Genomic DNA, 112,487 nt, shown 5'->3' with positions numbered 1-112,487 from the left:
TCGATCACCGAGTTGACCCGCGAGTTCGACGTGTCGACGCGGACGCTGCGCTTTTACGAGGACGAAGGGCTGGTGCAGCCGGTGCGGCGCGGCCGCACGCGGCTGTTTCGCCCCTCCGACCGGCAGCTCATTCGCCAGATCATGCGCGGCAAAAGGCTTGGCTTCTCGATCAACGAGATTCGCGAAATCATCCAGATGTACAAGGAGCCGCCCGGCGAAGTCGGCCAGCTCAACCTGATGATCAAGCGCATCGAGGAAAAGCGCGAGGATCTCCGGCAGAAACGCCGCGACCTCGAGGAGACGCTGGCTGAACTCGACCAGGCCGAGGAGTCTTGTGTGGAGCGGCTGGTGGAGCTTGGCGTGAATACCTAGGCAGAGAGTTTGAGGGACAGCGCCCCCTCTCTCCTGCCGGACATCTCCCCCACGACGGGGAGATTGGCCGCTTGAAAGCCAGCTCAAATCCAGCGGCGCACGCGTTTGGCGTAGTCGCGGTATTTCTTGCCGAATTTTCCCGCCAGCACCTTTTCCTCGCCTTCGATCGCCACCTTCTGCGTGGCATAGGCGGCGATGAACGCCAGCGGCAGGAACCACACGATGCCCGAGACAAAGGCGACGCCGATCAACAGCAGCGTGTTGGCCAGATACATCGGATTGCGGGTGACGCCGAAGGGACCCGTGGTGACCAGGTGATCGGGTACAGCGTTGGGGTTGAGCGTGGTCTTGGCCCGGATCATGGTGCGGATCGCGGTGAACCAGAGTGCGGCGACGGCAAACAGCGCCACCCAGCCGGCCGCGAACAGGATATCGCCCAGCAGGTCGCCGATCCAGGGCAGGGGATAGAGCAGGCCCAGTGCGATGCTGACGGCGATGGCGGCGATGTAGATCAGCGGCGGCCACGGTATGAGCCCCGGCTTCGGCTGGTTCTCGGTCATTCGGCCCCTCCCTCCATCAACTTGCCGTCGGTCTTGGCGGTGCACATGCCGGCGAGATCGGACAAATGCGCTTTCCACTCCGCAGTCTGATCGTTGTTGTAGAGCCTATCAAGCGTGGACTCGCCCTCGAGCGTATCGAGCATGCAGACACAGTAGCTCGTACAGAACTCGGTGTCGCGCGACTGCTCGCAGGACAGCTGACAGGTTTTGAGGAAATTCACCTGCGGGGTTTCGACCTGCGCCGGCATGATCTGCGAGAACAGCCAGACGCAGCCGATCAGCAGCGGCTGGTGGATCAAATAGAAAGCCAGGCTGTGCCGGCCGATGAAGACCAGCGGGTTGGCCAAGCGACCGGGCGCCAGATTGGCAAGCCTGGCAAGCAGGCCGGCACCTGCCGCGAGTTTTGTCACCGCGATGCCCGCAAGCACGGCGCCGAACCACGGAAACAGCGGAACGTAGTCGTTGGAGCGCGGATTGTTCGCCGACAGGCCGACCCACCACAGCCATGGGTGATCGAAGGCCTCGGAGCGCAGATAGACGGGGGCGGCGATAACGAGCGCGGCGACGACAAGCGTCAGCAGCGCCGGCAGGCGCAGGAAGGCGAGACCGAGCAGGCTGGCCAGCGCGATCTCGTGCAAGATGCCGAAGAAGATGAAGCCGTCCGGAGTGGCGATGCGGGTGACGACCGAAATCGCGATCGCGGCTCCGGCGACCATGGCGAACCGCTTCCAAAAGCCGTTCCAGCGGATTTGTCGGCCGTGGGCGAGATACAGGCTGACGCCGACCAGGAACAGGAAGGTCGAGGCGATGCAGCGCGCGTAAATCTTCCACCAGCCGAAGGCGGTCAGGCCGGGATCGGTGTAGCCGAAGAACTCCAGATCCCAGGTGAAATGGTAGCTTGCCATGGCGATCAGCGCGATGCCGCGCACGATGTCGATGGCGACGATGCGCTTTGGTCGATCCTGAACGGGCGCGGTCGGCGTTTGGATGCTCATGGTCTCGCATTCTGATTCAGCCCCGCTGGAGGACTATCACGGTTGCCCAGGACAAAAGAAGACCGGCAACCCTGCCGATAACGCCGGATCAGCCGCGGCATTGGGCCAGTGCCGGAAAGCCTTTGGCCGGCTTCGCTTTTGCCGGATGCACGTCGGTTTCCTCTTATTGGCGCTGAGGTCGCCACGGCAGATTTGACCCGGTGAATCTGCTTCGGGGAAAGCAATGTCCACCCATGTGCGCCATCCGATCTGGCTACCGGCCCTCAAGGCCGCGGACGCGCGCACCTTCGCTTCGCTCTATGCGGTCGAATCCTTCGCCCGCGCCACGGTGTCGAGCGTCATCCCGATCCAGGCTTACGAGATCCTGCACAACGAGCAGATCGTCTCGATCCTCTACACCGTCGTGGCGATGCTCGGCCTGTCGGTGACATTGTTCATGCCGATGCTGATCCGCCGTTTCGCCCGGCGCTGGGTCTACACGGCGGGCGCCTGCCTGCTGGCCATCGGCTCGCTGTTCTTCGTCACCGACACGCTTGCCGGGCAACTGGCCGGCATGCTGTGCCGGGTGATGGGCGCCAGCGCGCTGTCGATCACGCTCAACCTCTACATCATGGACCACATCCGCAAGACCGACTTCATGCAGGCCGAATCGCTGCGCATGGCGTGGTCGATGCTGGCCTGGACCGGTGGGCCGACGCTCGGCATCTTCCTCTACACGCGCTTCGGCGTCTATGCCGCGCATGGCGCGGTGGCCGTGTTCGCGTTAGCCCTGCTGGCATTGTTCTGGACCTACCGGCTCGGCGACAACCCGTCGATCCGTCCCGGCAAGACGCGACCAGCCAATCCGCTCGCCAATATCGGCCGCTTCATCGCCCAGCCCAGGCTCAGGCTGGCCTGGCTGATCGCGTTTGGGCGCTCCTGTTTCTGGACGACGTTCTTCGTCTATGGGCCGCTGTTCATGGTCATTACGGGTGAGGGCAAGCTGGCCGGCGGCCTGCTGGTTTCGGCCGGCAACGCGCTTTTGTTCATGGCGATTTTCTGGGGCAAGGCGGGAAAGCGCTTTGGCGGCCGCAGGACCATGACATTTGCCTATTTCGCCATGTCGGTCGCGCTTCTGGCGGCGGGCTTCGTCGGCGAAACCGTGCCGCTGCTCACCGGCGCCTTCCTGCTCTGCGGCGCCTTCTTCACCATTGCACTCGACGCGCTCGGCTCGACCGCCTTCATGCGCTCGGTGCGCTCCTATGAAAGATCGCAGATGGCGGCGGTCTATCGCACCTATCTCGACTTTTCCGAGCTGACGCCGCCGCTGGTCTATTCGGTGGTGCTGGCCTTCTTCGGCCTGGGCTCGGTGTTCGTCACGCTCGGCCTGCTGGCGGCGGTCTGCGGCTTCGTGACGTGGCGCTATCTGCCGAAATCGCTTTGACCTTCATGGCGCATTCGCAACGGTCGCCGGCGGAATTTGGTTTGCCGGACGCGAGGATTCTGCCTATAGTCGCCGGTGTCGCCGGTTCCATTTTGGAGCCAAGAGGGAATGCGGTAAGGGCGGATTTCGCCCAATGCCGTGGCTGCCCCCGCAACTGTGTGCGGTAGTCCTCTCCATATGCCACTGAAGATTTTTCTTCGGGAAGGTGGGGAAGGACGCTGATCCGTGAGCCAGGAGACCTGCCGGCGACAGGAAACTGACTTCGATGCCCTCGGGTGGAGGGCGAAAGGACAAGACATGACTACCGCTTCCGTCTCCCTCGGCGCTTCCGTCTCCTCGCAGTCGCGCTTCATGCAGCTCGCGCTCGCCGCGCTGCTCGGCATTTTCGTGATGGGCTTTGTCGGCTTCTCGCATATCGATGCGGTCCACAATGCGGCTCACGACTATCGCCATTCGATGGCATTTCCCTGCCACTGACGAGGGGCTGACATCATGAACCTGTTTCGCAACGTCGTGTTCATCGCGGCGATCGCAGGGCTCGTGGCCGGCGTCGTTCTTGCCTGCATGCAGGCCTATGCGACCGTGCCGCTGATCCTGAAGGCGGAAGTCTACGAACAGGCGGGCGGCGGGCATCACCATGACCATGCCGCTCCGGCAGCAACGGATAGCAATGCCATGAGCGCAGCCGCTCCGGCCCCTGCCGAAGCGACTGCTGCGGCGGAAGACGAGGGCTGGGCGCCGGCAGACGGTTTCGAGCGTTTCGCCTTCAGCGTGCTTGCCAACATCGTCACCGGCATCGGCTTCGGATTGATCCTGGTCGCGGTTTCCGAATTCGCCGGCGGTATCGGTGGTTGGCGCCAGGGCGTGTTCTGGGGCTTGGCCGGCTTTGCCGTGTTCACGCTGGCGCCGGGCCTCGGCCTGCCGCCGGAACTGCCGGCCATGCCGGCCGCCGATCTCACCCAGCGCCAGATCTGGTGGTGGGCAACGGTGGCGGCAACCGCTGCCGGTCTCGGCCTGATCGCGTTCCGCAAGTCGCTGCCGCTGGCGATCCTTGCCGTCCTTTTGATCGTCGCACCGCATGTTGTCGGGGCACCGCAGCCCGACAGTTACGAGACGGCGATTCCGGAAGGGCTGCATCACCAGTTCGTGGTGGCGGTGACCGTGACCAATCTGGTGTTCTGGCTGGTGCTCGGCGCGGTTGTCGGCGTGGTGCGCGGCCGCTTCACCGGCACCGCGACCAGCCTGCGCGACAGCTTTGCCTGATCGCAAGACACTGACCTTCCTCATCGGCGGTGCGCGCTCCGGCAAGAGCGCGCACGCCGAAATTTTGGCGACCGCCTTGCCGCCGCCCTGGACCTATATCGCCACGGCGCAAGCCTATGATGACGAGATGCGTGAGCGCATCGCGTTGCACCGGTCGCGGCGCGGCGAAGGCTGGACGACCATCGACGCACCGCTCGATCTCGCCGGCGCGCTTGCCGCCTTGCCGGACGATCGGCCGGTGCTTGTCGACTGCCTGACGCTGTGGCTGACCAACCATATGCTGGCCGAACACGATCTGGACCTTGAATGCCGGCGATTGGCGGAGGTGCTGTCGCGGCCGCGCGGACCCTGGTTCTTGGTGTCCAATGAAGTCGGACAAGGCATCGTGCCGGACAATGCACTGGCGCGCCGCTTTCGCGATGCCGCCGGCCGGCTCAACCAGCAGGTCGCGGCGATTGCCGATACGGTGCTGCTGATGGTGGCGGGGCTGCCGCTCAAGGTGAAATGATATGACCGATATCGACAATAAGGACGAAGAGCGCCACCGCGCCAAGATGGCCAAGCGCAAGGCGGTGCAGGATGCCGAGGTGGCGAGCAAGACGGTCGAGAAGGGATTGCTCATCGTCAACACCGGCCCGGGCAAAGGCAAGACCACGGCCGCCTTCGGGCTGGCGCTGCGGATGCTCGGCTACGGCAAGCGCGTCGGTGTCGTCCAGTTCATCAAGGGCAAGTGGCACACCGGCGAGAAGGACGCCTTCGCCGCCTTCGGCGACCGTGTCGTGTGGCACGCGATGGGCGAGGGGTTCACCTGGGAAACCCAGGATCTGAAGCGCGACATCGCTGCCGCCGAAGCCGCCTGGGCCAAGGTGCTCGAACTGATGGCCGATCCGTCGATCAGCCTGCTGGTGCTCGACGAATTGAACATTGCGCTGCGCTACGACTATCTCGATCTCGACAGAGTGGTTGGCGCGCTAAAAGCGCGGCGCGAGGGCCTGCATGTCGTTGTCACCGGCCGCAACGCCAAGCCGGCGCTGGTCGAGGCCGCAGACCTCGTCACCGAAATGAGCGTGACCAAGCATCATTTTTCCGCCGGCGTGAAAGCGCAGCAGGGGATCGAGTTCTGAGTGTTCCTCAACCTCCCCAGACGGGGAGGGTGAGGGTGAGGGTGAGGGTGAGGTTAGGTCACAACGATGACAACGACCGAAACCAACCCGAACAGAGCGATCAGCAGATAGTCGGCGAAGCGATAGAGTTTCAGCGCCTGCCTGATGTCGAGGCTGTCGGCTTCGCGCCGGCCGCCTTCGCCCATGAAGACGTCGTCGACCAGCACGCCGCCATAGAAGCGCGGGCCGGCGAGCGCCAGGCCGAGCGCACCGGCCATCGCCGCTTCCGGCCAGCCGGCATTGGGTGAGCGATGTTTTTTCGCGTCGCGCCGCACCGCATGCCAGGCTTTTTTCGCATCAGCGCCTTTGACGAAGAACGCCGCCAGCACGATCAGAAGCGCCGTCAGCCGCGACGCCGGCAGGTTGATCCAGTCGTCGAAGCGCGCCGCCGCCCAGCCGAACGCCTCGTGGCGCGGGGTGCGGTGACCGATCATCGAATCGGCGGTGTTGGCGGCCTTGTAGGCGGCGCCGCCGGCCAGGCCGCCGACGCCGGTCCAGAAGGCGGGGGCGACGATGCCGTCAGAGAAATTCTCAGCCAGGCTCTCGATCGCGGCGCGGCAGACGCCGGCCCTGTCGAGCGTTTCAGGGTCGCGGCCGACGATTCGCGAAACGGCAAGACGGGCCAGAGCGAGGCCACCGGTGTCGAGCGCGTCCGCCACAGCCTCGACATGCTCATAGAGGCTCTTTTGCGACAGAAGCGACGTTGCCAGAAGGGCCGTGATGACGAGGCCCATGGGAACGAACCAGAACAGGATCTGCACGCCCAGGCCAATTATCGCCGGCACCAGCACGATGACCAGCAGCGCCTGGACACCACGCTTGCGACGCAGCGCGTCGGGATCAGTGGCGCGGTTGAGCCTGCGGTCGAGAAAGGATATCAGCCTGCCGAACCACGTCACCGGATGGCCGATGGCGCGAAACAGCCAGTCGGGGTAACCGAGGGCGAATTCGACGACCAATGACAGGAAAGCGATCAGGACTGACATGAAGCTTCTTAATGGGGCGGTTGTGGACCATGGTGGAAGTCTTGGCCGCGCAAGGGCGCTTTTCCCAAACGCCCTGCTGCCTTTCGTCGACCTCTCGACCGGTATCAATCCGCACTCCTACCCGCTTTTCGACCTGCCCGCCACCTCGCTGTCGCGGTTGCCGGAAGCCGCGCGCACACGCGACCTGACAGAGATCGCGGCCAGCACCTACGGCGCGCCGTCGCCAGCCAACGTCGTGGCGGCGCCTGGCACGCAGATCCTGTTGCCGCGCGTTGCATCGCTCATCGCGCCCGGCAAGGCGCTGGTGCTGGGTCCGACCTACGCCGAACATGCCCGCGCAGCAGTGATCGCGGGACACGCGGTGACGGAAGTCGATAATTTCGAAGCGTTGGCGGACGCCGATCTTGCCATCATCGTCAATCCGAACAATCCGGATGGACGTGTCATCGAGCGCGACCGGTTGCTGGCTCTGGCTGCCGGATTGCGCGCCAAGGGCGGGCTGCTGGTTGTCGACGAGGCGTTCATGGATGTCGGCCCGCGTCAGCACAGCCTCGCGGGCGATGTCGGCCAAGGCGGTCTCGTCGTGCTGCGCTCGTTCGGCAAGTTCTTCGGTCTGGCCGGCCTGCGGCTCGGCTTCGCACTTACCGACGTGGCGACGGTTGAACAGCTGGAAACGCAATTCGGGCCATGGGCCGTCGCCGGCCCGGCGCTGGAATACGGCATCCGCGCGCTTGCCGACATCGGCTGGCAGGACGCGATGCGATCGTCCCTTGCGGGTGCATCGGCGCGGCTTGACGCGCTGTTCGGTCGCTTCGGCATTCCCGTTGCTGGCGGCACCACACTGTTTCGCTATCTCCGCTTGGCCGACGCCGCCGATCTGTTTTCAGCACTTGGCGAGCGTGGCATCGTGCTTCGGCATTTCGCCGAACGGCCTGACGTTCTGCGCGCTGGCCTGCCGGGGAATGAGGAGGAATGGCAGCGGCTCGAATCCGCTCTTGCCGAATGGGCGTCGCGGCGCGAGGATCAATCGAAGGGTTCAAAACAATGATCCACGTCTGCTCGCTGGCAAAGATCGAGGAAACGGTGGCCAGGACCGGCGCCGACCGCATGCTTTCGCTGCTCGCCGCCGGAACGGAGGTGGTGCGGCCGGCCTCGATCGCCCGAGAGAATCATCTGCATCTGGTCATGCACGACATCGCGATGGCGCAGGACGGCATGACCATGCCGGGCGAGGAGCATGTCCGCAATTTGCTCGATTTCGCGCGCCGCTGGGACCGGGCAAGGCCGATGCTCGTGCATTGCTATGCTGGCATCAGCCGCTCGACGGCTTCGGCCTATATCATCGCGGCCGCATTGGCGCCGAAGCGTGACGAGGCCGAGTTGGCGCGCACGCTGCGGGCGCTGTCGCCTTCGGCAACGCCCAATCCGCGACTGATCGCGGTGGCCGATGCGTTGCTTGATCGCAACGGCCGCATGATCGAGGCGATCGAATCGATCGGGCGCGGTGCGGATGCCTTTGAAGGCACGCCGTTCGCGCTGAGGATCGACAGCTAGCTTTGCTCCCATATCGTTGTTCGATTATCGAGTGCCTTCATTCGCCCAATCCTCATGCCCGTGGCGTACCCGGACAATGAACACGTCGCCGTCGGCTTCGATCCGGTAGACGACAAGATGGGCCTTGAAGGGATGGATACGCATCGGTGGCGCCAATTCAAGCCGCTCCCGTGCTAATCGGGGACTGGTAGCGATCAGATCAAGGATCGCGAACAACTCGTCATGATACTGTCTGGCCTGCACGGCGCCGAACAGGCGACCCCTTGCTCGGCAATACCGACAATGTCCTCTTCCGCAGCCAAAGAAAGGCGAAATCCCATTATGCATTGCCGGATGGCTTTTCAGCGCGTTTAACCGCCTCCGTGAAAAGCGCGTCCCTGGATCGATTGCCGATGCCACTCTTCAAGCCATCATCGACAAAGCGCTGCATGGCGGCGATCTTGTCGTTGCGCTCCTGATCCCGACGGATCAAATCGCGCACATAGTCACTCGCGTTGGCGTAGCGGCCCGTTTCGGTTTGCGCCTCAACCCAATCCTTCATCGGGTCGGGCAACGATACGTTCATTGTTGCCATACTGGCCTCCATCCCGCCCAGTATGGTCCCTTTTGGCAAAGTTTGTCAAAATCTCCTGTGCGGAAATCTCTGGTGCAAAAGTGCGATTGTCTGATCCGCTCCTCCGTCGCCTCGTTTGTTCAAGAGGATCTGGAATGGCGATGACAGCGCTTGCCTTTCGATGCCAGGCCACTGGTCTGGAGGCTACTTCAACCAGTCCGCGAGCTTCGCCTTGCGCACATCGCGCAGCAGGCTGATGAAGCCGTCGGCCTGATATTCTGCCGTCAGCCGGCCCTTTTCCGCCGTCGCGATGCTGGCATCGCCGACGACGCCGTTCGGGTTGAGATCCCCAGCGATCCAGGCAAAGGCGTGGGTGCCGGTGTGGCGTAGCAGCGAAAATTCCTTTTCGGCCTTGGCGACATTGGAAACGAAACTGTCTGATTTGCCCATGTCCACGAGGTCCGGCCGGAAATGCAGCATCAGCGAGGTCTCGACATCGCCGCCATGGATGCCGTGACGGTCCTCCAGTTCGGTATACATGCCGGCCGGACGGCCAAAACGCTGCCAGCTGGTCTTCACCGCCAGCATCTTTTCGCGCACGCGCAATTCGCGCGTGACGATGCCCATGATCTCCTCGTTGCCGCCATGCGAATTGACCACGATCAGCTTGCGCACACCGGCGCGCGCGATCGACAGGCCAAGCTCGGTCCAGGCTTCGATCAGCGTGGTTGCCGGCAGAGTGAGGGTACCCGGCGCATGCAGGTGTTCGTTGGACTTGCCCACGGCCTGCACCGGCAGGATGCGGATGTCGAGATCGTCGGGCAGGCGCGAAATGACCGTGTCGAGCATGCCGTTCATGATCGACGTGTCGGTCGAAACAGGCAGATGCGGCCCATGCTGCTCGATCGCCGCCACTGGCAGCACGGCGATGGTCGCCTCGGGATCGATCGAGGCGTATTCGGTGGTCCGGTAGTCGCCCCACCACACGCGTCTTTTGGGTACGGTCATGTCATGCCTCTTCAATGGTCAGGCAGACCTAGCGCGGGACGGGCGGCCTGTCGATCACCCCGCCGCGATGGCCTCGATTTCGACCTTGAATTCGGGCCGGGCAAAGCCGGAAACGATCATCAATGTCGACGCTGGCGCGGGGCTCGAAAACAGCCGGTCGCGGACGTCCATATAGGGCCGCAGATGCGCGCGGTCGGTGACATAGGCGTTGATGCGCACGATATCCCTGAGACCCAGGCCGGCTTCGCCGAGAACCGCCGCGATGTTTTGAAAGCAGAGTTCGGCCTGCGCTCCGGCGTCTTCGGGAATCAGGTCGTCGGCGGTGATGGCGACCTGGCCCGAGCACAGCACAAGCCGCTTGCCGGCCGGCACCTCGACGCCGTGACTATAGCGGGCAAAGGGCGGCTTGATGGACTTCGGGGTGAGGAATTTGAACATGGCAATCTCCTGGATGCCGCCACCTAAAGCCGGACTCATTACACCTTCAAGATGGCGGTGCATGTTGCCCGGGCGATTGTGGACAGCCGTTCAAAAAATAGGCACGATGCCTTCCGTACAGCATGACCCGTTCGCGCTTGGCATGGCAACGTCTTTCAAGCGGGCGGTCCCGGCGCCAGACGCCGGTGGCATGTGTCTTGCTTCTTGAATCTTTGGTGTCGAGCCTGGCGCGTGGCGCGCCGGAGCAAACAGAGGGTGGTGTCGATGTACGGAAAACAGAAGATCTCGGTGGCGGTTGTGGCCCTGCTTGCAGCCAGCACGCTGGGTGCGGCTGCGAATGAGAAAGTCACCTTCGGCACCAACTGGTTGGCCGAGCCGGAACATGGCGGATATTACCAGTCCGTGGCGGACGGCACCTACGCCGCCTGCGGCCTCGACGTCACCATCATGCAGGGCGGTCCGCAAGTCAGCGGCCGGCCGATGCTGCTGGCCGGCAAGATCGATTTCTACATGGGCGGCAATCTGCTGTCGGCCTTCGATGCGGTCCAGCAAGGCATACCGATGCGCGTGGTGGCGGCGGATTTCCAGAAGGACCCGCAGGTCATCATGTCCCACCCCGGCGAGGGGCTCGACAAATGGGAGGACCTGAAGAACGCCGACCAGTACATATTGGGCGACGAGGGCGTGCAGACCTTCTTCCAGTGGATGGTCATCGAACTCGGCTTCGACGCCTCCAAACGCGCGCCCTACACCTACAACACCGCTCCCTTCCTCGCCAACAAGAAGTCGATCCAGCAGGGCTACGTCACCTCAGAGCCGTTCGCGGTCCAGAAGGAAGGCGGCTTCGTGCCGAACCAGTTCCTGCTCGCCGACTATGGCTGGGACACTTATTCGACGACGATCGAGGTGATGCAGGACACGATCGACAAGAAGCCGGAGGTGGTCCAGTGCTTCGTCGATGGTTCGGCCAAGGGCTGGTACAAATATCTCTACGGCGACAACAAAGCCGCCAACGACATGATCAAGAAAGACAATCCCGACATGAGCGACGAGCAGATCGCGTTCTCGATCGAGCAGATGAAGAAGTTCGGCCTGGCCGATTCCGGCGACACCGAAAAGCTCGGCATCGGCGCCATGACCGACGCGCGGATCAAGAGTTTCTACGACAAGATGGTCAAGGCCAAGGTCACGCCAGCCGGCATCGACATCAAGAAGGCCTACACGCTGACCTTCATCAACAAAGGCGTCGGGCTCGAGCTGAAGAAATAGGCCGCCCCGGAATGATAAGGGAAAAAGTGGCGCAAGCGCCGGCTGCGTCGGGTGCGGCCCCGACGCTCCTGGCGCTGAAGGGCGTCGGCAAGGTGTTCTCCAACGGCGTGACGGCGCTCAGCGACGTCGACCTGACCATCCGGGAAGCCGATTTCGTCAGCCTGCTCGGGCCGTCGGGTTGCGGCAAGTCGACGGCGCTGCGGCTGATCGCCGGCCTGTCGACGCCAACTTCCGGCGTGCTCGATTGGCGCGGTGGCGGCTCGCTCGACCGCTCGAACATCGGCTTCGTCTTCCAGGAGCCGACGCTGCTGCCCTGGGCCAATGTTTTCGACAATGTCTGGCTACCGCTTCGGCTGAAAGGCATTTCGCGCGCCAAGGCGACACCGACGGTAACGGAGATGTTGGCGCGGGTTCACCTGACCGGTTTCGAAGACGCAGTGCCGCGCGAACTGTCAGGCGGCATGAAGATGCGCGTATCCATAGCGCGCGCCATGGTGACCAAACCGCGCGTACTGCTGATGGACGAACCGTTCGCGGCACTCGACGAGATCACCCGCTTCAAGCTCAACAACGATCTCCTGGAACTGTGGCAGGACGAACGGTTCACCGTCGTCTTCGTCACCCACAGTGTCTTCGAAAGCGTGTTCCTGTCCAACCGCGTCGTCGTCATGGCGGCGCGGCCGGGCAGGGTGTTCGACGAACTCGCCATCGAGGCCTCCTATCCGCGCGACGAGGCGTTTCGCACCTCGCCAGACTATGCGGCACTGTGCCGTCAGGCTTCCGACGTGCTGGTCAAGGCCATCAACTCAACAGCAGGCGCGCATTATGACGGTCATTGACGAGCGCGTGCTCGAACTCGACCCCGAGGAAGCACGCCGCGTGCGCCAGGCGCGGTTCGAACGGATCGGCCGCTGGGTGCTGCCGCTGGCGATCATGATCCTGGCGATCTGGCTGTGGGATCGCATCTGCGTGTGGAACGAGATCCCGCAATACATCCTGCCGCGTCCCGGCGTGGTGCTGTGGACGCTCTACAACGATGCCGGCCTGCTGTTTTCCTCGCTGCTGGTCACCTTGCGCATCACCTTTCTCAGCTTGGCTCTGGCGGTCATAGGCGGGGTCGGGCTGGCGGTGCTGTTCGCGCAGTCGAAATGGGTCGAGATGTCGTTCTTCCCCTTCGCCATCGTGCTGCAGGTGACGCCGATCGTGGCGATCTTTCCGCTGATCAACATCTATGTGAACGACCAGACGACCAAGCTTCTGCTGTGCGCCTGGATCGTCGCCTTCTTTCCGATCCTGTCCAACACCACGCTTGGCCTCAACTCCGTCGACCGCAATCTGCGCGATATGTTCAAGCTCAACGGCGCGACGCGCTGGCAGCAATTGCGCTATCTCAGGCTGCCGGCGGCGATGCCCTATTTCCTCGGCGGGTTGAAGATCGCCGGCGGCCTGTCGCTGATCGGCGCCGTGGTGGCCGAGTTCGTTGCCGGTACCACCGGCCAGTCGTCCGGCCTTGCCTCGCGCATCATCGAGGCCGGCTACCGGCTCAACGCGCCGCGGCTGTTCGCGGCGCTGTTCCTGATCTCGCTGACCGGCATTTTGATCTTCCTCGTGCTGTCGCTGATATCGCATCTCATCTTGCGGCGCTGGCATGAAAGCGCGCTGAAGCAGGAGCGCTAGGGTGTGTGACGTGATTGATATGTTGGTGCGAGGCGCCCCCCTCTGTCCTGCCGGACATCTCCCCCTCAAGTGGGGAGATTGGCCGCTGTCACGATCTTCGCCAATCTCCAACATTGAAAAAAATGAGCCGGCACGGACGCTGCCAATCTCCCCCCTTGAGGGGGAGATGCCCGGCAGGGCAGAGGGGGGCAACGCTTGATACCAACCTCCGGCTCTTACCATCTCGCCAATGTTCGCCTTCATCGCTCACTGACGCCAGGCCTTTCCGCGCCCTTCGATGCTGACGGTTTCGGGCTTGCCGACATCGCTGTGGCCGACGGCAAAATCTCCAGCATCACCGCGCATGGCCGATCCGCTGATGCGGTCGACCTGGGCGGCCGTATAATCCTGCCATGCTTCGTCGACTGCCACACGCATATTGACAAGGGCCATATCTGGCCGCGAAAGCCCAATCCCGACGGCACGTTCATGGGCGCGCTGAATGCCGCCGATGCCGATCGTGTGGCACGCTGGAGCGCCGAGGATTTGGCGCGGCGGATGGATTTCTCGCTGCGCTGCGCCTACGCCCATGGCACAAGGGCGCTGCGCACCCACATCGACAGCGTCGCGCCGCAGGAGGAAATCTCCTGGCCGGCGTTCGAGGCGATGCGCGAGGAATGGCGCGGCCGCATCGAGTTGCAGGGCGCCTGCCTGCTCGGCGTCGAAGGCGTGCGCGACAAAAAGTGGTTCGACAGGCTGGCAAAGAGGGTTGCCGCGGCAAAGGGCGTGCTCGGTGTCGTCACCTATATGGCGCCGGACCTCGAAGAGCTGCTCGACCACGTCTTCGCGCAGGCCATCAAGCATGGCCTCGATCTCGATTTCCATGCCGACGAGACCAACGACATTTCCGCCATATCGCTGAAGAAGATCGCCGAGGCCGCTCTGTGGAACGGTTTCGAAGGAAAGATCCTCGTCGGCCATTGCTGCTCGCTGGCGCGCCAGCCGGATCTCGACGTGCTCGACACGCTGGACAAGGTGGCGAAAGCGGGGCTCGCCGTCGTCTCGCTGCCGATGTGCAATCTCTATCTGCAGGACCGGCGCGCCGACGGCACCACGCCACGCTGGCGTGGCGTGACGCTGCTGCACGAGATGAAGGCGAGGGGCATTCCGGTGGCGGTTGCTTCCGACAACACGCGTGATCCCTTCTATGCCTATGGCGATCTCGACATGCTGGAGGTCTACCGCATGGCGACGCGCATCCTGCATTTCGATCATCCGGTCGCCGACTGGCCGCAAGCGGTCACCGCGACGCCGGCCAAGGTGATGCGGCTCGACGGCGTCGGCTCGCTGGCTGCCGGCGGTGATGCCGATTTCATCGTGTTCAAAGGCCGAAGCTGGACGGAATTGCTGTCGCGGCCCGAATCGGATCGCATCGTGGTGCGCGGCGGCAAGGTGATCGACCGGCAATTGCCGGACTACGCCGAACTCGACGAATTGATGGTGGAATGATGGATGTTTCGGCGCTCAAACGCGATCTCGAAGGCCTGAAGGTCGACGACAATCCGGCCATCGTCCAGCAGAAGAGCCGTGACTTCTACTGGTACAGCCCGGTGCTGAAGCAGCAGCTCGACCATGTCACCGGCGACCTGATCGTGACGCCGAAGAACGAGGCCGAACTGATCCGCGTGCTTGCCGCCTGTCATCGTCATGGCGTGCCGGTGACACCGCGCGGCAGCGGCACCGGTAATTACGGCCAGGCGATGCCGCTCTCCGGCGGCGTCGTGCTCAACCTTGCCGAGATGAACGAGATCAAGTCGATCGCTCCGGGTCGCGTCGTGACCGGGCCGGGGGCGATCCTGGCCGATATCGACAAGGCAACGCGGGCGCATTCCGGGCAGGAACTGCGGCTATCGCCCTCCACCTACAACACAGCCTCGATTGGCGGCTTCATCGCTGGCGGTTCGGGCGGCGTCGGCTCGATCAATTTCGGCGGGTTGCGCGATTTCGGCAATGTGCTTCGGCTGCGCGTGGTGACCATGGAGGCCGAGCCGAAAGCGCTCGAGCTCACCGGCGCGGATCTGCACAAGGTGACCCATGCCTACGGCACCAACGGCATCATATCGGAAGTCGAGATGCCGCTGACCGCGGCTTATGACTGGATCGACGTCATTGTCGGCTTCGACGCTTTCATGGATGTGGCCCGCTATGGCAATGCGCTGGCCTGTCAGGACGGCATCCTGACCAAGCTGATCACGCCGATAGCCGCACCCGTGCCGCAGCTCTATTTCAAGCGGCACCAGAAATTCCTGAGCGACGGGCAGAGCATTTGCGTCGTCATGGTGGCGCAGCATGGGCTGGACGCTTTTCTTGCCTTCACCCGGCGTGCCGGCGGCGAGGTGATCTACAATGCGGCCACGGCGACGCCGGATGAGAAAAAAGGCCTGCCGCCGGCCTATGAATTGGCTTGGAACCACACCACGCTGAGGGCGCTGCGCGTCGACCCTTCGATCACCTATCTGCAGTCGCTCTATCCCTTTCCCAACCAGCTGGCGCTTGTCGAGAAGATGGATGCGATGTTTCCGGGCGAGGTTTTCTCGCATCTCGAATTCGTGCGGCTGGACGGCAACATTACCTGCTTCGGCCTGCCGCTGGTCAAGTTCACGACCGAGGCGCGGCTCGACGAGATCGTGCGCCTGCATGAAGCGAACGGTTGCCCGATCTTCAACCCGCATCGCTACACGCTGGAAGAGGGCGGCATGAAGCAGACCGACGCGGTGCAACTCGCCTTCAAGCGCGAGACCGATCCGCAAGGGCTCCTCAACCCCGGCAAGATGATCGCCTGGGAGAACCCGGACTACGACTACCGTTCCGGGCGGACTTTTTTGTTCAGGGGGCTGCAGAAGGTAGGATGATGAACATCCTCGTCCTCTACGCCCATCCGGTCGAGACCAGCTTCAATGCCGGCCTGCACCGGATGATCGTCGAGCGCCTGACGGCGGCGGGCCATACGGTCGACGACTGCGATCTCTATGCCGAGGGTTTCGATCCGCGACTGACGCGCCAGGAGCGGCTGGACTACCACAACCCACGTGGCCCCGCCGACGCTGTCGCGCCTTATGTCGAGCGCCTGCTGCGCGCCGATGCGCTGGTGCTTTCCTATCCCGTCTGGAATTATGGCTTTCCAGCGATCCTGAAAGGCTTTTTCGATCGCGTGTTCTTGCCCGGCGTGTCGTTCAAATTGGTCGACGGCAAGGCGCAGCCGTCGCTGCACAACATTCGCAAGGTTGCGGCGGTGACCACCTACGGCGGCAGCCGGTTCCGCGCCCTGCTGATGGGCGATCCGCCGCGCAGGCTGATCAAGCGGATGCTGCGCGCCACCGTCAAACAGGGCGCGCCGGTGACCTACCTCGCGCACTACGCGATGAACCTGTCTACCGACGGCACGCGCAAGGCTTTCACGACCAAGGTCGCGGCCCGCATGGATGAGTTCTGATGCGCGCCCTGGTGGTCTACTGCCATCCGGTACCCGAGAGCTTTTGCGCCGCCATCCGCGACACTGCCATCGACGTGCTGATGCGACGAGGCTGGGAGGTGCGGCTGCTCGACCTCTATGCGGAGAAATTCGACCCGGTGATGGGCTGCGACGAGCGGCGCTCCTACAATGACCAGGCGCCGCAGGACCCGGCACTGAAGCCGCATTTCGAACTGCTCAACTGGGCCGAAGCGATCCTGTTCGTCTATCCGACCTGGTGGTACGGACTGCCGGCGATGCTGAAGGGCTGGCTCGACCGGGTGTGGGCAACGGACGTCGCCTTCAAGCTGCCGGCCGGCAAGGGACGGATCAAGTCGCTGATGACGCATGTAACCAAGGTCGGCGTCATCACCACCTGCGGCGCGCCGACCTGGTGGAGCGTCGTCGTCGGCCAGCCGGGACGCAAGACCCTTTTGCGTGGCATGCGGGCGCTGTGTGCCACGCGCTGCCGGACCTTTTTCCTGGCGCACTATTTGATGGATGCCTCGACACCGGCGACAAGGGCGGCGTTTCTGGCGAAGGTGCGAGGGAAGCTGGAAAGGTTTTGAGAGGGCGACTTTCCCTTCCTTCCCCCAAAGGGGAGGCGAGAAGGCACTACATCCTCGTCCGCTCCGATTTCGGATCGTACATCGGCTTCAGCGAGGCTTCCGCCGCAAAACGCTCGCCGGCGATTTCGATCTCATAGGACGACGCCAGCACATCCGCCTCGCTCTCGCCCTCGCAAGGCACATAGCCCAGCCCGACTGCGCCGCCGAGGTGATGGCCGTAATTGCCAGACGTTATCGGACCAACGATCTTACCGTCGCGCAGGATCGCCTCGTTATGGAAGAGCAGGGGTTCCGGATCCTTCAGCCGGAACTGTACGAGCCGGCGTGACAGGCCGGCTTCCTTCTTGCGCAGCACCGCATCACGGCCGATGAAGTCGCCCTTGGCGGTCTTCACCGCGAAGCCGAGGCCGGCTTCCAGCACATTGTCCTCGTCGGTGATGTCATGACCGAAATGCCGGAACGCTTTTTCGATGCGGCAGGAATCCAGCGTGTGCAGGCCGCAGAGTTTCAGGCCGACATCCACACCTGCCTCCTCGACCACCTCGAAGACATGGGCCGCCTGGTCGGTCGAGACATAGAGCTCCCAGCCGAGTTCGCCGACATAGGTGACGCGGTGGGCGCGGGCCAGGCCCATGCCGATTTCGATCTCCTGATACGTGCCGAACGGATTTTTCTCATTGGAGAAATCGTTGGGGCTGACCTTCTGGATCAGCTTTCTCGCGTCCGGGCCCATCAGGCAGAGCACGCTTTCGGCCGCCGTTACGTCGGTGACGACGACGAACTCGTCGGCGACGTGCTTGCGCAGCCAAGCCAGATCGCGCTGCAGCGTGGCGCCTGGGACGACGAGGAAGAACGCCGTCTCGGACAACCGCGAGACCGTCAGGTCACTCTCGATGCCGCCGCGCTGGTTGAGCATCTGGGTGTAGACGATCTTGCCCGGCGCGACCTCCATGTCGTTGGCGCATAGTCTTTGCAGGAAAGCACAGGCGTCGCGGCCCTCGACACGGATCTTGCCGAACGAGGTCATGTCGAACAGGCCGACGCCATTCCTGACCGCAAGGTGTTCCTCGCGCTGGTTGTCGAACCAGTTCTGGCGCTTCCAGGAATAGCGGTATTCGCGCTCCTGGCCCTCGCGGGCGAACCAGTTGGCGCGCTCCCAGCCGGCGACTTCGCCGAAGACAGCGCCGCGCGCCTTCAGATGCTCGTGCAGCGGCGAGCGCCTGACATTGCGCGACGTCGCCATCTGACGATAGGGGAAATGGTCGGCATAGAGCAGGCCAAGCGTTTCGGAGACGCGCTCCTTCAAATAGCGGCGGTTCTTCTGGAACGGCTGGGCGCGGCGGATGTCTACTTCCCACAGGTCGAAGGGGGCTTCACCGTCATTGATCCACTGCGCCAGCGCCATGCCGGCGCCACCGGAGGAGACGATGCCGATCGAATTGTAGCCGGTCGCCATCCAGTAGCCGGACAGTTCCGGCGCCTCGCCGAGATAGTAGCGGTCGTCGGGCGTAAAACTCTCGGGACCATTGAAGAAGGTGTGGATGCCGGCGGTCGCCAGCATCGGCATGCGGTTGACGCCCATTTCGAGGATCGGCTCGAAATGCTCCATATCCTCCGGCAGTTGGTCGAAGCAGAAATCTTCACGGATGCCGTCCATGCCCCAGGGCTTTGCCACCGGCTCGAAAGCGCCCAGCATCATCTTGCCGGCGTCCTCCTTGTAGTAGGCACACTCGTCGGGCACACGCAGCACCGGCAGGCGGGTGAGGCCGGGGATCGGCTCGGTGACGAGGTAAAAATGCTCGCAGGCGTGCAGCGGGATGGTGACGCCGTTCTGCGCTCCCAGTTCGCGCGCCCACATGCCGGCGCAGTTGACGACGATGTCGGCTTCGATGGTGCCTTGCTCTTCGCCTTGTGTCCAGGACACGCCCGTGACGCGGCCGGCCTTGCTGTGGACCTTGGTGACCTTGACGTTCTCGACGATGGTCGCACCGCGCTGGCGCGCGCCCTTGGCCAGTGCCATGGCGATGTTGGCGGGGTCGCACTGGCCGTCGAGCGGCAGATGCACGGCGCCGACGACATCGGAAACATTGAGATGCGGGTACATCTCGCTGACTTCCCTGGGCGAAATCTCGCGCACGTCGACATCGAAGGCACGCGCCAGCGACGCTTGCCTGTAGATCTCGTGCTTGCGCTCCTCGGTCAGCGCCACGGTGATCGAACCGACCTGGCGCATGCCGGTGCCGACTTCGGTCTCTGCTTCCAGCTTGACGTAGAGGTCGGCGGAATATTTCGCCAGCCGCGTCATGTTCTGCGAACCGCGCAGCTGGCCGATCAGGCCGGCAGCATGCCATGTCGTGCCCGACGTCAGCCGCTTGCGTTCGAGAAGCACGATGTCGGTCCAGCCAAGCTTGGCCAGGTGATAGGCGACCGAACAGCCGGAAACGCCGCCGCCGATGATGACCGCTCTTGCTTTGGCGGGAACTGCCTTGGCGATCATGCTGCCTCGCAACGGTAGCTGGAAGCAAAGCGGCGCAGACGAAGTGCAGCTTCCTGCAGCACGGGTTCGGGCTGGCAGAGGCTGATGCGAATGTGGCCGGCGGCCGCCTCGCCGAAGCTGGAGCCGGGCATCACGCCAACCTTTTCCTTGTCGAGCAGGGCCCAGGCGAATTTCTCGTCGTCCGGCTCGACGGCCGAGATGTCGAGCATGACATACATGCCGCCCTCCGAACCGCGCACGGTGACATCGTTCATGCCCCGCACGGCGTCGAGCAAGACGGTGCGGCGTGCCGCGTAGCGTTCGGCGATCTCCTTGACGCCGTAACGGTTCTCCAGCGCCTCGGAACAAGCGATCGAGATGAAGGCCGGCAGGCCGTAGGTCGTCACCAGATTGAGATTGATCATGAGCGTGATCATCTGCTCCGGTCCCGTCAGCCAGCCCATGCGCCAGCCGGTCATGCCGTGGCTCTTGGACATCGAATTGATGACCAGCGTGCGCTCGGCCATTCCTGGCAGCGAGCGCGGCGAGACGTGCTCGCCGCCGCCGAGCGTCCAGTAGACTTCGTCCGACAGCAGCCAGAGGTCGTGCTCCCGGCAGACTTCTGCCAACTGTTCCAGCCGCTCGCGCGAATAGACCGCGCCGGTCGGATTGTTCGGCGTGTTGATCAGGATGGCGCGCGTGTTCGGCCGGATTGCCGCGCGGATCATGTCGGCACGCGGCTGGAAGCCATCCTCGGCCGGTGTCTCGACGACGGTGAAATCAGCGCCAGCGGCGCTGAACGTGTTGGGATAGGTGGCATAATAGGGCGCCACGACGATGGCGTGATCGCCTTGGTCGAGCACGCCCTGCACGGCCGCGTAGAGTGCGGCCTGGCCGCCCGGCGTGGCGATCACCTGATCCGGCGATGTCTCGACGCCGGTGCAGGCGCTCGAGGCCGCGGCCATCGCCTTGCGCAGGCGCGGCAAGCCGGGAAGCGGGGTGTAATGATGATTGCTGCCGCGAACCGCGGTCACACAGGCTTCGATGGTCTGCGAAGGCGTGTCGAAATCATGGTCGCCAACCGACAGCATGATGATGTCTTCGCCGGCCTCCTTGCGCGTCCAGGCGGCGAAATGGACTTCCCAGCCGTCCTTGCCCGAAGGCACGATGCCGGAAATGCGCGATGATGGTCTAGGCATGCAAAACTCCCGAAATTTCGTAGCCGGCCTGTTCGAGCCGGTCGCGCAGGGCGGCGATGTGCGGTGGTCCGACTTCGCAGCAGCCGCCAACGATGCTTGCGCCAGCCTCCACCCAGCCGATCGCCTGGTTGGCATAGGCATCCGGGCCAAGGTCGTGACGAGCGTGCAGCACATCGACGGTGCCGCCGTGCTTAAGTGCTTCGGTTGACGTGAAGCCATTGGCATATGCGCCGACCGGGCCGCCGAGGCCGATCAGTTCAGGCAAAGCCGCGGCGATTGCTTCCGGCCGGCAGCAATTGACCAGCCGCGCGGCGACTGCCAGGCCGTCGAGCGCGCTTGCCGCAGTGGCAATGGCTTCGCCGCTGCGCAGCCGCGGCTTGCCGTGGTCAGCCAGCGTCCACGATACCCACACCGGCTTGCCGCTTTCCGATGCAGCGGTCACCGCTGCGCGGGCTTCGTCCGCCGACGCCATGGTTTCACACAGGAACAGGTCGACGCCATCGGCCTGCTCGGCAACGATGCGGCGGTAAATCTCGAGCGTCTCCTCGAAGGAAATGGTCAGTGCCGGTGCATAGCTGCCGAAAAGCGGCGACAGGCAACCGGCGATGGCTGCATCGCCGGCCTCGTCGCGGGCCTGCCTGGCCAATTCGATGCCGCGCTTCTGCAATGGCTTGAATAGGTCTTCCGCACCTTCGCGCGCCAGGCGTTCGGGTGTCGCAGAATAGGTGTTGATGGTGATGACACGTGCGCCGGCACGGATGAATTCCGCGTGCAGGTCGCGCACCAGATCCGGTTCGTCGATCAGCACCCTGGCCGACCATAGCGGCGTCGGCTCGGATTGGCTGCGGCGGACCAGTTCCTGGCCCATGCCGCCATCGGTGAGGATGATTTTCTTCATGCGCGCAGCCTTTCGTTCTTCGGATCCCACAGCGGTTCATCCTTCTGCACGATTGCCTGAAAGCGGTCACCGAAGATTTCGACCTCGACTGATGTACCTGGTTTGGCCAGGTCGGCGCGCAGCATGCCGAGCGCGATCGACTTGTCGATGCGATGGCCCCAGCCGCCGGACGTCGTCTCGCCGACGATCTTGCCGTCATGCCAGAGTGTAGAAACTGACGGAGCGTCGCAATCGCCGGGGTTTTCCACCACCAGCGTAACGAAGCGCTTCTTCACGCCTTGCTGCTTTTCGTTCAGCAGTGCCGCCTTGCCACGGAAGTCGGGCTTGTCCCATTTGACGAAGCGTTCGAGCCCGCCCTGCAGGATCGAATAGTCGGTCGACAGATCGCCTTTCCAGGTGCGGTAGCCTTTCTCAAGCCGGAGCGAATCCAGCGCGTACATGCCGAAAGGCTTCAGCCCGTGCTGCTGGCCTGCGGCGCAGACGGCATCGAAGATGGCGGCGGTGTCGTCGATCCTGGTGTGGATTTCCCAGCCGAGTTCGCCGGCGAAGGAGACGCGCACGAGTTTGGCCCAGCGGCCGGCGATCTTCGTCTCCTGATGCGTCAGCCATGGCAGAGTGAGGTCGGCTTCGCAGACATCGGCGAGGATTTTTCGCGAGTTCGGGCCTGCCAGGATCTGGGTCGAGAATTCCTCGGTCCGGTCGATCAGCTTGAACGGTGCGTCCTTGGGCATGCGCGACTTCAGCCATTCGAAATCATGCCACTGCGCGACCGCCGCGGTGATCAGCGTCATCAGGTTCTCGTCGTGACGCACGACGGACATTTCGGTGACGATGCGGCCCTTGTCGTCGGCGAAATAGACGAGACCGATGCGGCCTGGCTTCGGCACCAGTCCGGTGACCTGCAGGCTCAGCCATTCGGCGGCACCTGGACCATCGAGATTGAAGCGCGAGAACCCAGGCAGGTCCAAAATGCCGGCAGCGTCACGCACGGCCAGGCATTCCTCGCGCACACGATGCTGCCATGGCCCGTCGCGGCGGAAGGTCAGCGTGGCTTCCTCGGAAATGTCATCGCCGTCCTGCGCGTACCAGGTGGCGCGCTCCCAGCCATTATAGGCATCGAAGCGGCCACCGAGCGCCTTGATGCGATCGTGGATCGGCGACAGCTTGCGGTCGCGGCCTTCCGGCCAGGCATGGCGCGGGAACTGGATGGCGTATTCGTTGCCGTAGATCTCCATGCCCTTGGCGACGCAATAGTCCGGCGCCGCGGCATAGGAAGTGAAGCGGCGCGGGTCGCACGACCACATGTCCCATTCGGTCCGGCCCTCGGTCACCCATTCGGCCAGCACCTTGCCGGCGCCGCCACCCTGGGCGATGCCGAAGGTGAAGACGCAGGCCTCGAAGGCATTGGGAACGCCAGGCATCGGGCCGATCAGCGGATTGCCGTCCGGCGTGTAGGGGATCGGCCCGTTGATCACCTTGGACAGGCCGGCCGTGCCAAGGATCGGCACGCGGGCGACGGCGTCGGCCAGATAATGTTCCAGCCGGTCGAGATCGTCGGGGAACAGCTGGAAGGAAAAGTCCTCCGGCATCGGGTCATTGTGGCTGGCCCAATGCGCGCGGCAATTGCGCTCATAGGGGCCGAGATTCATGCCGTTCTTCTCCTGACGCAGATAGTAGGAGGTGTCGACGTCGCGCAGCAACGGCAGTTTCTTGCCTTGTTCCTTCGACCATGCCGCGAGTTCGGGGATCTCCTCGAACAGGATGTACTGATGGCTCATCACCATCATCGGCACGTCGCGGCCGAACATCCGGCCGACTTCGGCGGCGCGGTAGCCGGCGGCATTGACGACGATCTCGCAGCGGATCTCGCCCTGTGCCGTCTCGACCACCCAATCGTCGTTCTCGCGGCGCACGCCTGTGACCGGGCAGAAGCGGATGATCTTCGCGCCCATGTCGCGCGCACCCTTGGCCAGCGCCTGGGTGAGTTGCGCCGGATCGATGTCGCCGTCGCTCGGGTCGTAGAGCGCGCCTTTCAGCTCATGCGTCTCGATGAAGGGATAGCGACGCTGGATCTCGTCGACACCGACAATGTCTATGTCCATACCCTGGTAGAGGCCCATGCCCTTGGCGCGCTGGAATTCCTGCATGCGCTCGAGCGAGTGGGCAAGGCGAAGCGAGCCGGTGACGTGATAGTTCATGGGGTAGTCGACCGCGTCGGCCAGCCCGCGATAAAGCTCGGTCGAATAGCGCTGCATGTTCATCAGCGACCAGGACGAGGAGAAGGTCGGCACGTTGCCGGCGGCATGCCAGGTCGAGCCGGAGGTCAGCTCGTTCTTCTCAAGCAGCACGCAGTCGGTCCAGCCCGCCTTGGCGAGATGATAGAGCGCGGAGGTGCCGACGGCGCCGCCTCCGATGATCACCACGCGCGCCGTGCTCGGCAAACCCGCCATGTTCTTCTCCAAACTTGAACTCAATAGACGGGTGGTGAAACCACCCAGATGACAATTGCCGGCTCGGCACCCGGATTGCGCCAGCGGTAGGGCTTGCCTTCGAAGCGAAAGGAGTCGCCCTCGCCAAGCCGATGCCAGACACCTCCGATCTCGATGTCGAACAGTCCGGACGCGACGTATCCGGCTTCCTCGGTCGGCCGCTGCGCCTCGGCCTTCAGTTCCGCGCCCGGCGCGAAGACCGAACGCACCATCTCGAAGCTACCGCCGAGATCGGGCGACAGAAGCTCCTCCACCAGGCCGGATTCGCTTGTGCCAAGCGTGCGGCGCCTGCCGGCGCGCACGACCACGCCGCGCTCGCTTTCGACAGGTACGTCATGGCTGAAGAACAGGCTGATCGGCACGCCGAACAGTTCGGCGAAGGCTCTGAGGTCACCGAGCGACGGCGTCGACAGGCCACGCTCGACCTGGCTGACCCAGCCGACAGAACGGCCTAGCTTCAGGCCGATCTCGGCGAGCGTCAGCCCGCGCGCCTTGCGCAGGGCCCTGATGTCGCCGGCCAGCACGCGTTCGTCAGGTCCCTGCAATGTTCTTGCGGTAGTCGAAGGCAAAACGCTCTCTTTATGAAAAATCACCGGCAAATTTCATGAGAAATCAAGCTCATGAAAAAATCAAGCAGATTTTCACGGATGCACAAGATTTGCTTGCGCGATTTTGACGGTTCATGCAAAGGCTCCGCCGAGAGCGGCGAGTGGGGACGTCCGATCGAGACAAAGGGTAAGGGACGGCCCATGCTGGAATATAACCCCCGAATCGAGGGCGATGCCGAGATTGTCGACGAGGCGATCCTGTCGCGCCGTTCGGTGCGCGCATTCCTGCCCAACATGGTCGAAGACGACATCATCCGCGCCATTCTGGCGGTTGCGGCGCGCGCCCCATCCGGCACCAACATGCAGCCATGGAAGGTCTATGTCACCAAGGGCGAGAGCAAGCAGCGGATATCGGACGCCATTCTCAATTCCGGCATTCGCGCCGAAAAAGCCGATTGGGACGAGTACCGGTATTATCCCACGCAGTTCTTCGAGCCGTACCTGACGCGACGTCGCGCCAACGGTTTCGGCCTCTATGGCGCGCTCGGCATCGGTCGCCGCGAGGTCGACAAGATGCGCGCCCAGCACGACCGCAACTTCGTCTTCTTCGACGCGCCGGTCGGCATGATCTTCACCATCGATCGCCGCCTCAACCAGGGCTCATGGATCGACTACGGCATGTTCCTGCAGAACATCATGGTGGCGGCGCGGGGCAGGGGTTTGCATACCTGCCCGCAAGCGGCGTTCGCGCCCTATCACCGGCAGATCAGGCCGGTGCTCGACATTCCCGACGAAGAGATCGTCGTCTGCGGCATGGCGCTTGGTTATGAAGATACGTCAAAACCTGAAAACGCCTTCCGCACCGACCGCGTGCCGCTGCAAGAGTGGGTGACGTTCAGCGAATAAGCCAGCCAGCCTCATTCCGTGTTCATCTGTGCGCCGTGGCCGCTGACATGGGCGCCGTCCTGGGGCGTCAGCTTGAGATAGGCGAGCAGCGCGCAGAGCGTGATGACGCCCTCGATCACGAACAGGATGCGGAAATCGTCGGCGACGGCGGGGCCGCCGCCCGCCAGAAACGACAATGCCGCGGCGGCCAGGCCGACGCTGATCGCCACCGCCAGCTGCCATAATATGTAATAGAGCGCGCTGAAACGGGCGAGCTGCTCGGGCGCGATGTCGGAATAGGCGAGGTTGCCGGTCGAGGCCCATTGCGCGGAGCGGAAGACGCCGAAGACGAAGATGTAAGTGAGCACGATCCACACCGGCGTCGTCGCCTGCATCAGCGCGAAGCCGGCAACCAGGGCGGCGACGATGGGCGTGTTGTAGACCAGCACGCGGCGAAAGCCGAAACGGTTGAGGACACGCGGCATGAAGAACCGCATGGCCACCGAGCCGACCGCGGCGACGAAGGTCAGCGATCCCGCCTGCACCGCGCTCATCCCGAAGCCGAGCTGGAACATCAGCGGCAGCAGGAAGACGACCGAGCTAAGGCCGATCGTGTCCAGCCCGCCGCCGGTGAGGAACGAAATGCGGAAGGTACGGATGCGCAACAGCTTGAGATCGAGCAGCGGATTGCGCACGCGCAGGCAGTAGAACGAGGCGATGGTCAGGATGACGAGCGCCAGCGCCAGTTCGCCGGCGATGATGCCGCCCGCGGCGTCCTTGGCGGCAAGCGAATCCATGCCGAAGACCAGCAGGACCATGCCGCTGCCGACCAGCAGGAAGCCCGGAAAATCGAACGGCGTGCGCACGGGCTTGGTCATCGTCGGAAACAGCGAGGCGGCAAGAATTGCCGCCGCCAGCGCGAACGGCACGTTGATGAAGAAGATCCAGCGCCAGGAAATGTAGGTGGTCAGCGCACCGCCGACGAGCGGACCGACCAGCGGGCCGGACTGGCCGGCCAGCGAGATGTACATGTTGATCTTGAGCGTTCGGCTGCGCGGAAAAGTCGACAGGATGACGACCTGGCCGAGTGTGCCCATCAAGGCGCCGCCGAAGCCTTGCAACGCACGCGCACCAACCAGCGTCCAGATGTTGTCGGACAGCCCGCAAAGCGCCGACGAGGCGGCGAACACCAGCAAGGCAAAGCAGTAGACGTTGCGCAGGCCGAAGCGGTCGGCAGCCCAGCCGCCAAGCGGCATCGAGATGATCAGGCTGGCGACATAGACGGTGATCAGCAGGCCGAGCTGGCTGGGCGGACGGCCGAGGCTTTCGCTGATGCCCGGCAGCGCGGTCACCACGACATTCTGGTCGAGGCTGGTCATGAACACGCCGCAGGCGACCGTCAGCGGCAGCAGGAGCAAGGCTCTGGCCGGCACATCGGCGCGGTCCGTGGCGCCGGCGGATAGTTCTGCGGTCATGGAGATGTTCGAACCAAACGAATGTGCCGACTCTTGAACAAGGGATTTCATATCCCCTGGGCCGGTTGGGCGGCCGCGTTTTCGCACCATGGGCGCCTGCGGCCTGATTCTCTAGCGGCAGAAACGGCTGGCGTTGATGCCAGAAGCAGGAGCGATGCGACCGTTCGGCGCCGCCTATTGCACCTCGTAGCCGACTTCCTCGCTGGCGTGGCAGAGCGCCTTCCAGAACGAGCGTGCAAACGAGCGGAAGACATAGATGTCGAACTGGTCGGCGCCGGTGCGCTGGATCTGGGCGAAGACGTCGTGATGAGCGGTCGAGCGGCCGGCGCCATTGGGAAAGGCCGGCAGCGAAAAGTCGATGGCGAAGAATTTCGCCAGCACCCATTCGGCCTTCGGCCCGGCAATACGGATGGCGGTGCGGCCGTGCGAGAGGTCGGTCACCGTGCCGATGGCCGAGGTCACCACCTTGGCAAAGGCAGCGGCCAGCCCTTCGGCCTCGTCGGCAACGGTGAACTTCCCCGGCGCGAAGCCGAACACTGACTTGACCCCGTCGCTCACTCCGCCGCCGGCGCCATCGGGAAGCGCCAGCCCGGTGACGGTGCGGATGGCTGCGATCAGCCTCTTCTCCTCGCCGGGCCAGGCGGCGAGTTGCACGATCGAGCCCGGCCTCGTCTCGGTCAGGATGATCTCGACGCCATGCTCGAAATTGCCGTGCGAGCCGACGTGAAATTCCGGCTCAAGCGGGGATTGGTGCTCAACCATGCATGCGGCTCCCGTCCGGATCGAAGAAGTGGTTGGAGACGATCTCGACCGGTCCGAACCGGTTGCGCAAGGGATCGGAGACGTGGGCGCGCGTGCCGTGCCGTGCCTTGCCGCCCTCGATCAGCGCCAGCGCGATATGTCTGCCGAGCGCCGGCGAATAGCAGCAGGCGGTGATATGGCCGATGGAGTCTTGCGGATTGGCTTCGTCAACCTCCTCGACGATGTGGGCGCCACCGTTGAGCGGCCGGTTATCGAGGGCGATCAGGCCGACCAGTTCGAGGCGGTCCGATGCGATCAAGCCTTCGCGGTCCATCATCGCCGAGCCGATGAACGGCTTCTTCTTCGACAGCATCCAGTCGAGATGCAGGTCGCGCGCCGTGGTGCGGCCGTCGATCTCGGCGCCGGTGACATGGCCCTTTTCGATGCGCATGGTGCCCAATGCCTCAAGACCGTAGGTGACCAGCCCGAACGGCTTGCCGGCTTCGACAAGCGCTTCCCAGACATGGGTGCCATGGCCGGCGCCGGAATAGACCTCGAAGGCCATTTCACCGGAGAAGGACAGCCGGCAGATCATCACCGGCACGCCTGATATTTCGCCGCGCACGATGCCCATGAAGGGCAAGGTGGCGTTGTCGACCGACGTGCCGGTGACACAGGCGGCGAGGATCTGCCTGGCCTTCGGGCCGCCGATCGCGGCACCTGCCCATTCGTCTGTCACCGAGGTGACGTGGACTTTCAGGTCCGGCCAGATCACGTCGAGGAAATATTCCAGATGCTGCATCACCTTGCCGGCGTTGGCCGTGGTGGTGGTCATCAGAAAATCCTGCTCGCCGAGCCGCCAGGTGGTGCCATCGTCGAAGGCGAGGCCGTCCTCGCGCAGCATCAGCCCGTAGCGGGCCTTGCCGACGGCCAGCGTCGAAAACATGTTGGTGTAGACGCGGTCGAGGAATGCGGCGGCATCAGGGCCTTGCACCGCGATCTTACCCAGTGTCGAGACATCGACGATGCCGGCGCTTTCGCGCGTCGCCTTGGCTTCGCGCACATAGGCCTGCTCGACCGTTTCGCCTGAAAGCCCATAGATCATCGGCCGGTACCAGAGGCCGGCGGAATACATCGTCGCGCCATTGGCCAGATGCCAGTCATGCATCGGCGTCAATCGTTCTGGCTTCAGGTCGCCAAAACGCTCGGCAGCCAGCGAGCCGATCGACACCGGAGCAAAGGGCGGCCGGAAGCGTGTCGTGCCGACCTCGGGGATCGGCTTGCCCAGCGCCTCGGCCATGATGGCAAGGCCAGGCACGTTGGAGCTCTTGCCCTGGTCGGTCGCCATGCCGAGCGTGGTGTAGCGCTTGAGATGCTCGACCGAGACAAAGCCTTCCCGGTGAGCCAGCCGCACGTCCTCGGCCGTGACGTCGTGCTGGAAATCGACAAAGCTCTTGCCCTTGGCCCTGACCTCGAACACCGGGGCGGGGTCGGGATCGCCAGGCACTGCTTCGACGGTCGGCAGCATGGACGGTGTGCTCTGCCCGCCTGCGGCGGCGAGGCCGGCGGCGCGGCCTTCGGCGATGGCTTCGGCCGTCGAGAAGCTTCCTGTGAAGGCGCCTGCGCCGATCCAGCTCTGTGTCGGCTTTGGCGGCAGGAAAGCTTGCCGCACGGCGTTCCATTCCGCTTTGGCGCCAGCCTGGCTGGCCAGATGGATGGTCGGCGACCAGCCGCCGGACATCAGCAGGCAATCGGCATGGATACTGCGTGCATCACCGATGAGTGCCCCATTGGCCATGTCGAAGCGCTGCAGCTTGAGGCCGGACAGCGCCTTGCCGCCTTCGGTGGCGACGACGGCATGGCCGGCAAAGATCTCTGCCTCGGCTTCCGCGGCCAGCTTGCGCATCTCCGGCGAAAGTTCCGGCCTGACATCGGCGATGGCGACGACCGCGGCACCGGCCTTCTTCAAGGCGACAGCCGCCCTATAGGCGCTGTCATTGTTGGTGAACAACGCGATCCGCTCGCCCGGCAGCACGCCGAATTCGTTGGCATAGCGCTCGGCGGCATGCGCCAGCATCACGCCTGGGCGGTCATTGCCGGGGAAGATGAGCGGCCGCTCGAACGCACCAGTGGCGAGGACCACGGATTTGGCGCGGATCGCCCAATAGCGATGGCGCGGCTCGCCCTTGCCGGGGTGCTCCTTATGGTCGCTGACCCGTTCGAGCGCGGCAAGCGTGTTGTTGTCGTAGTAACCCCACACCGTGGTGCGCGGCAGAAGCCGGACATTGTCGCGGCCTGCGAGCTGGGCGACGGTGCGCCGCGCCCAATCGGCGGCAGGCGCGCCATCGATCGTTTCCTCGGACCAGTTGGCCGAACCGCCGAAATGCGGCTCGAGATCGGCCAGCATGACGCGCGCACCCTGATCGGCGGCGGCCTTGGTGGCCATCAGGCCGGCCGGCCCCGAGCCGACGACCAGCACGTCGCAAAAGGCGTTCATGCGTTCGTAGCGGGCCGGGTCTTTCGCCGATCCGGCACTGCCGAGACCGGCTGCGCGGCGGATGAAGTGTTCGCAGAACATCCAGAAACGCGTGCCCTTGAGCGGGCCGAACACCGGTCCCATGAAGGTCTTGTAGTAGAACCCGGCCGACAGGATCTTGCCGCCGAGCTGGTTGACGGCGTTGATGTCCCAGGCAAGCGAGGGAAAGCGGTTCTGGCTGATGGCAACCAGCCCGTCATGGATCTCGACCATGGTCGCTGGAATGTTGGGCTCGCGAACCTCGCCCTTCAGCACCGTCACCAGCGCGTTGGGTTCCTCGACGCCTGCGGTGAGCAGGCCGCGTGGGCGATGGTATTTGAACGAACGCCCGTACAACGTGACGCCCTTGGCCAGCAGGGCTGACGCCAGCGTGTCGCCGGCATGGCCAGTGTAGGCCGTGCCATCGAAGGTGAAGCGGATGGTTTTCAGCCGGTCGATGCGGCCGCCGGTGTCGGCACGGCGCGGGCTCATGCCTTGTCCTCCGCCTTGCGGCGCGCGGCCGGCCCATGATCGCCCCGCGCAAAGGCAACGCTGGAAATCTCATGCGTCAGCGTGTTGCGCACGACCTTGAGATGCGCGCGGCAGCCGCCGGAATGTTGCCAGATCTCATTGTGATCGCCGGCCGGATTCAGCCGGTCATAGACATAGGCGTTCCACGCCTCGAAATTCTGCGAGGCGGGGTCGGGACGCTCACGATTGCCGTCACCCTGATAGGTGAACTCGATGACGTCGCGCGGGCCGCAATAGGGGCAAGTGATCAACATTGGACTCTACCTATTGCCTAATGCAGCCGCGGGTTTGCACCCTGGCCCTTGTCGTCGATCACCAGCCCGCGGTGGAAGCGGTCGAGCGTGAAGGGCGCGTTGAGGTCGTGCGGCTGGTCCTTGGCGATGGTCCAGGCGAAGCACCAGCCGGAAGCCGGCGTCGCCTTGAAGCCGCCATAGCACCAGCCGCAGTTGAGATACATGCCCGGCAGGGGGCCGGCGGTGATGATCGGCGAACCGTCCATCGACATATCGCAAACACCGCCCCAGGAGCGCAGCATGCGCACGCGCGCGAGTCCCGGAAACAACGCCAGCATTTCACTCATCACCTCGTCGACGACAGGCAGATTGCCGCGCTGGGCGTAGCTGTTGTAGCCGTCGATGTCGCCGCCATAGATGAGGCCGCCCTTGTCCGACTGCGACATGTAGAAATGGCCCATGCCGAAGGTGACGACCGTGTCGATGAAGGGCTTCAGCGATTCCGTGACGAAGGCCTGCAGCACATGGCTCTCGATCGGCATCGTCTCGATGCCGGCCATCTGCATGACGCGTCCGGTGCTGCCGGCGACCGCCACGGCCACCTTCCTGGCGCGGATGTCGCCGCGCGAAGTGGTGACGCCTGATATGCGGTCGCCGTCGCGCAGGAAGCCGGTGACCTGGCAATTTTCGATGATGTCGACGCCGCGCCTGTCGGCGCCGCGCGCATAGCCCCAAGCCACCGCATCGTGGCGGGCGGTGCCGGCGCGGCGTTGCATCAGGCCGCCGACCACCGGGAAACGCGCGTTGTCGGAGATATCGAGCGCCGGAATCAGGCGTTTGATCTCAGTCTTCGTCATCAGTTCGGCATCGACGCCGAGATGGCGCATGGCGTTGCCGCGCCTTGCATAGTCGTCGAATTGGGCCGGCGTGTGCGCCAGGTTCAGGCAGCCGCGCTGCGAGAACATGACATTGTAGTTGAGCTCGTGCGACAGGTTCTCCCACAGCTTCATCGAGTGTTCGTAGAAGCGGGTGTTGGCAGGCAGCAGATAATTCGAGCGCACGGCCGTGGTGTTGCGGCCGACATTGCCGGAACCGAGCCAGCCCTTTTCCACAACGGCGACATTGGTGATGCCGTGTTCCTTGGCAAGATAATAAGCGGTCGCCAGCCCATGACCGCCGCCACCGATGATGATGACGTCATAGGACGCCTTCGGGTCAGGCTTGCGCCATGCCGGCTTCCAATCCTTGTTTCCCTTGAGCGCGTTCGCGAGCAGCGAAAAGGCCGAGTACTCTGCCATTGATGTCATCCGGTTCGGGCGATGCGGCAGACTATAGAGCAGGCCGCATCCGCAAAGCCAATATTGCGCCATCGCCTTTCGACTGGCCGACGCCCGGATGGGATCACTCGGCGTGAGTGATCGGTTGGGGCCAATGATCGGATGGGCTCGCGATACGACGGCTTGCCCCATGATAGGGCCGTCTTTATCAAGGACAGGCTTTCAAATTGCCTTTGCCGCCGATGAGTCGCCAACAAATCATGCTTTTCCGATTGCTTCGTCTCATCCTGGTACTCACGCTGGTCGTTTCGGCGCCGCTTTCGTTTGAGGCGATGGCGCAAGCGCTCGGCCAGGGCTCGGCCGGTTTGGTCACCGATCAGCAAAAGGTCATCCAGGATCTAACGGCCAAGACGGACGATCTCGAGAAGAAGATACAGCAGGACGGTGAGGACGATGCCTCACTCGTGGAGATCCGTCTGCAGCTGGAGGACCTGTCGCGGGCGGCACTCACCAGTGCGCTGGTATTCCGCTCGCGGCTCACCGAGATCAACAATCGCATCGAGGTGCTGGGTCCTCCACCGGCGGCGGGCCAGCCGCAGGAGCCCGACATCGTGACGGGCGAGCGTCAGGCGCTTGCATCGGAAAAGGCCGAGATCAACGCGGTCGTTGCCAGCGCACAGAACCTGTCGATCCGCATCAGCGGGCTGATCGACAAGATCGGCAATATGCGCAGCGAGCTGTTCCGCAATCTTTTGACCAAGCGCTACGTGCTGTCGGATGCGCTGAGCCCGCAGGTGTTTTCCGACGCCCGCGACGAGTTCGGCAATCTCTACAAGGCGGTGTCGTCCTGGTTGAGCTTTGCCTTCAAGTTCAAGTTCCAGGCGATCCTGGCGGCAACCTTCGTGGCGCTCGGGCTGGCGCTGGTGCTGCTGGTTGGCGGCAGGCGCCTGTTCGGGCGGGTGTTCGAAGCCGACCCCACCAATGAGGACCCATCCTATCTCAGCCGCCTTTCGGTGGCCTTCTGGTCGACCTTGCTGCCGACGCTGGCGGTTGCCGCCTTTCTTGGATCGACGATTTTCTTTTTCAATTATTACAATGTGTTGCGCGGCGACATTGGGCTCTTCCTCAACGCGCTGGCGACCGTCATCGGCGTGGTGTTCTGCGTCAACCGGCTGACCAATGCGGCGCTGGAACCGCGGCTGCCGAACTGGCGCCTGATCCCGGTCGAAACCGGGCCGGCGCGCTGGCTGGTGCGCCTGGCCACCGCCATGGCCGTGGTCATCAGCGTCAACACCTTCCTGTCGGTGATCAACGACAAGATGGGTTCGCCGCTGTCGCTGACCATCGCCCGCAGTTTTGTCGCCACCATCATCGTCGGCATCATCCTGATCCTGATGGCGATGCTGAGGCCGTTCAAGGCGCGCGACGGAAGCTGGCGGCCCTGGCCGGCATGGCTGCGCTACCTGTCGCTGGGCCTTGGCCTATTCACCATCATAGCCGCCTTGCTCGGCTATATCGGCCTTGCGCTGTTCGTTTCGCTGCAGGTCGTCGTCACCGGCACAGCCTTGATCACCGCCTATATCGGCTTCCTGTCGGCGCAGGCGATCGGCGAGGAGGGTGCTTTCGCCAACACCTCCGTCGGGCGCTGGCTGTCGGCCAATTCCAGCTACGAGGATACGGCCCTCGACCAGCTCGGCCTTGTCGTCAGCGTTGCCATCAATGTGATGATCGTGCTGGTGTTCCTGCCGCTGATCCTGCTGATGTGGGGTTTCCAGCCCGGCGATATCCAGGCTTGGGCCTACAAGCTCGCAACCGGGATCAACATCGGCTCGGTGACGATCTCGGTCACCGGCATCCTCTCCGGCATCGTCGTCTTCGTCATAGGCTATTTCCTGACGCGCTGGTTCCAGGGCTGGCTCGACGGCTCGGTCATGGCGCGTGGCAAGGTCGATACCGGCGTGCGCAACTCGATCAGGCTGGCGGTCGGCTATGCCGGCGTCGCGCTGGCGGCACTGGTCGGCATCTCGGCGGCGGGCATCGACCTGTCCAGCTTGGCACTGGTCGCCGGCGCTCTTTCCCTCGGTATCGGCTTTGGCCTGCAGAACGTGGTGTCCAATTTCGTTTCCGGCCTGATCCTTCTGGCCGAGCGGCCGTTCAAGGTGGGCGACTGGATCGTTGCCGGCGACGTCAGCGGCACGGTCAAGAAGATCAGCGTGCGCGCCACCGAGATCGAAACCTTCCAGCGGCAATCGGTGATCCTGCCCAATTCGAACCTGATCAACAACGCCGTCGGCAACTGGACGCACCGCAACAAGCTCGGCCGCGTCGACATCAAGGTCGGCGTCGCCTATGGCAGCGACGTCAAGCAGGTTCATGCCGTCCTGCTGGAGATCGCCCGCAGCCACCCGATGGTGCTGAAGAACCCCGAACCCTTCGTGCTGTTTTCCAATTTCGGCCCCGCCGCCCTGGAATTCGAAATCCGCGTGTTCCTGGCCGACGTGATGAACGGCAACATCGCGCAGAACGACATCCGTTTTGCCGTCCTCGAAAAATTCAGCAGCGAACACATCGAGATCCCCTCGACGCCGCGCGCCGTGGTCGAGGCCCACAAGCCCAAGGCCTGGCCGACGGACGACGACAAGATCGAGGCCGACTTCGCCGAACAGGAGCAGATAAGGGCCGAAGCCGAGGCGGAGAAGAAGCGACTGGTCAAGTCTCGCAAAACCAAGAAGCCGGACCCGGACTAGGCTCGGACTCCGTCGACCTCAATCCTGCCCGGAATCGATTGCGGCATGAATGGGGCATTCAGTTGCGGTTCAGCTTCCATCTCATATAAGCTCCATGCAAAGGCGAAAATGCCTTGCCAAATGCAACAGAGGCGGTGGGAACACCGATATTGCACCATGTGGAAGTCTCTCGTCGCTGCAGTCGCCCTGGTCGCCGCCATCGGCTCGGTCCATGCCGCGAGCGCGGTCAACAAGGACGCCGAGACCCGCACGCTGGTCGTAACGGAGGGCGGCAGCAAGACCGACCTTGCGCTGGCCGGTGGCGAAACGGTTGAGTTCTGCCCGAACGGCTGCTTCGTCACCTTGCCCAATGGCGATCTCGAAGCCCTGACCGGTTCGGAAACCGTCGAGATCTCGGGCGGTGTCGCCCGCATCAAGTAATCTTGGCGTCACGATTGTAGAGGCCGGGCATTTGCCCGGCCTTTTATCGTTTCCGGTAGCGGTTGTTTAACAATGACACCGGAAATACCGCCATGGCAGCCGTCTGCAACCGTGCGTTTTAACGTTCGCTACGCCATCGCCCGCTATACCAGCCTCAAGACGCCGAAAAGCGGCGCGCAACTCTACGCGGGCAGGGCAGGACGGACATGGATGCGCGATCGGACAGGAACGCAATACCGCTTGCGGTCGATCTCGACGGCACGCTGATCGCAACCGACCTGTTGTGGGAAGGGCTGTTCATCCTTCTCAAGAAGAACCCGCTCTATATCTTCCTCGTACCGTTCTGGATCGCCGGCGGGCCGGCGCGGCTGAAGCAGGCGATCGCGCAGCGCATCGACATCGATCCGGCATCGCTGCCCTATCGCGAGGTGCTGCTTTGCCGCCTCCGGACCGAGCACGCCGAGGGCCGCAAGATCGTGCTGGCGACCGGTACGCCGCGCAAGTTCGCCGACGCCATCGCGGCCCATCTCGGCATTTTCGACCAGGTGCTGGCCACCGATGGTCTCGCCAACCTCACCTCGGGCAGGAAGCGCGCCTCGCTGATCGCAGCCTATGGCGATGGCGGTTTCGACTACGCCGGCAACAGCCGCCATGACCTCCAGGTCTTCGATGCCGCACGCAACGCGATCGTCGTCGCGCCCGACCGCCATGCCGCGCGCTGGCAGGCGGCACATGGCGCCGAGACGGTGCCGGCGCCGAAGCCGACTTTGCGGACCATCGTCAAGATGCTGCGCGTGCATCAGTGGCTGAAGAATTCGCTGATCGCAGTGCCGATGGTGCTCTCGCATGAATATTTCAACACCGACATGATCTGGGAATGCCTGCTGGCATTCGTCTCGTTCAGCGCGGTGGCATCGGCCATCTACATCCTCAATGATTTCTTCGACCTCGCGCTCGACCGCAAACACCTCACCAAGCGCAACAGGCCGTTCGCCAGCGGCGCGCTGTCGATCCCGTTCGGACTTGGGGCGATCGCGGTGCTTCTGGCGATCGGCATCGGCACCGGGCTGTTCCTGTCGCCCGAATTCATGGCTGTGCTCGGCGGCTACATGGTCGTCACCACCGCCTATTCGCTGTCGTTCAAACGCATGCTGCTGGTCGATGTGCTGACGCTCGCCGGCCTCTACACGATCCGCGTCCTGGCCGGTGCGGCGGCGACCGGCGTCGACGTCTCGTTTTGGCTGCTGGCCTTCTCCATCTTCTTCTTCCTGTCGCTGGCGCTGGTGAAGCGCTTCGTCGAACTGCGCACCACCGCCATTCCGCCCGGCGAGCGCATTGCCGGTCGCGGCTATCGCACCGAAGACCAGGAGATCGTCGCCCAGGCCGGCATGGCCTCGGCCTTCTCCTCGGCGCTGGTGCTGGCGCTCTACATGGACAGTGTCGCGGTGCGGGAACTCTATCCGCATCCATGGCTGATCTGGCCGCTGGCGCCGATCGTGCTCTATCTTACCATGCGCGTCTGGATCCTGGCGCGCCGCAACGAGATGCATGACGATCCGGTCGTCTTCATCATCCGCGACTGGCGCAGCCAGATCGTGGTGCTGATCGGTGCGGTGATGCTGGTCATCGGGGGCTGGTAGGCATGGCCGCCGGACGTTTCCCAAGCTTTGGCCTTGCCACGCCGCCGGCGCCGCGCGCCATCGGTGCCGACGAGGCGATCGCGCTGCTGAAGGGCGGTCAGGCCAAGCCGGCGTCGCTGCTTGCCTATGGCAATGGCCGCTCCTACGGCGATTCCTGCCAGAACGGGGCCGGAGCGGTCGTCGATATGCGATCGCTGAACCGGATCCACGCCTTCAACGCCGAAACCGGTGTTCTCAAGGCGGATGCCGGCGTGCTGTTGTCCGACATCATCGCCCACGCTGCCCCCTACGGCTTCTTCCCCGCCGTTGTGCCAGGCACGCAATTCGTCACGCTCGGCGGGGCTATCGCCAATGACGTGCATGGCAAGAACCATCACCGGCGCGGCACCTTCGGCTGCCATGTCGAGAGCTTCACGCTGCTCAGGTCCGATGGAAGGACCCATCGCTGCTCGGCGACAGACAATGCGCGGCTGTTTGCGGCGACGATCGGCGGCATGGGGCTGACCGGCCTCATTCTGTCGGCCTCGATCCGGCTGATGCGGGTGCATTCCCTCGACATCGTCGAAAGGGCGACGCCGTTTCGTGACCTCTGCGAATTCTTCGACCTGGCCGCGGCGGCCGATCAGGCCAACGAATATGCGGTCGCCTGGATCGACCAGCTTGCCGGCGGTCGCAACAGCGGTCGCGGCCTGCTGCTCACTGGCAATCACGCCGAGCACGGCTCGCATGCCGCTTCGCGCGCCGGCGGCAATTTCTCGGTGCCGGTCCAGCCGCCGTTCAACGTGCTCAACCGGCCGTTCCTGACCGCCTTCAACGCTGCCTACAGGTGGAGGAAGAGCCGGGCAACGGTGCCGCGCCAGGCCGGCTACCAGGGCTTCTTCTTCCCGCTCGACGGCGTGCGCGATTGGAACCGGCTTTATGGGCCGAAAGGGCTGTTCCAGCACCAGAGCGTGGTGCCGGAACAGACGGCGCGCGAGGCCGTGCCGGCATTGCTGGCGGCTGCAAGGCAAGCCGGGCAGGGCTCGTTCCTCACGGTGCTGAAACGCTTCGGCTCCATCCGCTCGCCGGCGCTGCTGTCGTTTCCGCGTCCCGGCTACACGCTGACACTGGATTTCCCCAACAGGGGCGCCGCGACGCTGACATTGCTGCGGGAGCTCGACCGCATCACGGTCGAGGCCGGCGGCGCGGTCAATCCGTACAAGGACGCCCGCATGGGGGCCGAAATCTTCGCTTCGTCCTTTCCCGAATGGCAGCGGCTGGAAGCGCTCCGCGACCACGCCTTCATGTCCGACTTCTGGGCGCGCACCGCGAAGAGATTGGATACGCGGCGAGGCTCGGTCGAGGCTGCCGAATAGATAAAATCCGAATAATTATTGGTTAACAGATGGTTAATAGCGCGATTCACTCAAAACAATGTTGGGACTTCACCAAATGTTTGCGGGTTTGTAGTAGGAAGCGTGAAGGGGTGGCTTGGAACTCATGAAATACATCGTCTTCATTCTCTTTACAGTCATGACCAATGCCGCGGCGCAGCTGATGCTGAAGCAAGGCATGATGTCGCTCGGACCGATCTCGTTCGAGGGCGTCAATCCGCTCGTCAAGCTGCTGCAGATCGTCTTCAGCCCCTGGGTGTTCCTTGGCCTGTGTACCTTCGTCATCTCGATGGCCTCGCACCTCTATGTGCTGTCCAAGGTCGAGCTCTCCTTCGCTTATCCGTTCCTCAGCCTCGCCTATGTTGCCGTCGCCATCTTCGCTTATTTCGTCTTCCGCGAGGACCTTAATGGCTGGCGGATCGCCGGCATCGCCTTCATCTGCGTCGGCACGGTGCTGATCGCGCAAAGTGGCCGGGATTTGGGTGGGCAAGGGCATGAGGACCAGGCCGCTTCCATCACGCCCGACAAGATCCAAGCAAACGAGATCGTTCGATGAGACATATGATTTTCGGCGGTGACGGTTTCGTCGGCCGCCATCTTGCCCCGAAGCTTGTGGCCGATGGTGAAGAGGTTGTCGTCGCCGACATCGTCAAGAGCGACCTGCCGCATTACCGCAGCGTCCGCTTTATCCAATGCGACGTCACCGATCCGGCCTCGGTCGCCGCGATTGGGCTGAAGGCCGACGACATGGTCTACAATTTGTCGGCCAAGATGCTGTCGCCGATCCAGGTGCGCGCCAAGCGGCATGACTTCTTCTTCCCTGTAAATTTCCATGGCACCGAGCACATCATGCAGGCCATGGACGGAGCCGGTGCGTCAAAACTCGTCCACTACACGACCGACATGATCTACGGCCACACGGTCACGCAGCCTATGACCGAGGAGCACCCGGTGGCGCCGCTGGGCGAATATGGCTGGTCGAAGCAGAAGACCGAGGAGCTGGCGGCCGAGTGGCGCAAGCGCGGCATGTCGATCTCGCTGTTTCGCCCGCGTCTGATCATCGGTCCCGGCCGGCTCGGCATTCTCGAAAAACTGTTCAAGCTGATCGACTGGAATTTTCCGGTGCCGATGATCGGTTCGGGCAGGAACCCTTATCAGTTCATCTCGGTGTTCGACTGCGCCGAAGCCGCCCGCGCGGCCTGGAAGGCCGGCGTGCCAAACGAGGCCTATAATCTGGGTTCGCTCAATCCACCGCCGGTCAAGAAGCTGCTCGGCGATCTGATCAGGCATGCCGGCTCGAAATCGATCCTGATCCCGACACCGGGCTGGGCAGTCAAGCGCACGCTGGACCTGCTCGACCTGATGAACATGCCGATCATGGACCCAGAACAGTATCTGATCGCCGACGAGGAATGCGTGCTCGACGTGTCCAAGGCCGGGCGTCAGCTCGGCTGGGCGCCGCAATATCGCGACGAGGACATGCTGATCGCCGCCTATAGCGAGTACCGCGCCAAGAAAGCCGGTCTCGCGGTCGCCACCACACATGTGCCCGCCGAATAGCGGCTCGCAAAACAGTTTTCGTTGCGCACGATTGCGGTCGTGCGTGCAGACAGGAGATTGAAATGACCGTCATGGCCAAGCCCGAACAGACGAATGCGCGCACCATGGTCAGTGCGCCGGCGCTGTCGCCCGCCACCATCGCCAAGCCCAACCTGATCAGCGTCGAGCAGGCCAAGGCGATGGACGTCGCGGCTATGACCGACCTGTTCAAGGCGCATCTCAACCCCGGCCAGCTGCATTTCATGAAGCTGCTCGGCTTCCACAAGATCAAGATCGAGCGCGCCGAAGGCATGTTCTACATCGACCAGAACGGCCGCAAGATCCTCGACTTCTTCGGCGGCTTCGGTTCGCTGGCCTTTGGCCACAACCATCCGCGCATCCTGGAAGCACGCAAGAAATTCCAGGAGGAGAAGCGCCAGGAAATCGCTATCGCCTTCATGTCGCAATATGCGGCGGCACTTGCGCACAACATCGCCAAATGCTCGCCCGGCGATCTCGACATGGTGTTTCTGGGTTCGTCCGGCTCGGAAGCGATGGAAGCGGCGGTTAAGCTCGCCGAGCGCGCCGCCGGTCCGAAGCGACCGAAGGTCGTCTATGCCGAGAATTCCTTCCACGGCAAGACCAAGGGCGTGCTCGGCATCACCGACGGCCAGCTCTACCGCGCCGACTTCAAGGTGGCCGAAAACACGGTCCGCATCCCGTTTGCCGACATCGAGGCGGTCGAGCGCCTGTTCCGTTCCAACCCGGAGGTCGGCGTCATCGTGCTGGAAACCATCCAGGGCGGCGGCGGCATCATCCAGGCGCCTGCCGAATACTGGCAGAAGCTGCGCGCGTTGTGCGACCAGTATGGCGTGCTGTGGGTCGCTGACGAAGTGCAGTGCGGCTACGGCCGTTCGGGCCGCTTCTACGCCTTCGAACATTACGGCGTCGTTCCCGATGTTACGGCGCTGGCCAAGTCTCTCGGCGCCGGCAAGGCGGCGGTCGGCGCGATGATTGCGCGGCGCGAGGTCTACATGAAGGCCTATGGCACGCCGAAAACGGCGATGATCCATGCCATGGCGACCTTCGGCGGAATGGGCGAGGCCTGCGTCACCTCGATCGAAGGGCTCAACGTGCTCTACGACGAGGGCCTGATCGACAATGCCGCCGTCACCGGCGACTATTTGCTGCAGCGCCTGCAGGCGCTCAGGGAAAAGTACCCCAAGATCATCAAGGATGTGCGCGGCAAGGGGTATATGGTCGGCCTGGAGTTCCACGACTTCTCGCAGACCTTGCCGATGGTGCTGCGGCCGATCGTCAGCGTGCTCGACGACAAGCTGAAGGGCTCGCTGTCGGGCTTCGTCGGCGCGCTGCTGCTGCGCGACTACGACGTGCTGGTCGCCTTCACCGAGTACAACCGCAACGTCATCCGGCTGGAGCCGCCGTTGATCTGCCAGCGCGAGCATGTCGACCGCTTCGTCGATGCCTTCGACAGCCTGCTGTCGCGCGGCATCGCGTCGATCGTGAAGGATTTCGTCAAAAGCCAGGTTCGTTAAGCGAGTTCGCTGGGTACAACGATGCTGACCAAGTCGCCCGCTCCACAAAACCCACTCGACCGGCTCACCGGAGCCGGCCTAGCGTGGGGCGAGGGGACTTATGCGCGGCTGGCGGCACCGATCGGCGCTGCGGCCTTCGCGCTCTACATCCTTTTTACAGCGTTCACGGCATGGGTGATGCCCGACGCCAATTGGGACATGCTGCCCTATCTCGCTATATCGGAGGAGGGCACCTATCCCGATGCACAAGCCCTGCACGACTATGCCTACAACACAGTCAAATCGGGCGTTTCGGCAAGCGATTATAAGGCGCTGACCGATGATGGCGGCGGCTTCCGCAGCCACATGACAGAAAATGCCGCCGATTTCCATTCGCTGCTCGGCATGTACAGGATCAAGTTCCTCTACGCCGAGGTCCTGTCGACGATGAGCGCGGTGATGTCGCCGGTCGAGGCGATGCGCCTGGTCTCAGTGGTCTCGGTTCTGCTGTTCGGCGCGATCGCCCTGATGTGGCTGCGCTCCGAGGGGGCACTGGCCTTGGCGCCTGTGGTCGGCGCGGTGCTGATCATGGCCGATTTCGGCGATGCGGCGCGTGCTTCCACGCCGGATCTGCTCACGTCAGCGCTGCTGCTCGGCGGGCTCTATGCCTATGTCCGCGGGCGCGAGAAGGCGACCGCGATCCTGCTCTTCCTCGCCTTCATGGTGCGCCCGGACAATATTGTTTTCCTTGCTGTTTTTGCCGTGCTGCTGGTCGCCTTTCGGCAGAAATCGTGGGGCGCGCTGGCCGGCTTTGCCGCTTCCTTCGTTGCCTATTTTGCCATCTCGCACTGGGCGCATCATCCCGGCTGGTGGCCGCATCTGTGGTTCTCCAGCATAGAGCAGCATTACAATATGGACGGCTTCGAGCCGCCATTCTCCATCGTTGCCTATCTCAGGGCATTTGCCACCTCGCTGCTGCGTGCCGTCAGCCTGAACAGCTGGGTCGGGGTGTCGGTGCTGGCACTGGCCGGCTGGTTTGCCGCCGCCCGCGCCGGCTTCCGCCTCGACCGCCGCGCCGGCATCCTGTTTGCGGCACTGGTGCTCGGCGCGCTGGCGAAGTTCACCGTCTTCCCGATCCACGACACGCGCATCTATTTCCCGCATCTGATCCCGCCATTCCTGCTGCTGGCGACGCCGCTCATGGCGTTGTGGGCGGCCGCGGCTCGCGGTGAGAATCGCGCTGCCATGCAAATCATTCCTGGAGACAAGTCATGAGTTCGCTATCCAGCCTGGCGCGCGTTGCCCTGTCGCTCGGTCTTCCCAGTGGCGTTCTCGACCGCGGACCATCGCTGCGCGGCACGAAGTTCCTGGCCAAGGCGGCGCTGAAGGCGCGGTTTGGTGGGGCAGGGCGGCCGTTCCAGATGGTCAATGTCGGCGCCTGCGACGGCGCGCTGTTCGATGACGTCACGCCGTGGCTGCACCGCATAGCTGGCGCACGCGCGATGCTGGTCGAGCCGATCCCGTACAATCAGAAACGGCTGCGCGCCAATTATCCCGATACCGGCCGGTTCATCATCGAGCCGGTGGCGGTGACAAAGGCCAAGGGGACGATCACCGTCCACACCTTCGATGCAGCCGCGCTCGAGTCCGGCACGCTGCCCATCGAATTCATCGGCTGTTCGTCGGTCACCGACACCAATCTGATGTCGGGCAAGAATGCCTGGGGCGAGGCCGACGCCAACTTCAACAAGTTCGCCCCGCACCTCAGGGATATCGAGGTGCCATCCGAGACCTTGCAGACGCTGCTCGACCGCAACGGCATCATCCATATCGATGCCTTCCTCATCGATTGCGAGGGCGCCGACTGGATCGTCTTCGAACAGCTCGACCTCAAGCGCTACCGCCCCGGCATGATCAAGGTCGAGGTTGGCGCGCTGCCGGCCGCCGAGATCGGCCAGGTCGTGGTCAAGCTGAAGACATCAGGCTATCAGGTCGGCTTCCAGGCCGAAGACATCTGGGCCTTCGCCTGAGTTAGCCCACCGAAAAGCGAACCGCCCCAGGCGCCCGATGTGAAGCATTCTGCCGTCTGGTCGCTCGGCTTTTTGCCAATGTCGCAAACAGGCTTCAATCGCCCTGCCGCTCCGCCCTATAGTCCGCCCGCTTTATCACTTTGGAGTCGCGGGCAATGGCAGAGTTTCCGAAAAAGGCGAGGGTCGTCATCGTCGGCCTGGGCGGTATTGTCGGCGCATCGATCGCCCATCACCTGATCGAACGCGGCTGGGATGACATTGTCGGCATCGACAAATCAAGTATCCCGACCGATATCGGCTCGACGGCGCACGCCTCCGACTTCTGCTACACCACCAGCCACGATTTCCTGTCGTGCTGGACGACGCTCTACTCCATCGATTTCTACGAGAAGATGGGTCATTACGCGCGTATCGGCGGCCTCGAGGTCGCGCGTGTCGGCGACGACAGCCGAATGGAAGAAATCAAGCGCAAGATCGCCTCCGCCAAGGCGTTTGGCACGCGCGCCCGCCTGATCGAGCCGGCCGAGATCAAGGAAAAATTTCCGCTCATCGAAGAAGCGATTGTCCAAGGTGGTCTTTGGGATCCCGATGCCGGTCTGGTCATCCCGCGTTCGCAGACGGTCGCCGGCAAGCTGGTCGACCAGGCGGAAGCGTCGGGCAAGCTCAAATCCTTCGCCAACACATCGGCCCGGTCGCTGGTCGTCAAGGACGGCCGCATATCAGGCGTGGTGACGGACCGCGGCACCATCGAGGCCGACTATGTCGTCGTCTGCGCCGGGATTTGGGGCCGGCTGATAGCGGAAATGGTCGGCGAAGACCTGCCGGTCATGCCGATCGACCATCCGCTGACCTTCTTCGGCCCCTACAACGAGTTCGCCGGCACCGGCAAGGAGATCGGCTGGCCGCTGCTGCGCGACCAGGGCAACTCGGCCTATATGCGCGACACCGGTGATCCCAAGACCGCCGAGGGCGGGCAGATCGAATGGGGTTATTACGAAGAGACCAATCCGCGCCTTTGCCACCCGCGCGACCTGCTGGAGAAGGACCAGGCGCGGCTTTCGCCGTCGCAACGCGATCTCGACATGGAACAGATCCTGGCGCCGCTCGAACGCGCCATGGAACTGACGCCGATCCTCGGCGAACTCGGCTATAATGAGAGCCATTCGTTCAATGGACTTCTCCAGGTAACCGCGGATGGCGGCCCGTCGATGGGCGAAAGCCAGAAGGTGCGGGGTCTGTGGTATGCCGTTGCCATCTGGGTCAAGGATGGTCCCGGCATGGGCAAGCTGATCGCCGACTGGATGACCGACGGCCGCACCGCAATCGATCACCATGCCATCGACTATGCACGGTTCTATCCGCACCAGACCAAGGAGCAGTTCATCTGGGACCGCTGCACCGAGACGGCGATGAAGGTCTACAATCCGGCGGTACATCCGCGCGAGCCGTTCTCCAAGGCCCGCAATATCCGGCGCTCGCCGTTCTGGGAGCGCGAGAAGGAACTCGGCGGTTATTTCATGGAACTCGGCGGCTGGGAGCGCGCCCACGGCTATGCCGCCAACGAGCATCTCCTGGAGAAATACGGCAACCGGGTGCCGGTGCGTGAGAACGAATGGGACAACCGCCATTTCTGGCGCGTCTCCAATGCCGAACATCTCGCCATGAGCGAGGATTGCGGCATCGTCAACCTGTCGCATTTCGCCATGTACGACATCGAAGGTCCAGACCATGTCGCGCTGCTGGAATGGCTGTGCGCAGCCAAGATTGGCGGCGACAACAACATCGGCAAGGGCATCTACACCCACTTCCTCGACGAGGAAGGCATGGTGCGGGCCGACTTTACCGTCATTCGCATGGCCGACCGCTGTCGTTTGATCGACGGCGCGGACGCTGGCCCGCGCGACTTCCAGTACATGCGACGCACGGCACAGGACAAAGGTTTCGACGTCACCATCACCGACGTGACCGAGAACTATGTGACCATCGGCATCTGGGGGCCGAACGCCCGGGCGACCTTGCAGAAGGTGGTCGAAAACCCGGACGGGCTCTCTGTTGAGAACTTCCCATTCGCGGCGATCAAGCCGGTCCGGATCGGCGGCAAGGACGTCACCGCTTTCCGCATCTCCTATGTCGGCGAGCAGGGCTGGGAACTGCATATGCGCTACGAGGACGGTCTCGCTGTGTGGGACGCGCTGCGCTCGACCGGCGTGATGCCTTTCGGCGTCGAGACCTATGCCAACACGCGCCGCATGGAAAAGAGCCTGCGCCTGCAGAACGCCGACCTTCTGACCGAGTACAATCTGCTCGAAGCGGATCTCGCTCGTCCAAAGGTCAAGGAGAACGATTTCTGCGGCAAGGCGAAGCACGTCGAATACCGCGCCCGCGAGCACCAACCGGCCATGCTGTGCACGCTGGTGATGACCGAGAATGTCGATTCCAAAGGCGTTGCCCGCTATCCCGTCGGCACCATGCCGGTGATGGATCCGAAGACCGGCGAGACGCTGGTCGACGAACTCGGCCGGCGGTCCTTCACCACCTCGATGGCCTATGGTCCGACCATCGGCAAGAATATCGGTCTTGCCTATCTGCCGTGGGCGTACGCCCAGGAAGGCCGCAAGCTCACGATCGAGTATTTCGGTGAGACATATCCGGTCGAAGTGGCGGCTGTCGGCTACAAGCCGCTCTACGATCCGGAGAATTTGAAGCCGCGCAGCTGATTGCTAGCCGGCGCAAAGGGCATGAAGGCAAAAGCCTGGCCATCGGCCGGGCTTTTCTCTTTTTAAGCCGACGGTTTTCGCTTACCTTCGCGGCATGTCTGCTTTTGCCTGCGCAAGACATTTCCTTTCAGGCTGCGCCGCGTTCGCACTGACGCTCTGGTTGACGCCCGCGGCCCAAGCTGACGAGCCCGTCGATGTCGAGCTGGTGCTGGCCGTCGATGTCTCGCTGTCGATGTCTCCGGACGAACTCGAGATCCAGCGTCACGGCTACGCCGCGGCACTGACGCACGACAATGTGCTGCAGGCCATTGCCGATGGCGCTTATGGCAAGATCGCCGTCACCTATGTCGAATGGGCCGGCACCAACTGGCAGCGCGTCATCGTGCCGTGGACGGTGATCGCCAGCCGCACCGACGCCGAGCGGGTGATTGCGCAACTATCCGCTCAGCCGCCCAACAGCGCGCGGCGCACCTCGATCTCCGGAGCGCTGGAGTTCGGCAATGACCTGTTCGCCGAAAGCGGCTACCAGGGCACGAAGCGGGTCATCGACATTTCGGGCGATGGCCCCAACAATCAAGGCGCGCCGGTCAACCTGACCCGCGACGATCTGATCAAGCAGGGCATCGTCATCAACGGCCTGCCGCTGATGACGCGAGGCGGTTTTTCCGGCGCCTACGACGTCAGCAATCTCGATCGCTACTACAGCGACTGCGTCATCGGCGGACCCGGAGCCTTCATGATTCCGGTCAACGACTGGACGCAGTTTCCCGAAGCCATCCGTCGCAAGCTGGTGCTGGAACTCGCCGGCCCGGCCTCGCCGCAATGGGCGGCAGAAGAAGCCACGCATCCGCCGATGGTATTGGCGCCGGACAAGCCCGCCACCGACTGCCTGGTCGGCGAGAAAATGTGGCGCAACCGCAGCTGGATGTTTGACAGCCGCTAGGCGACCGAAGCATTGGCAAATTGGCCGGACCGCGCTATCCAGTCGGAGGGGCCGCGGCAAAAACCGAGGAAACATCAGATGAAACGTCTATCCATCCTGACTGCTGTCGCGTCCGTGCTTTTTGCCGACGCCGCCAGCGCCCAATACAATGATGAGCCCGCCTGCATGATGTTCGAGCACGCGAATTTTCGCGGTCGGTCCATCGGTATGGGCCCCGACGATTCCGTGAACTTTCGCGGCGGCCAGTTCTGGAACGACCGTGTGTCGTCGGTGATCGTGCGCCGGGGTTGCACACTCATTGCCTATGAGGACTCCCGGATGGGTGGCCGCTCGATCGAGATCCGGCGCCGGATCCGCGATTTCGGCGGCAGCGACTGGAATGACCGTATATCGTCGGCGGAGTGCACCTGCGACGATTATTGAGGCCATTTTGGATTAGCCACGATGGATTTCTGGTGGTGGTAGCCATTGGCCGACAGCAGAGCAGGGCCTGCCGGTTGCCTCACCAAGCTGTTCATTGACAAGCCGATTGGCGTCTGTGAGACAATTCCCCAGCAAAAACAAAAGGGGAACCGACATGAACAGGATCGCCGTTCTTGCCGCAACTCTGACACTTGCCGCCGGCCTGTCCGCACCGGCGATGGCTGCCACCTCGGTCACTATCGGCATCAGCGGCTGGACAGGCTTCGCGCCGCTGACGCTTGCGAAGCAGGCGGGCATCTTCGAGAAACACGGACTCGACGTGACCTTGAAAAAGGTGCCGCAAGCGAGCCGGCCGCTCGCCATCGCCAGCGGCGACCTGCAATGCGCGGCCACCACGGTGGAGACCTGGCTGGTGTGGAACGCCAGCGGCGTCACCACCAAGCAGATCTTCCAGCTCGACAAATCCTACGGCGCCGACGGCATCGTCGCCCGCAACAACATCAAGACCGTCGCCGATCTCAAGGGCAAGAACGTCGCGTCATCGGCGCCGGGCACGTCGCCCTATTTCATGCTCGCCTGGGTGCTGAACAAGAACGGCATGTCGACGAAGGACGTCACCGTCGTCAATCTGGAGCCTGATGCGGCGGCGCAAGCTTTCCTCGCCGGGCAGAACGACGCCGCCGTCACCTACGAGCCGTTCATCTCGGCGGTGCGCGACAAGTCGGACCAGGGCCATATCCTGGCGACGACGCTCGACTACCCGATGGTGCTCGACACGGTGGGCTGCACACCCGAATTCCTGAAAACCAATCCGGATGCCGCCAAGGCGCTGGCCGACAGCTATTTTGATGCACTCGACCTGATCAAGAGCGATCCGCAGAAATCCTACGAGACCATGGGTGCCGACGTGAAACAGTCGGCCAAGGAATTCGAGGATTCGGCGAAATACCTGAAATGGGCCGACCGGGCGGAGAACAAACAGTTCTTCACCAAGGAATTCCAGGACTTTTCCAAGACCGCTGGCGAACTGCTGCTGCAGATGGGACTGATCAAGGAAGCGCCCGACGTCACCACGTTGGCTGACACCAGCGCGGTTTCGAACTGATCGTTCGGCCTTTGACCATCAAGCGGCGGCGCCTGGCGCTGCCGCCTTCTCTTGGACAAAGCGCGATTTGAGCATGGGGACCATTTGAAAATGGCGACGATTTGACGATGCGCCCCTTGCATCCAGTCTCGCCGGGCATCCGAACCGTGCTCGGCATTTCCTTCTTCGTGCTTTTCGTGGCCTTCTGGGCTTGGATCACGCTAGGCGGCCACGTCAACCGCATCTTCCTCGCCGATCCGCTGTCGATGCTGCGGGATGGCTGGCGGCTTTTGGTCGAAGACCGTTTCTGGCTCGACGTTCTGATCACCATCTGGCGCGTCTTCGGCGGTTTCCTGCTTGCCTCGGTCGTCGCGGTGCCGCTTGGCATCGCGATGGGCGCCTGGAAGCCGGTGGAGGCGTTTCTGGAGCCTTTTGTCTCCTTCGCCCGCTACTTGCCTGCGTCGGCATTCATCCCACTGCTCATCTTGTGGGCCGGCATCGGCGAACTGGAAAAACTGCTGGTCATCTTCGTCGGCTCGGTGTTCCAGATCGTCCTCATCATCGCGGTCAAAGTTGGCGGCACACGACGCGATCTGGTCGAGGCCGCCTACACGCTGGGTTCCACCAACAGCGGCATCGTCAACCGGGTGATCATGCCGGCCAATGCGCCGGAGATCGCCGAGACGCTGCGGCTGGTGCTCGGCTGGGCCTGGACCTATGTCATCGTCGCGGAACTGATCGGCTCGTCATCCGGCATCGGCTACATGATCATCAACAGTCAGTCGCGGCTGGCGACGGGTCAGATCATCTTCGGCATCATCGTCATCGGACTGATCGGGCTGTTGTCCGACTTCGCCTTCAAGGCCTTCAACCGCTGGCTCTTTCCGTGGAGCCTGGCGTGAACAAGCTTCTCATCGAGGGCGTTTCGCGCACCTTTGCCGGCGTGCGCGGCGGTCAGCCGGTCAAGGCGCTGATGCCGATCGACCTGGCGGTCGCCGCCAACGACTTCATCACTATTCTGGGGCCGTCCGGCTGCGGGAAGTCGACACTGCTCAGGATTGTCGCGGGCCTGGAAGCATCGAGCGAGGGCCGTGTGCTGCTCGACGGCAAGGCGGTGACCCGGCCGGGGCCGGATCGCGGCATGGTCTTTCAGTCCTACACGCTGTTTCCCTGGCTGACTGTGGCGCAGAACATCGCTTTCGGCTTGCGCGAACGCGGAATGCCCGAAAAGGAGCGGGACGGGGTCGTCGCTTCCTACGTCAATCTCGTCGGCCTGAAAGGGTTCGAGAACCATTGGCCGAAGCAGCTCTCCGGCGGCATGCAGCAGCGCACGGCGATCGCCCGGGCGCTGGCTAACGATCCGGAGATCCTGTTGCTGGATGAGCCGTTCGGCGCGCTCGACAACCAGACGCGCGGTCTGATGCAGGAACTGCTGCTCGGCATCTGGGAACGGCGCCAAAAGACGGTGCTGTTCGTCACCCATGACATCGAGGAGGCGATCTTCATGGCCTCGCGCGTCATCGTGATGACGGCGCGGCCCGGCCGCATCAAGTCGGATGTCGCCATCGACCTGCCGCATCCGCGCCATTACACGCTGAAGACCAGCCCGGAATTCTCGGCGCTGAAAGCGCGGCTGACCGAGGATATTCGGGTCGAGGCGATGCGCACGGCGCAGGCGTAGTCAGACCGACACAGCCTGATCATCTGGAAAGATACTTGGCTCGCTCAACAGACGCTTGAGGCGAGGAAGATCACGTTTCGGGGCGTCCAGAGCCGCCTTGAACGCTAGCCATTTTTCGACATCGAGAGGAAAGATGCGCCGGTCGGCCAGCCTTTCGGGTCGAGTCGTTCTCGTACTCACGTGACACCTCTGCTCAGGCGGCCAGCAGTTGCTTGCGGTCGACGCGCTCCTGCTGCGGCGAGCGGGCGTAGAGTTCGCGGTAGCATTTGGAGAAATGCGAGGCCGAGACGAAGCCGCAGGCGACCGCCACCTCGACCACTGGCATCGAGGACTGGATCAGCAGGTGCCGAGCGCGGTCGAGCCGGATTTCGAGATAATAGCGGGCGGGGGAGCGGCCCATCTCGGTGCGGAACAGCCGCTCGATCTGGCGGCGCGACAGGTCGACATGATCGGCGATCTCGATCAGTGACAGCGGCTCCGACAGATTGCCCTCCATCAGTTCGATGATGGTCAGCACTTTCGAGTTCTGGACGCCGAGGCGGGCGCGCAGCGGCAGGCGCTGGCGGTCGGTGGGGCTGCGCACGCGGTCGGTCAGCACCTGCTCGCAGACGCGGTTGACGAGGTTCTCGTCAAAATCGTCGCCGATCAGCTTCAGCATCATGTCGAGTGCGGCAGTGCCACCGGCGCAGGTGTAGATGTTCTGGTCGATCTCGAAGAGGTCGGCAAAGACATTGGCCTTCGGGAACGCCTCGGAAAAGCCCGGCAGGTTCTCCCAGTGGATGGCACAGCGCTTGTTGGACAACAGGCCGGCGGCGGCGAGGATATGCGCGCCGGTGCACAGGCCGCCAACGGCGACGCCGCGATTGTATTCCTCGCGTAGCCAGGCGAAGGCGGACTTGTTTTGGTAGCGCTCGACATTGATGCCGCTGCAGACGATGGCCATGTTCGGCCGATCGGGGCCTGCCATCTTCTTGCGTTCATCCTCGAGCGACGTGTTAACCGCGCATTCGACTCCGTTCGAGGCGCGCACCGGCTTGCCGTCGATGCTGGCGAGGCGCCAGCGATAGGCCTCGTAGCCGAGCATGCGATTGGCCGAGCGCAGCGGGTCGAGCGCGGTCGCAAAGGCGATCATGGTGAAATCGGGAATAAGGAAGAATACAAACGACCGCTTGATCGGATGCTTTACGGCGTTCAAGGGAACCTCACACAGCCATGGCGCGAACAGGATGTCGCGAATAGCATAGCGACATCAGGAAAAACCATGTCTGTCAATCGGCTACGCCGCTACGACAAGATTAAATTTGCGACATGGGTCGCAAATGGGCAATCGGCGTGCAGCGGGGCCCGGAAGTGGCACGAACTGTTCAAGGGACAGGCAGCGTACAGCCTGTGCGCAGAACAAAAACGCCGCTCTGGCTGGAGGCAGGCGGCGTTGCAGTTTTAAAGCAGCGGCAGGGATGCGCTGCCTGGAAAATCTTCAGGCGACGAAGCCGAGGCGCGCCGCATTCATGGCGCCAGTCTGGCCGGGCATGGTGTTGGCGAGACGCTGACGCTCGAGAGCGGTGGTCAGGTTCATTTCGCGGCGGGCAAAGAGGCGGGCAAAAAGCTTCATAATCATCTCCATTCGGTTGCTCAGACGGGTCGCCTTCGCTTGATGGAGTGGGGCAGCTCGTTTGCTGGCGCTGATATAGGCTTGCGTAAGCAGAAACTAAATCGCAAAAGCGAACCGCTTGATATGAAATGCGACATCGATTGCGACAGATTTGGGCAAGGTGCTCAAAATTTACGATCATTTACAAGATATTAAGTGAAAACAGGAGCTGCTATGCGGCTTTCTCATATGCGTCATGCGTTGGTGACATGGCTCCAAAACTCATTTGTATACAAATAAAATAAAGAAGGCCTGCCGGGCGGTTCGCGCGGCAGGCCTTCAGCACATAGTACACACGATCTACTTTGCTCCAGCCCAGGATCCGATGCCATTGCGAGTACCGGTCTTGGTGTCGGAAGCCTCAGGCCAGCCGATATCCTTCTGCAGTTCGATCGGCAAGGAACGGATGGCGCGCTCGGTCTGGTAGCGGGCGCGTGCCGCGCTGAATTCGGTCGCGATGCGACCAAGAGACGACAGGATAGACATTTCTTTCTCCTTTGGTGGCTGGCGGGTGCCAGACAGCGCGTTGGTTACGGCGGGTTTGTTTCAACTTCATTTCGTGTCGAATGCAGGTCTGTGTCGGGGTCGTTTCATGGCTGCTTGTGGCAGCTGCCTCATTCGATGGAGTTGACTATCCTCCCAATCTGATGTTCAATCAAACGAAATGGAATGATGTTTTGTATCAGAAAAATTGAAGGTCGGTTGCCATGAACGCCCCGCTCAATCATCCGCTGCCACTGCTCGATCTCGACGTTTTGCGCACTTTCGTGGCGATTGCCGAGACCGGCAGCTTCACCACCGCCGCCAATGCCGTCTTTCGCACGCCGTCGGCCGTCTCCATGCAGATCAAGAAGCTGGAGGACATTCTCGGCCGCTCCGTGTTCGCGCGCGACGCCCGCTCGGTGTCGCTGACCACGGACGGCGAGATGCTGCTCGGCTATGCCCGCCGGCTGCTGTCGATCAACCGCGAGGTGGTGTCGAAGTTCATCATTCCCGAGATTGTCGGTGTCGTGCGGCTTGGTTCGCCGGACGATTACGGCGAGCGCGTGCTGCCGCATGTGCTGAAGCGTTTCGCGCAGTCGCATCCGTCGATCGCCGTCGACGTCACCATCGACCAGAGTAGCAATCTGCGCCGGCGCATGGACGACCGGGCGCTCGACATCACGCTGCTGACCAATTCCTACAAGACCAGCGCGCTCGGCGCCGAGGTGCTGCTGACCGAGCCGATCGTCTGGGCTGGCGCCAAGGGCGGCTGCGCGCATCTGCGCGAGCCGCTGCCGGTGTCGCTTTGGGAAGAGGGCTGCGCCTGGCGCGCCGGAGCGCTCGATGCGCTTGGCCGCGAGGGCCGCAACTACCGCATCGCCTATATGAGCGCGCACACGGCCGGCCAGCGCGCCGCGATCATGTCCGATCTCGCCGTGGCGCCGCTGCCGAAGTCGTTTCTCGGCAATGACATGGTCGAACTCTGCCCGAAGGACGGCATGCCCGACATCGGCACCTACAATCTGGCGATGGTGGTGGCGCCGGACGCCAGCGCGCCGGTCAAGGCCGTCGCCGACCACATCCGCGCGACCTTCGAAGTGTTCCGGGAAACCGGCAAGTTCTGACCGGCTGGTAAGGACGATATATAGAGCTACTCCGCCGCTTCGGCGGGGCGCTGTTCAGGCCTTACTCTCGTGTCTTGCACGATCCGGTTCTCCCCGAGAAATTCTACGATGCGCTCGCGGGCGCGCCGGGCCTCCGGCATGTCGATCAGCGGCCAGACGTGGAACATGCCTTCCTCATAGACAAGATCGATTTCAACGCCGGCGGCGCGGGCTTTTTCCGCGAAGATCAGATTGTCGGGCGTCAAAAGATCGCGCGAGCCAGTCAAAAGCAGTGTTCTTGGCAGCACTGACAGGTCTCCATAGACCGGGCTGATATGCCAGTCGCTGGGATCGATGCCGGCACTGTACAGACGAATCGCCTCTCGTCCGCCAGCTATGCCCAGCCAAGGGTCGTTGCGTTCCGCCTCGAACACTGCGGGATTGGTGAGCGACACGTCGAGACCCGGCGAAATGAGCACATGTCGTGACGGCAGGGACAGTCCTTCTTCGGCGGCCATCATGGTCAGCACCACAGCCATGTTGCCGCCGGCGGAATCGCCCATGAAGACGATGTCCTCGGCCTCCGTCTCGGCGAGCATCTGCCGGTAAACATCGCCAACCATTCCGAACATGGCGTGGAAATCATGTTCGGGGGCGATTGGATAGATCGGCACCGTGATTGCGTAGCCCAACCGATCCGCCATGTCGGCAATCAGGTGCCAATGATAGGGCGTGATTTCAAAGACATAGGCGCCGCCGTGCAAGTAGAGAATCCGCTTCTGTTCGCCGGACTTGGGTGGGATTTCGTATACGGGGAAGCCACCGACCGTATGCATCTCGATATCGAGACGCTGGTGCAGCGAGGCGGGCGGCCGGTGGTTCTCGGTCTTGCGCGCGGCCGCGATCCAGCGCTGCAGATTTTCCGGACTGGCAAATGCCTGCTTACGGCTGTGCCGCAAGACAAAAGACACGACATGGCTTTTCAAACTTGGCATGCGGATACACGAACTTCGGCCAAAGCCGACTAAGAGAACCCCCTAAATCGAAAGATTGTGCCGTGGCTGAAAATGTCAAGATTTGCGCCCGCGTCTACACGGCGGTTTGATCCGCGCCGCAGTGGTCAGCGACGCGGTAAAAGTGCGGCTCGCAGCCGGTTGCTGGTGGTCGCCGGGGACATGCGAGGTCCCCGGCGCATGCCGAGCAATTTGCATTTGTCGGCGAAGGTCATCAGCGCGCGGCGCTCCAGATAGCGTTGCTGAGGGATGCCCTTTCACTGGATCGCGGCGACACCGGCCAGCCGATGTCCTTCTGGATTTCGGGCGGCAGGCTGTTCAGCAGGCGCCGCGCCTTGCTGCGGTCATGGGCTTGTCTGATGGCGGTGCCATAGCGGCTCAGGCTTTCGAGCATTGACATCGTTGTCTCCCCTGGAGCGTTGCAGCGGCTGAAAGATATTTCCTGCCTGCCGTTCGATGCCGGTTGAATGCGCCTGCCATGTATCTGGCGAATTTCACGAAAACAGCGTTTTGGTTTCCGGATCAGACGATCCGGAAACATTTGCATGCAAATGAGTTTCGAAAGGTGTTGGCGGGGGCGGGCCGCTTATTCCCTTCCACGCCTCCGCCCCTCGTGGCCTTCGCGCGAACGCCGGCGCGGAGCGGCGTCGCCGGCAACGCCATCCTCGCTGACCGTCTTGCGCGGCGGCAGTTTCACCGCTGCCGACAGTTTCGGGAACGGATCGACCTTGTTGGGCAGCGCCATGGCGTAGACGAAATGCTCCTGGAATTTCGGTTCCAGCGCCGTCTCGATCTTCTCGATCTTGCTGACCGTGTCCTCGATCTCGCGGCGGTAGCCGCGATTGAGCAGCGCCATGCGCGCGCCGGCACCGGCGGCGTTGCCGACCGCCGAGACCTTGTCGAGGTCGCAATCCGGGATCAGGCCCAGCACCATGGCGTATTTCGGATCGATGAAGGAGCCGAAGGCGCCGGCGAAATGAATGCGGTCGACATGCTCGGTGTTCTGCTTTTCCATCAACAGCTTGGTGCCGGCATAAAGCGCTGCCTTGGCAAGCTGGATGGCGCGCACATCGGTCTGGGTGATGGTGATCTTCGGCCCATCTTCCGTCAATGCGGCGGAGCCGTCCTTCAGCACATAGGAGAAGGTGCGGCCGTTGGCCGTAACGCGTGGCGAGCGCGCCGAAAGCCCGCCGTCGATGACGCCGTCCTCGGAAATGATGCCGGCGAGATACATCTCCGCCACCACTTCGATGATGCCGGAGCCGCAGATGCCGGTGACGCCGGTCGCCTGGACGCTTTCCAGGAAGCCCGGCTCGTCGGACCACAGTTCAGAGCCGATGACGCGGTATTTTGGTTCAAGCGTATCGGGATCGATGCGCACGCGCTCGATGGCGCCGGGCGCTGCTCGCTGGCCGCCGGAGATTTCGGCGCCCTCGAAGGCAGGGCCGGTGGGCGAGGAGGCCGCAACCACCCGCTGGCGATTGCCGAGCACGATCTCGGCATTGGTGCCGACATCGACGATCAGCATCATCTCGTCCTGGCGATGCGGGCCTTCCGACAGCGTCACCGCCGCCGCATCCGCACCGACATGGCCGGCGATGCAAGGCAGCATATAGAGCCTGGCGCCCTGGTTGAGCTTGAGGCCGATGTCGGATGCCTTGATGTGCACCGCGCCCGAAACGGCGAGCGCGAAGGGGGCACCGCCAAGCTCGGTCGGATCGATGCCGAGGAACAGATGGTGCATGATCGGATTGCCGACGAAGACGCTGTCCAGGATGTCGTTGCGCTGGACATTGCCTTCGGCGCAGACCTTGTCGACGAGACCCGAGATCGCCTCACGCACGGCGACCGTCATGCCCTCGCGGCCGTCCGGGTTCATCATCACATAGGAGACGCGGCTCATCAGATCCTCGCCGAAGCGGATCTGCGGGTTCGAGGTGCCCGACGAGGCGGCGACGCGGCCCGACAGCAGCGACACCAGATGCATGGCGATGGTGGTCGAGCCGATATCGCAGGCCAGCCCATAGGCTTCGTTCTTGAGGCCGGGCCAAAGTGCTACGACGCGCGCTGTCTCAGAGTCGGCATCCTTGTAGATGGCGGCGGTCGCGGTCCAGTTGCCCTTGCGCAGGATGCCTTGCACCTGCGGCAGCAGATAAAAATCGAAATCGAGGCTTTTCAAACCCCAATCGTGCATCAGCGCGATCTTCAGCCGGTCGAGATCACCAAGCGGCTTGTGCATGTCGGGTTCTTCGATCTCGACATAGCACATGCGGATCGCCGCATCGCGGGCGATGACCCTGGTGTCGGCATCCTTGCGGATGGTCTGCGCGTTGATGACCGTATCCTGCGGCACGTCGATGACGAGGTCGCCGAGGATTTGTGCCGAGCAGGAGAGGCGACGCCGTTCGGGTAGGCCGCGGACGCGCTCATAGCGCTCTTCCTTGGCGCCCTTGGGCGTGATGTGGTCGTTGGAGGAGGTGATCTTGTGCTTGGCGAAATTGCCTTCCTGCACTTCGATCTGGCAACGCCCGCAAGTGGCGCGTCCGCCGCACACACTTTCGACATAGACGCCGAGCTGGCGCGCGGCATCGAGCACCGGGGTGCCGACAGGAAACCGCCCGCGCTTGCCCGACGGCATGAACAGCACGAGCGGGTCGGTGATGTTTGCAGGTGAATTCACGATTGCGCGCTTATCCTCGGCCCATCCGGGCTTCACGGCCGCCACGGCGGCGACCGCCATTGCCGGCGCCGTCGCCCGGCGCATTGACTTGCGTCGGGGCGGCAACGGCCTGGCCGCCTTCGGCCGGCTTGTAATCCTTGTAGGTGCGGATCCAGTTGGTGCAGTTCTCGTCGGTGCCGTTCAGTACATTGGCGCCGCGCACGGCTTCCATTTCCTGCGGGCGCACCGGGTTCATGATGGCCGAGGTCATGCCGGCGCCGATCACCATCGGGATGAAGGCGGCGTTGATGCCGTGGCGATGCGGCAGGCCGAAAGAGATGTTGGACAGGCCGCAGGTGGTGTTGACCTTGAGTTCTTCACGCAGGCGACGCAGCAGCGCGAAGACCTGGCGGCCGGCATCGCCCAGCGCGCCGATCGGCATCACCAGCGGGTCGACGACGACGTCATGCGCCGGAATGCCGAAATCGGCGCAGCGCTCGACGATCTTCTTGGCGACGGCGAAACGCACGTCCGGGTCCATCGAAATGCCGGTTTCGTCGTTGGAGATGGCGACGACCGGCACGTTGTACTTCTTGACCAGCGGCAGGATGGCTTCGAGCTTTTCTTCCTCGCCGGCGACGGAGTTGACCAGCGGGCGGCCCTTGGCAACCTTGAGTGCGGCTTCGATCGCGGCGGTGACGGAACTGTCGATCGACAGCGGCAGGTCGACCAGCCCCTGCACGATCTCCAGCGTCTGCACCAAAAGGCCGGGTTCGGTCTCGTTCGGATTGACCGAGGTGACGCCGGCATTGACGTCGAGCATGGTGGCGCCACAGGCTGCCTGCTCCAATGCGTCCCTGATGACGGTCTCGAAATTGCCCGCGATCATCTCGGCGGCCAGCTTCTTGCGGCCGGTCGGGTTGATGCGTTCGCCGATCACGCAGAACGGCTGGTCGAAGCCGATGATGATTTCTCGTGTCGCCGAAGCGACGATGGTACGGGTCATGAATTCTCTCCGCCGTGATATAAAGATTTCTTTATATCGTTGTCTGGTTTCGTTCAAGCGAATGGGTGGCCGTCCGCGCCGTCAGTGCGCGGTCTTCACCATGTCCACCTGCGTTTCGGTAATATCGTCGTGCAAGATGCTGTCGAGCCGGTCGGCGACAAGCTGATCGTCGCGGCGGATCTCACGTTTCCATGGCTGGCGGCCCTTCAGCACGCCCGATTCATCGACGATCTCGGCAACATATTCTTCCTGTCGGTAGGCCATCACGTGAACGCCGGAAACACCTGATATTTCCTTCACCTCGTTGATAATGTCGATGCAGAGCTGCTTGCCTTCCTTTTTCTGGTCCTGGGCGCCTTCCAGCCGCTTGATGACAGAATCGGGAATATGGATGCCCGGCACGTTTGAGCGGATCCACTTGGCCGTCTTGGCCGAGGCGAGCGGCCCGACGCCAACCAGGATGAAGCATTTTTCGGTATAGCCGAGGTCGCGCACCTTTTGCATGTAGGTGCGGAACATGGGCACGTCGAAGCAATACTGGCTCTGTACGAATTGCGCGCCGGCGGCGATCTTCTTGCCCAGCCGGTGCGGGCGGAAGTCGATCGGCGGCGCGAACGGATTGATCGCAGCACCCAGGAAAAGCTGCGGCGGCGTCGTCAGCTTGCGGCCGGACAGGAACTTGCCGTTGTCGCGCATGATGCGGCAGGTTTCCAGGAGCGACATGCAGTCGAGATCGAACACCGGCTTGGCGCCGGGCTGGTCTCCGGCCTGCACGCCGTCACCTGTCAGGCACAGCATGTTGGCGACGCCCATCGCAGCCCCGCCCAGCACGTCGCCCTGGATGGCGATGCGGTTCTTGTCGCGGCAGGCGATCTGCATGATCGGCGCATAGCCCATGCGCGTCAAAAGTGCGCAGATGCCGACCGAGGACATGTGGCAGTTGGCGCCCGATGCGTCGACGGCGTTGATGGCGTCGACCCAGCCGTCGAAGATTTTCGCCCTGTTGTAGACGTCTTCCGGATCGGCGCTGTCGGGCGGGTTGAGCTCCGTCGTCACAGCGAACTCGCCGCGCCGCAGTACGCGCTCCAGCCGACCGCGCGAGGTGTGGCCGGGCAGGGGTTCGAGCGGCAGGTGGATGCCGGCCGGGTTTTCGTCGCGCTGGCGGCCGATCATGCCGACGCCCCGGTGCTGGCCGCCTCATTCTTGGCGGCAGCGGCGGCTTCGCGCGCGGTGGCCGCCTGAGCGGTCACCCGCAGCCAGGCCGAGGTTTCACGCAGCGACTGGTCGACCGGCTTCTGCACGGTCAGGATCCTGTCGCTGTGCACCATGTTCTGCGAGCCTTCCCAGGCCTTGACCCAGACGCAGGGCATATCGGGCTCGACCTCGCAATTGCCGTTGGCGCGGACACCGCCGCAAGGGCCGTTGCGCAATTGCTTGGGGCAGTTCATCGGGCAAGACATGCCTGTCGAGGACAAGATGCACTGGCCGCACATGCGGCAGTCGAACATGAAGCCCTTGACGCGCTTCTCGACAAATTTGATCGGCCCTTCGACACGGCCATAGCCTATGCCTTTCCATAAGGGATGGAGGAGCAGGAACATGTCGGCGAATTTGGCGTAGAACCATTCGAGTAATCGCGAGTGCCGCACCGACCATAATCTGACCGCGAAGGAACGCTGCACGCGCCGCTGCGGCGACACGTCGGCCGGCTTGTAGTCGGATTTCGGCGCTGCCTTCTTGACCAGAGTGGCCTGGGTAACAGCCGGCCTCTCCTTGGCAGGAATGGTTTCAGACATTTTCTTTGCCGCCCGCCTTGACCAGAGCGACCAGCCGCTCGCGGTCATATCTCGTGTCGATGTCGTTGAATGCCTTCTCGACTTCGGCTTCGAGGTCGTCGCCGACCGGAATGGGATCGGCTTTGCGCCATTCGGCCAGATAGTCGTCTGTACCGCCGGCGCCGGTGCGCATGGCGCACATGTCGATCGCCTCGGTAAAGCGCAGCGGCAGTTCGCGCTTGGCGTTCTGCCGGCCCTTCTTGACGATCACCTGGGCAGGGATGTCGCGCCAGTAGACGACGATCAGATCGGCCATGAATTTTCACTCCTCGAACTATCGAGCATTGCCGCAAGCGCAGTGGTGCCGCTTGTTATGGGACGACGCGCGCGCATTCAAAAGCGACGCATATCGATGTCGTAAAATGAAAGGTGGGTTTATTCGTTTGCGGCGTGTGCCGGCGCCCGGTCCAGCGCGTCGGAAACGCTGGCGCGCAGTATGCCGTCCAGGACGAAAAACGCGCTACCAGATGCCAGTTCTGAGGCCCGTCCAGACGTAGAACCAGATCGTCGGATGATACCAGAGTTTCGAAGGCAGGCCGGGATCGATCGTCGTGAGTTTTCCAGCCAGTGCATCGCTGACAGCCTCGACGCAGATGTCGCGCGAGAACGCCGTCTGGCGTAGCGCGTGACTTGAGATGGTGTCGCCTTTTTTCGATCTGCCGCGCGCCTGCTTCAGCACGCCACCAGTGTCGACGCCAGCGTCGACGAGGTGGACAGTCGTGCCGAAATTCTCCGCATCGCCTGATACCAGAGCCCAATAGCCGCCATTCATGCCGCGATATTTCGGCGTGATGCCCGCATGGTAGTTGAGCACCGGGCAGGGCATTTTGCTCAGCATCTCAGCCGAGATTAGTCGGCAACCGTTGAGCAGCACAACGCCTGGCCGGATCTTCTGGATCGCCTGCAGGCACTCAAGCCCATTGGCCGAGGCTACCGGGATGATCTCCTGGCCTGGTCGCGGCTCAACCTCCAGCTTCTCCTCGGCAATCAGTCGCGCGCTATGACCGGCCAGGAATCGCTTGCCCAACCTACTCAGTACCATCGTGCCAAGCTGGCCGATGGCGGAAATCCAGCCTTGGCGGCGAGCCCGGCCACGCAGCAATTGCTTCTTGGATTCAGGCGTTTCGAGGACGACGCTGACAGGACCTACGCGGTCGGCGATTGCATTGATCATAGCCCAGACATGCTGGCCGCCTCCGGTGACGACCACGATCGGACGCGTATTGGATTCTGATGCTGCCATGGATCTTGCCCCCTCCAAGCAACCGTTCTCGACAATAGACGGGATGCTAGGGTGTCCGGGTTAATCCTTGGTGATCAGCTGTTCGATACACGGTCAGCGCTTGAATTCGATGATATCGAGCTTCGATTCATAGTAGGGCGCCGGAAATTCGATGCGCCATTCCTTGGCGCTGTTGCGGAAGGCGTAGCCGACCTGGTCGGTTTGCGGACCGCTGCCATAGGGCTTTGCCGGATCGCTGTTGACATAGAAGGAGCCGAGATAGATCGCGCATTTCTCGCCATCGTCGAAGAAACGGCCCCTGGTGCGCTGCGAGCCGCTGATCTTCTCCAGCCGCCAGCCGGAACCGTCATCGGTCACCTTGCACTTGAACCAGCCATAGATGACGAGCGGCAAAGGACCGCCGGCCTTGATGGTGCGGCACTGCCAGTTGCCGGTCAGGTCCTTGTCGGAAAAGGCCACCAGCGGCTTTGCCAACAGGGCATCGAGTTGCTTGACCTCGGCCGGGTTGCCTGTCTTCGCCTCGGCAAGGGCTGCCTTGCGGGTCTCGCCATATTTGTCGAGCCGCGTCTTGTCGGCCGGGGTGATGAGTTTCTGTATCTCGCCGTCGGCATGGGCGGGCAGGGCCAAACAGAGGAGGCCGAGTGCAGCTGTCAAGAGGCGAGGGGTCATCAGTGCGTTTCCATGGCTGGCAGTCTGTTTGCTTGTGGCGCACACCTTACCCGTCCACGGCGGCCTGTCATCCAGGCTCGGGTCATCGCGGGGCAAGAATTGCTTCAGGCGCGTGCAGCCGCCTGCGCCATTCCGGCCGTCAGGTCGCCATAACCGGTGGCGCGGCGTTCATAGACGAGACCGAGCATTCTGGCGGCTTTTTCGGCGATCTTGTCGAGTTCCGGATCGTTGGTCTGGGCGAGGTAGATCAGCTTCTCGTAATTGCCGAAATAGTCCTTGATCAACTCCGGGTGCTTGTCGAGGCCGAGCGGTTTCATGAAGAAAGCGTCGAACTGCCGGCAGAGGAAGTCGGTCATGTAGAACGACATCATGTCGTCGTCTGCGACTTTCGCATAGGCCTCCATGCTCTGGTAGAAGGCGAAGCAATGCGGGCCGGCCATGCGCTCGACGCCATGCTTCTCGCAGATGCGGTCGAGCAGGCCGCCGGTGCCGCAATCGGCATAGCCGACGAAGATGTTGCTGTAGCCTTGCGTCTTGGCTTTTTCGATCGCCTTGTCCATGGCCGGTGCGATGCGGTCCGGGTAGAAATGGAATTCCGCCGGCAGGCAGGTCAGGTCGAGGTGATCCAGCCCGAGCTGTTCCTTGACGGCCAGAACTTCGCGCGCAATCATCCCGCAGGCGATGACGAGCAGCCTGTCGTCTTGATTCGGTTTCGTTTTTTGCGTCTTGGCCATGGAACCAGTCGAGCGGCCTTCGTTGTTGTGGCGCTAATTTATCTGTTGAGGGAGACACCGTCCATGAAACTGCTACGCATCACGCCGATTGCCATCCTGGCCTGCGCCTTGGCCCTTGCGGCCTGCGCGAACACCGTCCGTGGCGTCGGCAGGGATGTCAAATCGACGGCCAAGGCGGTCGAGGACACCGTCACCAAGCCCTGATCCGCACGCGGCCACCTCATCATCTGGTAACAAAAAAGCCGCGCTGCAAGGGCGCGGCTTCTCCTGTCGTCCAGGCCGAATTGGCCAATCAGGCCGAAGCGCGCACATTGTGCTTGCGCTTCATGAAGTCCTTGGCGGTCTCGACCGCCACCGCCGCGTCGCGGCAATAGGCATCGGCGCCGACGGCCTTGCCGAATTCCTCGTTCAGCGGTGCGCCGCCGACCAGCACGACATAATCGTCGCGGATGCCTTTTTCCTTCATCGTATCGATGACGACCTTCATATAGGGCATGGTCGTGGTCAGCAGGGCCGACATGCCGATGATGTCGGGCTGGTGCTGTTCGATCGCATCGAGATATTTCTCGACCGCATTGTTGATGCCGAGATCGATGACGTCGAAGCCAGCGCCCTCCATCATCATGCCGACAAGGTTCTTGCCGATATCGTGGATGTCGCCCTTGACGGTGCCGATGACCATCTTGCCTTGCTTGGGCGCGCCGGTGGCGGCGAGCAGCGGGCGCAGGATGAACATGCCCGCCTTCATCGCATTGGCGGAAAGCAGCACTTCCGGCACGAACAGGATGCCGTCGCGAAAATCCTCGCCGACGATGCGCATGCCTTCGACCAGCGCCTCGGTCAGCACCTTGTAAGGCGCCCAGCCGCGCTCGAGCAGGATGTTGGTGCCTTCTTCGATCTCTTCCTTCAGCCCGTCATAGAGATCGTCGTGCATCTGCTGCACCAACTCGTCGTCGGAAAGTTCGGAAAGGATGATCTCGTCGTCGGACATTTGTATCGAGCTCCTGCCGGCATCGCGACCATGTCGCAAGGCACATATCTTCGCGTTCATACCTAACCCGCTGAGGGCATGTATCCATAGCTGATTTGCGACTTCCCGCAAAAGGAAAGCGACCGTAACTCTCTTGGAATTCTTGTCGATTTTGCGACAGGCGTTGGCGCTGGCGGGCCGTTTCGAATAGGGTGCATGGCTACGATCTGGCAAGAAGCGGCGAGAGCAGCCGCTATGGATTCCAGACAAGAACAGATTCAGGGAAGAACACCATGAGCGAACACGCGGCAGTCGATCAGGAAGCGTCAAACGCGCGACGTGGGCGCGGCGCCAGCGGCGGGGCTGCTGCCCGGCGGGCCGCGCGTTCGGGCGGAGGCCCGGGCACGCAGCTCACCTACATCAAGCGCAAGATCAACGTTTACGAGGTGCTGGACGAGGACGGCCTGGCGCTGATCGAGAAGAACACCGACACGGTGCTCGAGGAGATCGGCATCATCTTCCGCGACGATGCAGAAGCGCTGCAACTGTGGAAAGAGGCCGGCGCCGACGTCAAGGGCGAGCGCGTGCATTTCCCGAAGGGGCTGTGCCGTTCGCTGCTCAAGACCGCACCGTCCGTCTACACCCAGCACGCCCGCAATTCCGAGCGTTCGGTGCAGATCGGTGGCAATGCCACCGTGTTCGCGCCGGTCTATGGCCCGCCCTTCGTGCGTGACCTCGACGGTGTCAGGCGCTACGCGACGATCGAGGATTTCCAGAATTTCGTTAAGCTCGCCTATATGGCGCCGTCGATCCACCATTCGGGCGGCACGGTATGCGAGCCGGTCGATGTGCCGGTCAACAAGCGCCACCTCGACATGATCTACAGCCACATCAAATATTCCGATAAGCCGTTCATGGGCTCGGTGACCGCGCCGGAACGCGCCGAGGACACCGTCGCCATGGCCAAGATCGTGTTCGGTGACGATTTCGTCGAGAACAACACGGTGCTGACCAGCCTGATCAACGCCAACTCGCCGATGGTGTTCGACGAGACCATGCTCGGTGCGCTGAAGGTCTATGCGCGCCACAACCAGGCCTGCATCGTCACGCCGTTCATCCTCGCCGGCGCGATGAGCCCGGTGACGGTGGCCGGCACGCTGACGCAGGTTCTGGCCGAAGTGCTGGCCGGCGCGTCGTTCACGCAGCTCATCCGGCCAGGCGCGCCGGTGCTGTTCGGCACCTTCGCCTCGTCGATCTCGATGCAGTCGGGAGCGCCGACCTTCGGCACGCCGGAGCCGTCGCTGGTTTCCTATGGCGCCGCACAACTGGCGCGCCGTCTCGGCCTGCCGTTCCGCACCGGCGGCTCGCTCTGCGCGTCCAAGGTTCCGGATGCACAAGCGGCTTATGAAAGCGCCAACACGCTGAACTCGACCATCCTGGCCGGCACCAATTTCGTGCTGCACTCGGCCGGCTGGCTCGAGGGCGGGCTGGCCTCCTGCTACGAAAAGTTCATGATGGACATCGACCAGCTCGGCATGACGCAGAAATTCTCCGAAGGCGTCGACCTGTCGGAAAACGGCCAGGCGATGGACGCCATCCGCCAGGTCGGGCCGGGCAGCCACTATCTCGGCTGCGACCACACCCAGGCCAATTTCCAGACCGCCTTCTACCGCTCCAACATCGCCGACAACAATTCCTACGAGCAGTGGCTGGCCGAAGGCGAGAAGACAGCGCCGCAGCGCGCCAACGAACTCGCCCGCCGCTGGCTGGAAAGCTATGAGGCGCCGCATCTCGATCCGAGCATCGACGAAGCGTTGAAGGACTTCATCGCCAAGAAGAAGGGGTCGATGCCCGACGCCTTCACTTGAAAGGAGCCCGAGTCAGGCGGGGCTAAAGTCGCCAACATCATCCACAAGGAAGTCTGGCGGAGCGCGTTCTCCGATCCGGACAAGAAGGGATGATTACGCCCGCCGGCAGCGTTGACCGCATTGCTGCGGCGCTTCTCGCCAACGGCCTTGTTCTTCGCGGCGGCTTCAATTTTACGCCAAGCGATGCGCCGCCAACGGGATCATCGGGTGCGCCGGCAGCGGCCGTCCTGCTGGTGGGGCAGGCGGGCGCGGCACCCTGGCCGCATTTCCTGCGTTGGTGGGAGCAACAGCCACAGGCAATCGCCAATCCGCTCGACACATGGTCGCGCGAAGTGATCGGCGCCGTGGCGCGGGATTTTGGCGCACGGGCGATTTCTCCGTCGGACAAGCCCTATCTGCCGTTCCAGCAATGGGCGATGCGGGCGGAGGGGCTGAAACCGTCGCCGCTCGGCATCCTCATGCATCCGCGCTACGGGCTATGGCATGCCTACCGCGGTGTGCTGCTGTTTGACGACGAAATTCCAGTTCAAGTTGCCGAGGCAGCGCCCCACCTTTGCGATAGCTGCGCCGAGAAACCCTGCCTGAAATCCTGCCCGGTCGACGCCTATTCCGTGCAAGGATTCGCTTATCAATCCTGCCTGGCGCATGTGGGGGGAGCGAATGGCGAACCCTGCCGCAGCGGCGGTTGCCTCGATCGCAATGCGTGCCCCTATGGCACGGGGTATCGCTATCCGCCGGAGGTCCAGGCCTTTCACATGGCGAGCTTCGCACGAGCCACCAGCTGATCCGTTCCCATTGCATGGTGCTCGTTGGCTTCGATGAGCATCTTGACGGCAGCTAGAAGCAGGCCTATTCATCAAGTCATCTGATGACTTATGAATAGGCCTATGCAACCCGCCACCAGAACCAATCTCACCGACAGCGCCACCAGCAGCCTGCGTGCGGAGATCGTCAGCGGCCGCTGGGGCGTCGGCGAGCGCATTCCCAATGAGGCAGCCCTGACCGACCTTCTGTCGGTCAGCCGCGGCACGGTGCGCGAGGCGGTGCGGGTGCTGGTCTCGCAAGGATTGCTGGATACGCGCCAGGGCTCGGGCACATATGTGCGCTCTACCGTCGATGCCTCTGCCGCGCTCGACCGGGTCAAGCGCACCGGCCTGCGCGATCAGTGGGAGGCGCGGGCGGCGCTCGACCTGGAGGCGGCACGGCTCGCCGCCATGCGCCACACGCCAGCCGATCTTGAGACGATGCGGCAACTGCTTGCCGAACGCGGCACCGTCGCGGGCGGCGGAAGCGATGCCTTCATCCGGCGCGATCTCGCTTTCCACAAATCGGTTGTCGCGGCGTCCGGCAACAAAGCGATGATGGAGCTCTACGACTTCTTCACCGCCGCCATCACCGAGACCATCCATGCCACCATCGACGGCGATCTGCCCGAACCGGACCACCAGGCGCATGCGGCAATCGTCGACGCCATTGCCGCGAGCAATCCCGAGCGCGCCGTTGCCGCTGTTCGCGCCTTCATGGCGCCGGTGCTTGCCCAACTTGAAAGACTGCTTTCGCAATGAACCAGAGTTTTCGTCAGCCTGACCCGACGGCGCAATCCGCCGCCATCGAGGGTCTGGAACTCATCGATGCCGAGGCCGACAGCCTGCCCGTGCCGCAGCCGCCTGAACTGCGCAGCCGTGCGGCGCGCATCGTGCTTGGCGCGAGCCTTGTGCTGATCGCCTTCAGCTTGAGGCCGCTGTTTTCGAGCCTGTCGGTGCTGTTGCCCGAGGTGATGCAGGCAACCGGGCTGTCGACGACGGGCGCCAGCCTGCTGACGACGCTGCCCGTCCTGTGCCTCGGCCTGTTCGCGCCCTTCGCGCCAAGGCTTGCGCAGCGCTATGGAGCCGAGCGCACCTTGCTCGGGGCGCTCGCCTTGCTGGTGCTGGGAACCGGCCTGCGCTGGTTCGGTACGGTTCCCCTGCTGTTTGTCGCCACCTTCCTGGCCGGCGGCGCCATTGCCATCGGCAATGTGCTGCTGCCAGGCCTGGTGAAGCGCGATTTCGCCGACAGGGCCGCCGTCATGACCGGGCTCTACACCATGGCGCTCTGTGCCGGCTCGGCGGCCGCCGCCGGCTTCACACTGCCGATCGAGCATTTTGTCACCGGTTCATGGTCCGGGGCACTTGCTGCCTGGGCGGTGCCTACACTGGTCGTGCTTTTGATCTGGATTCCGCAGGCGCTGGGCAGCCGTCGGCAGGTCAGTCATCGGGGCTTTCGCGTCGTTGGTCTCTGGCGCGATCGCCTGGCTTGGCAGGTGACGCTGTTCATGGGCCTGCAGTCGGCACTTGCCTATTGCATCTTCGGTTGGCTGGCGCCGATCCTGCGCGAGCGTGGCTTCGATGCGGCCACCGCCGGCGCCATGGTTTCGGTCTCTGTCATGGCGCAGGTCATCACCTGCCTCGCCGTGCCGTCCTTCGCGATGCGGCTGAAAGACCAGCGCGGCATCAATGTGGCGCTCGTTGCCACGGCGGTGATCGCGCTGCTCGGCATTCTGTTCGCACCGACCTCGACCGTGCTGTTCTGGGCGATCCTGCAAGGCATCGGGCAGGGCGGCCTGATCGCGGCTGCCATGAGCCTGATCGTGCTGCGTTCGCCGGATTCGCATGTCGCCGCGCATCTTTCAGGCATGGCGCAAGGCGTCGGCTATGTGCTGGCGGCATTCGGCCCGCTGCTGGTGGGCCTGATCCGCGACTGGACCGGCAGTTTTTCGGGAACGGCGTTCCTGTTCGTCGCGCTCGGGCTTGGCGTAGCCATTATGGGGCTCGGTGCCGGCCGCGCGCTGCATGTCGGTGCGCGGACGGTGCGAGAAGGCTAGCAATAGCGTCACGCAATCCCGCACGAAATTTTGACTGCCATGCTCAGGGAGCGCCTTGCCGTATAGGCTTGCGCGGATATGTATCGCGCATCTGTCGAACGGAGCGAGCGATGACGAAACACGACCTTCAGATCAAGACCAGGGATGGTGTTGCCAATGCCGGGCTTTTCCGCTCGGCAAACGCATCTCCTGCCAAGGCCGGCGTCATTCTCTATCAGGACGCCTTTGGTCCGCGGCCGGCGCTCGACAGTATGGCGGAGCGGCTGGCGAATGAAGGCTATGCGGTGCTGGTGCCCGACCTGTTCTACCGCAATGCACCCTACGGGCCGTTCGACGCCAAGACCGCCTTCGCCGAGGAAAAGACCAAAATCCCGCTGATGGCGCTGGTCACCGGCACGACGCAGGAGATGACCATCCGCGACAGCGGTGCGTTCCTCGATGCGCTTGCTGCCGAGGGCATCACCGGGCCGATCGGCACCATCGGCTATTGCATGGGCGGCGGTCGATCATTGAATGCGGCTGCAACCTATCCCAAACGGATAAAAGCGGCCGCAAGCTTCCATGGCGGCAATCTGGCCGGCGACGCCGCCGACAGCCCGCATCGCAAGGCAGCCTCGATCAAGGCGCGTGTCTATGTCGGCACATCCGGCGTCGACAGGAGTTTCCCGCCGGAACAGTCGGCGCGGCTGGCCGAGGCGCTCAGGGTTGCGGAAGTAGATCATGTCATCGAGAACTATGCCGGCATGGCGCATGGCTGGTGCGTGCCCGATCACAGCGTTTTCAATGCCGCGGGCGCCGAACGCCACTGGAAGCGCTTGACGACGTTGTTCGCAGAGACGCTGATCTGAGCCTTTGCCTGGCTGTTCTTGCCTGTTGGCTGTCCGCCCCGTTCGCGGTATCAGGCAGCACAAATGCGCTGCGCCGGATGAGTGGGCCGAGCGGGAACGAACAGCCTGATGCAATCCTATGATGTCGTGATCATCGGCGCGGGTGCCGCCGGAATGATGTGCGCCGTGGAGGCGGCCAAGCGCGGCCGTTCTGTGCTGATCCTCGATCATGCGGCGGCGCCTGGCGAGAAGATCCGCATCTCCGGCGGGGGCCGGTGCAATTTCACCAACGTCCATGCCAGCCCGAAGAATTTTCTGTCGGGCAATCCGCATTTCTGCATTTCGGCGCTCAGCCGCTATACGCAACGCGATTTCATCGCCCTCGTCGAACGCCACCGCATCGCCTATCACGAAAAGACGCTTGGGCAGTTGTTCTGCGACGGCTCCGCACGCCAGATCATCGACATGCTGGTCTCGGAAATGCAGGACAAGGGCGCCGAACTGGTGCTGTCGACCAGCGTTGAGGATGTCCGCAAAATCGTTGAGGGGTTTGTGCTCACTCTCTCCACGGGCACGATTAGCTGCCAGTCTCTGGTCGTGGCCTGCGGCGGCAAGTCGATCCCCAAGATGGGGGCGACCGGTTTCGGCTACGAGCTTGCCGAACGGTTTGGGCTTGCCATCGTCGAAACGCGGCCGGCGCTGGTGCCGCTGACCTTTGACGCAAACACGCTCGAAGGGCTCGCGCCGCTGGCCGGCAACGCCGTCGACGCGGAAGTCGCCTGCGGCAAGACGCAGTTCTCCGAAGCGATGCTGTTCACGCATCGCGGCGTCAGCGGACCATCCATCCTGCAAATCTCGTCCTATTGGCGCGAGGGCGACGAAATCCGCATCGCCATGCTGCCGGGAGTTGATGTGGCGGACCTCATTCGTAGTGCCAAGCGCGGTAATGGGCGGCAGGCGGTGCAGACCGTGCTGGCAAATCACCTGCCGAAGCGGCTGGCGCAGTCGATCGCCGAACGAACCGGCATCGACGGCAACCTCGCCGATCTTGCGGACGCCCAGATCAAAACCATAGCTGCCGCAGTCAATGACTGGCGCATCAAGCCTGCCGGTTCTGAGGGCTACCGCACCGCCGAAGTGACACTGGGCGGGGTCGACACCAACGGGCTGGACCAGAAGACGATGCAGGCGAAATCCGTGCCGGGCCTGTTTTTCATCGGCGAAGCCGTCGATGTCACGGGTTGGCTGGGCGGTTATAATTTCCAGTGGGCATGGTCGTCTGGCTGGGTGGCAGGCCAGGCAGCATAGACTTACTTCCGTGGCTTCGCCCCAGTAGCTGCCGGCGCCTTTTTCTTCTTTTTGGCCTTGTTGTAATCGATGGCGGCACGGACGAGCTCTTTCAAAGCGCTCTCATTGAGCGTGTCGCTCTTGAACACATCGATAGCCCGCCACACCTTGCCGCCAAAACCATTGTTGAACAGCCTGTCGGGATCCGGCAGGCTGGCGCCATGGGAAAAGGTCAGCTTCACCTTGTCCTTGTGGGCGTTGCCGACCACGATGTTGCCGTCGAGGCACCATACCGGGCTGCCCATCCACTTCCACTCCTCGATGATGTCCGGGTCGGCTGCAAGGATGGTCTTGCGGATGTCGGCGAGCGTCTCGCCGCGCCAGTCCGAGAGACCGGCGATCAGCTGGTCGATCTGTTGCGAGGGGGTCATTTGGTGTCTCCTGTGCGTCGACGCGTTCAACCGCTGCCTGTCACCAGCGCGCCAGTTGGGTAATCTGAACGAGGTTGCCGCAGCTGTCGTTCAGCTGGGCGATGGTTGAACCGGTCACCTCGGTCGGCGGCATGGTGAACGCGCCACCCTTCGCCTTGATGCGCTCGTAGTCGCCCTTGACGTCGTCGGTGAAAAACATGACCGCAGGCTGACCCTGCTGGAAGATGGCTTCCTGATAGGCTTTGGCGGCCGGGTTGTCGTTGAGCGCGAGCTGCAGTTCGGTTCCATCAGGCTCTTCAGCCGAGGTCACTGTCAGCCAGCGATAGGGCCCGTTGCTGAAATCGGCCTTCTTGGTGAAGCCCAGCACGTCGGTGTAGAAGCGCAATGCGTTTTCCTGGTTGTCCACATACACGCTGGTCAGCTTGATCTTCATCGCTCTTTCTCCTCTGTCGTATTCTTGCGTCTGTGGCCGCTACGGGGTCCAGCCGGGCAGGGCGGCGGCCTGCTTGATCCATTCCGCCATTTGCGCCTCGTCGAACCGGTCTTCGCGGATGTCGATCCAGCGCACATCCTTGCTCTTGGCCGTGCCGCCTGGTGGGATCGGTTGCAATGAGATGCCACTGAAAAAGGTCATCTTCACATAGTGGGTGAATACATGGAAACTCGCGAACCAGCCCTGGCCTTCGATGCCGTAGAAGGGTGAGTTCCATCGCACGGCCTTGCGGACGTCAGGCACGTTGCCCACGATGAGCGCGTCGAGGCGCTCGCCCAGGCCGCGCTTCCAGTCCGGCATCGCAGCGATATAGGCCTGCACCGGGGCGTCGCCGTCGCCCTTGGCGATTTGCGGGTTGCCGCCGGAGAGCAGCACTGGCGCAGCCTTGGCTTCGGTCGATTGTCCCTGCGTCTTGGCCACTCTGCCCCACTCCTACCCGCCGGCACGCTGCACGCCGCGTCCCTTGGCGGCATAGGGCAGCACGAACATGTACAGGCCGCTGAGCAGCAGCAGGAGGAGCGGCAGGAGCGGCGAGTAGACCACCCAGGCGGGAGGCTGCCTGAATGCCATGGTGGCGAAGTTGGCGATGACGGTCAGCGCAAAGATGATCGACAGCCAGCGATGCATTTGCCGAACCCACTTGTTCCAGTCCAATAGATCCTCCTGTCAAAACAGCCGGTGCGGACCACCGATCCGCACCTGCGAGTTTCAATCTATCCGCGCCAGGACCTGACTCAGATTTGCAAAGTACTGCCGCCACCCGCTCGTCGCGCCCCGATACGCCTGCTCCTGATCCGGCCGGAAGCCGGACTGTTCCATACGCAACCGGGTGCCTGTGCTGGTCGGCACGAGGGTCCAGGTGACGACACTCTCAAGGCCATAGGCCTGCCAGGTGTAGGACAGTGTCTTGTTCAACTCGACGGCTGTTACCTGACAGTCCACAACGATGCTTACGTCAGGTTGCGGTTCCTTCCGCAGCTTGAAACGGTGGTCCACGACTGGCTTGAAGTCGTTCTTCATCAGCCATTCCTCGATCAGATGCGGTTGGGTCAGTGCGCGCCAGATTTTTTCCGGCGGATAGGGGATCTCACGTTCGACGATGACAGAGCGCGTTTCGGTCGCAATGTTGGTCATTGGTCCATTCTTTTGAGCAAATTTTCGAGATCGTCGAACCGGCTCTGCCAGAACGCGTTCATCTGGTTCGTCCAGTCGGTCAGTGGGGAAAGTGCTGCCAGTTGGGCGCTGTAATGGGTCTGCCGTCCTTGATGGCGATCGCGCACCAGCCCGGCCTGCTTGAGCACGCCGAGATGCTTCGACACCGCAGGTTGAGAGACCCCCGACTGAGCCGTCAGGGCGCCGACCGTCTGCTCGCCTTGCCGGCACAGGCGCTCGAAGATCGCGCGACGCGTCGGATCGGAGAGCGTTCTGAAGAGGACATCGTGAGCGTTCGTCATCCGGGATCGATAACCCTGTGGCTATTGATTTACGTATAACTGTCGAGATATGGATATGTCAAGCGGGGGTGTTGACGGTCCCGATCCGGCGGTTTCCAAAAAAATCTTTCCATTGCCCCAAGGATTAGCCATTAGCCTTCGTCCAACAGGCAAATGATGGCGATGATGCTGGATGAGAGCGAAGCCTCCGACGCCGAACTGATCGGGCGGGCGAAGGGCGGAGACAGGAGGGCCTTCAGCACATTGCTGGAAAGGCACTATGACTTCGTCTATCGCGCCGCCTATCGCTGGTGCGGCAGGAAGGCCGATGCCGAAGACATCGCCCAGGAAGTCTGCGTCAGGCTGGGCAAAGCGATCCGCGACTATCGCGGCGGCGGCGCCTTCACCACATGGCTCTATTCCGTGACGATGAACGCCGCGCGCGACGTGATGCGAAAGTCCGCCCGCGAGACCGTCAAGACCGAGGCCTATGGCGTCCATGCACTGATCTCGAGCGAGGCGTCGGTCGAACCGGAAGACCCTGCCGAAGCGTTATGGGCGGCCGTCCGGCGATTGCCGGACAAGCAGCGCGACGCAGTTTTGCTGGTCTATGGCGAAGGGTTGAGCCATGCGGCCGCGGCCGAGGCGATGACAATCTCGGAGACGACGGTTTCCTGGCACATCCATGAAGCGAAGAAACGGCTGAAGACGCTGATGCGCGCGGCCGGGGAAGTGTGACCATGGTTGACGACAACGAACTCAACAGACTGCGCGATATAGCAGCGCCGGCGCCCGCCAAGGATGCCAAGGCACGTGCTTTCGAAGCCGCTCTGCGCGCATACGATCAGGAAAATATTTCTGCCGTTACCCAAGGATCGGTCGGCGGGCTTCGTCTCACAGAGCGAGCACAAAAGCTCTGGAGCGAGATCATGCAAAAGAAACTCATTGCCACGCCGGTTCTTGCCGGGCTCGTCGCCCTGCCGATCGCCGGATACGCCACCTTCCATATGCTGAGGGAACAGCCGCCGAAATTCGGCGGCGACGAGAAAATCACCGAGACGCTGGCCGACAAGCCGGCGACGGTGAAGCCGACGACCGCCGAGCCGAAGCCGGCTCCGACCGGGCTGGAGACGGACAAGAAAGCCGACGCCGATGTGGAAAGCCGCGACGCGACCGATGCGCTTGTGGCGCCGGCCTCGCCGCAGAAATCCGAATCGACCGTTGCCGGCGGCGCGGCACAACAGAATGCGTTGGAGCGCGGTGTGCTGGCCGAGCCTGCGCCACCGGCTCCGACAGGCGAATTCGCATTGGATGGCGCCGTAAGTGCGCCCAGTACGTCGCGGGCCCGCATGCCGGCCGAGTCCAAGCTGACGGCGCCGCAGCAGCCGTCGACCTTGCCGGCCGACCAGATGCAGCCGCAACCGGAAAACCGCGACCGCATCGAGGATTTCAAGACCAATCCGGTGCATGCGGCACTCGAGGATCCGGTCTCGACCTTCTCGATCGACGTCGACACAGCCTCCTATTCCTTCGTGCGCAGCTCGCTGAAGCAGGGCACCCTACCGCAGGTCGATACTGTTCGCGTCGAGGAGATGATCAACTACTTCCCCTATGACTGGAAGGGTCCGGAGTCGGCATCGACACCATTCAACTCGACCGTCAGCGTCATGCCGACGCCGTGGAACACGCATACCAGGCTGATGCATGTCGCCATCAAGGGTTTTGACGTCAAGCCGACCGAGCAGCCGAAGGCCAATCTGGTCTTCCTGATCGATGTCTCGGGCTCGATGGACGAGCCGGACAAGCTGCCGCTGCTCAAATCGGCTTTTCGGCTGCTGGTCAGCAAGCTGAAGGCCGACGACACCATCTCGATCGTAACCTATGCGGGTGACGCCGGCACGGTCCTGGAGCCGACCAAGGCGTCCCAAAAGGACAAGATCCTCAGTGCCATCGACAATCTGACGCCCGGCGGCAGCACGGCCGGCGAGGCGGGCATCAAGGAAGCCTACAGGCTGGCGCAGAAATCCTTCGTCAAGGACGGCGTCAACCGGGTGATGCTCGCCACCGACGGCGACTTCAATGTCGGCCAGAGCGACGACGACGATCTGAAGCGGCTGATCGAAAAAGAGCGCAAGACCGGTGTCTTCCTGTCGGTGTTCGGCTTCGGCCGCGGCAATCTGAACGACCAGATGATGCAGACCATCGCCCAGAACGGCAACGGCACCGCCGCCTACATCGACACGCTGGCCGAAGCCGAGAAGGTGCTGGTCGAAGATGCATCGTCGACGCTGTTCACCATCGCCAAGGACGTCAAGATCCAGGTCGAGTTCAATCCGAACAAGGTCGCGGAATATCGCCTGATCGGCTACGAGACCCGCGCCTTGAACCGCGAGGATTTCAATAATGACCGCGTCGATGCCGGCGATATCGGCTCGGGCCATTCCGTCACCGCGATCTATGAAATCACGCCAAAGGGCAGCGGCGGCGAACAGATCGACGCGCTGCGTTATGGCCAGGCGTCGGTGGACAATGGCGGCGTTGCCAATGCGGACGAATATGCCTTCGTCAAGATCCGCTACAAGCTGCCGAATGAAGACGTCTCGAAGCTGATCACCACGCCGGTGACCTCGGCCAACGAGATCTCGTCTTTCGACCAGGCCAGCACCGACCAGCGCTTCTCCGTCGCGGTCGCCGCCTTCGGCCAGAAGCTGCGCGACGAGGATGCGACCGCGAAGTTCGGTTACGACAAGATCATGGAGATCGCCACTGCCGCTCGAGGAGCCGACCCGTTTGGGTACAGGTCCGAGTTCCTCTCGCTTGTGCGCCTTGCCTCGGCGCTGGGCGGTAATCGGTAGTGGTGATGACGGCCGGTTTCTTTCAGATGGGATCGTTCTGACAGGGGAAACCGACCGCGGGCGGGTGAGGCATGCCGGCGAGGGGTTCATTCCCTTGCCGGCCTTTTTTCGGAGAATCTCCAGGTCGTTAAATTGCGCGGCATTTCCGGTAGCGGATCGCAACCCCCTGCTTGTTACGCAGGACAGGTGTACCGGGCTTGAGGGAGCCGAAATTGCAGATCAGGACTATCGCCAACTCGACACCGCCGGCACGAGATGCTTCGGCGGTTTCATCGGCCCCATCATCGGAATCCAGGCGTATCAGTGACGATGTCGCGCAGGCGCGCCACACCGCCATGTCGGCGCTGACCAACGACCGCTTCCGCATCATGCTGGAGCAGATAACCGATCCGGTTTCATCCGGCGCGCTGATGACGATGCACAGCGACAATGTGGTCGACTTCAAGTCGGCGCAGTCGAGCTACGCCGACAACAGCGAATAATCGAAACCGATAAGCTCAGGCCCGGCTGCGGCGGCGCTCGCGGCGGGCTTCGCTGGTCTCGGCGGTATTTTCCGTCGCCACCTTGTTGCGCATCGGGCCGATGCGCTCGACGATCGCGGCAACCGTCGGACGATCCGCCTTGGTGTGCGCGTCGAGCGCCTTGCGCATGGCGGCAAGGTGCTGGAACGAGGTGCCGCAGCAGCCGCCGATAATTTTGGCGCCGCCATCGACGGCGAGCCTGACATAGTCGGCCATCAGTTCGGGTGTGCCGGAATAATGGATTTCGGTGCCGCGGAATTCGGGAATGCCGCAATTGCCCTTGACGATCACCGTTGCCTCCGGCTTCGCCTCGGTCATGTCGAGCAGCGAGGCCAGGATGTCAGACGCGCCGACGCCGCAATTGGCGCCAACGCCAAGCGGCGCCTGCGACAGCCCGTCGGTGACGCCGTGGATATCCCTGGGTAGCAGGCCCATCATGGTGCGGCCGGCGGTGTCGAAGGAACCGGTATAGGTGTAGGGCAGGCCGACGCGGATGGCAGCCTCGGCGGCGGCGCGGATCTCGTCGGGAGCAGACATCGTCTCGATCCAGGCGACTTCGGCGCCGCCTTCCTTGAGACCCTCGATCTGCTCGGCGAAGGCGTCGACCGCCTCGTCATAGGTCATGGCGCCAAGCGGCACCAGCAATTCGCCGGTCGGTCCGACCGAACCGGCGACGATGACCTTGCGGCCAGCTCTGTCGGCGACGGCGCGCGCGATCTCGGCGGCGCGCTGGTTCAGCGCATGCACACGGTCCTGCGCATGATGCAGCTTCAGCCGGTGGCGGGTGCCGCCGAACGAGTTGGTGAGGATGATGTCGGCCCCGGCATCGACGAAATTCTGATGCAGGCTGGTGATGGTGTCGGGCGCCGTCTCGTTGAGCAGCTCGGGCGCCTCGCCGGCTTCCAGCCCCATGGCGAACAGGTTTGTGCCGGTGGCGCCATCGGCCAGAAGCACGCCCTTTTCGGCCAGCAGAGCATCGATCGGGTTGGTGGTCGTCATCGGATTGGCTTTCATGTTTCGAAGTCGAATAAGGATATAAAGAAGTCTTTATGTGTAGTCAATGGAATGGCGGCAACGCGGCCACCAATGCGGGGGCCGGTTTCCGTCCAAAGGATCATTGTTGCCGAAGATCAGGCAGTGCCTGTTGAGAATGACATGCCGGCCAGTCTGTGCGCGAAGCCGGACGCCTCGTGCGCATTGATGTCGGCGGCCCGGATCAGATTGTCGAAGTGCTGGATCAGCGTCTGGATCGGCTGAGTGGCGTTGAGCACCAGATACATGTCGCCGACATAGATGGCGGCGCGATAGGGTCCGAAGATGGTGTAGGGGATCGAATAGCGCATCCGCCCGTCATAGAGAAACAGCCGGAAGGTCGGGTAGAGGTCGTCGAGCAGCGTCGCCATGTGCAGCAGCTGGGCGCGCCGGTCGGCTTCGGGGAAACGGTCCCAGACACCCAGCCCGCGGGCAAATATCTCCAGCGTGTGGCGCGGCATGCAGACTTCCATGTCGGTCTCAGGCCGCCTGTTGTAGTCGATGCGGTATTGCGTTTCGCCGGCCTGCGCCAGGCGGCTCTTGTTGGCGATGCCGGCTTCGTAGTCGACCAGCGCTTCGGTGCGCAGAAGATCGGGAATGCCGGCAGGCACGTAGCGGATCTTGGTGCCTGCCGCCTCGGCATGCCATTTGGCCAACAGCGTGCGGTCGAAACCATCCGGTGCCTCTTCGATCTCCAGGCTTTCGCGGATTTCGCCGGTGAGACCTTCGTCCTGGCTGAGGCCGAGGAGCCAATCGAGCGACACCTTGAACTCGGCGGCGATGTTAAGCAGTGTTTCGGCGCGGGGCAGGCGCGTCGAGGCGCCCGACAGCAGTTGCGACAGCGCCGAGCGGTCGATGCCGACCGCGGTTGCAAAGGCCGACTGGTTCAGGTCGGAGCGTGTCAAGAGCATTTTCAGTCGCTCGCGGAAGATCGTCGACAGGTCGCGCTTGTCCATGTCCGTGCTCCACCTGGATTGAGGAAAAATTTGCGCCGGAACCGCTCCAAGGGTGGCGTTAGGCGTAAATGAATCCCTAAGTCTGTTTACAATGTATAACATGTGCGGTCAAAAATGCGCAATCGCAACAGTTTGTGCACTTTGTCTCGTTGAGTGGAATCATTTCTCCTGACACAATGCTGTCAGGAATCAATTGGGATTCCGGCGACTGAGGGGCAGTGGTCGATAGCATGACGAGCAAGAGCATCAGGCGACACAGCGTACGGGCCATTGAGTGGCCAACCGTGGTACTCGCCTTCTTCTGCTACGCGACATGGCTCGCCACCGGTTTCCTGCTCTGGCCTTCCTATCCCGTCCTGGCGCTCGCCGTCCTCGCCTTCACCGCCGCATTGCAGTCGTCGATCATGCACGAAGTGCTGCACGGGCATCCGACGCGCAACGCGCGGATCAACGAAGCATTCGTGTTTCTGCCGATCGGTCTGGTCTGGCCGTTCCGCCGCTTCAAGACCATTCATCTGCGTCACCACGCCGACGAGCGGCTGACCGACCCGCTCGATGACCCGGAAAGCTATTATCAGGCGCTCTGGCAGCATGACGAGCTGCCGCCGACGATGAAATTCCTGCTCAAGATCAACAACACCATGGCAGGCCGCTTCGTGCTCGGCCCGTGGCTGTCCTGCGTCGGCTTCTTCATCGACGATGCCAAGCAGGTGATCGCCGGCGACAAGCCGATCCGCAAGGCCTGGCTGCTGCATGCGATCGGCCTGGCCGTCGTGCTGCCGATCGTTCAGTTCGGCTTCGGCATCCCGCTGTGGCTTTACATTCTGGTGCCGGTCTGGCTCGGCCAGTCGCTGATCTCGATCCGTACGTTCGCCGAGCATCAATGGTCGGAACATCCGGAAGGCCGTACGGTGATCGTCGAGCGCTCGCCGCTGTCGTTCCTGTTCCTCAACAACAATCTGCATTTCGTCCATCACAAGACCCCGACCGTGGCCTGGTACAAGCTGCCCAAGCTGTTTCGCGACCGCCGTGAGGAATGGCTGCGGATGAACAATGGCTATGCCTATCCGAATTATTTCGCGCTGGTCAAAGCCTATGCGTTCAAGGCGAAAGAGCCGATCGTGCACCCGGTGCTGCGGCGTGCGCCTGAGCCGGGCAGGGCCTTCAAGCCGCGCATCAGGGCGCGCAGCATCAGCGGGCTCGGCAGTGCGCCGGTTCCCGCCGAGCCGCCCAAGGAATAATTCCGGCCTACCCGGAATCCGTGTCGGCCAATTCTGATTGGACGCCGCGTTTTCGCGATCCTTTTTCCAGACATGATGATTTGATATCGGCATGAGTGAATTGGTTGCGGCGTTGCCGATGTATGATTGGCCCGAAGTGCGCGATGAGGTCGACGCGCAATGGGTGCTGCTGCGCGATGCGTTTCGGCAAAAGGGGATCGACGCGCCGGAAGCCATCGTGCGGCGCAATGGCGACCTGCCGCCGGTGCCGGGCGGAATTCGCGATGCTGCCGGTGCATTGATCGCACCCGATCCCGCGACATTGCCGCCGGATGAACTCGATTTCCATAGATTGTGGCTGCATCCTTTGCTGCTGTTCGCGCAGACCTGCTGGGGGCCGATGGAACTTGGCCTGTCCAGGCATGTGCAGGTGGTCGGCCAGCCGAGCTATGACGCCTATGAAGGCGGGCAGGGCGAGCTCTATTCGAGCGCTCTGGTGATGCGGATAGGCGAGGGACCGGAAGTTCGATCGCCTGCGGATGGCAGCGCTCTCATCCCGCTCGATCTGATCCGCGGCAAGCGCTTCACCTTCAACAGCCTCGATTCCATGTCGGGCATCATTGCGCTGACGCGCGACCTGCGAGCGGCCGACGAAGGCTTGGACATCTTTTCGTCGCGTAGCGAGAGCGGCGGTCACCGCGCTTCAATCGTCGCCATTGCCGAGGGCAGGGCCGATGTTGCAGCGATCGACTGCGAAAGCTGGGCGCTGGCGCAGCGCTTCGAGCCAGCAGCGCGGAAAGTCGCGATCGTCGGCTGGACCGGACGGCGCAAAGGCCTGCCGTTCATCACGGCGAGGGCAACACCGGAAAAGACAGTCAGGGCAATGCGAGAAGCGCTTGCCGGACTATCCGAGCAGCCTCGTATCCAGCGGGTAGGTTGAGAGCTGTTCGTTGCCGGTCTCGGTGATCAGGATCTGCTCTTCGAGCTTGACGCCTTCGCGCCCGCCAAGCCGGCCGATATAGCTTTCCACGCACAGCACCATGCCAGGTTCCAGCACGCCGTCCGGCGTGTCCGATGTCCAGTCGCTGGCATGCGGCAAGGTCGGGTATTCATCGGCCAGACCGACGCCGTGATAGAGCACGCCGTAGCGCGTCGGGAAGCAGTCACCCGGCGGCACCGCCGAGGCTTCGACGAGGTCGCGAAACGAGATGCCTGGCTGCATCAGAGCCGTGTTGTGTTCGATCTGGTCGGCGGCGATGCGGAACAGGGCGCGCTGTTCATTCGACGGGTTTGCATCGCCGCACAGCCAGGTGCGCGACAGGTCGGCGCAGAAGCCGTAGGGGCCGATCAGGTCGGTGTCGAAGGCGACGAGATCGCCAGCCTCGATCTTTCGCGAAGAGCATTCCTGGAACCACGGATTGGTGCGCGGGCCTGACGTCAGCAGTCGCGTCTCGATCCACTCGCCGCCGCGCGCGATGTTGCCACGATGCAATTCCGCCCATAGCTCGTTCTCGGAAATGCCCGGCTTCAGCGCCTGTTCCATCTCGCCCATCGCCGCTTCGCAAGCGACAATCGCCCGGCGCATGGCGAGGATTTCGTCCGGCGATTTGATCAGCCGCGCGTTCTCCATCACTGCTTCGCCATTGCCGATGGAAATGCCGAGGCGAGCCAGCTCCTCGACGCCTTCGGGATTGATGTGGTCGACGGCGATGCGGCTGTTGCCGCTACCATGTTCCCTGACCAAATCGGCTATTCCGGCGGCCCAACGGCGGACCTTTTGCTCGGTCAGCTCACCGCCATAGAGATACATCCACGACACCGCCGGCCGCACCTCGTTGACGACGCCGGAATGGTCGGACAGGTGCTCGCAGGAAAAATAATCGAACAGCACCACCGGGCCTTCAGTGGCGACAAAGCAATGCCGCGTCGGATTGTGCGCCACCCAAAGCTGCATGTTGGTGCTGTCGGTGGCGTAGCGGATGTTGACGGGGTCGTAGAGCAGGGCGCCGGCATAGCCGCGCCGCTTCAGCTCGGCGCGGATACGCTCCAGCCGGTATTTTCGCATCGCCGCCAGGTCGGGCGCGGCAATGCCTGCCGCCGCCCACTCAGCCTCGGCCTGCGGGCCATAGCCCAGCACATGCTGGTTGAGCGAACCCGCCTTCTGGCGGGAGGCGTCGCGCAAAGCTTCGATCGAGCCCGGCTCGAACGGCATGATCTTGCGGTGGCGGCCAAAGCTGCCCTTCGGCCCCGCGCTGTCCATCGTCGAACCTCAGGTCCGCATCTTCTCGCCGCTCGGATCGAAGGGCGCTTCGACATTGATGCGGGCCGGGCGCCGTTGACCGAGGATCTCGATCTCGAACAGCCCGGCACTTTCGTCCTCGGCAAGCGCTGCGGGGATATAGCCCTGCGCCATCGACTTCTGCACATAATGCGCATAGCCGCCCGACGTGACCCAGCCGACCACGCGCCAGTCGCCGTCGACGATGCCGCGCACGGCGGATGCGCCTTCGGCAGCCTTGGAGCCACGTATTTCCTTGCCGCCCTTGTCGAAGCGCGGCGCGCCATAGCCATGCGGCTTTTCCACCGTGCCGTAGTCCTTGCTGACCTTGGCCCAGATCGGCTCGTCACCCATGACATCGGCGTCGGTGGCATCGACGATGAAGGAGACGCGGCGCAGCTTTGGCCCCTCGGCCTGTTCCTTGGCGGCGGCCTCGCGGCCGATGAAGTCATTCTTCTCGAGCTTGATGAAGCGGTCCATCGCGCCTTCGAACGGTCCATAGATCGGCCGCAACTCGCGGAACCAGGTCGGAAAGTTCTTTTCGAGGCGCATGGAGAGCAGAGCGCGCATGCCGAAATCGACAAGGCCGAATTCCTCGCCGGCGTCCTTGATTGCTTTGTAAACCAGGCGTTCGTAGGCCGGCGCCATCCAGATTTCATAGCCGAGGTCGCCGGTGTAGGTGATGCGGTTGACCATGCAGGGCGCCCCGCCAACAGCCATCTCGCGGAAATCCATGAAACGGAAGGCTTTTGTCGAGACGTCGACATCGACCAGTTTCTGCAGCAGGTCCCGTGATTTCGGCCCGGCGATCGACAGGCCGACCAGCGTCTGGTCGAAGCGGTGGATGCGCACCGTTCCGTCCTTCGGCAGGTGCTTCTCGAACCAGCGCATGTGGTATTTCTGCGCTGCCGAAGAGCCCCAGATCATGAAGCGGTCTTCTGCCGCCTTGGCGATGGTGAAGTCGCCGATCAGCTTGCCGAACTCGTTGAGCATCGGCGTCAGCACGATGCGGCGGGTCTTCGGCATGCGGTTGGTCATCAGCCGGTTGAGGAAATCCTCGGCCGCGGGTCCCGAGACTTCGTATTTGGCAAAATTGGCGATCTCGGTGACGCCGACGCGCTCACGCGTGGCGCGCACTTCCTCGCCGATCGGCCCAAAATCGTTGGAGCGATGGAAGGAGACGATATCCCTGGGTTCCTTGCCTTCAGGTGCGAACCAGAGCGGGGTTTCGAGGCCCCAGCTGTCGCCCATGACCGCGTTGTTGGCCAGCATCGTGTCGTAGAGCGGCGTCGTCTGCGCCGGACGTGCCGCCGGCAGTTCCTCATTGGGGAAGCGGATGGAGAAGCGGCGCGAATAGTTTTCCCGCACCTTGGCGTTGGTGTAGCGCAGGCCGGCCCATTCACCGAAGCGTGTAACATCCATGCCCCAGACATCGAAGCCAGGATCGCCATGCACCATCCAGTTCGACAGCGCCAGACCGACGCCGCCGCCTTGGCTGAAGCCGGCCATCACGGCGCAGGCGCACCAGAAATTGGTCAGGCCCTGCACCGGGCCGACCAGCGGGTTGCCGTCCAGTGCGAAGGTGAAGGGGCCGTTGATGATCTGCTTGATGCCGGCCTTCTCGATGCCGGGGAAATGCTTGAAGCCGATTTCCAGCGACGGCGCGATGCGGTCGAGGTCGGGGGGCAGCAATTCATGGCCGAAATCCCACGGCGTGTTGACCGGCGACCATGGCTTACAGGCTTTTTCATAGGTGCCGAGCAGGATGCCGTTGCGCTCCTGGCGGGTGTAGATCTCGCCCTTGAAGTCGAGCACGCCGATCATTTCGCGGCCGGTCGACTTGTTGAATTCCTCGACCTCCGGCATCGGCTCGGTGAGCAGATACATGTGCTCCATGGCAAGAACCGGCAGCTCGACGCCGACCATGCGGCCGATCTCGCGCGCCCACAGGCCGCCGCAGTTGACGACATGCTCGGCCTTCACCGTGCCCTGTTCGGTGACGACATTCCAGGTGCCGTCGACCTCCTGCGTCAATTCCACGACGCGGTTGCGCAGCACGATCTCGGCGCCGAGTTTTTTCGCCGCCTTTGAATAGGCGATGGTGGTGCCGGACGGGTCGAGATGGCCTTCGACCGGATCCCACATGGCGCCGACGAAATTGGTCTCGTCCATCAGCGGGAACATCGCCTTGGCTTCGGAAGGGGTGATCAGCTCTGTGTCCATGCCGAGATAGCGGCCCTTGGCGTGGGCAAGGCGCAGGAAGTCCATGCGCTCGGGCGTATCGGCCATCATCACGCCGCCGGTCAAATGCAGCGAGCAGGACTGGCCGGATATCTCCTCGATCTCCTTGTAGAGCTGCACCGTATAGGCCTGCAGCTTGGCGACGTTGGGGTCGCCGTTCAGCGTGTGGAAGCCGCCCGCCGCGTGCCAGGACGAGCCGGATGTGAGTTCAGAGCGCTCGATCAGCATGATGTCGGTCCAGCCGGCCTTGGCCAGGTGGTAGAGAACCGAGCAGCCGACGACGCCGCCGCCGATGACAACCGCTTTTACGTGAGATTTCATCAAGATAGGTCCGCTTTTGGAGAGATTGAATCGGGGGAGTGGGGCGTGCCTGTTTCGCGACGGCTGCGTGTTTCGTGAATGGCTTCCCCCACTCCGTCGCTGCTTCGCAGCGCCACCTCTCTCCCCTCCGGAGGGAGAGGAAGGGCGCTAGCCGGTATAAGCTCGCGCCCTTCCTCTACCCCGTGGATCGGGGGAGAGGTGGCGAGCGCAGCTCGACGGAGTGGGGGTCGACCGTTCATCAACAATACTGCCGATCAAAAATCGGTCGGCGCGCCGCCTTCGGACCGGCGCTTGGCGACGAAGGCGTTGAGTTCCTCGCGGATGGCCGGGTCCATGTAAGGCTCCTCATAGGACGCCAGCCGCTCCTTCCAGACCTTGTTGGCCTTTTCGAGCGCCGTCGGTGAGCCGGCTTCCGCCCAGGTCTCGTAATTGCGCCAGTCGGAGAGGATCGGCGAGTAGAAGGCGGTCTTGTAGCGGTCCTGCGTGTGCTGGGTGCCGAAGAAATGGCCCCCGGGGCCGACCGACTGGATGGCGTCGAAGCCGAGTGCCTCTTCGGAAAGGTCGAGCGGGGTCAGGAATTCGGCCACCATCTGCAGCAGGTCGATGTCCAGAATGGTCTTCTCGTAGGAGCAGCGCAGGCCGCCTTCGAGCCAGCCGGCGGCATGCATCATCAGGTTGCCGCCGCCCTGGATGGCGCCCCACAACGAGAACACGCTTTCATAAGCCGCCTGCGCGTCGACCGTGTTGGCGGCGCAGGTGTTGGAGGTGCGGTAGGGGATGTTGTAGCGGCGGGCAAGCTGGCCGCCGACGAGCTGCGCCTTCATGTATTCCGGCGTGCCGAACGCCGGTGAACCGGACTTCATGTCGACATTGGAGGTGAAGCCGCCATATCCGACGGGGGCGCCCTTGCGCACCATCTGGGCGAAGGCAATGCCGGCAAGCGCCTCCGCGTTCTGCTGCACCAGTGCGCCGGCGATGGTGACAGGCGCCATCGCACCCGACAGGGTGAACGGCGTCACGACGACGACCTGGCCCTTGCTCGACATCTGGATGATGCCTTCCATCATCGGCACATCGAGTTTCAGCGGCGAATTCGTGTTGATGATGGTGAAGACGGACGGCTCTTCGAGCATCTGCTCGTGGCTGATGCCGCGCGCGATCCTGGCGATCTCGATGCCGTCGACATTGCGTTCCTTGCCGAGCGAATAGATGTGGAACACCTTGTCGGTGAGCACACTGAGATCGCGGATGCATTCGAGATGGCGGACGGATGGATGGATATCGGTCGGCTCGACCGGGTAGCCGCCCGTGCAGTTCAGAATGTTGTGCATCTGCGCGAGCTTGAGGAAGTTGCGGTAGTCCTGCTGGTTGCCGGGCCGGCGGCCGCGATCGATGTCGGAGCAATTGGGCGCCGACGCCATCATCGAGACGATCACATTGTTGCCGCCAAAACGCACATTGTGCGCAGGATTGCGGGCATGGATGGTGAATTCCGACGGGCAGTGCGACACCAGGTCGAGGATCATGTCGCTGTCGAAGCGCACCCGCTCTGAGCCGTCACGCACGTCGGCGCCATGCGCCTTCATGATGCTGCGGGCCTCATCATGCAGCACGTCGACGCCGATTTCCCGCAGCACGCGCAGGGAAGCGAGGTGAATCGATTCCAGCTCGTCGTCGGACACCAGCCTGGTTGGCGCCAGCGGGTTCTTCAACTGGCGAAAAGCCGGCTGCTCGAACGCGGCTGAGCCGCCGGCGCGCTTTCCAGCGCGGCCGCCGCGACGGGCGCGGTCGGTGGCCAATGCCGGTTCTGAGGGTTGTAGGGCGGCGGTCATGATGGTCCTCGTGGGATGCGATAGCGGGCGGCATAATGGACCGGCGGCTGTCCGGCCATTGCGGAGGCGACGACCACTAGGGCGAGGGAAGCGACATGCCGGAACGGCAGGTGCCCGGCCGCGACATCGGCTTGATCAGGTTGCCGCGTTGGAGCAAGCGGATTTCGGTGGCCGGCCCTTTCCTTCCGGGGATCGAACCGATAGCTACTTGGCTTGCCGGCCTGATGGCCAGCAGTTCATCTGGATGGCAGCATGGTCGCGACCGGCTCGAGCGAAGGCGAAGCAGGAACGCAATGGGCAGCGCTTGCCGGCGTCACCGCGGCACTTGCCATGTTTGGCGCCGCGCAAGGGCTGAGCTCGCCGCTGTTCACATTGCTGATGCAGAAGCAAGGCATGTCGCCGGCGCTGATCGGCCTGTCGGCGGCGATGATGCCGCTCGGGCTGATCCTGTCGGCTTCCTTCGTGCCGGCGGCGGTGCGGCTGGTCGGCGGGCGCAACCTGGCGGTCGGCTGCTCGCTGATCGGCGCGCTCTGCTTCCTGGGCATCGGCTATCTGCAGGACTGGGTGGCGTGGTTCGTCATCCGCTTCATCATCGGCGTGGTCATCAATCCGCTTTATATCCTTGGCGAGGTGTGGGCGCTGTCGCTGGCACCGCCGTCGCGGCGCGGCCGGGTGATGGGCGTGTTCAACACGCTGATGGGCGCCGGTTATGCCGCCGGACCATTCGCGCTGACCCTGCTCGGTACGTCGGGCTGGGCGCCTTTCATGGTCGGCGTCGCCGGCTTCGCGCTCTGCGCGGTGATCCTGCACGCCGTCTCGTCAAAGCTCACCGGCTTCGAGGATGACGGCCAGCCTGCCAGCGGCCTTGTCGGGTTTGCCAAAATGGCGCCGGCGCTGCTGCTTGCCGTGCTTGTCTCGGCGGCGGTCCAGCAGAGCACCTATGCGCTGGTCCCGGTCTTCGGCGCCAGCTATGGCCTGGCGGAAGCCGTTCTGGCCTCGCTGGTGATGGCGCTTTCCCTCGGCAACATCCTGCTGCAGATACCACTCGGCCTTCTGGCGGAGCGTTTTGGCGGCCGCGCCATGATCATCGTCTGCGCACTGGCAACAACCGTTTGCGCGCTTTTGCTGCCTCTGCTGATCACAACGCCGTTGATCTGGGTGGTGCTGCTGGTGATGGGCGCGGTCGGTTACGGTGTCTACACCATGGCATTGGTCGAACTCGGCAGCCGGTTCAAGGGCTCTGTGCTGGTCGCCGGCAACGCTGCCTTTGCGCTGATGTGGGGCGTTGGTGGCATCGTCGGCCCACCCGGTGCGGGCCTGCTCATGCAAGGCATCGGCCCACTTGGGCTGCCGGTGGTTATTGCCGCTCTCGACGCGGTGCTGGTGATGTTCGCGCTGTACCGCTCATCCATGCGCCGAGCTTCCTGATAAACCCAACCTCCTGACAGGCCCAACCTCCTGACAGGCCCAACCTCCTGACAGGCACTGTCTGGAGCAAGCAGTTTTCGCCCGCCAGGGGCTTACCTCCGCGCAACTCAATCGCTAATCCTGCAGCCCGACAGCGGTGCGTACATGAATTTGGTTGAATCGAACAAGGACGAGACGATGCAATGGGCGGCGATCACCGGTGTGATCGCGACCGTCTCGGTGTTCGCCATCGCGCAAGGGTTGTCCTATCCGCTGCTGAGTTTCATCCTGCAGCGCCAGGGCGTTTCGCCAGCGATGATCGGCTTGTCGGCGGCCATGACGCCGATTGGCTTCATTCTGTCATCGCCGTTGATCCCGGCGCTGGCCCGCCGATTCGGGGCAGGGCGCACCGCGCTCACCTGTGCGGCCCTTTCGGCTGTCGTGCTGGCGCTGATCGGCTGGACGCAAAATGTCTATTTGTGGTTTCCCCTGCGCTTCCTGATCGGCGTCGTGACCAATCCGCTCTATGTGCTGAGCGAGATCTGGGTGATCGCGCTGGCACCGCCGGCCCGACGCGGCCGCGTCATGGGTGTCTATTCGACGATCATCTCGGCCGGTTTCGCGACCGGGCCACTGTGCCTGCTTGCAGTCGGCACTGAGGGCTGGCCGCCTTTCCTCGTCGGCATTTTCGCCTTCGTGCTGTGTGGCATTTGCCTGGCCTCGGTGCTGCCGCGTTTGCCCAAGGTCGACGAGGCCGGGCACCAGGTTTCCGTCCTGGGTTTCGTGCCGCTGGCGTGGCTGCTTTTGTTCGCCGTCATAGTCGCCGCCGGCTTCGAACAGGGTGCGTTGGCGTTGCTGCCGGTCTATGGCACCCATCACGGCATCACCGAAACCCGCATGTCGGCGCTGCTGTCGGTGATGATCGCCGGCAACATCGCCATGCAGGTGCCGCTCGGCCTTTTGGCGGAAAGGCTTTCCGCGCGCCTGGTGCGGCTTGCCTGCGTCGCGATCACGGTGCTCGGCTGCGTCCTGCTTCCGCTTCTCATCGAGTCGCCGCTGATCTGGCCAATGATCTTTGTCTGGGGCGCGGTTTCCTACGGCATCTACACGATGTCGATCATCGAGCTCGGCGAACGCTTCACCGGCTCCGCACTGGTCGCCGGCAATGCGGCCTTTTCCTTGATGTGGGGCGTCGGCGGCATCGCCGTGCCGCCGCTGGCGGGGGGCGCCATGGATGTTATGGGCGCCGGCGGACTGCCGATCACGCTTGGGCTGCTGTGCCTGGCGCTGGCCATTGCGAGCCTCGCTGGTCGGCGGAAAGCCTCAATTGTGCGCTGAACATGGTGAATATCGACGGCCTGTCGGCGTTGGCTTTTCAAAGCAACGCGTTTATCGGAGACCTCATGACCAAGCCTGCTACCCAGACGCCGAATTCTGCCCCCACGACCGACGATCCCTTTCTCTGGCTGGAGGACAGGACAGCTAAGCAGTCATTGGACTGGGTACATCGCCAGAACGAGATCACGGTTGGCGAATTGCAGGGCGATCCGTCCTATCAGGCGTCGTTCCAGACCGCGCTCGACCTGATGACGGCCGAGGACAACATCGCTGTCGGCGCGGCAAAAGCCGGCCATGTCTACAATTTCTGGCAGGACAAGACCAATGTGCTCGGCCTCTGGCGCCGCACGACCGTCGCTTCCTACAAGACCGAGAAGCCCGACTGGGAAACGATCATCGACTTCGACCAGCTTGCGGCGGAGGAAGGGATAAAATGGGTTTTTGGCGGCGCAAGCCGACTCTATCCGGACTTCAACCGTTGCCTGGTGAGTATGTCGCCGGATGGCGGCGACGCCAGCGAGATGCGCGAATTCGACATCGCGACCAAGTCGTTTGTCGAGGGTGGGTTTCGTGCACCCGCTTCCAAGTCGGGTTTCAGCTGGCTGGATAAGAACACCGTGATTGTTTCCGCCGCTTTCGACGAGGCCGACAAGACCGAGTCCGGCTATCCGCGAGTCATAAAGTTGTGGAAGCGCGATACCAAGCTGAAAGACGCGCCGCCGATCTTCGAGGCGCAGAAAGAGGATCTCGCCGTTGGTGCCGCTGTCGAGTACGACGGTGACAGACGCTATCTGGTCCTGGCTCGAACGCTGAATTTCTTCGCTTCGCACATCTTCCTTCGGCTGCCTTCCGGCGAAAACAAACAGCTGCCGCTACCGGACGACATGACCGATACGGCAATATTCAGGGATCAGCTCGTGTTCGGCGTGCGCAGTGCATGGACGGCGCCCGGCGGCACGGTTTGCAAGCCCGACGGCCTCTATTCGCTGGACCTGGCTCGCTGGGTCGAGACCGGCGCGATCGGGCCTGTCGAAACCTTGTTCGAGCCGGCCTATCGCGTTTCCATAGCCGGCATTGCCCGCACGCGGGACCGGCTGTTCATCAGCCTGATGGACAATGTGCGCGGCAAGGTCGTCGTCTGCGAGCGCATGGATGGCAACTGGTCGCTGAAACCGGTGGCGCTGCCCGAAAATGGCAATGTCGGCATCAGTCATGCCGAGCAGTTCGGCTCGAGTGTCTCCTTCTCCTTCACCGATTTCCTGACCCCGAGTTCGATCATCTGGTCCGACGACAATGGCGAGACGCTCGCCACCGTGAAGTCGCAGCCGGCGCGTTTCGATGCCTCGCCGCTGATCTCGGAACAGTTCGAGGCGCGCTCCAAGGACGGCACGATGATCCCCTATTTCGTCGTCAGGCGGCGCGACCAGAAAGGTCCGGTGCCGACGCTGCTTTACGGCTATGGCGGCTTCGAAGTGCCGCTGCTGCCCGGCTATGCCGGCGTGCGTGGTAAGCTGTGGCTGGAGAAAGGCAATGCCTATGTGCAGGCATGCATCCGTGGCGGCGGCGAGTTCGGCCCAGCCTGGCATCAGGCGGCGCTCAAGGGCAATCGTCAGAACGGATTCGACGATTTCGCAGCGGTCGCGCAGGACGTCGTCAAGCGCGGCATCGCGACAGCAAGCTCGCTCGGCATCCAGGGTGGTTCGAATGGCGGCTTGCTGACCGGCGTTTCCTTGACGCAGCATCCCGAGCTTTTCGGCGCCGTCATCATCGAGGTGCCGCTGCTCGACATGCTGCGTTACGCCGAATTGCCGCCTGGCGCCTCGTGGATGGCCGAATATGGCGATCCGTCGAAACCCGAAGACGCGAAGTGGCTTTCAGCCTACTCGCCCTACCAGCATGTCGACGCCGCTGCCGCCTATCCGCCTGTGCTGCTGACCACATCGACCGCTGACGATCGGGTCCATCCCGGCCATGCGCGCAAGATGGCCGCCCGCCTGCAGGAAGCCGGCCATGCCAGGACGCTGTTCTTCGAGGAGACCGAGGGCGGCCATGGCGGGCGTGGCGACCGCCGGCCGCAGGCGGCGCAGACGGCGATGAAATATGTCTTCCTGCAAAGGGCGCTGACAGCCAAGGCCTAGAGTCATTCAGTTATGGGCCAAGCAAAGGGTGGTTCTCCTCGAGCAGCCTTTGCTCTAAGGTGGCTTCCATGGCTCTCGTCAGGATGTTGATTGACGCATTTGAGGCTCGCGCATTGCGGGTCGCGGTGACGCCGTCACCGCGCACGCTGCGCGCCGAGCTTTTGCGGCTGTGCGCCCGCATCGGCTATTCGCCACCCCTCTTCCTCTGAAGCATTCGCCCCGGCTTGGCCGGATAGAATCCAGAGGGAAGATCAGACATGACCTATCAGAATTATTCGCTGAAGCAGCTTCAGCAGATCGACGCCGCGCATCATCTGCATCCGTTCACCGACCACAAGGAAATGCGCGGGGCCGGGTCGCGCATCATCACCCATGCCAACGGCCCTTTCATCTACGATTCCGAGGGGGCTGAAATCCTCGACGGCATGGCCGGGCTGTGGTGCGTCAACATCGGCTATGGCCGTGACGAGCTGGCCGAGGCCGCCTATGCCCAGATGAAGGAACTGCCTTACTACAACTCCTTCTTCAAATGCTCGACGCCGACGCCAGTGCTGCTGTCCAAGAAGCTGGCGGAGATCGCGCCGAAGCACGTCAACCAGGTATTCTACGGCTCTTCCGGGTCGGAAGCCAACGACACCGCGCTGCGCCTCGTGCGCCACTATTGGGTGCTGGAGGGCAAGCCGGAGAAGAACCGCATCATCTCGCGCAAGATGGCCTATCACGGCTCGACCGTTGCCGGCACCTCGCTCGGCGGCATGGATGGTATGCACAAGCAGCTCAACGGTGCGGTGCCCAACATCGTCCATGTGATGATGCCCTATGCCTATGAGCTGGCGCTGCCTGGCGAGAGCGATCATGATTTCGGTCTGCGCGCGGCCGGGGCTGTCGAGGAGGCGATCCTCGAAGCCGGCGCCGACAAGGTTGCCGCGTTTATCGGCGAGCCGATCATGGGAGCCGGCGGCGTGAAGATACCGCCGGCGAGCTATTGGCCGGAAGTGCAGCGCATCTGCCGTAAATACGATGTCCTGCTGATGCTGGACGAAGTCATCACCGGTTATGGACGCACCGGCGAATGGTTTGCCGCACAGACACTCGGCATCGAGCCAGACACGATCACCACGGCCAAGGCGCTGACCTCGGGCTATCAGCCGCTGTCGGCATTGCTGGTTGGCGACCGCATCGCCTCGACGCTGGTCGAGAAGGGCGGCGAGTTCAACCATGGCTACACCTATTCCGGGCACCCGGTGGCCTGCGCCGTGGCGCTGAAGAACCTCGAGATCATCGAGCGCGAAGGGCTGGTCGACCGCGTCCGGAACGACACCGGCCCTTACTTCGCCAAGGCGTTGCAGGAGCGCATTGCCGGACATGATCTGGTCGGCGAGGTCCGTTCGATCGGACTGATGGGCGCGATCGAGATCGTCAAGGACAAGGCGACCAAGGAGCGGTTCCTGCCGGCTGGAAGTGCGGCGGTAACCGTGCGGGATCACGCCATCACGAATGGCATGATGCTGCGCGCCACCGGCGACACGATGATCCTGTCGCCGCCGCTGATCTGGACCCGCGATACGATCGATATGGCCTGCGACCGCATCTCGAAGGCGCTGGATCTGGCGCAAGCCGATCTTCGCAAGCGGTAGAACTCGACCCCTCGGCTGGGCGCTCTTCGGCGGGCGCGCCCAGCCTTGAAACCATGCCGAAGCGGCGAGGGAACGAATTCCATCACAAGCGCGTAGTGTGTGGGGCAGCGGCTGATTCGGCCGCCACAAGGGGTTTGTTTCCATGAGAAAAACCGGCAAGAGCCGACGGACGCGAGAAGCGGCCAGCATCAGCGGCGACCTGATGCTGGCGCCGCTGGTGGCGATGATGCGGCTGCCGTTGATGGCCATGGATGGCGGGAGCCGCCAGCCATGGAGTACGGAGACGGCGCGTGCGGTCAACGAGAAGACCGCCGCTATGGCCGAAGGCGCGTTTGCGGCACAAATGTCTTTCCTGCAATCGGCATCGCGGTTCTGGCCGGAAGTCTTTTCCGGCCGCACGCCGTCGCTGTTCAACGGGGTTGCGGCGGAGCGCTCGATCAGCGCCGCGCTGAAGCCGGCAAGCCGTGCCGTGAAAGCGAATTTTCGCCGGCTGTCCAACAAGACCTGACCGGGGTTGCAAAACTTTGATTTTGCGCATCGAGGAGCGCATGCGCTAGAATCAGTCCGTACGTTACCGATTGGGGACATGATGGCCGGACAACCGCTCAACCAGCCCGCTGAAATTCCAGCCGAACTCGACCGCTGGAACTGGGGCGCCTTCTTCCTCAACTGGATCTGGGGTATCGGCAACAGCACCTTCATTGCGTTGCTGGCGTTGATTCCTGTCGTCAATATCATCATGATCATCGTGCTGGGCGCGCGCGGCAGCCGCTGGGCTTGGCAGAACCGCGCCTGGCGCGACGCGGAGCAGTTTCGCAAGACGCAGCGCAACTGGGCAATCGCCGGCCTTGCCGTCTGGGTGGTCGGGATTGGCGGCTGCGCGACGATGGTCGGCAGCATTCCCTACGTCCTGAAAGGCAGCGATGCCTATCTCATGACGATGGACAGGCTTCGCGCCGACGACCGCGTTAAGGCGGCGTTGGGTGATGATTTGACCGACAGTTTCTGGGTCGGCGGCCATCTCAAACTCGATGCGAATGGGGCTGGTGACGCCCAGTTCGGCATTCCGGTCCACGGCGCCAGGGGCAAGGGCACGGCCTATTCGACGGCTGTCCGGACAGCCGGCACGTGGAGCCTGCGCCTGCTGGTCGTCAGGGTCGAGGGAGCCGATGCGCCGATCGTGCTGATCAACGAAGATCATGTCCCGATCCCGAATGCTGCAATCGGAATATAGCTAGGCAAAACGCAAAAAAGCGGCCTGAACGCGAGCGCGACAGCTGACAGTTCGGCCGGCTTCGTGGCCCAACAGTCGGGTGACCGCTGCTGCGTTCCAGACAAGGAAATATGCTGAAAAGCCGGATGCTGTCTGACAGTATGCGCATGCGTTCATGTGGACCGGTGGCAATTTCTGACAAGGGCACGAGCATATGGTGAGTTCCTTTCGTGCGGTCGTGGTCGGTGGCGGCTGTGTGGGCGCCGGCATTCTCTACGGCCTGGCAAAGCGCGGCTGGACCGATGTGGCATTGCTGGAGCGAACACAGCTTACGGCCGGCTCGACATGGCATGCCGCGGGGCTCATCCCCTCTTACGCGCGCAGCCGCAATGTCGGCCGCATGATCGCCAGATCGATCGCGATCTATGAAGGCCTGGAGGCGGAGACGGGCCAGAACGTCGGCTGGCACAAATGCGGGCAACTGCGCATTGCCAACACGCGCGACAGGCTGGACGAGTACAGAGGCTACATGGACGTTGCCGAGGTCCAGGGAGTGCGGGCCCGGATCGTATCGCCCGCGGAGGCGCGAGAGATCTGGCCGCTGCTCGACAACAACACCATGCTAGGTGCCCTCTACCATCCCGATGACGGCCACATTGCACCCGCCGATGTCACCCAGGCCATGGCCAAGGGTGCACGCGACCTCGGCGCGAAGATCCATCTTGATACCGAGGTCGTGGGTTTCGAGCGGATGCCGAGCGGCGGGTGGAGGGTCAAGACCTCACGCGGCGAGATCGTCTGTGAACATGTCATCCTTGCAACAGGCAATTACGCACGCCAGACAGGCGCCATGCTGGGCCTGGACATTCCCGCGATTCCGATCCTGCACCAGTATTGGATCACCGAGGCGGTTCCCGAAATCGTGGAACGCAAACGGCTTGGTCTTCCGGAGATGCCGATCCTCAGGGACGAGGGTTACGAGGGCTATCTGCGCGAAGAGGGAGACGGGCTGATGTTCGGTCCCTATGAGCGTACCGAGCAGCTCAAGCTGTTCGCCGAAAACGGCGTCCCGGAATGGTTCGGCGCCGATCTGCTCGATGAAGATTTCGATGCCGTTTCCTGGAACTGGGAGCGCGCCACCGAACTGGTTCCCGCGCTCGGGCGCGCCGGCATCAAGCGCAATGTGCGAGGACCTTTCCAGATGACGGCCGATGAGCTGCCGCTGATGGGGCAGGCGTGGGGCCTGGAGAATGTCTGGCTCGCCGAAGGGGTGCCGGGGGGCATCCTTTGGGGTGGTGCGATTGGCTACTACCTCTCCGAACGGATCGTGGAGGGTGGCAACAGCATCGACACGGCGGAGCTGGATCCCCGCAGGTTCGGCCGCTATGCCAACAAGAACTGGACCCGGGCCAAGGTCCGGGAAGCCTGGGGCACCCACGCCGTACAGCACTATCCGGGCCAGGACATGCCGGCGGCGCGACCGCAGAAGACGGCCCCGTCCTATGACCGCCTAAGTCAGCTTGGCGCGGTATGGGACGTGTTGAACGGCTGGGAGATGCCGAGCTGGTTTGCGCCCGCGGGTGTCGAGGCGCGCAATGTCTACAGCTGGCGCTGGACCCCCAAGGGGAACCACGTCGCCGCAGAGGTCCAGGCTGTCCGCCAGGCCGCCGGTCTGGTCGAGATGACACCAATGACCAAGTTCGAGGTCGGCGGGCCGGGCGCCGAGGGCTGGCTCGACGGAATCCTGGCCAACAGACTGCCGCGTCCCGGTCGTGTCGCTCTTGCCCATCACCTGACGCCGACCGGCGGCGTGCAGGCCGAGTATGTGGTGGCGCGGCTGCAGAGCGACCTGTTCTATCTCATATCGACGCCGCGCGCCGAACGCTGGAACCTTGACGATCTCGGCCGGCTGTTGCCGAAGGACGGCAGCGTGCATCTGCGCAACGTCACGGAGGATCGCGGCAGCTTCACGGTGGTTGGGCCGAAGGCGCGCGACATACTGCAGCCGCTGACGGAGATCGACCTCTCCAACGAGGCCTTCCCATGGTTCAGCGTACAGTCCGGCACCGTCGGCATGGCCAGCGACGTACGGCTGCTGCGTGTCAACTATTCGGGTGAGCTGGGATGGGAACTCTATCATCCACTCTGCTACCAGCGGCATTTGCTGGATGCGCTTCTGGCATCGGGAGAGGCACACGGGCTGAGGCTGGTCGGACTTCAAGCGCTGGAATCGCTTCGTCTCGATAAATCCTACCGGGCCATGTACCGCGATATGAACCCCGAATTGTCCGCCTTGGAAAGCGGCCTCGAGCGCTTCATCAGCCTCGACAAGAGGGACTTCATCGGCCGGGCGGCACTGGTCGCGAAACAGCAGCAGGTTACACGCCGGATCGCCACACTGTCGATCGACACGGATGGTGCGAGCGCATTCGCCTTCGAGGGCGTTTACCGCGAAGGCGAGCTCGTCGGCCACATCACCTCGGCGGGCTACTCCTACACTTTTGGTCACGACATCGCACTTGCGCTGCTGCCCCTGGAACTTGTGTCGCCCGGTACCGAGCTCGAGGTTTCGATCCTCGGCGAGCGCCGCGCGGCAAAGGTGATCGCCGACTCGCCCTATGATCCGGAAGGCGCCCGCGGGCGCATGTGAGGTATCCCGGAGTACAGTTTCCGGTTCATCGATGTCTCAACCGTGCTGCAGGGTAAAACGCAAAAACCGCGCTCCATCGGGAACGCGGTTTTGCCAGATACGCATGGCGCTTCGCTACGCAAACACTTTGCGAAACTTATGGCACTTGTCGAAACTTACGGGCTCCGGTACGCGAGACCTGATCCGGAGCGCCGGACGGATGAGATGTCCGCCTCACAGTCCGTTTTATAGGGACATCGTTACCGCGGAGTTATCGAGAGCTTAAGCAAATCTAAATTTTCATTTTTTCCACCGAAGGAAACCGGAAAAATCCGCCAAATCCGTGGGTTACGCCGGGTTACCCCTGAGAAAATTAATTATGCCGGAGAAATCGACGCCGCCATGTCCCTGGGCGTTGAACAAGGCATAAAGCTGAGCCGCTTCGGCACCAAGCGGCGTTACAGCACCCGCACCTTGGGCGGCTTCCTGGGACAATTTCAGGTCTTTCAGCATCAAGGCGGCTGCAAATCCTGGGTTGTAGTCCTTGTTTGCGGGCGAAGTCGGCACCGGGCCGGGCACCGGGCAGTAGGTGGTCAAGGACCAGCACTGGCCGGAGGAGGTCGAGGCGACGTCGAACAGCGCCTGATGCGACAGGCCGAGCTTTTCGGCCAGAACGAAGGCTTCGGCGACACCGATCATCGAAATGCCGAGGATCATGTTGTTGCAGATCTTTGCTGCCTGGCCGGCGCCGTCGCGGCCGCAATGGACGATGCGGCCGGCCATCGGCTTCAGGATCGGCTCGGCGGCAGCGAAGGCATCATCGGAGCCTCCCGCCATGAAGGTCAGCGTGCCGGCCGCAGCCCCGCCGGTGCCGCCCGAGACCGGTGCATCGATCGACGACAGCGCGTGCTTCCTGGCGACGGCGTGGGCTTTGCGGGCTGACTCGACGTCGATGGTCGAGGAATCGATAAAGAGTGCGCCTTGCCTGGCCTTGGGCGCGATGTCTTCGTAGACGGAGAGGACATGCTTGCCTGCAGGCAGCATGGTGATCACGACGTCGGCATCCTTCACCGCGGCCAAGGCATTCGCCATAATCGTCACGCCATGTTCCTTGGCGACGGTGAGGTTTTCCGGAACGAGGTCGAAACCGTTCACCGCATGCCCGGCCTTGACCAGATTGGCGGCCATTGGATTGCCCATATTGCCGAGGCCGATGAAGGCGATCGTCGTCATTGTCTGTCTCCCAGAGTTGCTGGCTTCAACGGCCAATCAGCGCGCGAGCGATGATGACGCGCATGATCTCGTTGGTGCCTTCGAGGATCTGGTGCACGCGCAGGTCCCGCACCAGTTTCTCGATGCCGTAGTCGTGCAGGTAGCCGTAGCCGCCGAGCAGCTGCAGTGCGTCATTGGCGACATTGAAGCCGGTGTCGGTGACGAAGCGCTTGGCCATCGCCGACCATTTGCCGGCATCCGGCGCCTTGCGGTCGAGCTTCGAGGCGGCGGCATAAAGGAAGATACGCGCCGCCTGCAGCTCGGTCTCCATGTCGGCCAGCCTGAATTGCAGCGCCTGGAATTGATTGATCTTCGAGCCGAAAGCCTTGCGCTCGGCGGTGTAGGACAGCGCCTTGTCGAGCGCCGACTGCGCGCCGCCCAGCGAACAGGCGGCGATGTTCAGCCGGCCGCCGTCGAGCCCGGCCATGGCGATGCCGAAGCCAGCGCCTTCGTCGGACAGAAGGTTCTCCGCCGGCACCTTGCAATCCTCGAAGATGACCTGGCGGGTCGACTGCATGTGCCAGCCCATCTTGTGCTCGTTTGCCCCAAAGGAGAGGCCCGGCGCATCTCTGGGCACGACGATGGTGGAAATGCCTTTCGGCCCGTCCGCGCCGGTGCGCACCATGACGGCATAGACATCGCTGTCGCCGGCGCCGGAGATGAACTGTTTGGTGCCGTTGAGCACATAGTCGCCGCCGCTTTTCACCGCACGGGTCTTGAGCGCCGCGGCATCGGAGCCGGAGCCTGGCTCGGTCAGGCAGTAGCTGGCCAGCCATTCCATCGAAGTGAGTTTGGGCAGGAAGCGCTGGCGCTGTTCGTCATTGCCGAAACGGTCGATCATCGAGGCCACCATGTTGTGGATCGAGATGAAGGACGAAAAGGCCGGATCGGCGTGCGACAGCGCCTCGAAGATCAGCACGGCGTCGAGCCGGCCAAGTGCCGAGCCACCGACATCGTCCCTGATATAGATGCCGCCGAGCCCGAGCGGGCCGGTCTCGCGGATCACGTCGGCCGGGAAATGCTTGTTGCGGTCCCAATCGAGCGCATTCGGTGCGACACGGTCGGCGGCGAAGGCCTGCGCCATCTCCTGGATGGCGCGCTGCTCCTCGTTGAGTTCGAATTGGCTGGTGCTCGCATCGACCGCGGCGTCCATGGCGTGCTCCCTGTGTGCTGGCCAGCTAGCTCGCTGGCCTGTTGTTTTTGGCTTTGCGCGCGCACCAATCTAGACCAATGATGCCGCCGCGCAACCCGATCCCCTGCGGAGCGGCTGTGCATCAATGCATGTCCGGAGCAAGATGTGACGACAAAATTCGATGAACTGCTGGGCCGGTTCCACGCATACCTTGCGACCGTGGATCACGTCCTGATGCGCGATGCCGTGGCCCGGATCGGCTGGGACATACCGGCCCGCACGCTGGAGCCGCGTCCGCTTGCCTGCCTGCGCCATCTCGATCGCGCCGCCGAACTGGCGCCTCCGGATGCCAAGCCGCTGGTGCAACTGCTTGCCGAACGTCGGAATGATTTCCGCTGGGGGCAGACTTATGGCGAGGCGGACTTCGGGAAAGAGTTCATCGAGAATTACGGCTGGCTGGAAGTGTTCGGCACACGTGGCCACTTCGCCAATGACGCGGCCGCCGCCGGCCTGCTGATCCTTGGGCCCGATATCGTCTATCCCGACCACCATCACGTTGCCGAGGAAATCTACATTCCGCTGACCGGCGGCACCGAATGGCGCATGGGCGAGAGCGGCTTTTGCATGCGCACGGCCGGCGAGGTCGTTCATCACGCTTCCAACGTCAATCACGCCATGCGCACCGGCAAGGAGCCATTGCTGGCGCTGTACATCTGGCGCGGCGGGCCGCTGGCGCAGAAATCCGACATCACCGGAACCGTGGCGCAGGGCAGGGACTGATGGCCAAAGCGATCATGCTGCAAGGCACGGGTTCCGACGTGGGCAAGACCGTGCTGGTCGCCGGCCTCTGCCGCGCGGCAAAAAAGCGTGGGTTGAAGGTGCGGCCGTTCAAGCCGCAGAACATGTCGAACAATGCCGCCGTCGCCGACATCCCCGGGGATAAAGCCGGCGGCGGCGAGATCGGCCGCGCGCAATGGCTCCAGGCGATCGCTTGCGGTGTCGCACCATCGGTCCACATGAACCCGGTGCTGCTGAAGCCGCAGACCGATGTCGGCGCGCAGGTCATCGTGCAGGGCAAAATGTTCGGGGAAGCGCGGGCGCGCGACTACCAGGCGATGAAGGGCCGGCTGATGGACGCCGTTCTGGACTCCTGGGGCAAGGTCGGCGAGGGCGCCGATCTTGTCATCGTCGAGGGCGCCGGCTCGCCGGCCGAGATCAACCTGCGCAGCCGCGACATCGCCAATATGGGCTTTGCCACGCGCGCCGATGTGCCCGTGGTGCTGGTCGGCGACATCGACCGCGGCGGCGTCATCGCTTCGGTAGCCGGCACGCATCTGATCCTGCCGGAGGAGGACCGGCGCATGATCGCCGGCTACCTCATCAACAAGTTCCGCGGCGACGTTTCGCTGTTTGACGACGGCCTGAAGTCGATCGAGACATTCACGGGCTGGCGCTGTTTCGGTGTCGTTCCGTGGCTGAAGGCGGCGGCACGCTTGCCTTCGGAAGATTCGGTAGTGCTGGAGCGGCTGGCGTCCGGCGAAGCGCGCGCGCTGAAGGTGGCGGTGCCGATGCTTGGCCGCATCGCCAATTTCGACGATCTCGACCCGCTCAAGGCTGAGCCGCAGGTCGAGGTGGTGTTCGTGCCGCCGGGAAAGCCGCTGCCCGCCGATGCCGGTCTGGTGGTCATTCCAGGCTCGAAGTCGACAATCGGCGATCTCTTGAAATTCCGCGAGAACGGTTGGGATCGCGACCTTCTTGCGCATCGCAAGCGCGGCGGCCATGTCGTCGGTATCTGCGGCGGCTTCCAGATGCTCGGCCGCATGGTGCGCGATCCCGACGGCATCGAAGGCAGCGTCACCGAAGCCGAAGGGCTCGGACTGCTCGACATCGAAACGGTGATGGAGCCGGAAAAGACGGTGCGCAACGTCAGGGCCCGTTCGGTGCCGTTCGACCTGCCGCTCGAAGGCTATGAAATCCATCTCGGCCGCACCACCGGGCCGGATACGCTGAGGCCGTCTGCAGTCATCAATGGCATCGATGACGGGGCAGTGTCGGTCGATGGCAAGGTGATCGGCACCTATATGCACGGTCTGTTTGGCGCCGACGGCTTTCGCGGAAGATTCCTCGAAAGCCTCGGCATCAAGGGCGGCGGCATCGACTACCGAGCCGAGGTCGAGCGGGCGCTGGACGAGGTCGCAGCCGAGCTGGAGACCCATCTCGACTGCGACGCGATCTTTGCACTGGCGCGGTAATTCGCGGTTGGCTCAGCCCTTGTCGCCTGCCTTCGGCCAGTAGGTACCGAAGGACCAGACGTTGCCTTCCGGGTCGCGGCAGATGAACTCGCGGCTGCCATAGTCGCGGTTGGTCAATTCCTGGATGATCGTGGCGCCAGCCTTCCTGGCCTTGGCATAGGCGGCATCGGCATCATCGACGGCGATGTAGATCGACTTGCCGCCGCCTGAGCCGGGTTCGCCGACCATCTTGCCGTAGTCGTCGTCGCGCACGGCGCCCAGCATGATCATCGAGGAGCCGAAGACCAGTTCGGCATGGTGCACGACGTCGCCTTCGCCATAGCGGGCCCGGACGCTGAAGCCGAAGGCTTCGCCCAGCCAGTCGATCATCTTTGCCGCGTTCCTGTAGCGCAAGGCGGGGTAGAGGCGGGGCGCTTCGGTGGTGGTGGTCATGTCGATCTCCTTCAGTGGGGTTGGTCGATGCCCCACTGTGGGTAAAGGCCACTCCAGCGTCTTGAAGAAATGTTACCTGGCCGAGATTCCGGTTGGTGTCTCGCCGGCGAGGTCGCGGAATTCGCGTACCAGATGCGCCTGGTCGGCATAGCCGCAATCGGCTGCGATATCGGCCCAGTCGACGGCCTGCTGCCTCGACAGGCCGAGCGCGCGGTTGAAGCGGACGATGCGCGACAGTGTCTTGGGGCCCATGCCGATGGCGTTGGAAAAACTGCCGGCGAGATGTTTGCGGCTCCAGCCCAGCCTTTCGGCGATCGATGCAATGCGGGTCCGGCCGCCGGATGTGATGATGCGGTCATAGGCCCAGGCGATTTCAAGTGGCGTCTCGGCGGCATTCTCGAGACGGGCGGTGACGAAGGCTTCGGCCATGTCGAAACGCGTCGTCCAATCCGGCGCATTGCCCAGCCGTTCACGCAGCGCCAAGCCCTGAGCGCCAAGCACGTCGTCGAGGACGACCATGCTGTCTGTCAGTTCGCTCATCGGCAGGCGGAAGAAACGGCGTGCGCCAAGCGGCGTGAAGTTGACCTGGACGCAGCAGGCGCCGCCGAAGGATTCGATCACCACCGGTCCGGCAAAGAGGCCGGCGGCGAAACTGGCGAAGCGGTCATTGTCGCCGGGCGCCTTGCCGAGGCCGATGGCGAAGGGTTCGGCGAAGCTGATGACCAGCGGTACGGTGAGCGACGCATATTCGACGTTGCGCATATGGCCGGGCGCCATTTCGCGATAGCCGCAAATGTCCGACACAATGCCCTGAAGTCGAGGATCGGGCAGGCGCCGGCGCATCTCAAACCGCCCGGCGACGGACCGGTCCTGCTCTTGCTGGGGTTGCATCTTGACTGGCATCGGCCATCCTCGCGCCAGTCAAATCTAACAGACCAAGGGCCGGAATCAAAAGCGCCCGGCTTTTGGCCGGGCGCTCCTCGTCCCCACTTCAAGGGAAATGGTCAGGCGCCGCGCATCAAGCAGCCGCCGGCAAGCACGATGAAAGCAATAAGCACGATCCACGCCGATGCGAGTGGAATGAATGAGAGAACGCCAAGCGCGGCGAGAAAGCCGATGATGGCGATAACAACGGAGATGATAAAAACGATCTGGGTAGGTGCGCTAAGATTCATGTCTGCCTCTCCAACATGATTCGAACAGCGGCATTCTATCAGGGCGCGGGATCACACACCAATCAAGGCCCGCAGCGGGTTCGCCGGGTCAGCCAGCAGCTTCACAGCAAGCGCCAGGCATACGATCACCAGCAGCGGCTTGATCAGTCTTGCGCCGATGCGCATGGCCAGGCTGGCGCCGACGCGAGCGCCGAGGAACTGGGCGACGCCCATCATCAGGCCGATCTTCCAGTAGACGACGCCGAAGGCCGCGAAGACGATGAAGCCGCCGATGTTGGAGGCGAAGTTGAGCAATTTGGTATGCGCCGTCGCCTTGAGCACGCCGTAGCCGGCAAGTGCCACGAAGGCCAGCATGTAAAAGGAGCCGGCGCCCGGTCCGAACAGGCCATCGTAGAAGCCGATGGCGGGCACCAGGGTCAATCCAAACAGGAACGGCGACAGGCGCTCGGCGCGGTCGACATCGTTCATGTTGGGCTTGAACGCGAAGTAGAGCGCGATGGCGATCAGCACGATGGGCAGGGCAGCCCGCAGTATGTCGCCCGGCACGATCGTCGCCAGCAAGGCGCCGATGGCGCTTCCGACAAGGGCCAGAAGCGCCGACGGCAATTGCCGGCGCAGGTCGACATGACCCTTCGATGCGTAGTGGATGGTCGCCGAGCCCGAGCCGAACATGCCTTGCAGTTTGTTGGTGGCGAGCGCCTGGACCGGCGTGAAGCCGGCAAGCAGCAGCGCCGGCACTGTGATCAGCCCGCCGCCGCCGGCGATCGAATCGACAAAGCCCGCGGCAAAAGCGGCGAAAGCGAGCATGGCGACGGTCTGGATGCTAAGGTCGATCATCTGATGTATGGGGGTGTCCGGCTGGCTGAAATATCGGGCGTTCGACCACGGCCGCCCTGTTTGCGCAAGATCGATTCCGCGCTACCTCTATCCTAGCGCATCGCGCCTGGATTGTGTTTGTGTAGTTAACCCGGAAAGAGGCTCCTGATGGCATTCGCATTGCTGGACCAGATACGTCAGATATTCGACGGCGACCCCGGCGTGCGCAAGGTGGCGGACGATCCGGTCCTGTCGGCGGAACTGCTGATGCTGTTTCGCATGATCCTGGCCGACGGGTCGGTCAGCGAGAGCGAAATGGTTGCCTTCCGGCGCATCTGCAAGGACGCCTTCGGAATTCAGGAAAGCAGCATCGACAGCGTCATCGAATATCTCAACGAGTTCGGCTACGAGACCAATGGCTCGCAGGCGATTGCACTGTTCCGCGATCTCGACGTCGAGCGGCGCCGGCAATTGGCCAAACATATGGCGGAGATCGCCAAGGCGGATTCGCAACTGGCCGAGAGCGAGATCCGCCTGCTGCGCCGCACGCTCGACCTGCTCGATATCAGCCCGGTCGATGTGGTCAGGACGCAGGAGTGATCGGGCCGCCTTCTCTCCTGATCAGCCTTGCTCCCGCAGCCGCTCCGCGATCGCCCGGTGCAAGTCAGGGGCGGCGGTGACAAGCGCCTTGGCAGCCTCGGACTGCGGGTGGTCGAGCACTTCGCTCGTCTTGCCGCGCTCGACGATCTTGCCGTCATGCATGACCAGCACCTCGTCCGTGATGGCGCGGGCCACGGTCAGGTCGTGGGTGATGAAGAGGTAGGCGATGCCGAGCTTCTGGTTGAGCTCTGCGAACAGATCGAGGATCTGGGCGCGGATCGAGACATCGAGCGCCGAGACCGGCTCGTCGGCAACGACCAGCTTGGGGCGGGTGATGATGGCGCGGGCGATCGACAGGCGCTGGCGCTGGCCGCCGGAAAATTCATGGGGGTATTTGTCCATGTCGCTGATGCCGAGGCCGACTTCGTGCAGGGCATGCGCCACCATCTCGCGGCACTCGGCGCGCGTCGGCTTTTTCTCCAGCACATGCAGGGGTTCGGCAACCAGCTTTTTCACCTTCTGGCGCGGGTCGAAGGAGCCATAGGGATCTTGAAAAACGACCTGCATATCGCGTCGCGCCGGCTTCAGCTCGGCTTCGCTCTTGCCGGTTATGGTCCCGCCGCGGAACCGGATCGAGCCCGATGTCGGCCGATCCAGCGCCAGGATCATGCGGGCGAGCGTCGACTTGCCGCAGCCGGAGCGACCAACCAGTGCCACTGACTGACTCGGCGCCATCGACAGCGAGACGTCGTCGACGGCGCGGATACCAGGCGCGCGCTTGAACAGCGAAGTGCGCCGGCCGGGATAGTCGCGGGTCACGCCCTCGACCTGAAGCAAAGGGCGGCCCGTCTCGATGCCATGCGGCCTGGCGCGCGCCGGCACATGCATCGAGGCCTGCGCCAACTGGCGCGTGTAGGGGTGGAGCTGTTCGGATAGCGTGCGTGCGGTGTCGCCGGCTTCCATCACCTCGCCGCGGCGCAGGATGGTGATGCGGTCAGCCATCTCGGTCACCACGGCGAGGTCATGCGAGATCAGGAGCAGGCCCATGCGGCTCTCCGCGACGAGGTCGCGCAACAGATCAAGGATTTGTGCCTGCAGCACCACGTCGAGCGCCGTCGTCGGTTCGTCGGCGATCAGCAGCTTCGGCTTCAGCGCACAGGCGATGGCGATGACGACGCGCTGGCGCTGGCCGCCCGACAGTTCGTGCGGATAGCGCGACAGCGGGAATTTCGCTTCGGGCAAGCCGACACGGTCGAGCATTTTTCGCGCCCGGTCTTCGGCCTCGGCGCGGCTGGCCCTGGTGTGCCAGCGTATGCCTTCGGCAACCTGTTCGCCGATGGTCTTGACCGGATTGAGCGCGGTCATCGGCTCCTGGAACACCATGCCGATGTCGTCGCCGCGCAGCGCGCACATCTGGTCCTCGGTTGCTGCCAGGATGTCGATGCCGTCGAATGTGACACGTCCGCTGGCGCGCGCGGCATGGGGCAGAAGCTGCATCACCGTCAGCGCGGTCATCGATTTGCCGGAACCGGATTCGCCGACCAGCCCCATCACCTCACCGGGCGCGACGGAAAGCTCCACACCCTTGAGGATCTGCGTGTCGCCGATGGTCAGCGACAGGTTCTCGATTTCGAGCAGGCTCATCGCTGCCGCCGCGATTTCGGATCGAGGACGTCGGCGATGCCGTCACCCAGCAGGTTCAGCCCCAGCACGGCGACAACGATCGCCATGCCCGGAAAGATCGCCATCCATGGCGCCACCACCATGCGGGTCTGCGCGTCGAACAGCATGCGGCCCCAGCTCGGCATTGGCGGTTGCGCACCCAGGCCGAGATAGGAAAGCCCGGCCTCGGCCAGGATGCCCAGAGCGAACTGGATGGTGCCTTGCACCAGAAGCAGCGTGGCGATGTTGGGCAGCACATGTTCGATTGTGATCTGCGTGCTGCTCTTGCCGGCGGCGCGTGCGGCGAGAATGAACTCGCGCGGCCAGATCGCCAGCGCGCCGGCCCGGGCGACGCGCGCAAAGACCGGGATGTTGAAGATGCCGATGGCGATGATGGCGTTGACGGCGCCCGGCCCGAAGATGGCGGTGATCATGATCGCCGACAGCAAAGCCGGGAAGGCGAAGACGAGGTCGTTCAGCCGCATCAGCGCCTCGTCGACGAGGCCGCCGCGTGCCGCGGCAAAGGCGCCGAGCGGCACGCCGACCCCCATGCCGATGCCGACCGCGACCAGCGCCACGGCAATCGAATTGCGGGCGCCGACCATGACCATCGACAGGATGTCGCGGCCGAAATGGTCGGTGCCGAACCAGTGCGCCAGCGAGGGCGCTTGCGTCTTATCCGATATCACCAGTTTCGTGACGTCATAGGGCGTCCAGGCATAGGAGACGACAGCCATTGCCAGGATCAGCAGGGTGATGACGAAACCGGCAACGAAGGCGGTATTCCCGAACGCCTTGCCCAGGATGCTGCCGAACGTCTCTTCTGATATGTCGATGTGCAATGTCATTGCCGGCTTCTCAGGCGCGGATCGACGACCGCATAGGAAAGGTCGACCAGCAGATTGACGGCGATGACGGCGGCGACCAGCAGCATGACGACGCTTTCGACGACGATCAGGTCGCGCTGGGTGATCGCCTGGAACACCAGCCTGCCGAGGCCGGGCAGATAGAAAACATTCTCGATGATGATGGTGCCGGCAAGCAGGAAGGCGAACTGCAGGCCCAGAATGGTCAGCACCGGAATCATGGCGTTGCGCAGCGCGTGCCGCCACAGCACAGCTCGGTAGGGCAGACCCTTGGCGCGGGCGGTACGGATATAGTCCTCGTTCAGCACCTCGATCAGCGCCGAGCGGGTGACGCGCGCCAGAATCGCGGCTTGCGGCAAGGCAAGCGCCACTGCCGGCAGCAGCAGCGACTTCAAGGCTGGCCAGACGCCGGCACTCCAGCCGGGAAAGCCGCCAGCAGGAACCAGCCGCAGCCAGACGGCGAAGACATAGATCAGCATCAGCGCGAACCAGAAATTGGGCACGGCGACGCCAAGCTGTGCGGCGCCCATGGAAATCGTATCACCGGCCCGTCCACGCCGGCTGGCGGAAAACAGGCCGACGGGAATCGCGATGAGGGTGGAGAGCGCAAGCGCAATCAGCGCCAGCGGCAGCGAGACGGCCAGCCGCTCGCGAACCAGACCGATGACCGGCACCGAATAGGTGTAGGAGCGGCCGAAATCGAGGCTGAGCAGGCCGCCCGCCCAGTGCAGATAGCGCCAAGCCAGCGGCGCGTTGAGGCCCATCTGGTTGCGCAGCAACTCGACCTGGTCGGCGCTGGCATTCATGCCCAGCATTAGCCGCGCCGGATCGCCGGGCAGGATCTCCAGGACGGCGAACACCACCATGGAAGCCAGCACCAGCGTGGCGATGGCGATGGCGAGGCGTTTTAGGAGGTAGGCGGTCATGGAAGGTGGGGGACCGCTGCGTTGCCTGTCGCAAAGAACAGGCTACGGTATCGTTTTACGGCGCCCCCCTCTGTCCTGCCGGACATCTCCCCCTCAAGGGGGGAGATTGGCAGTTTCGGCGCTGCCGCCGAACGTGCAGCGATTGGCGAAAGCGCAAATGATAGAGCAATCTCCCCCCTTGAGGGGGAGATGCCCGGCAGGGCAGAGGGGGGCGCGAAGGAACGCAAGCGTCGCTCTTTGGCAACCAACCTCACTCGCTCCACTTCACCTTGGTCAAATCATTGGCCTGGATCGGGGCGTTTTCCCACAGCCCTTGCAGCTTGGCGTCCCAGACGCCGATCTTCGGCAATTCATAGAGGAAGCCGACCACCGCATCGTCGGCCAGGATCTTCTGCGCTTGCCCCAGCAATTCCTTGCGCTTGGCTTCGTCGGAGGTGACGCCGAGATCGGCAATCACCTTGTCGAAGGCCGGGTTGTCGTAGTTGAAGTAATAATCCTTGCGCGAATAGATATCGATGTCGTTGGGCTCGGTGTGGGAGACGATCGTCAGGTCGTAATCCTTCTTGGTGAACACCTGGTCCAGCCACTGTGCCCATTCGACCGGAATGATTTCCAGATCGATGCCAACGTCGCGAAGCTGCGAGGCGATGATTTCGCCACCGAGACGGGCATAGGTGGGCGGCGGCAGTTTCAGCGTCGCCTTGAAGCCGTTCTCGAGGCCTGCCTCTTTCAGCAATTCCTTGGCCTTGGCGACATCATGCGGGTAGCGGCCGGTGAGGTCGACATAGTCCTTGTTAGCCGGCGACATATGCGAGCCGATCGGCTGGCCGAGGCCGGCCGAGGCGCCGTCGATGATGGCCTTGCGGTCGAGCGCGTAAGAGATCGCCTGCCTCACCTGCAGCTTGTCGAAAGGCGGCTTCTTGTTGTTGATCGACAGGATGGTCTCACCCTCGGTCGCGCCGATCACCACCTTGAAGCGCGGGTCGTCCTTGACCTGGGCGACGCTGTCGGCATCGAAGAACGGGAAAGCCTGGATGTCGCCCGAGAGCAGCGCCGGCACATAGGCCGCGGCCTCCGGCACGATGCGAAACTCGGCCTTGTCGAGCGACGCCGGCGTGCCCCAGTAATTGTCCGATTTGACCAGCGTGATCGACGATCCCTTGGCCCATCTCTGGAACTTGAACGGGCCGGTGCCGATCGGTTTCTCCTTGTTGGTGTCGGCAGATTCCGGCGCCACGATCACCGCGTCGCCCCAGCCCATATTGTAGAGGAACGAGCCCTGCGGGTTCTTCAGCGTGACCTTGACGGTTGCCGGATCGACGACGTCGACCTTGTCGATGGCGGCGAACAGGCCCTTTTGTGCGTTGACGGAGTTGTCGGCTCGCGCCCGGTCGAGCGAGAATTTCACGTCGGCGGCATCGAAGTCGGTGCCGTCATGGAATTTCACGCCGGTGTGCAGCTTGAAGGTGTAGACCTTGCCGTCATCGGAAATGGTCCAGCTTTCGGCCAGATCCGGGAGCACCTCGCCATTCGGCCCGATGCGCGTCAGGCCTTCGAACACATTGGCATAGAGAACCTCGTCGATCGCTGCGGCGGCACCGGCGGTCGGATCGAGATGCGGGGGTTCGAGCGGAATGCCGATGACCAGGTCGGTTCGCGCGGCGAACGCAGAGGTGCCGGCGGCCAGCGACAGCACCGCGGCCGCCAGAATGGTTTTCCACAATTTCATCGTGCAACTCCCCATGCGTTCAGACACGTGCTCGAACCCGAGTGATAGAAGCGTGATTTCGCCACGGAGTAAATTGCGTTTCGTTCTGCCCCTTGGCGTGGCCGGGAATGTTTTTGTCCTGGCGACCGCATCGGCAGTCGAAGCTTGTCGCGGTGCACACCTTATCCCGTGGCTGTGCCGCGCAGCAGCACGTTGAGCCCTATCGCCATCACCTTGGCCGATTCCACCATGTCCGATATCCCGACCCATTCGTCCGGCCGATGGGCGAGGTCGAGAATGCCAGGCCCATAAGCGATGCAATCATAGATATGGCCGATGCGAGCTATATGCTTCTGGTCATAGGTGCCGGGCGAAATGACATAATCGGGTTCGCGGTCGAAGATCGCCATGATGCCTTGCGCAACCGCCTTGACCACCGGCGCGTCGCGCTCGGTCATCAGCGGCAGCACTTCCATCAGGTCGCGGATTTCATAGTCGAATTTTGTCCGCTCGCGTTTCAACCGGTCGAGAATGCCGGTCACTTCACCTTTGACGGTGTCGAGATCTTCCTCGAGCAGGAAACGGCGGTCGATGGTCATCCGGCAGGAGTCGGGCACGTTGGGCGACGGCAGGCCGGGCCGGAAATCCTCGGTCTGGCCGCCATGGATCGAATTGATGTTCATGGTCGAGCGTTTTGCTCCTTCGGGCACGACCGGCATGCGCGTCATCTTGCGGTCGAGCGCGGGAAACAGTTCGTCCTCGAAAGCCCGCAGCACGGCGCCCATGTGGCGCACCGCATTGTCGCCGAGAAACGGCATCGAGCCGTGCGCGATCTCGCCCTTGGTCTCGATCTCCGCCCACCAGACGCCACGATGGCCGAGGCAGATGCGGTCCTTGTTCAGCGGCTCGGGAATGATGACATGGTCGACCCTGGGTTTTGAGAAATAGCCGAGCCTGGCCAGATGCGCGACGCCGCCGAAGCCGCCGGATTCCTCGTCGACGGTGCCGGATATTTCGATGGCGCCGGGAAAATCAGGGAAGACTTCCAGGAAGGCCTCGGCTGCGATGATAGAGGCGGCAAGACCGCCCTTCATGTCGCAGGCGCCGCGGCCATAGACCCTGCCGTCCCTGACGATGCCGGCGAAGGGATTGACGGTCCAGCCATCGCCGGCTTCGACCACGTCGATATGCGAGTTGAAGTGGACGCAGGCGCCTGATGATCTCCCGTCGAAACGGGCAACGACATTGACGCGCGGGTAGCGGTCGGTGTCGCCGGGCGTGCCTTCGGCGCGGATGAACTCGGTCTCGAAACCGCTCTTCTTCAGCCGCGCGCCGAGATATTCGGCGCATGGCCGGTAGGCCTCGCCGGGTGGATTGATAGTCGGAAAACGGATCAGTTCGGCGGTCAGCGCGACGACGTCGTCGCGCCTGTCATCGATTGCCTGGAGGAGTCGCTGGTTCATGCGCAGAGTTGAGCAGCGATCCCAGCGGTTTTGCAAGCCCGCCAGCGATCAAGCCGGTGCGGCGTGTCGTTGCGGCAACTATTGCGGGAAATCGTTCAAATTCGCTGCTTTAGATTGGCGAATTGGTCAAGGTGTGTGTGTTAGCCCGTGCATCTGCCATTAAAAAGATGAAAAACAATCAGGCAGGCAGGTTAGGGGCAATCAAAGGGGTTTGATCGCATGAAAAAGACAGTTCTCATGGCAACCATGTTTGTTGCAATGCTGTTCGGTGCCTCGGGGCAGGGCTGGGCAGCCAGCCTCGTTGCAAATATAGACGTGTCGTCGCAGACGATGACCGTCAGATATGGCGCGTCGGTTTACCGGTGGAGTGTCTCCACCGCCCGCACCGGCTATTTCACGCCGCGCGGCACCTATCGGCCGCAGCGCACGGCCAGGATGTGGTATTCGCGCAAATACCATATGTCGCCGATGCCCTATTCGGTGTTCTTCCATGGCGGCTATGCCATCCATGGAACCGGCGCCGTCAGGCAGCTCGGCCGCCCGGCGTCGCATGGCTGCGTGAGGCTGCACACGGCCAATGCCGCCACGTTCTATTCGATGGTGCGGGAAGTGGGTTTCGGCAACACGCGCATTGTCGTCACCAACTAAGGCGGTTCAGGTTCGCTGTTGTCTGCTGGCGCTGGGCTAACCCCACGCCAGCAGCTCTGCCTAAGCGTTTGGGACCGCCTTTGCCTGCGGTCGCTTTCGACGCCCGCCGCTGATCTCCCACCTTTTGTGGAACCACATCCACTGGCCGGGATCTTCTCGCACCCAGCGCTCGACGACGTCGTTGAGACGCTGGGTGGTGGCACGGACATCGACGCTGCCGTCAGCGGTGCGCGGCAAGGTCAATTTGTCCTCGATTTCGAGCCGGAAGCGGTTGCCCGGCAGCCTGACGCAGCGCGCCGGATAGACGTCGCAATCGTAGTGGCGGGCAAGGGTGGCCAGCACGCGATTGCTCTGGCAGGGACGGCCGAAGAATGTCGTCTCCAGCCCATTGGAGAATTTCTGGTCGACAAGGATGCCGATGTTGCCGCCGTTCTCCAGAACCCCGGCCAGGGCGAATGACGCGCCCGCCATGGATGGCAGCAACGAGCCCATGGTCGAGCGGCGCGTCGAGAGGATGTAGTCGGCGAGATAGGGATTGTTAGGCGGGCGAAACAGCGCAGTGATGTTCATGCCGAAAGTCGCGGCCGCCACCGGCAGCAATTCGAAATTGCCGAGATGGCCGGTAAAGACGAT

General features: G+C 63.0%; 110 protein-coding genes, 2 pseudogenes and 1 riboswitch (2 of these 113 running past the window's edge). Of the genes and pseudogenes, 56 read left to right on the top strand and 56 right to left on the bottom strand.

Features of this window, described 5'->3' with window-relative positions; all coding sequences use genetic code 11:
* Window positions 1-372: the 3' portion of a MerR family DNA-binding transcriptional regulator gene (locus M729_RS0101430; protein WP_013531113.1), read on the top strand. The gene continues 15 nt to the left of window position 1, outside the view; 372 of the gene's 387 nt are visible here — the last part of the coding sequence; the start codon falls outside the window, past its left edge; its stop codon occupies window positions 370-372.
* A gap of 83 nt (window positions 373-455) precedes the next feature.
* Here the strand turns inward: M729_RS0101430 and M729_RS0101425 are convergent, their stop codons facing one another.
* Window positions 456-932: an isoprenylcysteine carboxylmethyltransferase family protein gene (locus M729_RS0101425; protein ID WP_027160541.1), complete on the bottom strand. Its 477-nt coding sequence runs from the start codon at window positions 930-932 to the stop codon at window positions 456-458.
* On the bottom strand, window positions 929-1,927 hold the full coding sequence (locus tag M729_RS0101420) for a DUF1624 domain-containing protein (protein ID WP_027160540.1): 999 nt from the start codon (window positions 1,925-1,927) through the stop codon (window positions 929-931). The genes M729_RS0101425 and M729_RS0101420 overlap by 4 nt, the downstream gene beginning before the upstream one ends.
* Before the next feature lie 223 nt (window positions 1,928-2,150).
* On the opposite strand from M729_RS0101420, the gene M729_RS0101415 reads away from it, so the two are divergent.
* The 5 genes from M729_RS0101415 to cobO all read left to right on the top strand — a co-directional run bounded on the left by M729_RS0101415 (window position 2,151) and on the right by cobO (window position 5,737).
* Window positions 2,151-3,350 (top strand): MFS transporter, encoded by a 1,200-nt coding sequence (locus tag M729_RS0101415; protein ID WP_013531116.1) that lies wholly within the window; start codon window positions 2,151-2,153, stop codon window positions 3,348-3,350.
* A 65-nt stretch (window positions 3,351-3,415) separates the two neighbouring features.
* Window positions 3,416-3,612, top strand: a riboswitch (cobalamin riboswitch).
* A 35-nt stretch (window positions 3,613-3,647) separates the two neighbouring features.
* Window positions 3,648-3,827 carry a CbtB domain-containing protein gene (locus tag M729_RS0101410; protein WP_013531117.1) on the top strand — a complete coding sequence of 60 codons (180 nt, stop codon included), beginning with the start codon at window positions 3,648-3,650 and terminating at the stop codon, window positions 3,825-3,827.
* 15 nt (window positions 3,828-3,842) lie between these two features.
* The gene (locus M729_RS0101405; RefSeq protein WP_027160539.1) at window positions 3,843-4,613 is read left to right on the top strand and encodes a CbtA family protein; all 771 of its coding nucleotides are present in this window, start codon (window positions 3,843-3,845) and stop codon (window positions 4,611-4,613) included.
* The gene (gene cobU, locus M729_RS0101400; RefSeq protein WP_024501348.1) at window positions 4,606-5,121 is read left to right on the top strand and encodes a bifunctional adenosylcobinamide kinase/adenosylcobinamide-phosphate guanylyltransferase; all 516 of its coding nucleotides are present in this window, start codon (window positions 4,606-4,608) and stop codon (window positions 5,119-5,121) included. The genes M729_RS0101405 and cobU overlap by 8 nt, the downstream gene beginning before the upstream one ends.
* Window position 5,122: 1 nt before the next feature.
* Window positions 5,123-5,737 carry a cob(I)yrinic acid a,c-diamide adenosyltransferase gene (cobO, locus tag M729_RS0101395; RefSeq protein WP_013531120.1) on the top strand — a complete coding sequence of 205 codons (615 nt, stop codon included), beginning with the start codon at window positions 5,123-5,125 and terminating at the stop codon, window positions 5,735-5,737.
* A gap of 53 nt (window positions 5,738-5,790) precedes the next feature.
* Here the strand turns inward: cobO and cbiB are convergent, their stop codons facing one another.
* A complete protein-coding gene (cbiB, locus tag M729_RS0101390; RefSeq protein WP_027160538.1) occupies window positions 5,791-6,762 on the bottom strand; it encodes an adenosylcobinamide-phosphate synthase CbiB in 972 nt (323 codons plus the stop codon).
* On the opposite strand from cbiB, the gene cobD reads away from it, so the two are divergent.
* Window positions 6,761-7,810 (top strand): threonine-phosphate decarboxylase CobD, encoded by a 1,050-nt coding sequence (gene cobD, locus M729_RS0101385; RefSeq protein WP_027160537.1) that lies wholly within the window; start codon window positions 6,761-6,763, stop codon window positions 7,808-7,810. The genes cbiB and cobD overlap by 2 nt on opposite strands.
* The gene (locus M729_RS0101380; RefSeq protein ID WP_027160536.1) at window positions 7,807-8,316 is read left to right on the top strand and encodes a tyrosine phosphatase family protein; all 510 of its coding nucleotides are present in this window, start codon (window positions 7,807-7,809) and stop codon (window positions 8,314-8,316) included. The genes cobD and M729_RS0101380 overlap by 4 nt, the downstream gene beginning before the upstream one ends.
* A gap of 24 nt (window positions 8,317-8,340) precedes the next feature.
* On the opposite strand, the pseudogene M729_RS01000000134570 reads toward M729_RS0101380, so the two are convergent.
* From M729_RS01000000134570 to M729_RS0101360, 4 genes and pseudogenes are all read right to left on the bottom strand, one after another.
* Window positions 8,341-8,636 (bottom strand): annotated as a pseudogene (locus tag M729_RS01000000134570) (type II toxin-antitoxin system RelE/ParE family toxin).
* Entirely contained in the window at window positions 8,636-8,890 is a 255-nt protein-coding gene (locus tag M729_RS0101370; RefSeq protein ID WP_027160535.1) for a type II toxin-antitoxin system ParD family antitoxin, read from the bottom strand. Before M729_RS0101370 ends, M729_RS01000000134570 begins: the two are co-directional and overlap by 1 nt.
* Window positions 8,891-9,073: 183 nt before the next feature.
* On the bottom strand, window positions 9,074-9,877 hold the full coding sequence (locus tag M729_RS0101365) for a creatininase family protein (RefSeq protein ID WP_027160534.1): 804 nt from the start codon (window positions 9,875-9,877) through the stop codon (window positions 9,074-9,076).
* Between the two features lie 54 nt (window positions 9,878-9,931).
* Window positions 9,932-10,315: a RidA family protein gene (locus M729_RS0101360; RefSeq protein ID WP_013531125.1), complete on the bottom strand. Its 384-nt coding sequence runs from the start codon at window positions 10,313-10,315 to the stop codon at window positions 9,932-9,934.
* A 264-nt stretch (window positions 10,316-10,579) separates the two neighbouring features.
* Here M729_RS0101360 and M729_RS0101355 point away from each other — a divergent pair, with 264 nt between their 5' ends.
* The 3 genes from M729_RS0101355 to M729_RS0101345 are packed head-to-tail and all read left to right on the top strand — an operon-like array spanning window position 10,580 to window position 13,261.
* Window positions 10,580-11,584, top strand: a complete 1,005-nt coding sequence (locus M729_RS0101355; protein WP_013531126.1) for an ABC transporter substrate-binding protein — start codon at window positions 10,580-10,582, stop codon at window positions 11,582-11,584.
* 11 nt (window positions 11,585-11,595) lie between these two features.
* On the top strand, window positions 11,596-12,423 hold the full coding sequence (locus M729_RS0101350) for an ABC transporter ATP-binding protein (protein WP_027160533.1): 828 nt from the start codon (window positions 11,596-11,598) through the stop codon (window positions 12,421-12,423).
* Window positions 12,410-13,261, top strand: a complete 852-nt coding sequence (locus tag M729_RS0101345) for an ABC transporter permease (RefSeq protein ID WP_027160532.1) — start codon at window positions 12,410-12,412, stop codon at window positions 13,259-13,261. Before M729_RS0101350 ends, M729_RS0101345 begins: the two co-directional genes overlap by 14 nt.
* A 34-nt stretch (window positions 13,262-13,295) precedes the next feature.
* On the opposite strand, the pseudogene M729_RS1000000139105 reads toward M729_RS0101345, so the two are convergent.
* Window positions 13,296-13,456 (bottom strand): annotated as a pseudogene (locus tag M729_RS1000000139105) (precorrin-3B synthase); the annotation flags it as partial.
* On the opposite strand from M729_RS1000000139105, the gene M729_RS0101340 reads away from it, so the two are divergent.
* The 4 genes from M729_RS0101340 to M729_RS0101325 are packed head-to-tail and all read left to right on the top strand — an operon-like array spanning window position 13,457 to window position 17,320.
* A complete protein-coding gene (locus M729_RS0101340; RefSeq protein ID WP_027160531.1) occupies window positions 13,457-14,749 on the top strand; it encodes a cytosine deaminase in 1,293 nt (430 codons plus the stop codon). It abuts the pseudogene before it with no gap.
* Window positions 14,749-16,152, top strand: coding sequence for an FAD-binding oxidoreductase (locus M729_RS0101335; protein WP_027160530.1), 1,404 nt, complete (start codon window positions 14,749-14,751; stop codon window positions 16,150-16,152). Before M729_RS0101340 ends, M729_RS0101335 begins: the two co-directional genes overlap by 1 nt.
* Window positions 16,152-16,733 carry an NAD(P)H-dependent oxidoreductase gene (locus M729_RS0101330; protein WP_027160529.1) on the top strand — a complete coding sequence of 194 codons (582 nt, stop codon included), beginning with the start codon at window positions 16,152-16,154 and terminating at the stop codon, window positions 16,731-16,733. Before M729_RS0101335 ends, M729_RS0101330 begins: the two co-directional genes overlap by 1 nt.
* Window positions 16,733-17,320, top strand: a complete 588-nt coding sequence (locus M729_RS0101325) for an NAD(P)H-dependent oxidoreductase (protein WP_024501339.1) — start codon at window positions 16,733-16,735, stop codon at window positions 17,318-17,320. The genes M729_RS0101330 and M729_RS0101325 overlap by 1 nt, the downstream gene beginning before the upstream one ends.
* Window positions 17,321-17,366: 46 nt before the next feature.
* Here the strand turns inward: M729_RS0101325 and M729_RS0101320 are convergent, their stop codons facing one another.
* The 5 genes from M729_RS0101320 to M729_RS0101300 are packed head-to-tail and all read right to left on the bottom strand — an operon-like array spanning window position 17,367 to window position 24,906.
* On the bottom strand, window positions 17,367-19,817 hold the full coding sequence (locus tag M729_RS0101320; RefSeq protein WP_027160528.1) for an FAD-dependent oxidoreductase: 2,451 nt from the start codon (window positions 19,815-19,817) through the stop codon (window positions 17,367-17,369).
* The gene (locus M729_RS0101315; protein ID WP_013531134.1) at window positions 19,814-20,995 is read right to left on the bottom strand and encodes a pyridoxal phosphate-dependent aminotransferase; all 1,182 of its coding nucleotides are present in this window, start codon (window positions 20,993-20,995) and stop codon (window positions 19,814-19,816) included. The genes M729_RS0101320 and M729_RS0101315 overlap by 4 nt, the downstream gene beginning before the upstream one ends.
* A complete protein-coding gene (locus tag M729_RS0101310) occupies window positions 20,988-21,893 on the bottom strand; it encodes a homocysteine S-methyltransferase family protein (protein WP_027160527.1) in 906 nt (301 codons plus the stop codon). Before M729_RS0101310 ends, M729_RS0101315 begins: the two co-directional genes overlap by 8 nt.
* On the bottom strand, window positions 21,890-24,343 hold the full coding sequence (locus M729_RS0101305; RefSeq protein WP_027160526.1) for an FAD-dependent oxidoreductase: 2,454 nt from the start codon (window positions 24,341-24,343) through the stop codon (window positions 21,890-21,892). Before M729_RS0101305 ends, M729_RS0101310 begins: the two co-directional genes overlap by 4 nt.
* 20 nt (window positions 24,344-24,363) lie before the next feature.
* Entirely contained in the window at window positions 24,364-24,906 is a 543-nt protein-coding gene (locus M729_RS0101300) for an XRE family transcriptional regulator (RefSeq protein ID WP_032807957.1), read from the bottom strand.
* Window positions 24,907-25,131: 225 nt separating this feature from the next.
* On the opposite strand from M729_RS0101300, the gene M729_RS0101295 reads away from it, so the two are divergent.
* Entirely contained in the window at window positions 25,132-25,836 is a 705-nt protein-coding gene (locus M729_RS0101295; RefSeq protein ID WP_027160525.1) for a nitroreductase, read from the top strand.
* An 11-nt stretch (window positions 25,837-25,847) separates the two neighbouring features.
* Here the strand turns inward: M729_RS0101295 and M729_RS0101290 are convergent, their stop codons facing one another.
* The 5 genes from M729_RS0101290 to M729_RS0101270 all read right to left on the bottom strand — a co-directional run bounded on the left by M729_RS0101290 (window position 25,848) and on the right by M729_RS0101270 (window position 32,608).
* Entirely contained in the window at window positions 25,848-27,290 is a 1,443-nt protein-coding gene (locus M729_RS0101290; protein WP_027160524.1) for an MFS transporter, read from the bottom strand.
* Between the two features lie 174 nt (window positions 27,291-27,464).
* Window positions 27,465-28,052 (bottom strand): sarcosine oxidase subunit gamma, encoded by a 588-nt coding sequence (locus tag M729_RS0101285; RefSeq protein WP_013531140.1) that lies wholly within the window; start codon window positions 28,050-28,052, stop codon window positions 27,465-27,467.
* A complete protein-coding gene (locus M729_RS0101280) occupies window positions 28,045-31,038 on the bottom strand; it encodes a sarcosine oxidase subunit alpha (protein ID WP_027160523.1) in 2,994 nt (997 codons plus the stop codon). Before M729_RS0101280 ends, M729_RS0101285 begins: the two co-directional genes overlap by 8 nt.
* On the bottom strand, window positions 31,035-31,331 hold the full coding sequence (locus tag M729_RS0101275) for a sarcosine oxidase subunit delta (RefSeq protein WP_027160522.1): 297 nt from the start codon (window positions 31,329-31,331) through the stop codon (window positions 31,035-31,037). The genes M729_RS0101280 and M729_RS0101275 overlap by 4 nt, the downstream gene beginning before the upstream one ends.
* A gap of 17 nt (window positions 31,332-31,348) precedes the next feature.
* A complete protein-coding gene (locus M729_RS0101270; RefSeq protein ID WP_027160521.1) occupies window positions 31,349-32,608 on the bottom strand; it encodes a sarcosine oxidase subunit beta in 1,260 nt (419 codons plus the stop codon).
* A gap of 239 nt (window positions 32,609-32,847) precedes the next feature.
* On the opposite strand from M729_RS0101270, the gene M729_RS0101265 reads away from it, so the two are divergent.
* The 15 genes from M729_RS0101265 to M729_RS0101195 all read left to right on the top strand — a co-directional run bounded on the left by M729_RS0101265 (window position 32,848) and on the right by M729_RS0101195 (window position 50,719).
* Window positions 32,848-35,334 carry a mechanosensitive ion channel family protein gene (locus tag M729_RS0101265; RefSeq protein WP_027160520.1) on the top strand — a complete coding sequence of 829 codons (2,487 nt, stop codon included), beginning with the start codon at window positions 32,848-32,850 and terminating at the stop codon, window positions 35,332-35,334.
* 156 nt (window positions 35,335-35,490) lie between these two features.
* Window positions 35,491-35,754, top strand: a complete 264-nt coding sequence (locus M729_RS0101260) for a hypothetical protein (RefSeq protein ID WP_023812335.1) — start codon at window positions 35,491-35,493, stop codon at window positions 35,752-35,754.
* Between the two features lie 206 nt (window positions 35,755-35,960).
* The gene (locus M729_RS0101255; protein ID WP_013531146.1) at window positions 35,961-37,394 is read left to right on the top strand and encodes a UbiA family prenyltransferase; all 1,434 of its coding nucleotides are present in this window, start codon (window positions 35,961-35,963) and stop codon (window positions 37,392-37,394) included.
* A gap of 2 nt (window positions 37,395-37,396) precedes the next feature.
* Window positions 37,397-38,749 (top strand): FAD-binding oxidoreductase, encoded by a 1,353-nt coding sequence (locus tag M729_RS0101250; protein ID WP_027160519.1) that lies wholly within the window; start codon window positions 37,397-37,399, stop codon window positions 38,747-38,749.
* Window positions 38,750-38,873: 124 nt separating this feature from the next.
* Window positions 38,874-39,323, top strand: a complete 450-nt coding sequence (locus tag M729_RS0101245) for an EamA family transporter (RefSeq protein ID WP_024501326.1) — start codon at window positions 38,874-38,876, stop codon at window positions 39,321-39,323.
* Complete coding sequence (locus M729_RS0101240) at window positions 39,320-40,327, top strand: NAD(P)-dependent oxidoreductase (protein WP_027160518.1); 1,008 nt, start codon at window positions 39,320-39,322, stop codon at window positions 40,325-40,327. The genes M729_RS0101245 and M729_RS0101240 overlap by 4 nt, the downstream gene beginning before the upstream one ends.
* 104 nt (window positions 40,328-40,431) lie before the next feature.
* Entirely contained in the window at window positions 40,432-41,862 is a 1,431-nt protein-coding gene (locus M729_RS0101235) for an aspartate aminotransferase family protein (protein ID WP_198032081.1), read from the top strand.
* 21 nt (window positions 41,863-41,883) lie between these two features.
* Window positions 41,884-43,116, top strand: coding sequence for a glycosyltransferase 87 family protein (locus M729_RS0101230; protein WP_027160516.1), 1,233 nt, complete (start codon window positions 41,884-41,886; stop codon window positions 43,114-43,116).
* Complete coding sequence (locus M729_RS0101225; RefSeq protein ID WP_027160515.1) at window positions 43,113-43,871, top strand: FkbM family methyltransferase; 759 nt, start codon at window positions 43,113-43,115, stop codon at window positions 43,869-43,871. The genes M729_RS0101230 and M729_RS0101225 overlap by 4 nt, the downstream gene beginning before the upstream one ends.
* A gap of 155 nt (window positions 43,872-44,026) precedes the next feature.
* Window positions 44,027-46,588: an FAD-dependent oxidoreductase gene (locus tag M729_RS0101220; RefSeq protein WP_027160514.1), complete on the top strand. Its 2,562-nt coding sequence runs from the start codon at window positions 44,027-44,029 to the stop codon at window positions 46,586-46,588.
* A gap of 94 nt (window positions 46,589-46,682) precedes the next feature.
* Window positions 46,683-47,531 (top strand): DUF1194 domain-containing protein, encoded by an 849-nt coding sequence (locus M729_RS0101215; RefSeq protein WP_027160513.1) that lies wholly within the window; start codon window positions 46,683-46,685, stop codon window positions 47,529-47,531.
* Window positions 47,532-47,609: 78 nt separating this feature from the next.
* Entirely contained in the window at window positions 47,610-47,954 is a 345-nt protein-coding gene (locus tag M729_RS0101210) for a peptidase inhibitor family I36 protein (RefSeq protein WP_027160512.1), read from the top strand.
* A 154-nt stretch (window positions 47,955-48,108) separates the two neighbouring features.
* Window positions 48,109-49,059, top strand: coding sequence for an ABC transporter substrate-binding protein (locus M729_RS0101205; protein WP_027160511.1), 951 nt, complete (start codon window positions 48,109-48,111; stop codon window positions 49,057-49,059).
* Window positions 49,060-49,166: 107 nt separating this feature from the next.
* Window positions 49,167-49,940: an ABC transporter permease gene (locus tag M729_RS0101200; RefSeq protein WP_013531157.1), complete on the top strand. Its 774-nt coding sequence runs from the start codon at window positions 49,167-49,169 to the stop codon at window positions 49,938-49,940.
* Entirely contained in the window at window positions 49,937-50,719 is a 783-nt protein-coding gene (locus M729_RS0101195) for an ABC transporter ATP-binding protein (RefSeq protein WP_013531158.1), read from the top strand. The genes M729_RS0101200 and M729_RS0101195 overlap by 4 nt, the downstream gene beginning before the upstream one ends.
* Here the strand turns inward: M729_RS0101195 and M729_RS1000000138240 are convergent, their stop codons facing one another.
* The 4 genes from M729_RS1000000138240 to M729_RS0101175 all read right to left on the bottom strand — a co-directional run bounded on the left by M729_RS1000000138240 (window position 50,720) and on the right by M729_RS0101175 (window position 52,856).
* Entirely contained in the window at window positions 50,720-50,899 is a 180-nt protein-coding gene (locus M729_RS1000000138240; RefSeq protein WP_245267527.1) for a DUF1778 domain-containing protein, read from the bottom strand.
* A 13-nt stretch (window positions 50,900-50,912) separates the two neighbouring features.
* Window positions 50,913-51,851 carry a GlxA family transcriptional regulator gene (locus M729_RS0101190; protein WP_348625597.1) on the bottom strand — a complete coding sequence of 313 codons (939 nt, stop codon included), beginning with the start codon at window positions 51,849-51,851 and terminating at the stop codon, window positions 50,913-50,915.
* A 345-nt stretch (window positions 51,852-52,196) separates the two neighbouring features.
* Entirely contained in the window at window positions 52,197-52,331 is a 135-nt protein-coding gene (locus M729_RS1000000139635; protein WP_013531161.1) for a hypothetical protein, read from the bottom strand.
* Window positions 52,332-52,670: 339 nt separating this feature from the next.
* On the bottom strand, window positions 52,671-52,856 hold the full coding sequence (locus M729_RS0101175) for a hypothetical protein (protein ID WP_013531162.1): 186 nt from the start codon (window positions 52,854-52,856) through the stop codon (window positions 52,671-52,673).
* A 221-nt stretch (window positions 52,857-53,077) separates the two neighbouring features.
* Between M729_RS0101175 and M729_RS0101170 the strand changes: the two genes are divergently transcribed.
* On the top strand, window positions 53,078-53,977 hold the full coding sequence (locus M729_RS0101170; RefSeq protein ID WP_013531163.1) for a LysR substrate-binding domain-containing protein: 900 nt from the start codon (window positions 53,078-53,080) through the stop codon (window positions 53,975-53,977).
* A 26-nt stretch (window positions 53,978-54,003) separates the two neighbouring features.
* On the opposite strand, the gene M729_RS0101165 is transcribed toward M729_RS0101170, so the two are convergent.
* The 10 genes from M729_RS0101165 to M729_RS0101120 all read right to left on the bottom strand — a co-directional run bounded on the left by M729_RS0101165 (window position 54,004) and on the right by M729_RS0101120 (window position 63,115).
* Complete coding sequence (locus M729_RS0101165; protein ID WP_027160509.1) at window positions 54,004-54,951, bottom strand: alpha/beta hydrolase; 948 nt, start codon at window positions 54,949-54,951, stop codon at window positions 54,004-54,006.
* A gap of 232 nt (window positions 54,952-55,183) precedes the next feature.
* The gene (locus tag M729_RS0101160; RefSeq protein ID WP_027160508.1) at window positions 55,184-55,369 is read right to left on the bottom strand and encodes a hypothetical protein; all 186 of its coding nucleotides are present in this window, start codon (window positions 55,367-55,369) and stop codon (window positions 55,184-55,186) included.
* 186 nt (window positions 55,370-55,555) lie between these two features.
* Complete coding sequence (locus tag M729_RS0101155) at window positions 55,556-57,709, bottom strand: ASKHA domain-containing protein (RefSeq protein WP_032807954.1); 2,154 nt, start codon at window positions 57,707-57,709, stop codon at window positions 55,556-55,558.
* On the bottom strand, window positions 57,660-58,634 hold the full coding sequence (locus M729_RS0101150) for a methyltetrahydrofolate cobalamin methyltransferase (protein ID WP_027160506.1): 975 nt from the start codon (window positions 58,632-58,634) through the stop codon (window positions 57,660-57,662). Before M729_RS0101150 ends, M729_RS0101155 begins: the two co-directional genes overlap by 50 nt.
* Window positions 58,635-58,715: 81 nt before the next feature.
* Complete coding sequence (locus M729_RS0101145) at window positions 58,716-59,807, bottom strand: methylenetetrahydrofolate reductase (protein WP_013531168.1); 1,092 nt, start codon at window positions 59,805-59,807, stop codon at window positions 58,716-58,718.
* On the bottom strand, window positions 59,804-60,430 hold the full coding sequence (locus M729_RS0101140) for a methylenetetrahydrofolate reductase C-terminal domain-containing protein (protein ID WP_013531169.1): 627 nt from the start codon (window positions 60,428-60,430) through the stop codon (window positions 59,804-59,806). The genes M729_RS0101145 and M729_RS0101140 overlap by 4 nt, the downstream gene beginning before the upstream one ends.
* Entirely contained in the window at window positions 60,423-60,725 is a 303-nt protein-coding gene (locus tag M729_RS0101135) for a virulence factor (protein ID WP_013531170.1), read from the bottom strand. Before M729_RS0101135 ends, M729_RS0101140 begins: the two co-directional genes overlap by 8 nt.
* 204 nt (window positions 60,726-60,929) lie before the next feature.
* Window positions 60,930-61,712, bottom strand: a complete 783-nt coding sequence (locus M729_RS0101130) for a formyl transferase (RefSeq protein ID WP_027160505.1) — start codon at window positions 61,710-61,712, stop codon at window positions 60,930-60,932.
* A 93-nt stretch (window positions 61,713-61,805) separates the two neighbouring features.
* Window positions 61,806-62,381, bottom strand: coding sequence for a DUF4893 domain-containing protein (locus M729_RS0101125; protein WP_027160504.1), 576 nt, complete (start codon window positions 62,379-62,381; stop codon window positions 61,806-61,808).
* A gap of 104 nt (window positions 62,382-62,485) precedes the next feature.
* Window positions 62,486-63,115, bottom strand: coding sequence for a DUF1638 domain-containing protein (locus M729_RS0101120; RefSeq protein ID WP_027160503.1), 630 nt, complete (start codon window positions 63,113-63,115; stop codon window positions 62,486-62,488).
* Here M729_RS0101120 and M729_RS1000000139825 point away from each other — a divergent pair.
* Window positions 63,101-63,319: a hypothetical protein gene (locus tag M729_RS1000000139825; protein ID WP_318011966.1), complete on the top strand. Its 219-nt coding sequence runs from the start codon at window positions 63,101-63,103 to the stop codon at window positions 63,317-63,319. The two genes, M729_RS0101120 and M729_RS1000000139825, sit on opposite strands and share 15 nt — an antisense overlap.
* 88 nt (window positions 63,320-63,407) lie before the next feature.
* Here the strand turns inward: M729_RS1000000139825 and M729_RS0101110 are convergent, their stop codons facing one another.
* The gene (locus tag M729_RS0101110) at window positions 63,408-64,106 is read right to left on the bottom strand and encodes a cobalamin-binding protein (protein WP_013531175.1); all 699 of its coding nucleotides are present in this window, start codon (window positions 64,104-64,106) and stop codon (window positions 63,408-63,410) included.
* A gap of 272 nt (window positions 64,107-64,378) precedes the next feature.
* Between M729_RS0101110 and M729_RS0101105 the strand changes: the two genes are divergently transcribed.
* The 6 genes from M729_RS0101105 to M729_RS0101080 all read left to right on the top strand — a co-directional run bounded on the left by M729_RS0101105 (window position 64,379) and on the right by M729_RS0101080 (window position 70,948).
* Window positions 64,379-65,953: a trimethylamine methyltransferase family protein gene (locus M729_RS0101105; protein WP_027160502.1), complete on the top strand. Its 1,575-nt coding sequence runs from the start codon at window positions 64,379-64,381 to the stop codon at window positions 65,951-65,953.
* Window positions 65,954-66,042: 89 nt separating this feature from the next.
* On the top strand, window positions 66,043-66,738 hold the full coding sequence (locus M729_RS0101100) for a 4Fe-4S dicluster domain-containing protein (protein WP_027160501.1): 696 nt from the start codon (window positions 66,043-66,045) through the stop codon (window positions 66,736-66,738).
* Window positions 66,739-66,840: 102 nt separating this feature from the next.
* Entirely contained in the window at window positions 66,841-67,518 is a 678-nt protein-coding gene (locus M729_RS0101095) for a FadR/GntR family transcriptional regulator (protein WP_013531178.1), read from the top strand.
* On the top strand, window positions 67,515-68,813 hold the full coding sequence (locus M729_RS0101090) for an MFS transporter (RefSeq protein WP_027160500.1): 1,299 nt from the start codon (window positions 67,515-67,517) through the stop codon (window positions 68,811-68,813). The genes M729_RS0101095 and M729_RS0101090 overlap by 4 nt, the downstream gene beginning before the upstream one ends.
* A gap of 110 nt (window positions 68,814-68,923) precedes the next feature.
* A complete protein-coding gene (locus M729_RS0101085; protein WP_027160499.1) occupies window positions 68,924-69,661 on the top strand; it encodes a dienelactone hydrolase family protein in 738 nt (245 codons plus the stop codon).
* Between the two features lie 108 nt (window positions 69,662-69,769).
* On the top strand, window positions 69,770-70,948 hold the full coding sequence (locus M729_RS0101080; RefSeq protein WP_027160498.1) for an NAD(P)/FAD-dependent oxidoreductase: 1,179 nt from the start codon (window positions 69,770-69,772) through the stop codon (window positions 70,946-70,948).
* Window positions 70,949-70,950: 2 nt separating this feature from the next.
* Here M729_RS0101080 and M729_RS0101075 read toward each other — a convergent pair whose 3' ends face one another.
* The 6 genes from M729_RS0101075 to M729_RS0101050 are packed head-to-tail and all read right to left on the bottom strand — an operon-like array spanning window position 70,951 to window position 73,305.
* Window positions 70,951-71,358: a DUF1801 domain-containing protein gene (locus M729_RS0101075; RefSeq protein WP_027160497.1), complete on the bottom strand. Its 408-nt coding sequence runs from the start codon at window positions 71,356-71,358 to the stop codon at window positions 70,951-70,953.
* Window positions 71,359-71,398: 40 nt separating this feature from the next.
* Window positions 71,399-71,791, bottom strand: coding sequence for a VOC family protein (locus M729_RS0101070; protein ID WP_013531183.1), 393 nt, complete (start codon window positions 71,789-71,791; stop codon window positions 71,399-71,401).
* 39 nt (window positions 71,792-71,830) lie between these two features.
* Window positions 71,831-72,271 carry a DUF1801 domain-containing protein gene (locus M729_RS0101065; RefSeq protein ID WP_013531184.1) on the bottom strand — a complete coding sequence of 147 codons (441 nt, stop codon included), beginning with the start codon at window positions 72,269-72,271 and terminating at the stop codon, window positions 71,831-71,833.
* A gap of 12 nt (window positions 72,272-72,283) precedes the next feature.
* Window positions 72,284-72,505, bottom strand: coding sequence for a hypothetical protein (locus M729_RS0101060; RefSeq protein ID WP_013531185.1), 222 nt, complete (start codon window positions 72,503-72,505; stop codon window positions 72,284-72,286).
* 54 nt (window positions 72,506-72,559) lie between these two features.
* On the bottom strand, window positions 72,560-72,985 hold the full coding sequence (locus M729_RS0101055) for an SRPBCC domain-containing protein (protein WP_013531186.1): 426 nt from the start codon (window positions 72,983-72,985) through the stop codon (window positions 72,560-72,562).
* Window positions 72,982-73,305 (bottom strand): metalloregulator ArsR/SmtB family transcription factor, encoded by a 324-nt coding sequence (locus M729_RS0101050; RefSeq protein ID WP_013531187.1) that lies wholly within the window; start codon window positions 73,303-73,305, stop codon window positions 72,982-72,984. Before M729_RS0101050 ends, M729_RS0101055 begins: the two co-directional genes overlap by 4 nt.
* A 156-nt stretch (window positions 73,306-73,461) precedes the next feature.
* Between M729_RS0101050 and M729_RS0101045 the strand changes: the two genes are divergently transcribed.
* From M729_RS0101045 to M729_RS1000000138725, 3 genes are all read left to right on the top strand, one after another.
* Window positions 73,462-74,022: an RNA polymerase sigma factor gene (locus M729_RS0101045; RefSeq protein ID WP_027160496.1), complete on the top strand. Its 561-nt coding sequence runs from the start codon at window positions 73,462-73,464 to the stop codon at window positions 74,020-74,022.
* Between the two features lie 2 nt (window positions 74,023-74,024).
* Window positions 74,025-76,139 carry a VWA domain-containing protein gene (locus tag M729_RS0101040; RefSeq protein ID WP_027160495.1) on the top strand — a complete coding sequence of 705 codons (2,115 nt, stop codon included), beginning with the start codon at window positions 74,025-74,027 and terminating at the stop codon, window positions 76,137-76,139.
* Window positions 76,140-76,351: 212 nt separating this feature from the next.
* The gene (locus tag M729_RS1000000138725; protein WP_024501300.1) at window positions 76,352-76,621 is read left to right on the top strand and encodes a hypothetical protein; all 270 of its coding nucleotides are present in this window, start codon (window positions 76,352-76,354) and stop codon (window positions 76,619-76,621) included.
* Between the two features lie 15 nt (window positions 76,622-76,636).
* Here the strand turns inward: M729_RS1000000138725 and bmt are convergent, their stop codons facing one another.
* Window positions 76,637-77,659 carry a betaine--homocysteine S-methyltransferase gene (bmt, locus tag M729_RS0101030; protein ID WP_027160494.1) on the bottom strand — a complete coding sequence of 341 codons (1,023 nt, stop codon included), beginning with the start codon at window positions 77,657-77,659 and terminating at the stop codon, window positions 76,637-76,639.
* Window positions 77,660-77,790: 131 nt separating this feature from the next.
* Entirely contained in the window at window positions 77,791-78,648 is an 858-nt protein-coding gene (locus tag M729_RS0101025; protein WP_024501298.1) for a helix-turn-helix transcriptional regulator, read from the bottom strand.
* Window positions 78,649-78,878: 230 nt separating this feature from the next.
* Here M729_RS0101025 and M729_RS0101020 point away from each other — a divergent pair, with 230 nt between their 5' ends.
* Together M729_RS0101020 and M729_RS0101015 are read left to right on the top strand one after the other, a co-directional pair.
* Window positions 78,879-79,889 (top strand): fatty acid desaturase, encoded by a 1,011-nt coding sequence (locus tag M729_RS0101020; RefSeq protein ID WP_027160493.1) that lies wholly within the window; start codon window positions 78,879-78,881, stop codon window positions 79,887-79,889.
* Between the two features lie 91 nt (window positions 79,890-79,980).
* Entirely contained in the window at window positions 79,981-80,808 is an 828-nt protein-coding gene (locus M729_RS0101015; RefSeq protein WP_027160492.1) for a PhnD/SsuA/transferrin family substrate-binding protein, read from the top strand.
* Here the strand turns inward: M729_RS0101015 and M729_RS0101010 are convergent.
* The 3 genes from M729_RS0101010 to M729_RS0101000 form a co-directional block, all read right to left on the bottom strand.
* The gene (locus tag M729_RS0101010) at window positions 80,773-82,128 is read right to left on the bottom strand and encodes a Xaa-Pro peptidase family protein (RefSeq protein WP_027160491.1); all 1,356 of its coding nucleotides are present in this window, start codon (window positions 82,126-82,128) and stop codon (window positions 80,773-80,775) included. The genes M729_RS0101015 and M729_RS0101010 overlap by 36 nt on opposite strands.
* 9 nt (window positions 82,129-82,137) lie before the next feature.
* On the bottom strand, window positions 82,138-84,708 hold the full coding sequence (locus M729_RS0101005; RefSeq protein WP_027160490.1) for an FAD-dependent oxidoreductase: 2,571 nt from the start codon (window positions 84,706-84,708) through the stop codon (window positions 82,138-82,140).
* Window positions 84,709-84,962: 254 nt separating this feature from the next.
* Complete coding sequence (locus tag M729_RS0101000) at window positions 84,963-86,540, bottom strand: trimethylamine methyltransferase family protein (RefSeq protein WP_024501293.1); 1,578 nt, start codon at window positions 86,538-86,540, stop codon at window positions 84,963-84,965.
* 252 nt (window positions 86,541-86,792) lie between these two features.
* On the opposite strand from M729_RS0101000, the gene M729_RS0100990 reads away from it, so the two are divergent.
* From M729_RS0100990 to M729_RS0100955, 8 genes are all read left to right on the top strand, one after another.
* On the top strand, window positions 86,793-87,968 hold the full coding sequence (locus M729_RS0100990; protein ID WP_027160489.1) for an MFS transporter: 1,176 nt from the start codon (window positions 86,793-86,795) through the stop codon (window positions 87,966-87,968).
* Window positions 87,969-88,112: 144 nt separating this feature from the next.
* Window positions 88,113-89,285, top strand: coding sequence for an MFS transporter (locus M729_RS0100985; RefSeq protein ID WP_024501292.1), 1,173 nt, complete (start codon window positions 88,113-88,115; stop codon window positions 89,283-89,285).
* A gap of 65 nt (window positions 89,286-89,350) precedes the next feature.
* Window positions 89,351-91,423 carry a prolyl oligopeptidase family protein gene (locus M729_RS0100980; protein WP_027160488.1) on the top strand — a complete coding sequence of 691 codons (2,073 nt, stop codon included), beginning with the start codon at window positions 89,351-89,353 and terminating at the stop codon, window positions 91,421-91,423.
* A 68-nt stretch (window positions 91,424-91,491) separates the two neighbouring features.
* Window positions 91,492-91,632, top strand: coding sequence for a hypothetical protein (locus M729_RS1000000136785; RefSeq protein WP_063172368.1), 141 nt, complete (start codon window positions 91,492-91,494; stop codon window positions 91,630-91,632).
* Between the two features lie 48 nt (window positions 91,633-91,680).
* Complete coding sequence (locus M729_RS0100970) at window positions 91,681-93,060, top strand: aspartate aminotransferase family protein (RefSeq protein ID WP_013531202.1); 1,380 nt, start codon at window positions 91,681-91,683, stop codon at window positions 93,058-93,060.
* Window positions 93,061-93,202: 142 nt separating this feature from the next.
* Window positions 93,203-93,568 carry a hypothetical protein gene (locus M729_RS0100965; protein ID WP_013531203.1) on the top strand — a complete coding sequence of 122 codons (366 nt, stop codon included), beginning with the start codon at window positions 93,203-93,205 and terminating at the stop codon, window positions 93,566-93,568.
* Window positions 93,569-93,649: 81 nt separating this feature from the next.
* Entirely contained in the window at window positions 93,650-94,294 is a 645-nt protein-coding gene (locus M729_RS0100960; protein ID WP_027160487.1) for a cytochrome c oxidase assembly factor Coa1 family protein, read from the top strand.
* A 193-nt stretch (window positions 94,295-94,487) separates the two neighbouring features.
* A complete protein-coding gene (locus M729_RS0100955) occupies window positions 94,488-96,923 on the top strand; it encodes an FAD-dependent oxidoreductase (RefSeq protein WP_027160486.1) in 2,436 nt (811 codons plus the stop codon).
* Window positions 96,924-97,250: 327 nt separating this feature from the next.
* On the opposite strand, the gene mmsB is transcribed toward M729_RS0100955, so the two are convergent.
* Entirely contained in the window at window positions 97,251-98,135 is an 885-nt protein-coding gene (gene mmsB / locus M729_RS0100950; protein ID WP_027160485.1) for a 3-hydroxyisobutyrate dehydrogenase, read from the bottom strand.
* Window positions 98,136-98,160: 25 nt separating this feature from the next.
* Window positions 98,161-99,327 (bottom strand): isobutyryl-CoA dehydrogenase, encoded by a 1,167-nt coding sequence (locus M729_RS0100945; protein ID WP_013531207.1) that lies wholly within the window; start codon window positions 99,325-99,327, stop codon window positions 98,161-98,163.
* A 144-nt stretch (window positions 99,328-99,471) separates the two neighbouring features.
* On the opposite strand from M729_RS0100945, the gene M729_RS0100940 reads away from it, so the two are divergent.
* A complete protein-coding gene (locus M729_RS0100940; RefSeq protein WP_027160484.1) occupies window positions 99,472-100,086 on the top strand; it encodes a dimethylsulfonioproprionate lyase family protein in 615 nt (204 codons plus the stop codon).
* On the top strand, window positions 100,086-101,558 hold the full coding sequence (locus tag M729_RS0100935) for a cobyric acid synthase (RefSeq protein ID WP_027160483.1): 1,473 nt from the start codon (window positions 100,086-100,088) through the stop codon (window positions 101,556-101,558). The genes M729_RS0100940 and M729_RS0100935 overlap by 1 nt, the downstream gene beginning before the upstream one ends.
* A gap of 12 nt (window positions 101,559-101,570) precedes the next feature.
* Here the strand turns inward: M729_RS0100935 and M729_RS0100930 are convergent, their stop codons facing one another.
* The 4 genes from M729_RS0100930 to M729_RS0100915 all read right to left on the bottom strand — a co-directional run bounded on the left by M729_RS0100930 (window position 101,571) and on the right by M729_RS0100915 (window position 104,002).
* The gene (locus M729_RS0100930) at window positions 101,571-101,990 is read right to left on the bottom strand and encodes a VOC family protein (protein ID WP_027160482.1); all 420 of its coding nucleotides are present in this window, start codon (window positions 101,988-101,990) and stop codon (window positions 101,571-101,573) included.
* Window positions 101,991-102,062: 72 nt separating this feature from the next.
* Window positions 102,063-102,893: an AraC family transcriptional regulator gene (locus M729_RS0100925; RefSeq protein ID WP_027160481.1), complete on the bottom strand. Its 831-nt coding sequence runs from the start codon at window positions 102,891-102,893 to the stop codon at window positions 102,063-102,065.
* A 101-nt stretch (window positions 102,894-102,994) separates the two neighbouring features.
* Entirely contained in the window at window positions 102,995-103,165 is a 171-nt protein-coding gene (locus M729_RS1000000136780) for a hypothetical protein (protein ID WP_084652534.1), read from the bottom strand.
* 51 nt (window positions 103,166-103,216) lie between these two features.
* Entirely contained in the window at window positions 103,217-104,002 is a 786-nt protein-coding gene (locus M729_RS0100915; protein ID WP_013531213.1) for a TSUP family transporter, read from the bottom strand.
* Between the two features lie 147 nt (window positions 104,003-104,149).
* Here M729_RS0100915 and M729_RS0100910 point away from each other — a divergent pair, with 147 nt between their 5' ends.
* Window positions 104,150-104,581, top strand: coding sequence for a TerB family tellurite resistance protein (locus M729_RS0100910; protein ID WP_027160480.1), 432 nt, complete (start codon window positions 104,150-104,152; stop codon window positions 104,579-104,581).
* 21 nt (window positions 104,582-104,602) lie between these two features.
* Here the strand turns inward: M729_RS0100910 and M729_RS0100905 are convergent, their stop codons facing one another.
* The 5 genes from M729_RS0100905 to M729_RS0100885 all read right to left on the bottom strand — a co-directional run bounded on the left by M729_RS0100905 (window position 104,603) and on the right by M729_RS0100885 (window position 111,206).
* The gene (locus tag M729_RS0100905; protein WP_027160479.1) at window positions 104,603-106,225 is read right to left on the bottom strand and encodes a dipeptide ABC transporter ATP-binding protein; all 1,623 of its coding nucleotides are present in this window, start codon (window positions 106,223-106,225) and stop codon (window positions 104,603-104,605) included.
* Window positions 106,222-107,091, bottom strand: coding sequence for an ABC transporter permease (locus M729_RS0100900; protein WP_024501283.1), 870 nt, complete (start codon window positions 107,089-107,091; stop codon window positions 106,222-106,224). Before M729_RS0100900 ends, M729_RS0100905 begins: the two co-directional genes overlap by 4 nt.
* The gene (locus tag M729_RS0100895; protein ID WP_027160478.1) at window positions 107,088-108,035 is read right to left on the bottom strand and encodes an ABC transporter permease; all 948 of its coding nucleotides are present in this window, start codon (window positions 108,033-108,035) and stop codon (window positions 107,088-107,090) included. Before M729_RS0100895 ends, M729_RS0100900 begins: the two co-directional genes overlap by 4 nt.
* A 250-nt stretch (window positions 108,036-108,285) precedes the next feature.
* Window positions 108,286-109,764, bottom strand: a complete 1,479-nt coding sequence (locus M729_RS0100890; RefSeq protein ID WP_027160477.1) for an ABC transporter substrate-binding protein — start codon at window positions 109,762-109,764, stop codon at window positions 108,286-108,288.
* Window positions 109,765-109,925: 161 nt separating this feature from the next.
* Window positions 109,926-111,206 (bottom strand): acetylornithine deacetylase/succinyl-diaminopimelate desuccinylase family protein, encoded by a 1,281-nt coding sequence (locus tag M729_RS0100885; RefSeq protein ID WP_027160476.1) that lies wholly within the window; start codon window positions 111,204-111,206, stop codon window positions 109,926-109,928.
* 219 nt (window positions 111,207-111,425) lie between these two features.
* Between M729_RS0100885 and M729_RS0100880 the strand changes: the two genes are divergently transcribed.
* Window positions 111,426-111,854 (top strand): L,D-transpeptidase, encoded by a 429-nt coding sequence (locus tag M729_RS0100880; protein ID WP_013531220.1) that lies wholly within the window; start codon window positions 111,426-111,428, stop codon window positions 111,852-111,854.
* A 60-nt stretch (window positions 111,855-111,914) separates the two neighbouring features.
* On the opposite strand, the gene M729_RS0100875 is transcribed toward M729_RS0100880, so the two are convergent.
* On the bottom strand, window positions 111,915-112,487 hold the 3' portion of the coding sequence (locus tag M729_RS0100875; protein ID WP_027160475.1) for a lipid A biosynthesis lauroyl acyltransferase. It continues 417 nt past the right edge of the window; the window shows 573 of its 990 coding nt (coding positions 418-990); the start codon falls outside the window, past its right edge; the stop codon is at window positions 111,915-111,917.

This window comes from Mesorhizobium sp. WSM1293 (assembly GCF_000513875.1).
GTDB lineage: Bacteria > Pseudomonadota > Alphaproteobacteria > Rhizobiales > Rhizobiaceae > Mesorhizobium > Mesorhizobium ciceri.
The sequence above is the reverse complement of the archived record's forward strand: the minus strand, read 5'-3'. Positions and strand labels throughout refer to the sequence as shown.

Coding starts and splice junctions, on each gene's coding strand:
- M729_RS0101425 (WP_027160541.1), bottom strand. CDS start 932: ATGACCGAGAACCAGCCGAAGCCGGGGCTCATACCGTGGCCGCCGCTG.
- M729_RS0101420 (WP_027160540.1), bottom strand. CDS start 1,927: ATGAGCATCCAAACGCCGACCGCGCCCGTTCAGGATCGACCAAAGCGC.
- M729_RS0101415 (WP_013531116.1), top strand. CDS start 2,151: ATGTCCACCCATGTGCGCCATCCGATCTGGCTACCGGCCCTCAAGGCC.
- M729_RS0101410 (WP_013531117.1), top strand. CDS start 3,648: ATGACTACCGCTTCCGTCTCCCTCGGCGCTTCCGTCTCCTCGCAGTCG.
- M729_RS0101405 (WP_027160539.1), top strand. CDS start 3,843: ATGAACCTGTTTCGCAACGTCGTGTTCATCGCGGCGATCGCAGGGCTC.
- cobO (WP_013531120.1), top strand. CDS start 5,123: ATGACCGATATCGACAATAAGGACGAAGAGCGCCACCGCGCCAAGATG.
- cobD (WP_027160537.1), top strand. CDS start 6,761: ATGAAGCTTCTTAATGGGGCGGTTGTGGACCATGGTGGAAGTCTTGGC.
- cbiB (WP_027160538.1), bottom strand. CDS start 6,762: ATGTCAGTCCTGATCGCTTTCCTGTCATTGGTCGTCGAATTCGCCCTC.
- M729_RS0101380 (WP_027160536.1), top strand. CDS start 7,807: ATGATCCACGTCTGCTCGCTGGCAAAGATCGAGGAAACGGTGGCCAGG.
- M729_RS0101370 (WP_027160535.1), bottom strand. CDS start 8,890: ATGGCAACAATGAACGTATCGTTGCCCGACCCGATGAAGGATTGGGTT.
- M729_RS0101365 (WP_027160534.1), bottom strand. CDS start 9,877: ATGACCGTACCCAAAAGACGCGTGTGGTGGGGCGACTACCGGACCACC.
- M729_RS0101360 (WP_013531125.1), bottom strand. CDS start 10,315: ATGTTCAAATTCCTCACCCCGAAGTCCATCAAGCCGCCCTTTGCCCGC.
- M729_RS0101355 (WP_013531126.1), top strand. CDS start 10,580: ATGTACGGAAAACAGAAGATCTCGGTGGCGGTTGTGGCCCTGCTTGCA.
- M729_RS0101350 (WP_027160533.1), top strand. CDS start 11,596: ATGATAAGGGAAAAAGTGGCGCAAGCGCCGGCTGCGTCGGGTGCGGCC.
- M729_RS0101345 (WP_027160532.1), top strand. CDS start 12,410: ATGACGGTCATTGACGAGCGCGTGCTCGAACTCGACCCCGAGGAAGCA.
- M729_RS0101335 (WP_027160530.1), top strand. CDS start 14,749: ATGGATGTTTCGGCGCTCAAACGCGATCTCGAAGGCCTGAAGGTCGAC.
- M729_RS0101330 (WP_027160529.1), top strand. CDS start 16,152: ATGAACATCCTCGTCCTCTACGCCCATCCGGTCGAGACCAGCTTCAAT.
- M729_RS0101325 (WP_024501339.1), top strand. CDS start 16,733: ATGCGCGCCCTGGTGGTCTACTGCCATCCGGTACCCGAGAGCTTTTGC.
- M729_RS0101320 (WP_027160528.1), bottom strand. CDS start 19,817: ATGATCGCCAAGGCAGTTCCCGCCAAAGCAAGAGCGGTCATCATCGGC.
- M729_RS0101315 (WP_013531134.1), bottom strand. CDS start 20,995: ATGCCTAGACCATCATCGCGCATTTCCGGCATCGTGCCTTCGGGCAAG.
- M729_RS0101310 (WP_027160527.1), bottom strand. CDS start 21,893: ATGAAGAAAATCATCCTCACCGATGGCGGCATGGGCCAGGAACTGGTC.
- M729_RS0101305 (WP_027160526.1), bottom strand. CDS start 24,343: ATGGCGGGTTTGCCGAGCACGGCGCGCGTGGTGATCATCGGAGGCGGC.
- M729_RS0101295 (WP_027160525.1), top strand. CDS start 25,132: ATGCTGGAATATAACCCCCGAATCGAGGGCGATGCCGAGATTGTCGAC.
- M729_RS0101290 (WP_027160524.1), bottom strand. CDS start 27,290: ATGACCGCAGAACTATCCGCCGGCGCCACGGACCGCGCCGATGTGCCG.
- M729_RS0101285 (WP_013531140.1), bottom strand. CDS start 28,052: ATGGTTGAGCACCAATCCCCGCTTGAGCCGGAATTTCACGTCGGCTCG.
- M729_RS0101280 (WP_027160523.1), bottom strand. CDS start 31,038: ATGAGCCCGCGCCGTGCCGACACCGGCGGCCGCATCGACCGGCTGAAA.
- M729_RS0101275 (WP_027160522.1), bottom strand. CDS start 31,331: ATGTTGATCACTTGCCCCTATTGCGGCCCGCGCGACGTCATCGAGTTC.
- M729_RS0101270 (WP_027160521.1), bottom strand. CDS start 32,608: ATGGCAGAGTACTCGGCCTTTTCGCTGCTCGCGAACGCGCTCAAGGGA.
- M729_RS0101265 (WP_027160520.1), top strand. CDS start 32,848: ATGCTTTTCCGATTGCTTCGTCTCATCCTGGTACTCACGCTGGTCGTT.
- M729_RS0101260 (WP_023812335.1), top strand. CDS start 35,491: ATGTGGAAGTCTCTCGTCGCTGCAGTCGCCCTGGTCGCCGCCATCGGC.
- M729_RS0101255 (WP_013531146.1), top strand. CDS start 35,961: ATGGATGCGCGATCGGACAGGAACGCAATACCGCTTGCGGTCGATCTC.
- M729_RS0101250 (WP_027160519.1), top strand. CDS start 37,397: ATGGCCGCCGGACGTTTCCCAAGCTTTGGCCTTGCCACGCCGCCGGCG.
- M729_RS0101245 (WP_024501326.1), top strand. CDS start 38,874: ATGAAATACATCGTCTTCATTCTCTTTACAGTCATGACCAATGCCGCG.
- M729_RS0101240 (WP_027160518.1), top strand. CDS start 39,320: ATGAGACATATGATTTTCGGCGGTGACGGTTTCGTCGGCCGCCATCTT.
- M729_RS0101235 (WP_198032081.1), top strand. CDS start 40,432: ATGGTCAGTGCGCCGGCGCTGTCGCCCGCCACCATCGCCAAGCCCAAC.
- M729_RS0101230 (WP_027160516.1), top strand. CDS start 41,884: ATGCTGACCAAGTCGCCCGCTCCACAAAACCCACTCGACCGGCTCACC.
- M729_RS0101225 (WP_027160515.1), top strand. CDS start 43,113: ATGAGTTCGCTATCCAGCCTGGCGCGCGTTGCCCTGTCGCTCGGTCTT.
- M729_RS0101220 (WP_027160514.1), top strand. CDS start 44,027: ATGGCAGAGTTTCCGAAAAAGGCGAGGGTCGTCATCGTCGGCCTGGGC.
- M729_RS0101215 (WP_027160513.1), top strand. CDS start 46,683: ATGTCTGCTTTTGCCTGCGCAAGACATTTCCTTTCAGGCTGCGCCGCG.
- M729_RS0101210 (WP_027160512.1), top strand. CDS start 47,610: ATGAAACGTCTATCCATCCTGACTGCTGTCGCGTCCGTGCTTTTTGCC.
- M729_RS0101205 (WP_027160511.1), top strand. CDS start 48,109: ATGAACAGGATCGCCGTTCTTGCCGCAACTCTGACACTTGCCGCCGGC.
- M729_RS0101200 (WP_013531157.1), top strand. CDS start 49,167: ATGCGCCCCTTGCATCCAGTCTCGCCGGGCATCCGAACCGTGCTCGGC.
- M729_RS0101190 (WP_348625597.1), bottom strand. CDS start 51,851: ATGATCGCCTTTGCGACCGCGCTCGACCCGCTGCGCTCGGCCAATCGC.
- M729_RS1000000139635 (WP_013531161.1), bottom strand. CDS start 52,331: ATGAAGCTTTTTGCCCGCCTCTTTGCCCGCCGCGAAATGAACCTGACC.
- M729_RS0101175 (WP_013531162.1), bottom strand. CDS start 52,856: ATGTCTATCCTGTCGTCTCTTGGTCGCATCGCGACCGAATTCAGCGCG.
- M729_RS0101170 (WP_013531163.1), top strand. CDS start 53,078: ATGAACGCCCCGCTCAATCATCCGCTGCCACTGCTCGATCTCGACGTT.
- M729_RS0101165 (WP_027160509.1), bottom strand. CDS start 54,951: ATGCCAAGTTTGAAAAGCCATGTCGTGTCTTTTGTCTTGCGGCACAGC.
- M729_RS0101160 (WP_027160508.1), bottom strand. CDS start 55,369: ATGTCAATGCTCGAAAGCCTGAGCCGCTATGGCACCGCCATCAGACAA.
- M729_RS0101155 (WP_032807954.1), bottom strand. CDS start 57,709: ATGGCGGTCGCCGCCGTGGCGGCCGTGAAGCCCGGATGGGCCGAGGAT.
- M729_RS0101150 (WP_027160506.1), bottom strand. CDS start 58,634: ATGACCCGTACCATCGTCGCTTCGGCGACACGAGAAATCATCATCGGC.
- M729_RS0101145 (WP_013531168.1), bottom strand. CDS start 59,807: ATGATCGGCCGCCAGCGCGACGAAAACCCGGCCGGCATCCACCTGCCG.
- M729_RS0101140 (WP_013531169.1), bottom strand. CDS start 60,430: ATGTCTGAAACCATTCCTGCCAAGGAGAGGCCGGCTGTTACCCAGGCC.
- M729_RS0101135 (WP_013531170.1), bottom strand. CDS start 60,725: ATGGCCGATCTGATCGTCGTCTACTGGCGCGACATCCCTGCCCAGGTG.
- M729_RS0101130 (WP_027160505.1), bottom strand. CDS start 61,712: ATGGCAGCATCAGAATCCAATACGCGTCCGATCGTGGTCGTCACCGGA.
- M729_RS0101125 (WP_027160504.1), bottom strand. CDS start 62,381: ATGACCCCTCGCCTCTTGACAGCTGCACTCGGCCTCCTCTGTTTGGCC.
- M729_RS0101120 (WP_027160503.1), bottom strand. CDS start 63,115: ATGGCCAAGACGCAAAAAACGAAACCGAATCAAGACGACAGGCTGCTC.
- M729_RS0101110 (WP_013531175.1), bottom strand. CDS start 64,106: ATGTCCGACGACGAGATCATCCTTTCCGAACTTTCCGACGACGAGTTG.
- M729_RS0101105 (WP_027160502.1), top strand. CDS start 64,379: ATGAGCGAACACGCGGCAGTCGATCAGGAAGCGTCAAACGCGCGACGT.
- M729_RS0101100 (WP_027160501.1), top strand. CDS start 66,043: ATGATTACGCCCGCCGGCAGCGTTGACCGCATTGCTGCGGCGCTTCTC.
- M729_RS0101095 (WP_013531178.1), top strand. CDS start 66,841: ATGCAACCCGCCACCAGAACCAATCTCACCGACAGCGCCACCAGCAGC.
- M729_RS0101090 (WP_027160500.1), top strand. CDS start 67,515: ATGAACCAGAGTTTTCGTCAGCCTGACCCGACGGCGCAATCCGCCGCC.
- M729_RS0101085 (WP_027160499.1), top strand. CDS start 68,924: ATGACGAAACACGACCTTCAGATCAAGACCAGGGATGGTGTTGCCAAT.
- M729_RS0101080 (WP_027160498.1), top strand. CDS start 69,770: ATGCAATCCTATGATGTCGTGATCATCGGCGCGGGTGCCGCCGGAATG.
- M729_RS0101075 (WP_027160497.1), bottom strand. CDS start 71,358: ATGACCCCCTCGCAACAGATCGACCAGCTGATCGCCGGTCTCTCGGAC.
- M729_RS0101070 (WP_013531183.1), bottom strand. CDS start 71,791: ATGAAGATCAAGCTGACCAGCGTGTATGTGGACAACCAGGAAAACGCA.
- M729_RS0101055 (WP_013531186.1), bottom strand. CDS start 72,985: ATGACCAACATTGCGACCGAAACGCGCTCTGTCATCGTCGAACGTGAG.
- M729_RS0101050 (WP_013531187.1), bottom strand. CDS start 73,305: ATGACGAACGCTCACGATGTCCTCTTCAGAACGCTCTCCGATCCGACG.
- M729_RS0101045 (WP_027160496.1), top strand. CDS start 73,462: ATGGCGATGATGCTGGATGAGAGCGAAGCCTCCGACGCCGAACTGATC.
- M729_RS0101040 (WP_027160495.1), top strand. CDS start 74,025: ATGGTTGACGACAACGAACTCAACAGACTGCGCGATATAGCAGCGCCG.
- bmt (WP_027160494.1), bottom strand. CDS start 77,659: ATGACGACCACCAACCCGATCGATGCTCTGCTGGCCGAAAAGGGCGTG.
- M729_RS0101025 (WP_024501298.1), bottom strand. CDS start 78,648: ATGGACAAGCGCGACCTGTCGACGATCTTCCGCGAGCGACTGAAAATG.
- M729_RS0101020 (WP_027160493.1), top strand. CDS start 78,879: ATGACGAGCAAGAGCATCAGGCGACACAGCGTACGGGCCATTGAGTGG.
- M729_RS0101015 (WP_027160492.1), top strand. CDS start 79,981: ATGAGTGAATTGGTTGCGGCGTTGCCGATGTATGATTGGCCCGAAGTG.
- M729_RS0101010 (WP_027160491.1), bottom strand. CDS start 82,128: ATGGACAGCGCGGGGCCGAAGGGCAGCTTTGGCCGCCACCGCAAGATC.
- M729_RS0101005 (WP_027160490.1), bottom strand. CDS start 84,708: ATGAAATCTCACGTAAAAGCGGTTGTCATCGGCGGCGGCGTCGTCGGC.
- M729_RS0101000 (WP_024501293.1), bottom strand. CDS start 86,540: ATGACCGCCGCCCTACAACCCTCAGAACCGGCATTGGCCACCGACCGC.
- M729_RS0100990 (WP_027160489.1), top strand. CDS start 86,793: ATGGTCGCGACCGGCTCGAGCGAAGGCGAAGCAGGAACGCAATGGGCA.
- M729_RS0100985 (WP_024501292.1), top strand. CDS start 88,113: ATGAATTTGGTTGAATCGAACAAGGACGAGACGATGCAATGGGCGGCG.
- M729_RS0100980 (WP_027160488.1), top strand. CDS start 89,351: ATGACCAAGCCTGCTACCCAGACGCCGAATTCTGCCCCCACGACCGAC.
- M729_RS1000000136785 (WP_063172368.1), top strand. CDS start 91,492: ATGGCTCTCGTCAGGATGTTGATTGACGCATTTGAGGCTCGCGCATTG.
- M729_RS0100970 (WP_013531202.1), top strand. CDS start 91,681: ATGACCTATCAGAATTATTCGCTGAAGCAGCTTCAGCAGATCGACGCC.
- M729_RS0100965 (WP_013531203.1), top strand. CDS start 93,203: ATGAGAAAAACCGGCAAGAGCCGACGGACGCGAGAAGCGGCCAGCATC.
- M729_RS0100960 (WP_027160487.1), top strand. CDS start 93,650: ATGGCCGGACAACCGCTCAACCAGCCCGCTGAAATTCCAGCCGAACTC.
- M729_RS0100955 (WP_027160486.1), top strand. CDS start 94,488: ATGGTGAGTTCCTTTCGTGCGGTCGTGGTCGGTGGCGGCTGTGTGGGC.
- mmsB (WP_027160485.1), bottom strand. CDS start 98,135: ATGACGACGATCGCCTTCATCGGCCTCGGCAATATGGGCAATCCAATG.
- M729_RS0100945 (WP_013531207.1), bottom strand. CDS start 99,327: ATGGACGCCGCGGTCGATGCGAGCACCAGCCAATTCGAACTCAACGAG.
- M729_RS0100935 (WP_027160483.1), top strand. CDS start 100,086: ATGGCCAAAGCGATCATGCTGCAAGGCACGGGTTCCGACGTGGGCAAG.
- M729_RS0100930 (WP_027160482.1), bottom strand. CDS start 101,990: ATGACCACCACCACCGAAGCGCCCCGCCTCTACCCCGCCTTGCGCTAC.
- M729_RS0100925 (WP_027160481.1), bottom strand. CDS start 102,893: ATGCCAGTCAAGATGCAACCCCAGCAAGAGCAGGACCGGTCCGTCGCC.
- M729_RS1000000136780 (WP_084652534.1), bottom strand. CDS start 103,165: ATGAATCTTAGCGCACCTACCCAGATCGTTTTTATCATCTCCGTTGTT.
- M729_RS0100915 (WP_013531213.1), bottom strand. CDS start 104,002: ATGATCGACCTTAGCATCCAGACCGTCGCCATGCTCGCTTTCGCCGCT.
- M729_RS0100910 (WP_027160480.1), top strand. CDS start 104,150: ATGGCATTCGCATTGCTGGACCAGATACGTCAGATATTCGACGGCGAC.
- M729_RS0100905 (WP_027160479.1), bottom strand. CDS start 106,225: ATGAGCCTGCTCGAAATCGAGAACCTGTCGCTGACCATCGGCGACACG.
- M729_RS0100900 (WP_024501283.1), bottom strand. CDS start 107,091: ATGACATTGCACATCGACATATCAGAAGAGACGTTCGGCAGCATCCTG.
- M729_RS0100895 (WP_027160478.1), bottom strand. CDS start 108,035: ATGACCGCCTACCTCCTAAAACGCCTCGCCATCGCCATCGCCACGCTG.
- M729_RS0100890 (WP_027160477.1), bottom strand. CDS start 109,764: ATGAAATTGTGGAAAACCATTCTGGCGGCCGCGGTGCTGTCGCTGGCC.
- M729_RS0100885 (WP_027160476.1), bottom strand. CDS start 111,206: ATGAACCAGCGACTCCTCCAGGCAATCGATGACAGGCGCGACGACGTC.
- M729_RS0100880 (WP_013531220.1), top strand. CDS start 111,426: ATGAAAAAGACAGTTCTCATGGCAACCATGTTTGTTGCAATGCTGTTC.